The organism is Halomonas shengliensis (assembly GCF_900104135.1).
GTDB lineage: Bacteria > Pseudomonadota > Gammaproteobacteria > Pseudomonadales > Halomonadaceae > Halomonas > Halomonas shengliensis.
Genome location: NZ_FNIV01000013.1, coordinates 1 through 97,433, shown reverse-complemented (window position 1 = coordinate 97,433; position 97,433 = coordinate 1). Strand labels below are relative to the sequence as shown.

Genomic DNA, 97,433 nt, shown 5'->3' with positions numbered 1-97,433 from the left:
GCCTCGAGCCTCCTGAAGGGCCCAGCGAGACCAGCTGGTTGATAGGCCGGATGTGGAAGCGCTGCAAGGCGTTGAGCTAACCGGTACTAATGGCCCGTGAGGCTTGACCATATAACACCCAAGCGGTCTGTGATGACACACGGCCGGATACGCGAGACGATCTCGCCAGCATGATTCGCACCCTTTTCGCCTGACGACCATAGCGAGCGTGAACCACCTGATCCCATGCCGAACTCAGCAGTGAAACCGCTCAGCGCCGATGGTAGTGTGGGGTTTCCCCATGTGAGAGTAGGTCATCGTCAGGCACTTATTAAGAAACCCCGGCCACTGGTCGGGGTTTCGTCGTTCTGGGGGTCTCCCCATGGGGGGTTTCGTCGTTCTGGGGGTCTCCCCATGGAGAGTAGCGGAGCGCCGCCCGGATCATCGTCAGGCACTTATTCAGAAAAGCCCCGATCATCGTGAGATGGTCGGGGCTTTTTGCGCTCGGGGTCCGGTGGTCGGCGTTTCCGGGAGCATGCCGCTTCCGCTAGAATGGCGTTTTATCCGGTCGGGGCCCATGCATGACCATCGGTGATCTGATACGCCTGCTGAGCGATGGCGAGTTCCATTCCGGGCAGCAGCTCGGCGAGCAGCTCGGGGTGTCCCGGGCGGCGGTCTGGAAGCAGTTGCACAAGCTCGAGTCGCTGGGCATCGCCATGGAGGCGGTGAAGGGGCAGGGGTATCGCCTCGCCGAGCCGCTGGAGCTCCTCGATGGCCCGCGCATCGTCGCCGGCCTCTCGCGCCAGGCGCGTACCCACCTGACCCGGCTGTTCGTCGAGGAGACGCTGCCCTCGTCCAACGCCTTCCTGCGCGAGCGCTTCGCCCATGGGGCGGGGCACGGCGAGGTGTGCCTGGTGGAGCAGCAGAGCGCGGGGCGCGGCCGCCGCGGGCGGACCTGGAACACCCCCTGGGGGCGCAGCCTGATGCTCTCGCTGGGCTGGCGGGTGGATTCCGGCATCGCCGCCCTGGAGGGGCTCAGCCTGGCGGTGGGCGTGGCTCTGGCACAGGTGCTGGAGGCCCGCGGCGCCAGGCCGTGCCTGAAGTGGCCCAACGATGTGCTCTTCGAGACCCCCGAGGGCGGTTTCGGCAAGCTCGCCGGGATCCTGGTGGAGGTCAGCGGCGATGCCTCGGGCCCCTGCGAGGTGGTGATCGGCATGGGCATCAACGTCTCCCTGCCCGAGACCTTCCGCGGCACCATGGATCAGCCGGCCGCGGCCGTGGAGGACCAGGTCCCGGGCATCTCGCGCAACGTCCTGGCGGTGGACCTGCTGGAGGCGCTGCTGCCGCTGGTCGCCGACTTCGAGCGTGAGGGCTTCGCCCCCTGGCGTGACGCCTGGAACGCGCGCCACGCCTTCGCCGGCCGCGAGGTGGATATCCTCAACGGCCAGGGACGAGAGGTGGCGACGGCCGAGGGCGTCGATGCGTCGGGCAACCTGATGGTCAGCCGGTCGGGTCGTCGGCATGCCCTGGCGGGAGGGGAGATCAGCGTGCGCGTGCGACCATGATTCTTGACCTGGATATCGGCAATACCCTCTCGAAGTGGCGCCTGAAGGATGCCGACAGCAGCGAGATCCGTTCCCGGGGTGCGGTGTGGACCCGCGAGGAGTGGCGCCCGGGCGCGGATATCCCCGACCTCGACGTGGTGGAGGCGGTGCGCATCTCCAGCGTGGCACGCCGTGCGGTGCTGGACGAGACCGTCGCCCTGCTGCGCCAGCGGGTGGGCAGCGTGCACGTGGCGCGCTCGACCCCGGAGGCGCTGGGCGTGACCAACGGCTACGAGGAGCCCGAGCGTCTCGGCGTCGACCGCTGGCTGGGCGCCCTGGCCGGCTACCAGCTGGCCGGGGGGTGCTGCGCGGTGGACTGCGGCAGTGCCATCACCATCGATTTCGTGCTCCCCGGCGGCCGCCACCTGGGCGGCTACATCCTGCCCGGCCTGCGGCTGATGAAGGAGAGCCTCAAGCTCGGCACCCGCAACGTGGCGATCGACCCGGACAGCGAGGCGGAGGAGTTGCTGGTGCCGGGGCGGCGCACGGTGGAGGCGGTGAACCACGGCATCTACATGGCCGCGGTCAGCGCCATCAACCGGGTCTATGCGGAGGTGTGCGACAGCGAGGGGGTGGCGCTGCCGCTGCTGGTCACCGGCGGCGATGCGAGGGTCGTCTCCCGCGGGCTGCAGGTGCCCCACGCGGTGTGGCCCGACATGGTCTACGGCGGGCTCGAGGCCTGCTTCCCGCTCACCGCGGCGGAGCGGGCAGGGCGCATGGCCGGGGCGCCGTGGGTGCCGGCACCGGTGGGGCTGGAAAAGATCCGTGCGGGGCTTGCGTTTTCCATGCTGCTTTGACACAATGCGCCGCGTTCCGAGGCGAAGGGCAGCACGAAGCGTGGTGCGTCGCCGGTCGAAGAAGCTGATAAAACAGCAACTTGACATCGGGGCCTGCGGTGATAAGATATACCGCCAGTTGGAGGGGTTCCCGAGTGGCCAAAGGGAGCAGACTGTAAATCTGCCGCGAAAGCTTCGAAGGTTCGAATCCTTCCCCCTCCACCAGAATCAGATCGCGGTGACGGGTGAGTCATCGAGGTCGCAAAGAGTGGGCAGGCGGGCATAGTTCAATGGTAGAACCTCAGCCTTCCAAGCTGATGATGCGGGTTCGATCCCCGCTGCCCGCTCCAGCATCTTCGGATGCAAAGGTTGCGCTCATGTAGCTCAGGGGTAGAGCACACCCTTGGTAAGGGTGAGGTCGACGGTTCAAATCCGTCCATGAGCTCCACATCGAAAAGGCGAGCCCAGGCTCGCCTTTTCTCTTTCTTCCCGGCGGGTGTGTCGCGGAGAGAGGGGTTGCCAGGCGAAACGGCTTTCGCTATCATGGCGCCCGCTGTAGCAAGCCGCCTGCAAAGGGTGGTGTCATGCAGATACAGGCCAGTAGCTCAATTGGCAGAGCAGCGGTCTCCAAAACCGCAGGTTGGGGGTTCGATTCCCTCCTGGCCTGCCAGTCTTCCCCAGGCTGGCATGCTTCCCTGAAAGATTTCACGTTTCGATTGCCGCACCCTGAGGAGTCTCGTTGTCATGAAACAAAGCGCCGAGGTGCAAGAGTCGCGCCACGACGGACTCAAGTGGGCGGTTGTCGTCACTCTGGTGGTGCTGGCGGTGGTCGGCAACACCTATTTTGCCGACCAGGCACTGCTCTACCGCGTGCTGGGCGTGGTGGCGCTCTCGGTCGTGGCCGCCCTGGTGGCGCTGACCACCGCCAAGGGGCGCAGCCTGACCGAGCTTGCTCGCGCCGCCAAGAAAGAGATCCAGCGCGTGGTGTGGCCGACCCGCCCCGAGACCGTGCAGACCACCGCCATCGTGCTGGTCGCCGTGCTGGTGGTCGGCCTGATGCTGTGGCTGATCGACACCCTTCTTGGCTGGGCGATGTCCGGCGTTATCGGTTAGGAGCCCTCATGTCCAAGCGTTGGTACGTCGTTCACGCCTACTCCGGCTTCGAGAAGCATGTCATGCGCTCCCTCAAGGAGCGCGTGAAGATGTTCGGCATGGAGGACCGCTTCGGCGAGATCCTGGTGCCCACCGAGGAAGTCGTCGAGATGCGTGACGGCAAGCGCCGCAAGAGCGAGCGCAAGTTCTATCCCGGCTATGTGCTGGTCGAGATGGAGATGGACGACGAGACCTGGCACCTGGTCAACGAGACCCCGCGCGTCATGGGGTTCATCGGCGGTACCAAGGAGAAGCCGGCGCCCATCACCCAGAAGGAAGCCGACGCCATCCTGCGTCGGGTGCAGGACGGCACCGACAAGCCGCGTCCCAAGACGCTGTTCGAGCCGGGCCAGTCCGTGCGCGTCATCGATGGCCCCTTCGCCGACTTCAACGGCGTGGTCGAAGAGGTCAACTACGACAAGAGCCGCCTGCAGGTCAGCGTGCTGATCTTCGGGCGCTCGACCCCCGTCGAGCTGGAATTCGCGCAGGTGGAGAAGGAGTGATCCGCTCCGCCAGGCGCTGACATCGCGGCCGGGCAACGGCCGCATCACCGGGGAGCCGAAAGGCGCTATTACCCAACTGGAGTCCTATCATGGCCAAGAAAGTACAGGCTTACATCAAGCTGCAGGTGGCAGCTGGTAAGGCCAACCCGAGTCCCCCCGTGGGCCCCGCGCTGGGTCAGCACGGCGTGAACATCATGGAGTTCTGCAAGGCGTTCAACGCCGAGACTCAGGACATCGAGCCGGGTCTGCCCACTCCGGTGGTGATCACCGTCTACTCCGACCGCAGCTTCACCTTCGTCACCAAGACCCCGCCCGCCGCGGTCCTGCTGAAGAAGGCCGCTGGCATCAAGTCCGGCTCCGGTGAGCCGAACAAGAAGAAGGTCGGTACCGTGACCCGCGAGCAGCTCGAGGAGATCGCCAAGACCAAGGAGCCGGATCTGACGGCTGCCGATCTCGACGCCGCGGTGCGTACCATTGCCGGTAGTGCCCGCAGCATGGGCCTGAACGTGGAGGGTCTCTGATCATGGCCAAGCTGTCCAAGCGCGCACAGATGATTCGCGAGAAGGTCGACCCCACCAAGGCCTACTCCCTCGAGGAGGCGGTGGCCCTGCTGGCCGAGCTCTCCACCGTCAAGTTCAAGGAGTCCCTGGACGTCGCCATCAACCTCGGCGTCGACCCGCGCAAGTCCGACCAGGTGGTCCGCGGCGCGACCGTAATGCCCAACGGTACCGGCAAGGACGTCCGCGTGGCGGTCTTCACCCAGGGTGCCAACGCCGACGCGGCCAAGGACGCCGGTGCCGACATCGTCGGCATGGATGGCCTGGCCGAGCAGGTCAAGAAGGGCCAGCTCGACTTCGACGTGGTGATCGCCTCGCCGGACGCCATGCGCGTCGTCGGCCAGCTGGGTCAGATCCTCGGCCCGCGCGGCCTGATGCCGAACCCCAAGGTCGGCACCGTGACCCCGGACGTCGCCACCGCGGTGAAGAACGCAAAGGCCGGCCAGGTGCGCTTCCGTACCGACAAGAACGGCATCATCCATACCACTCTTGGCAAGGTCGACTTCGACGCGACCGCCATCCAGGGCAATCTGGAGGCGCTGGTCGCCGACCTGAAGAAGCTCAAGCCGAGCACCTCCAAGGGCATTTACTTCAAGAAGGTCACCCTGTCCACCACCATGGGCCCGGGCCTGACCATCGACCATTCCGCCCTGGTGTGATCGGGCGAACGGTCGAACATTCAGCAAGAACTTTGCGGTCCCCGTGTCGAGCAAGTCTCGCCGGCGGGGCACCGTCAAAGACCGCAGGTGCCGCCTCGCTTCGCTGAGGCGGCTTAATCACCCCGCTAGGGGTGGCCTGCGCAGATGGTGTTGCCGCCAGGCTTCTGGTGAGCACCATCACCCAGGACTCCCGCCACGCCCTCGGGCGAGCGGGAGAGATGGTAACCACCGGAACCCTCATCGCGAGGTTCCGGCACGAAGGAGTGATCACTGTGCCACTAGCACTCGAAGGCAAGAAGGCGATTGTTGCCGAGGTCAGTGAAGCGGCCAAGGATGCGCTCTCCGTCGTAGTTGCCGATTCTCGTGGCGTCTCGGTCAGCAAGATGACCGACCTGCGCAAGCAGGCCCGCGAGAATGGCGTCCAGCTGCGTGTTGTCCGCAACACCCTGGCACGCCGCGCCCTGTCCGGAACTCCCTGGGAGATCCTGGACGAGACCTTCTCGGGTCCGACCCTGCTGGCCTTCTCCTACGAGCACCCGGGCGCCGCCGCCCGCCTGTTCAAGGAGTTTGCCAAGGAGGAGAAGAACTTCGAGGTCAAGGCGCTGGCCTACGAGGGCGAGCTGATCCCGGCCGCCGACCTGGACCGCCTGGCGACCCTGCCGACCTACGACGAGGCCATCGCCAAGCTGATGTCCGTCATGAAGGAGGCATCCGCCGGCAAGCTGGTTCGTACCCTGGCCGCCCTGCGCGACCAGAAGCAGGAGGAGGCCGCCTGAACGGCGAACTCCCCGCGCTAGCTCGAATCGAATACTGAATCCCGAGTCGACGCCCGAGCGTCGCTCCCGCAAAGTTAGGAAACGTGACAATGGCACTGACCAAAGAAGACATCATCAACGCCGTCGCCGACATGTCCGTGATGGAAGTGGTCGAGCTGATCGAGGCCATGGAAGAGAAGTTCGGCGTCTCTGCCGCCGCCGCCGTCGTGGCCGGCCCGGGTGGTGGTGAAGCCGCCGCCGCCGAGGAGCAGACCGAGTTCGACCTGGTGCTGACCAGCGCCGGCGACAAGAAGGTCAACGTGATCAAGGTGGTTCGCGAGATCACCGGCCTCGGCCTGAAGGAAGCCAAGGGTGCCGTCGACGGCGCGCCGGCGACCATCAAGGAAGGCATGTCCAAGGAAGATGCAGAAGCGGCCAAGGCCAAGCTGGAAGAAGCCGGCGCGGGCGTGGAGCTCAAGTAAGTCCTTGAGCGACATGGCTTCACGCGCTGCGTAAGCTTCCACGGCTGGTGGCGGGACACCCGCTGCCGGCCTTTTTCTGTTGTCACTGGCCGCTGCCCCGGGCAGCCTGGCCAGCCGAATTCCAGAAGGCGAGCGACCCTCCGTGGCGCTTGCCTTCATCGCCTGACGGAGCCGCACCCCGTCGGGTGGCGCCGACCACGCATCGGTCACCCATGGTGAACAAGCTGGGGAATACAGATGGCTTACTCATACACTGAGAAAAAACGCATCCGCAAGGATTTCGGCAAACTGCCCCAAGTGATGGATGTGCCCTACCTGCTGGCGATCCAGCTTGATTCCTACTACGACTTCCTCCAGCAGGACCGTGCGCCCGAGGAGCGTCTCGAGGTCGGCCTCCATGCCGCCTTCCGGTCGGTATTCCCGATCGAGAGCTTCTCCGGCAATGCCGCCCTGGAGTACGTCAGCTACCGCTTCGGCACCCCGGCGTTCGACGTCAAGGAGTGCCAGCTGCGCGGCGTCACCTACTCGGCTCCCCTGCGCGTCAAGGTCCGCCTGATCATCTACGACAAGGAGTCGTCCAACAAGGCGATCAAGGACATCAAGGAGCAGGAAGTCTACATGGGGGAGATCCCCCTGATGACCGAGAACGGTACCTTCGTGGTGAACGGTACCGAGCGCGTCATCGTCTCCCAGCTGCACCGCTCCCCCGGCGTGTTCTTCGACCATGACAAGGGCAAGAGCCACTCCTCCGGCAAGCTGCTCTACTCCGCGCGGGTGATCCCCTACCGCGGCTCCTGGCTCGACTTCGAGTTCGACCCCAAGGACAACGTCTTCGTGCGTATCGACCGTCGCCGCAAGCTGCCGGCCACGGTGCTGCTGCGCGCGCTGGGCATGAGCGCCGAGGAGGTCCTCGACGAGTTCTTCGAGACCAGCAGCTTCCATATCGAGAAGAACGGCTTCTCCTGGGAGCTGGTGCCGTCGCGCCTGCGCGGCGAGACCGCCACCTTCGACATCAAGGACGCCGATGGCGGCGTGATCGTCGAGGAGGGGCGTCGCATCACCCAGAAGCATATCCGCCAGCTGGAGAAGGCCGGCCTGGAGCGTCTCGAGGTGCCGATGGAGTACCTCTTCGGCAAGACGCTGGCCAAGGACCAGGTCGACCCCAACACCGGCGAGCTGCTCTGCCCGTGCAACACCGAGATCACCCCGGAGCTGCTGGAGAAGCTGGGCCAGGCCGGTATCACCCGCCTCGAGACCCTCTACACCAACGATCTGGACTGCGGTCCCTTCGTCTCCGACACCCTCAAGCTGGACACCACCGGGTCCCAGCTCGAGGCGCTGGTCGAGATCTACCGCATGATGCGTCCCGGCGAGCCACCCACCAAGGAGGCCGCCGAGACCCTGTTCAACAACCTGTTCTTCACCGAGGACCGCTACGACCTCTCCGGCGTCGGTCGCATGAAGTTCAACCGCCGCCTGCGTCGCGACAGCGACACCGGCTCCGGCGTGCTCGACCGTCGCGACATCCTCGACGTGCTCAAGGAGCTGATCTACATCCGTAACGGCTTCGGCGAGGTGGACGACATCGACCACCTGGGCAACCGCCGCATCCGCTGCGTGGGCGAGATGGCCGAGAACCAGTTCCGCGTGGGCCTGGTGCGTGTCGAGCGCGCGGTCAAGGAACGCCTCTCCATGGCCGAGAGCGAGGGGCTGATGCCCCAGGACCTGATCAACGCCAAGCCCGTCGCCGCGGCGGTCAAGGAGTTCTTCGGGTCGAGCCAGCTCTCCCAGTTCATGGACCAGAACAACCCGCTCTCCGAGGTCACCCACAAGCGCCGCGTCTCCGCGCTCGGCCCGGGCGGCCTGACCCGCGAGCGTGCCGGCTTCGAGGTGCGTGACGTCCACGCCACCCACTACGGCCGCCTGTGCCCGATCGAGACGCCGGAAGGTCCCAACATCGGCCTGATCAACTCGCTGGCCACCTACAGCCACACCAACAGCTACGGCTTCCTCGAGACGCCGTACCGCAAGGTGGTGGACAGCCAGGTGACCGACGACGTGGTCCACCTCTCGGCGATCGAGGAGGGCGACTTCGTCATCGCCCAGGCCTCGGCCACCGTGGACGAGGGCGGCAAGCTGGTGGATGACCTGGTCCAGGTGCGCCACAAGGGCGAGACCACCTTCATGCGTCCCGAGCAGGTGACCCTGATGGACGTCTCGCCGCGCCAGGTGGTCTCCGTGGCCGCGGCGCTGATCCCGTTCCTGGAGCACGACGACGCCAACCGCGCCCTGATGGGCGCCAACATGCAGCGTCAGGCGGTGCCCACCCTGCGTGCCGACAAACCGCTGGTCGGCACCGGCATGGAGCGCTTCGTGGCCCGTGACTCCGGCGTCTGCGCCGTGGCGCGTCGCGGCGGCGTGATCGACTCGGTGGATGCCAAGCGCATCGTGGTGCGTGTCAACGAGGACGAGATCATCGGCGGCGAGGCCGGCGTCGATATCTACAACCTCACCAAGTACGTGCGCTCCAACCAGAACACCTGCCAGAACCAGCGCCCTATCGTGCGCCCGGGTGACGGCGTTGCGCGTGGCGACATCCTCGCCGACGGTCCCTCCGTGGACATGGGCGACCTGGCCCTGGGCCAGAACATGCGCATCGCCTTCATGCCCTGGAACGGCTACAACTTCGAGGACTCCATCCTGCTCTCCGAGCGGGTGGTCCAGGAGGACCGCTTCACCACCATCCACATCCAGGAGCTGACCTGCGTCTCCCGCGATACCAAGCTGGGGCCGGAGGAGATCACCTCCGACATCCCCAACGTCGGCGAGTCGGCGCTGGCCAAGCTGGACGAGGCGGGCGTGGTCTACATCGGCGCCGAGGTCGGCCCGGGCGACATCCTGGTGGGCAAGGTCACGCCCAAGGGCGAGACCCAGCTGACCCCGGAGGAGAAGCTGCTGCGCGCCATCTTCGGCGAGAAGGCGTCGGACGTGAAGGACACCTCCCTGCGTGCCCCTACCGGCATGAAGGGCACCGTCATCGACGTCCAGGTGTTCACCCGCGACGGCGTGGAGAAGGACTCCCGTGCGCTCTCCATCGAGCAGATGCAGCTCGACGAGGTGCGCAAGGACCTCCAGGAGACCTACCGCATCGCCGAGGACGCCACCTTCGAGCGCCTCAAGCGCACTCTCTCCGGCCAGGCCGTCAACGGCGGGCCGAAGCTGAAGAAGGGTGACGCCCTCACCGACAGCTACCTCGACGAGCTGCCGCGCCAGCAGTGGTTCAAGCTGCGCCTGCAGGACGAGGCGCTCAACGAGCTGCTGGCCCAGGCCGACGAGCAGCTCGAGAACCGTCGCAAGGAGATGGACGAGCGCTTCGAGGACAAGAAGCGCAAGCTCACCCAGGGCGACGACCTGGCGCCGGGCGTGCTCAAGATCGTCAAGGTCTACATGGCGGTGAAGCGTCGCCTGCAGCCAGGCGACAAGATGGCCGGCCGTCACGGTAACAAGGGTGTCATCTCGGCGATCATGCCCATCGAGGACATGCCCTTCGACGACCAGGGCGAGCCGGTGGATGTGGTCCTCAACCCGCTGGGCGTGCCATCGCGCATGAACGTGGGGCAGATCCTCGAGACCCACCTGGGCCTCGCCGCCTGGGGCCTGGGCCGCCGGATCGAGCACCTGCTGCGCGACGCCCGCGAGCAGCAGGTGGCCGAGATCCGCGACTTCCTGGGGCAGGTCTACAACACCACCCCGGGCACCAAGGTCGAGGAGCTCGAGACGCTCTCCGACGACGAGGTGATCGCCCTGGCCAAGAACCTCAAGGCGGGCGTGCCGATGTCCACCCCGGTCTTCGACGGTGCCAACGAGCACGAGATCAAGCACCTGCTGCGCCTGGCCGAGCTGCCGGATTCCGGCCAGATGACGCTCTATGACGGCCGTACCGGCGACGCCTTCGACCGTCCGGTGACCGTCGGCTACATGTACATGCTCAAGCTCAACCACCTGGTGGACGACAAGATGCACGCGCGCTCCACCGGCTCCTACTCGCTGGTCACCCAGCAGCCGCTGGGCGGCAAGGCGCAGTTCGGTGGTCAGCGCTTCGGTGAGATGGAGGTATGGGCCCTGGAGGCGTACGGCGCCGCCTACACCCTGCAGGAGATGCTCACCGTCAAGTCCGACGACGTGGAGGGCCGCACCAAGATGTACAAGAACATCGTGGATGGCGACCACACCATGCAGGCGGGCATGCCGGAGTCCTTCAACGTGCTGGTGAAGGAGATCCGCTCGCTGGGCATCGACATCGAGCTCGAGAGCTGAGGCGGCCGACGCTTCACACTATGACGGTCCGCGGGGGCGCTTGCGCCCCCGCCCATGACAACTCCGCAGCGGAGCCGACCCCATGAAAGATTTGGTGAAAGTCCTCAAATCGCAGTCTCAGTCCGACGAGTTCGACGCGATCAAGATTACCCTGGCGTCCCCGGACATGATCCGCTCCTGGTCCTACGGCGAGGTCAAGAAGCCGGAGACCATCAACTACCGGACGTTCAAGCCGGAGCGTGACGGCCTGTTCTGCGCCAAGATCTTCGGCCCGGTGAAGGACTACGAGTGCCTGTGCGGCAAGTACAAGCGCATGAAGCACCGCGGGATCATCTGCGAGAAGTGCGGCGTCGAGGTCACCAAGGCCGCCGTGCGTCGCGAGCGCATGGGCCATATCGAGCTGGCAAGCCCCGTCGCTCACATCTGGTTCCTGAAGTCGCTGCCGTCGCGCATCGGCATGTTCCTGGACATGACCCTGCGCGACATCGAGCGCGTGCTCTACTTCGAGAGCTTCGTGGTCATCGACCCGGGCATGACCACCCTGGAGCGCGGCCAGCTGCTCAACGACGAGCAGTACTTCGAGGCCCTCGAGGAGTTCGGCGACGACTTCGACGCCCGCATGGGTGCCGAGGCGGTGCAGGCGCTGCTCAAGGACATCGACATGGTCGAGGAGATCGAGCGCCTGCGCGAGGAGATCCCCCAGACCAACTCCGAGACCAAGATCAAGAAGCTCTCCAAGCGGCTCAAGCTGCTGGAGGCCTTCGCCAACTCCGGCAACGACCCGGCGTGGATGGTCATGGAGGTGCTGCCGGTGCTGCCGCCGGACCTGCGTCCGCTGGTGCCGCTGGACGGCGGCCGCTTCGCGACCTCCGACCTCAACGACCTCTACCGTCGGGTGATCAACCGCAACAACCGCCTCAAGCGGCTGCTCGACCTCAATGCGCCCGACATCATCGTGCGCAACGAGAAGCGCATGTTGCAGGAGGCGGTGGACGCCCTGCTGGACAACGGTCGTCGCGGCCGCGCCATCACCGGCTCCAACAAGCGCCCGCTGAAGTCGCTGGCCGACATGATCAAGGGCAAGCAGGGGCGCTTCCGCCAGAACCTGCTGGGCAAGCGCGTCGACTACTCCGGGCGTTCGGTGATCACCGTCGGCCCGACCCTGCGCCTGCACCAGTGCGGCCTGCCCAAGAAGATGGCGCTGGAGCTGTTCAAGCCGTTCATCTACTCCAAGCTGCAGGCCCAGGGCCAGGCGTCCACCATCAAGGCCGCCAAGAAGATGGTCGAGCGCGAGCTGCCCGAGGTGTGGGACATCCTCGCCGATGTCATCCGCGAGCACCCGGTGCTGCTCAACCGCGCCCCGACCCTGCACCGCCTCGGCATCCAGGCCTTCGAGCCGCTGCTGATCGAGGGTAAGGCGATCCAGCTGCACCCGCTGGTGTGTGCCGCCTACAACGCCGACTTCGACGGTGACCAGATGGCGGTGCACGTGCCGCTGACCCTGGAAGCCCAGCTCGAGGCGCGGGCGCTGATGATGGCCACCAACAACGTGCTGTCGCCGGCCAACGGCGAGCCGATCATCGTGCCCTCCCAGGACGTGGTGCTGGGTCTGTACTACATGACCCGCGAGAAGATCAACGCCAAGGGCGAGGGCATGGTGTTCTCCGACCTCAACGAGGTGGAGCGCGCCTTCGGCACCCAGAGCGTCTCCCTGCACGCCCGGGTCAAGGTGCGCCTCGACGAGACGCTGATCGACGAGGAGAGCGGCGAGAAGAGCCACCAGCGCGTGCTGCGCGACACCACCGTGGGGCGTGCACTGCTGTTCCGCATCCTGCCCGAGGGCGTGCCCTTCGAGCTGGTCGACCAGCCGATGAAAAAGAAGGCCATCTCCGGGCTGCTCAACGAGGTGTATCGCCGCGCCGGCCTCAAGCCGACGGTGATCTTCGCCGACCAGCTGATGTACACCGGCTTCCGCCTGGCCACCTGGTCCGGCGCCTCCATCGGCGTCAATGACTTCGTCATCCCGGACGCCAAGGCCGAGATCGTCGCGGCCGCCGAGGAGGAGGTGAAGGAGATCGAGGACCAGTTCTCCTCGGGCCTGGTCACCGCCGGCGAGAAGTACAACAAGGTGATCGACATCTGGTCCAAGGCCAACGACAAGGTGGCCAAGGCGATGATGGCGGGCATCTCCAAGGAGACCGTGGTCAACCGCGAGGGCCAGGAGGTCGAGCAGGACTCCTTCAACAGCGTGTTCATCATGGCCGACTCCGGCGCCCGGGGTAGCGCGGCCCAGATCCGCCAGCTGGCGGGCATGCGCGGCCTGATGGCCAAGCCGGATGGCTCGATCATCGAGACCCCGATCGTCGCCAACTTCCGTGAGGGCCTCAACGTCCTCCAGTACTTCATCTCCACCCACGGCGCGCGGAAGGGCCTGGCGGACACGGCACTCAAGACCGCCAACTCCGGTTACCTGACCCGCCGCCTGGTGGACGTGGCCCAGGACATGGTGATCACCGAGTCCGACTGCGGCACCGAGGAGGGGCTCACCCTGCACCCGGTGATCGAGGGTGGCGACATTATCGTCTCCCTGGCCCAGCGCGTGCTGGGCCGCGTGGTGGCCCAGGACGTGGTCGACCCGAGCACCGAGGAGGTGCTGATCCCGCGCGGCACCCTGCTCGACGAGAAGTGGTGCGCCGAGCTCGACACCATGGGCGTCGACGAGATCGTGGTGCGCAGCCCGATCAGCTGCGCCACCTCCCACGGCGTGTGCTCCGCGTGCTACGGCCGCGACCTGGCGCGTGGCCACCAGGTCAACATCGGCGAGTCGGTGGGCGTCATCGCCGCCCAGTCGATCGGCGAGCCGGGCACCCAGCTGACCATGCGTACCTTCCACATCGGCGGGGCCGCCTCGCGGGCCTCCGCGGTGGACAGCGTCCAGGTCAAGCACGGCGGCAAGGTGCGCCTGCACAACATCAAGTACGTGGAGCGTGACGACGGCAAGCTGGTGGTGGTCTCCCGCTCCAGCGCCCTGGCCGTCGCCGACGACCACGGCCGCGAGCGCGAGTACTACAAGCTGCCCTACGGCGCCGAGCTCTCCGTGCGCGACGGCGACAGCGTCGAGGCCGGCCAGGCGGTGGCCAAGTGGGATCCCCACACCCACCCCATCGTCGCCGAGGCCGAGGGTACCGTGCAGTACGCCGACATGGACGAGGGCGTCACCATCCACCGCAGCGTGGACGAGATGACCGGTCTCTCCTCCATCGAGGTGATCGAGGCGGCGGCACGTCCCATGGCCGGCCGCGACAAGCGCCCGATGATCCTGCTCGCCGACGAGGCCGGCCAGCCGGTCACCGTCAGCGGCTCCGACACCCCGGTGCAGTACCTGCTGCCCGGCAAGGCGATCGTCACCGCCGACAACGGCGCGCGGATCGGCGTCGGCGAGATCGTCGCGCGTATCCCGGTGGAGGCGTCCGGCAACAAGGACATCACCGGGGGTCTGCCCCGCGTGGCCGACCTGTTCGAGGCGCGCAAGCCGAAGGAACCGTCGATCCTCGCCGAGATCAGCGGCGTGATCAGCTTCGGCAAGGAGACCAAGGGCAAGCGTCGCCTCACCATCACCCCCGAGGGTGGCGGCGATCCCTTCGAGATGCTGATCCCCAAGTGGCGCCAGATCGCGGTGTTCGAGGGCGAGAGCGTCGAGAAGGGCGAGGTGATCTCCGATGGTCCCAGCAACCCCCACGACATCCTGCGTCTGCTGGGCGTCGCGGAGCTGGCCAAGTACATCACCGCCGAGATCCAGGAGGTCTACCGCCTCCAGGGCGTGGGCATCAACGACAAGCACATCGAGGTGATCGTGCGTCAGATGCTGCGCAAGGTGGAGATCACTGATGCCGGCGACTCCGACTTCATCCCCGGCGACCAGGTGGAGCTGGTGCGGGTGCTGGAGCAGAACGCCCGCCTCGAGAAGGAGGAGCGCTTCCCGGCCAAGTACCAGCGCGTGCTGCTGGGCATCACCAAGGCCAGCCTGGCCACCGAGTCGTTCATCTCCGCGGCCTCCTTCCAGGAGACCACCCGCGTGCTGACCGAGGCGGCGGTGACCGGCAAGCGCGACTACCTGCGCGGCCTGAAGGAGAACGTGGTGGTGGGACGCCTGATCCCGGCCGGTACCGGCCTGACCCACCATGCCGAGCGTCGCCGCAAGCGCGAGGACGCCGAGCGCCTGACCACGCCGTCGGCCTACGACGTCGAGCAGGAGCTGGGCGCCCAGCTCACCGCGCTGGATTCGGATGACGACGAGATCTGACCCGCCGACGCCCGGCGCCCCTCGCGGGGCGCCGGGCTTGACGCGGCGTGGCGTCAGCCAGTAGAATGCGCAGCCTTTAACAGTGGGGCGGGTGCGCCCGAACCCGCTGTCGAGGCAAGCGCAGTACAGAGCAAGTACAGGAAGGCGAGCGGCTACCTCGCCTCCGCAAGGCAACCCATTGGAGCAATAGATGGCAACGATCAACCAGCTGGTGCGCAAGCCCCGCAAGCGCCCCGTCAGCAAGAGCGACGTGCCGGCGCTGCAGTCTTGCCCGCAGAAGCGCGGCGTCTGCACCCGCGTCTACACCACTACCCCGAAGAAGCCGAACTCGGCCCTGCGTAAGGTGTGTCGTGTACGCCTGACCAACGGCTACGAGGTCTCCTCGTACATCGGCGGTGAGGGCCACAACCTGCAGGAGCACTCCGTGGTGCTGATCCGCGGCGGTCGTGTCAAGGACCTTCCGGGTGTGCGTTATCACACCGTGCGTGGTGCCCTGGATACCTCCGGCGTGCAGAACCGCAAGCAGGGCCGTTCCAAGTACGGCGCCAAGCGTCCCAAGGCCTGATCGGCCTCGGCATACGCATTCATCACGAATCGATTTCGGTCTGATAAGAGTAAGGTCGGGCGCCGCCGTCGGCGGGAGTCTCGGGTTTACCTGAAGGACCCTTCAACAGAGGGCTTATCATGCCTAGAAGAAGAGTTGCGGCCAAGCGCGAGATCCTGCCGGATCCCAAGTTCGGAAGCGAGCGTCTGGCGAAGTTCATGAACCACCTGATGATCAGCGGCAAGAAGTCCGTAGCTGAGCGCATCGTCTATGGTGCGCTGGACAGGGTTGCCGAGCGCAGTAATGAAGAGCCGCTGGAGATCTTCGACAAGGCGCTGGAGACCATCCAGCCCATGGTCGAGGTCAAGTCACGCCGCGTCGGCGGTGCGACCTATCAGGTGCCGGTCGAGGTGCGTCCCTCGCGCCGTCAGGCCCTGGCCATGCGCTGGCTGGTGGACGCCGCGCGTCGTCGCGGTGAGAAGACCATGGTGCAGCGCCTGGCCGGCGAGATGCTGGATGCCGCCGAGGGCAAGGGCTCCGCGGTCAAGAAGCGTGAAGACGTGCATCGCATGGCGGAAGCCAACAAGGCCTTCTCGCACTATCGCTTCTAAGTGCACCGTCGCTAAGCGCGCTTCTCAACGCATCGCCAACCAACGGGGAGTTCCACCGTGGCTCGCAAGACTCCGCTAAATCGCTACCGCAACCTGGGTATCGTCGCCCACGTCGATGCCGGCAAGACCACCACGACCGAGCGCGTGCTGTTCTACACCGGCATCAACCACAAGCTGGGCGAGACCCACGAAGGTGCCTCCACCACCGACTGGATGGAGCAGGAGCAGGAGCGTGGTATCACCATCACCTCCGCTGCCGTCACCACCTTCTGGAAGGGCATGAACCACCAGTTCGACGAGCACCGCATCAACATCATCGACACCCCCGGGCACGTCGACTTCACCATCGAGGTGGAGCGTTCCCTGCGGGTCCTCGACGGTGCCGTGGTGGTGCTGTGCGGCTCGTCCGGCGTGCAGCCGCAGACCGAGACCGTGTGGCGTCAGGCCAACAAGTACGAGGTGCCGCGCCTGGTGTTCGTCAACAAGATGGACCGCACCGGCGCCGACTACTTCATGGTCGTCGACCAGCTCAAGGAGCGTCTCGGCGCCAACGCCGTGCCGATCCAGATCAACTGGGGCACCGAGGAGGACTTCAAGGGCGTCATCGATCTCATCGAGATGAAGGCGATCCTGTGGAACGAGTCCGACTTCGGCGCCACCTATGACCTCGTCGACATCCCCGCCGAGCTCCAGGCCAAGGCCGACGAGTGCCGCGAGCAGATGGTCGAGGCCGCCGCCGAGGCGTCCGAAGAGCTCATGGACAAGTACCTCGAAGAGGGCGAGCTGACCAAGGAGGAGATCAAGGCCGGCCTGCGTCGTCGCACCCTGGACAACGAGATCGTGCTGGTCACCTGCGGCTCGGCGTTCAAGAACAAGGGCGTGCAGGCGGTGCTGGATGCCGTGGTCGACTACCTGCCGTCGCCCACCGAGGTGAAGGCCATCGAGGGCGAGCTGGACGACAAGGACGGCACCGTCGCCACCCGCGAGGCGGACGACAACGCACCGTTCGCGGCCCTGGCGTTCAAGATCGCCACCGACCCCTTCGTCGGCACCCTGACCTTCATCCGGGTCTACTCCGGCGTGCTCAACTCCGGCGACAGCGTCTACAACTCCGTCAAGCAGAAGAAGGAGCGCGTGGGTCGTATCGTCCAGATGCACGCCAACTCCCGCGAGGAGATCAAGGAAGTGCGTGCCGGCGACATCGCCGCCTGCATCGGCCTAAAGGACGTCACCACCGGTGATACCCTGTGCGACCAGAACGACAAGATCGTCCTGGAGCGCATGGAGTTCCCGGATCCGGTGATCTCCGTGGCCGTGGAGCCGAAGTCCAAGGCCGACCAGGAGAAGATGGGCGTGGCCCTGGGCAAGCTGGCTCAGGAGGACCCCTCCTTCCAGGTGCGCACCGACGAGGAGACCGGCCAGACCATCATCTCCGGCATGGGTGAGCTGCACCTCGACATCATCGTCGACCGCATGCGTCGCGAGTTCAAGGTCGAGGCCAACATCGGCAAGCCGCAGGTCGCGTACCGCGAGACCATCCGCGGCACGGTGGAGCAGGAAGGCAAGTTCGTGCGCCAGTCCGGTGGTCGCGGCCAGTACGGCCACGTCTGGCTGCGCATCGAGCCGCTCACCGCGGAAGACAAGGGCGAAGATGAAGAGATGCACTTCAAATTCGCTTCCGAGATCGTCGGCGGCGTGGTTCCCAAGGAATACGTGCCGGCCGTCGAGAAAGGGGCCTACGAGCAGCTGCAGAACGGTGTCATCGCGGGCTACCCGATGATCGACGTCAAGGTTACGCTGTACGATGGTTCCTACCACGACGTGGACTCCAACGAGACCGCGTTCAAGGTCGCTTCTTCCATGGCCGTCAAGGAAGGCGCCAAGAAGGCCAAGGCGGTGCTGCTGGAGCCGGTGATGAAGGTCGAGGTCGTGACCCCCGAGGACTTCATGGGTGACGTCATGGGCGACCTGAACCGCCGTCGCGGGCTGGTATCGGGCATGGATGATTCGCCCTCCGGCAAGGTCATCCGCGCCCGGGTTCCGTTGGCTGAGATGTTCGGTTACGCGACCGATCTGCGTTCTCAGACCCAGGGCCGCGCAAGCTACGTCATGGAGTTTGCGGATTACGAAGAGGCGCCGTCCAGCGTCGTTGAAGCCGTCATCAACCAAAACGGTTAACCGTTAGCTAACGTAAAGAGGTTATAGCAGTGGCTAAGGAAAAATTTGAGCGTTCCAAACCGCACGTCAACGTCGGCACCATCGGTCACGTCGACCACGGCAAGACCACTCTGACTGCGGCCCTGACCCGCGTCTCCGCCGAGGTCTTCGGTGGCGACTGGCGCGAGTTCGATACCATCGACAACGCTCCGGAAGAGCGTGAGCGTGGTATCACCATCGCGACCTCCCACGTGGAGTACCAGTCCGAGGAGCGTCACTACGCCCACGTCGACTGCCCGGGACACGCCGACTACGTCAAGAACATGATCACCGGTGCCGCCCAGATGGACGGCGCGATCCTGGTCGTGTCCGCCGCCGACGGCCCCATGCCGCAGACCCGCGAGCACATCCTGCTGTCTCGCCAGGTCGGCGTGCCGTACATCGTCGTGTTCCTGAACAAGGCCGACATGGTCGACGACGAGGAGCTGCTCGAGCTGGTCGAGATGGAAGTTCGCGAGCTGCTCAACGAGTACGACTTCCCGGGTGACGACACCCCGATCATCACCGGTTCCGCCCTGATGGCCCTGGAAGGCAAGGACGACAACGGCATGGGTACCACCGCCGTTGCCAACCTGATCAAGGCCCTGGACGAGTACATCCCGGAGCCGGAGCGTGCCATCGACCAGCCGTTCCTGATGCCGATCGAGGACGTCTTCTCCATCTCCGGCCGCGGCACCGTGGTGACCGGCCGCGTCGAGCGCGGCATCATCAAGGCCGGCGAGGAAGTCGAGATCGTCGGTATCAAGGACACCACCAAGACCACCGTCACCGGTGTCGAGATGTTCCGCAAGCTGCTCGACGAAGGTCGTGCCGGTGAGAACGTCGGCGCCCTGCTGCGCGGCACCAAGCGTGACGAGGTCGAGCGTGGCCAGGTCCTGGCCAAGCCGGGCACCATCACCCCGCACACCGTCTTCGAGGCCGAGGTGTACGTGCTGAGCAAGGACGAGGGTGGTCGTCACACCCCGTTCTTCAAGGGCTACCGTCCGCAGTTCTACTTCCGTACCACCGACGTGACCGGTACCTGTGAACTGCCGGAAGGCGTCGAGATGGTGATGCCGGGCGACAACGTCAAGATGGTTGTCACCCTGATCGCCCCGATCGCCATGGACGAAGGCCTGCGCTTCGCCGTCCGCGAAGGCGGCCGTACCGTCGGCGCCGGCGTCGTGGCCAAGATCGTCCAGTAAGCCCAGGCGCTGAGATGATCGAAGGGGGCTCCCATGGAGCCCCCTTTCTGCGCACCGCGGGGAGTGTTTGACACTCATCCGCGGCGCGCCTATAATGCGCATCCTTTGAATGCGTGGGTAGGCGGCACGCGCCGTCGACTTCCATTGGAGTTAGGGCTAATGCAGAACCAGAAGATTCGCATTCGGTTGAAGGCCTTCGACCATCGCCTGATCGACCAGTCCGCGGCGGAGATTGTGGAAACCGCCAAGCGTACCGGCGCCCAGGTGCGGGGTCCGATCCCTCTGCCGACCAACCGCGAGCGCTATACCGTGCTGATCTCGCCGCACGTCAACAAGGACGCGCGCGACCAGTACGAGATTCGCACGCACAAGCGCGTGCTCGACATCGTCGAGCCGACGGAGAAGACCGTCGACGCCCTGATGAAGCTCGACCTCGCCGCCGGCGTGGACGTGCAGATCAAGCTCGACTGATCATCTGACACTAGACACCGCGGCCCAGCGCTCGGCACGACGCCCGAGCAGCAGCCGCCGCGCCGTGAGGCGCCACACAACGTGCTAGTGGAATGCTCTGGAAAGGGCAGCCATAGCGGGTGATAGCCCCGTACACTATAGGAGATAGAGAATGACTATCGGTTTAGTCGGCAAGAAGGCCGGGATGACCCGTGTCTTCACCGAAGATGGCGCCTCAGTGCCCGTAACCGTGATCGAGGTTGAGCCGAACCGTGTCACCTGCGTCAAGACCGTCGAGTCCGACGGCTACGCGGCGGTTCAGGTCACAACCGGCTCCCGCAAGGCCAAGCACCTGTCGAAGTCCCAGGCGGGACAGTTCGCCAAGGCAGGTATCGAGGCCGGTCGTTCGCTGATGGAGTTCCGCCTGGCAGAAGGCGACGAAGCTCCGGAAGTGGGCGGCGAACTCACCGTATCCCTCTTCGAAGCTGGTCAGAAGATCGACGTGACCGGCAGCTCCAAGGGCAAGGGCTTCCAGGGCGCCGTCAAGCGCTGGAACTTCCGCACCCAGGACAACAGCCACGGTAACTCCCTGTCGCACCGCGCGCCGGGCTCCATCGGCATGTGCCAGACCCCGGGACGCGTGTTCAAGGGCAAGAAAATGGCCGGCCAGATGGGCAACGTGCGTTGCACCGTCCAGAGTCTCGAAGTCGTGCGTGTCGATGCCGAACGTAACCTGCTGCTGGTCAAGGGCGCCGTGCCCGGTGCTACCGGCAGTGACGTCATCGTGCGCAGCGCCGTGAAAGCTGGCTGAAGGGGAACTTACCGATGAATCTGAATCTTGCTGCCGGCGCCGGCTCCGTCGAGCTGTCCGACGCCACCTTTGGCAAAGAATTCAACGAAGCGCTCGTGCACCAGGTCGTCACCGCCTACCTGGCCGGTGGTCGCCAGGGCACCCGCGCCCAGAAGAACCGTTCCGACGTGCGAGGCGGCGGCAAGAAGCCGTGGCGCCAGAAGGGCACCGGTCGTGCCCGCGCCGGTACCATCCGCTCCCCGCTGTGGCGCAGCGGCGGCGTGACCTTCGCGGCTCGTCCCCAGGACTACACCCAGAAGGTCAACCGCAAGATGTACCGCGCGGCGATGCGCTCCATCCTCTCCGAGCTGGTCCGTCAGGAGCGCCTGGTGGCCGTCGAGGAGATCACCGTCGACGCCCCGAAGACCAAGCAGCTGGTCGCCAAGCTCAACGAGCTGGGCCTGGAGAAGGCGCTGATCGTCACCGAGGAGGTCGACGAGAAGCTCTACCTGGCCGCCCGTAACATCCCCAACGTGGATGTGGTCGACGTGGCCGCCGCCGACCCGGTGAGCCTGGTCGCCTTCGACAAGGTGCTGGTCACCGTCTCCGCCCTGCGCAAATTCGAGGAGAAGCTGGCATGAACCAGGAGCGTGTATTCAAGGTGCTGCTCGGTCCGCACGTGACCGAGAAGGCCGCCATGGCTGCCGAACGCAACCAGTACGTGTTCAAGGTGGCCGGCGACGCGACCAAGCCCGAGATCAAGAAGGCCGTCGAGGCCCTGTTCGGCAAGAAGGTCGACCGCGTTCAGACGCTGAACGTCAAGGGCAAGACCAAGCGCACCGCGCACGGTCTGGGTCACCGCAAGGGGTATCGCAAGGCCTACGTCACGCTGGCCGCCGGCGAGACCCTTGAAGACTTCTCTGGCGCCGAATAAGGGCAGGAGTACGGATAATGGCAATCGTCAAGACCAAACCCACATCCGCCGGTCGTCGCCACCTGATCAAGGTCGTGAACGACGAGCTGCACAAGGGCAAGCCCTACGCGCCCCTGCTCGAGAAGCAGTCACGCAGCGGCGGTCGTAACAACAACGGTCGCATCACCACCCGCCACGTGGGCGGTGGTCACCGTCAGCACTACCGGGTCATCGACTTCAAGCGCACCAAGGATGGCGTACCCGCCGTCGTCGAGCGCCTGGAGTACGATCCCAACCGTAGCGCCCACATCGCTCTGCTCAAGTACGTCGACGGCGAGCGTCGCTACATCATCGCCCCCAAGGGCGTGAGCGCCGGCGATCGTCTCGAGTCCGGCGTCAACGCGGCGATCAAGAAGGGCAACGCCCTGCCGCTGCGCAACATCCCGCTGGGTTCCACCGTGCACTGCATCGAGCTCAAGCCCGGCAAGGGCGCACAGATCGCTCGCAGCGCCGGCACCAGCGCCCAGCTGGTCGCCCGTGAAGGCAACTACGCCACCCTGCGTCTGCGCTCCGGCGAGATGCGCAAGGTGCTGAGCGAGTGCCGCGCGACCCTGGGGGAAGTGAGCAACTCCGAGCACAGCCTGCGTCAGCTTGGCAAGGCCGGTGCGAAGCGCTGGAAAGGTGTGCGTCCGACCGTTCGCGGCGTGGCCATGAACCCGGTGGATCACCCGCATGGTGGTGGTGAAGGCCGCACCAGCGGGGGTCGTCATCCGGTGACTCCGTGGGGCGTGCCCACCAAGGGCCACAAGACCCGCAAGAACAAGCGCACCGACAAGCTGATCGTTCGTCGCCGCAAGGCCAAGTAACACACTTTAAGAGGTAACGGCTGTGCCACGTTCACTGAAGAAAGGTCCCTTTATCGACCTTCATCTGCTGAAGAAGGTTGAGGCTGCAGTGGAGAAGAACGACCGCAAACCGATCAAGACCTGGTCGCGTCGTTCCATGATCCTGCCCAACATGGTCGGGCTCACCATTGCGGTCCATAACGGTCGCCAGCACGTCCCGGTGCATGTCTCCGAGGAAATGGTTGGCCACAAGCTGGGCGAATTCGCTGCCACCCGCACCTATCGCGGTCACGCGGCGGACAAGAAAGCCAAACGGTAAGCCGAGAGAGGATTAGAGATGGAAGTCACAGCAAAGCTGCGTGGCGCTAGCTTATCCGCCCAGAAGGCCCGTTTGGTGGCTGACCAGGTGCGCGGTAAGCCGGTCGCCGAAGCACTCGACCTGCTGACCTTCTCCCCGAAGAAGGCAGCCAAGCTGGTCAAGAAGGTGCTGCAGTCCGCCATCGCGAACGCGGAAGAAAACAACGGCATGGATATCGACGAGCTGCGTGTCTCGACCATCTGCGTCGATGAGGGCATGACGCTCAAGCGCATCCGTCCGCGCGCCAAGGGCCGTGCGGATCGCATTCTGAAGCGCACCTGCCACATCACCGTCAAGGTAGCCGAGAAGTAGGAGTCGACCAGATGGGTCAGAAAGTCAATCCAACAGGCATCCGCCTGGGTATCGTCAAGGACCATACCTCGGTCTGGTACGCCGAGCGCGGCGCCTATGCCGACAAGCTGAACAACGACCTCGAGGTGCGTCGCTTCCTGGAGGAGCGTCTGAAGAACGCCTCCGTGAGCAAGATCACCATCGAGCGTCCTGCCAACAACGCCCGCATCACCATTCACACCGCCCGTCCGGGCATCGTGATCGGCAAGAAGGGCGAGGACGTCGACCGTCTGCGTCGCGAGGTCACCGCGATGATGGGCGTGCCCGTGCACGTCAACATCGAGGAAGTGCGCAAGCCCGAGCTGGACGCTCAGCTCGTGGCCCAGAACATCGCCGGCCAGCTCGAGCGCCGCGTGATGTTCCGTCGCGCCATGAAGCGCGCCGTGCAGAACGCCATGCGCCTGGGCGCTGGCGGCATCAAGGTGCAGCTCTCCGGCCGCCTCGGCGGTGCCGAGATCGCCCGCACCGAGTGGTATCGCGAAGGTCGTGTTCCGCTGCACACCCTGCGTGCGGACATCGACTACGCCACCTACGAGGCCAAGACCACCTACGGCATCATCGGTGTCAAGGTCTGGGTCTTCAAGGGTGAGATCCTCGGGGGCATCGAAGAGGTCCGCGCCAAGGCGAAGCAGCCTCAGGCCGCGCCCTCCAAGAAGAAAGGTTCCAGGTAAGGGGAGAGCGAGTCGATGTTACAACCCAAGCGCATGAAATTCCGCAAGATGCAGAAGGGCCGCAACCGTGGCCTGGCGCATCGCGGAAGCAAGGTGAGCTTCGGCGAGTATGGCCTCAAGGCCACTGGTCGCGGTCGCATCACCGCCCGTCAGATCGAAGCCGGTCGCCGTGCGATCACCCGTCACGTCAAGCGTGGCGGCAAGATCTGGATCCGGGTCTTCCCGGACAAGCCGATCTCCAAGAAGCCCCTCGAGGTCCGTATGGGTAAGGGCAAGGGCTCCGTCGAGTACTGGGTCGCGCAGATCCAGCCCGGCCGGATCCTCTACGAGATCGAAGGCGTGTCCGAGGAGCTGGCGCGCGAGGCCTTCGGCCTGGCGGCACAGAAGTTCCCGGTCTCCACCACCTTTGTGAAACGGACGGTGATGTGATGAAAGCCCAGGAAATCCGTGAAAAGTCAGTCGACGAGCTGAACGATCAGCTCCTCGAACTCCTCCGCGAGCAGTTCAACCTGCGCATGCAGAAGGCCACCGGCCAGCTCAGCCAGACGCATCTGCTCAAGCAGGTTCGTCGGGACATCGCCCGGGTGAAGACTGTGCTCAACGAGAAGGCAGGTGACTGAGATGGCCGAAGAGAAAAAAACCCGTACGCTCACCGGCAAGGTGGTGAGCGACAAGATGGACAAGTCCATCGTCGTGATGATCGAGCGCCGCGTGCGGCACCCGATCTACGGCAAATACGTAAAGCGCTCCACCAAGCTGCACGCCCATGACGAGGCGAACCAGGCGAAGGCCGGTGATACGGTCTCCATCCAGGAGTGCCGTCCGCTGTCCAAGACCAAGTCCTGGACGCTGGTCGAGGTGGTCGAGCAGGCCAAGGGCTAAGGCTCACGCCTGCAGTCAGATTAGGTTTGGAGAAAACCGATGATTCAGACTCAGACAATGCTGGATGTCGCCGACAACAGCGGGGCGCGCCGGGTGCAGTGCATCAAGGTGCTGGGCGGTTCACACCGTCGCTACGCCCACGTTGGCGACGTCATCAAGGTCACGGTGAAGGAAGCCATTCCGCGCGGCAAGGTCAAGAAGGGCCAGGTGCTGAAGGCGGTGGTCGTCCGCACCCGCAGCGGTGTCCGTCGTCCCGACGGCTCGCTGATTCGCTTCGACGGAAATGCGGCGGTTCTGTTGAACAACACCAACGAACAGCCGATCGGCACCCGTATCTTCGGGCCGGTGACCCGTGAGCTTCGCAACGAGAAGTTCATGAAGATCATTTCCTTGGCGCCTGAAGTGCTGTAAGGAGCGAGGCGGATATGCAAAAGATCAAACGTGACGATGAAGTGATCGTCATCGCCGGCAAGGACAAGGGCAAGCGCGGCACCGTCAAGCGCGTCCTCAAGGACGACCGCTTCGTCGTGTCCGGTGTGAACATGATCAAGCGTCACACCAAGCCCAACCCCATGGCGGGTAACCAGGGCGGTATCGTCGAGCGCGAGGCTCCGATTCACGCGTCCAACGTGGCCATCTTCAACCAGGAGACCGGAAAGGCGGATCGCGTCGGCTTCCAGGTTCAGGAAGACGGTACCAAGGTACGTATCTACAAGTCGACGCAGACGCAGATCGACGCCTAACGCGAGTCGGGTAGCAAAATGGCGAACTTGAAAGAACGTTATCAGAACGAGGTGGTGGCTCAACTCAAAGAGCAGTTCAGCTACGCCAACGTGATGCAGGTGCCCCGGATCACCAAGGTGACTCTGAACATGGGCATCGGCGAGGCGACCAGCGACAAGAAGCTGATCGAGAATGCCATCGGTGACCTGGAGAAGCTCTCCGGTCAGAAGCCGATGGTGACCAAGGCACGCAAGTCCATCGCGGGCTTCAAGGTGCGTGAAGGCTGGCCGATCGGGATCAAGGTGACCCTGCGCTCCGAGCGCATGTGGGACTTCCTCGATCGCCTGGTGAATATCGCGATCCCCCGCGTTCGTGACTTCCGTGGTCTCAACCCGAAGTCCTTCGACGGTCGTGGCAACTACTCCATGGGGGTGCGTGAGCAGATCATCTTCCCGGAGATCGAGTATGATAAGATCGACCGGATTCGTGGTCTGGATGTCACCATCACCACCACCGCCAACACCGATGAAGAAGGTCGTGCGCTGCTGAGCGCGCTGAACTTCCCGTTCAAGAAATAAGGGTGGGATCATGGCAAAGAAAAGCATGGTAGAGCGCGAGCTGAAGCGCACCAAGCTGGTGGAGAAGTACGCCGCCAAGCGTGCCCAGCTCAAGGCGATCATCCAGGACGTGAACGCTTCCGACGAAGAGCGCTTCGATGCGCAGCTCAAGCTGCAGCAGCTGCCGCGTGACTCCAGCCCGGTGCGTCAGCGTAACCGCTGCCGCGTCACCGGCCGTCCGCACGGCTTCTACAACAAGTTCGGCCTCGGCCGCAACAAGCTGCGTGAAGCCGCCATGCGTGGCGACGTTCCCGGACTCAAGAAGTCCAGCTGGTAACGCCACGTAGAAACATCAGGAGCGCAACGTAAATGAGCATGCAAGACACTCTGGCGGATATGTTCACCCGTATCCGCAATGCGCAGCAGGCCACCAAGGAGACGGTCACCATGCCGTCCTCCAAGCTGAAGGTCGAGGTGGCCCGCGTGTTGAAGGAAGAGGGTTACATCAACGACTTCGCGGTGTCCGAGAGCGCCAAGCCCGAGCTGACCGTGACCCTCAAGTACTTCGAGGGCAAGCCGGTCATCGAGCACATCCAGCGAGTTTCCAAGCCGTCCCTGCGCCAGTACAAGGGCAAGGACGCGCTGCCGAAGGTCGCCGATGGCCTGGGTATCGCTATCGTCACCACCTCCAACGGGGTGATGACCGATCGCGCGGCTCGCAAGGCCGGTGTCGGTGGCGAAGTCATCTGCACCGTATTCTAGGAGTTTGGAATGTCCCGCGTAGCCAAATATCCGGTAAAAGTGCCCGCTGGCGTCGAGATCAAGCTCGACGGTGACCAGCTGACCGCCAAGGGCGGCCAGGGCACCCTGTCCCTGACCATCCATCCCGACGTGGTGGTGGCTCAGGAGGAGGGTCAGCTGACCTTCGCCCCCAGCGAGTCCGCCAAGAGCTGGGCCATGGCCGGTACCACCCGTGCCCTGGTTCAGAATGTGGTGACCGGTGTGAGCGAAGGCTTCACCAAGTCCCTCGAAATCATCGGCGTCGGTTATCGTGCCCAGGCCAAGGGCCAGACGCTCAATCTGTCACTGGGCTTCTCGCACCCGGTCGAGTACACGCTGCCTGAGGGTGTCACGGCGGAAACGCCCAAGAACACCCAGATCGTGCTGAAGAGCGCGGACAAGCAGCGCCTCGGTCAGGTCGCCGCGGAAATCCGCGCCTTCCGTCCGCCCGAGCCCTACAAGGGCAAGGGTGTCCGGTACGCCGACGAGCAGGTGCGTCGCAAAGAAGCCAAGAAGAAGTAAGGCAGGGTTATGAACGCGAAGAAAGAATCTCGTCTCCGTCGTGCCCGCCGCGCTCGCGCCAAGATCCGCGAGCTGGGCGTGTATCGCCTGTGCGTCAACCGTACCCCGCGCCACATCTACGCGCAGATCATCTCGCCGGATGGTGGCAAGGTCCTGGCCAGCGCTTCCACGCTGGACAAGGCCCTGCGCGAGGGTGCGACCGGCAATGCCGACGCCGCCGCCAAGGTGGGCGCACTGATTGCCGAGCGCGCCAAGGAAGCGGGCATCACCCAGGTAGCCTTCGATCGCGCCGGTTTCAAGTACCACGGCCGCGTCAAGGCCCTGGCCGACGCCGCTCGTGAAGGCGGCCTGGAATTCTAAAGGGTTTTACGATGGCGAAGAACGAACAGCAAAGCGGCGACCTCCAGGAGAAGCTGGTCCAGGTCAACCGTGTTGCCAAGGTGGTCAAGGGTGGCCGTATCTTCGGTTTCACCGCCCTGACCGTCGTGGGTGACGGCAAGGGTCGTGTCGGCTTCGGCCGCGGCAAGGCGCGTGAGGTGCCGGTCGCGATCCAGAAGGCGATGGACCAGGCGCGTCGCAACATGGTCAAGGTGCACCTCACCGGCGGCACCCTGCAGTACCCGGTCAAGGCCCGTCACGGCGCCTCCAAGGTGTACATGCAGCCCGCCTCCGAGGGTACCGGCATCATCGCCGGCGGCGCCATGCGCTCCGTGCTGGAGCTGGCCGGTGTCCACGACGTGCTGGCCAAGTGCTACGGCTCGACCAACCCGGTGAACGTGGTGCGGGCGACCGTCAAGGGCCTGACCGCCATGCAGTCGCCGGAAGACATCGCCGCCAAGCGCGGTCTGCCTGTCGAAGCGATTACGGGGTGAGCACCATGGCAGCAACGATCAAGGTTACCCAGACCCGCAGCACCATCGGCGTGCTGGCCAAGCACAAGGCCACCATGAAGGGCCTCGGCCTGCGCCGCATCGGTCACACGGTTGAACTGGAAGACACCCCCGCCGTGCGCGGCATGATCCACAAGGTCAACTACCTTGTGCGCGTTGAGGGAGAGTAATCCATGAAACTCAATAGCCTGAGCCCGGCACCGGGCTCCAAGCACGCCGAGAAGCGCGTCGGTCGTGGCATCGGCTCCGGTCTGGGCAAGACCGGTGGTCGCGGCCACAAGGGCCAGAAGTCGCGCAGCGGCGGCAGCGTCAAGCCCGGCTTCGAGGGCGGTCAGATGCCTCTGCAGCGGCGTCTGCCCAAGTTCGGCTTCACCTCCGCGAAGTCGCTGGTCTCCGAGGAAGTGCGCCTGGCCGAACTGGCCAAGGTCGCCGGTGACGAGGTCACCCTCGAGACCCTGAAGCAGGCCAACGTGCTGAAGGACGCCACGCAGCATGCGAAGGTGATCCTCTCCGGCGAACTGAACAAGGCGGTCACCGTCCGCGGTCTCAAGGTCACCAAGGGTGCCCGTGCCGCGATCGAGGCCGCCGGTGGCAAGGTAGAGGACTAAATGGCGAAGTCAGGAAACATGCCGGCGATGGGCAGCGGTCTGAGTGAACTGTGGGCGCGTCTGCGCTTCGTGCTCCTCGCCATCGTGGTGTACCGTATCGGTGCCCACATCCCCGTGCCCGGTATCAATCCTGACCAGCTTGCTGCCTTGTTCAGGGAGCAGCAGGGCACCATCCTGGGCATGTTCAACATGTTCTCGGGTGGCGCCCTGGAGCGCATGAGCATCATGGCGCTGGGCATCATGCCCTATATCTCGGCGTCGATCATCATGCAGCTGCTGACCGCCGTCTCGCCCCACCTCGAGCAGCTCAAGAAGGAGGGCGAGGCCGGTCGACGCAAGATCAGCCAGTACACCCGCTACGGCACCGTGGTCCTGGCGCTGGTCCAGGCCACCGGCATGTCGGTGGGCCTGGCCAGCCAGGGCATCGCCTACACCGCCGACTTCAGCTTCTACTTCACCGCCATCGTCACCTTCGTGACCGGTGCGGTGTTCCTGATGTGGCTGGGCGAGCAGATCACCGAGAAGGGGATCGGCAACGGCATCTCGCTGCTGATCTTCGCCGGTATCGTGGCGGGCCTGCCCGGCGCGGTCGGCCAGGCCTTCGAGCTGGCCCGCAACGAAGGCGCGTGGAACGTGCTGCCGCTGCTGGCCCTCTCGGTGCTGGGCGTGGCCACCGTGGCCCTGGTGGTGTTCATCGAGCGCGGCCAGCGCCGCATCACGGTGAACTACCCGCGGCGCCAGGTCGGCAACAAGATGTATGCCGGCCAGAGCAGCTACCTGCCCCTGAAGGTGAACATGGCCGGCGTCATTCCGGCCATCTTCGCCTCCAGCATCCTGCTGTTCCCGGCCTCGCTGGGGCAGTGGGTGGGTGCCGGTGACGGCCTCGAGTGGCTGCAGCGGGCGTCCCAGGCCCTGGGCCCGGGCCAGCCGCTGTACATCTTGCTTTTTGCCGCGGCGGTGGTATTCTTCTGCTTCTTTTACACAGCGCTGGTCTTCAATCCCAAGGACGTCGCCGACAACCTCAAGAAGTCGGGTGCCTTCCTGCCGGGGATTCGTCCTGGCGAGCAGACCGCTCGCTACGTCGACAAGGTCATGACCCGTCTGACCCTGTTCGGCGCCTTGTACATCACTGCGGTTTCCCTGATGCCCCAGTTCCTGATCGTGGCGTGGAACGTGCCGTTCTTCTTCGGCGGTACCTCGCTGCTGATCGTGGTGGTGGTCATCATGGACTTCATGGCCCAGGTGCAGTCGCACCTCATGTCGCACCAGTACGAGTCGGTGATGAAGAAGTCCAACCTGAAAGGCTACGGCGGTGGCGGCATCATGCGCTGAGGGCGCCGCTCGTCGAACTGGCGCGTCGCGGCCCTGTGGGCCGCTTCGCAGGCCGACTTTGGAGATGGAACGATGAAAGTTCGAGCTTCCGTGAAGAAAATGTGCCGCAACTGCAAGATCATCCGTCGCAATGGCGCCGTCCGCGTCATCTGCACGGAGCCGCGGCACAAGCAGCGCCAGGGCTGATCCCCTGACGCTGTGCTGAACCGGGTGCCGGCATGCCCCTTGCCCTTCGCAGGGTAAAGGGGTATGCTATTGCGCCTTTTGTAGTAGACCAACGAGCAAGCCGCTCACATATTCGGAGTAAGCTGATGGCCCGTATTGCAGGCGTCAATATCCCGGACAACAAGCATGCGGCGATCTCGCTGACCTATATCTTCGGGATTGGCCGCACTCGTGCACAGGATATCTGTGCCGCGTCCGGCATCGCGCCGACCACCAAGATCCAGGAACTGTCATCCGAAGAGATCGACACCCTGCGTTCCGAGGTCGGCAAGTATACCGTTGAAGGTGACCTTCGTCGTGATGTGACGCTGAACATCAAGCGTCTCATGGACCTGGGTTGCTACCGTGGTCTGCGTCATCGTCGTAGTCTTCCGCTGCGTGGTCAGCGTACGAAGACCAATGCGCGTACCCGCAAGGGCCCGCGCAAGCCGATCCGCAAATAACACGCACGCTCTGGCGTAAAGACAGGAAGAAACATCAACATGGCTAACCCGCGTAGCAATCGCAAGAAGGTTAAAAAGCAGGTAGTGGATGCCGTCGCGCATATCCACGCCTCTTTTAACAACACGATCATTACGATCACAGACCGCCAGGGCAACGCCCTTTCCTGGGCGACAGCCGGTGGTTCGGGTTTTCGTGGTTCTCGCAAGAGCACCCCGTTCGCTGCTCAAGTGGCAAGCGAGCGTGCAGCGACCGCTGCAGCCGAGTATGGTGTGAAAAACGTCGACGTGCTGGTCAAGGGCCCCGGTCCTGGCCGTGAATCCGCCGTGCGCGCGCTCAACGCCGCCGGCTTCCGCGTGCAGAGCATCACCGACGCGACGCCCATTCCCCACAATGGCTGCCGTCCGCCGAAGAAACGCCGCGTTTAAGGAGACAGATTCATGGCTCGTTACATTGGACCGAAGTGCAAACTGTCTCGTCGTGAGGGGACCGACCTCTTCCTGAAGAGCGGTGTCACTCCCTTCGAGAAGAAGTGCAAATCCGAGCAGATCCCGGGTGTGCACGGCCAGCGTCGTCAGCGTATTTCCGAATACGGCTTGCAGCTTCGCGAGAAGCAGAAAGTGCGCCGCATGTACGGCGTGCTCGAGAAGCAGTTCCGCAACTACTACAAGGAAGCGGCCCGTCTCAAGGGCGCGACCGGCGAGGTGTTGCTGCAGCTTCTCGAATCCCGACTGGACAACGTCGTCTACCGCATGGGCTTTGGCTCCACGCGCGCCGAGGCGCGTCAGCTGGTCAGCCACAAGGCCATCGCCGTGAACGGCAAGACCGTCAACGTGGCGTCCTACCAGGTCAAGCCCGGTGACGTCGTCTCCGTTCGCGAGAAGGCGAAGAATCAGGCGCGCATCCAGAACGCCCTGGCCCTGGCCGCCAACCGCGGCGACGTGGCCTGGATCGAGATCGATGCCAAGAAGATGGAAGGCACCTTCAAGGCGCTGCCCGAGCGCGGCGACCTGACTGCCGACATCAACGAGGCCCTGATCGTCGAGCTGTACTCCAAGTAAGCGCTGCTAGCGCCCGGCCCCTTCGCGGGGGCCGGCTCAGAGTACCCAGTATCCGTTTGGCAGCCTGAAAGGTGTTCATATGCAGCGTTCAGTGACAGAGTTTCTTCGCCCGCGCGACATCAAGGTCGAAGAGATCAGCGCACACCACGCGAAGATCGTGCTCGAGCCCTTCGAGCGTGGCTTCGGCCACACCCTGGGCAACGCCCTGCGCCGCATCCTGCTCTCGTCCATGCCCGGCTGCGCCGTGGTGGAGGCCGAGATCGGCGGCGTCGAGCACGAGTACAGCGCGATCGAGGGCGTTCAGGAAGATGTCATCGAGATCCTCCTGAACCTCAAGGACGTGGCGATCAAGATGCATAGCCGCGACGAGGCGGTGCTCTCGCTGAACAAGCAGGGCCCGGCCGTCGTGACCGCAGGGGATATCGCCCTCGACCACGACGTCGAGATCGTCAACCCCGACCACGTCATCGCCCACGTCAACGAGGGCGCCGAGCTGAAGATGCAGCTCAAGGTGGCGCGCGGCCGCGGCTACGAGCCGGCGGACGCCCGCGTCGGTGCCGACGACGAGTCTCGTGCCATCGGCCGCCTGCAGCTGGATGCGACCTTCAGCCCCGTGCGTCGGGTCTCCTACAGCGTCGAGGCCGCGCGTGTCGAACAGCGCACCGACCTCGACAAGCTGATCATCGACTTGGAGACCGACGGCACCCTGGATCCCGAGGAGGCGATCCGTCGCAGCGCGACCATCCTGCAGGATCAGCTGGCCGCGTTCGTCGACCTGGAAGCCGACAAGGAACAGGAAGTGGAGGAGGAAGAGGATCATATCGATCCGATCCTGCTGCGCCCCGTAGACGATCTCGAGTTGACCGTTCGCAGCGCCAACTGCCTGAAGGCCGAGAATATCTACTACATCGGCGATCTGATCCAGCGCACCGAGGTGGAGCTGCTGAAGACGCCGAACCTCGGCAAGAAGTCCCTGAACGAGATCAAGGACGTCCTGGCAGCGCGCGGTCTCTCCCTGGGCATGCGGCTGGAGAACTGGCCGCCGGCTAGCCTGAAGGACGACAAGGCCTCCGCGTGAGCGCCGACTCGAGTCCCAGTTTGGTAAGGAATCACAACCATGCGTCATCGTAAGAGTGGTCGTCACCTCAATCGTACGAGCTCGCATCGCCAGGCCATGTTCAAGAACATGAGCGTGTCGCTGATCGAGCACGAGGTCATCAAGACAACCCTGCCCAAGGCCAAGGAGCTGCGTCGCGTCATCGAGCCGCTCATCACCCTGGCCAAGCAGGACAGCGTCGCCAACCGTCGTCTGGCCTTCAGCCGCACCCGTTCCAAGGAAGCGGTCGGCAAGCTCTTCAACGAGCTGGGTCCGCGTTACGCCGAGCGTCCGGGCGGTTACGTCCGTATCCTCAAGTGCGGCTTCCGCACCGGCGACAACGCGCCCATGGCCTTCGTCGAACTCGTCGATCGCCCGATCGTCGAGGAGGCCGAGGACGCCGTCGAGGAGTGATCCTCGTCGCGCCCGGCTTCGGCAAGCGCTGTAAAGAAAAACCGGCTCCCGCAAGGGGCCGGTTTTTTTCGTTGAGCGGCAAGTGGCAAGGCTGGCCTTCGGCCAGTTTCAAGTAGCAAGGAACCCCATGGGGGTGCCGAGATGGCCGGAGCATGCTGCCTTGCTCCTTGCTCCTTGCTCCTTGCTCCTTGCTCCTTGCTCCTTGCTCCTTGCTCCTTGCGCCAGTCTCCTACGCCGTGCTCTTCGCCTTCCCAGAGTGCTCCCTGGCCCGCTCCAGCAGCGGCTTGAGGAAGCGTCCGGTGTGTGAGACCTCGTTGCCGGCCACCTGCTCCGGGGTGCCCTCGGCGATGATGCGACCGCCGCCCGCGCCGCCCTCGGGACCCAGGTCGATCAGCCAGTCGGCGGTCTTGATCACGTCCAGGTTGTGCTCGATCACCACGATGGTATTGCCGTGGTCGCGCAGCCGGTGCAGGACCGTGAGCAGCTGGCGGATATCCTCGAAGTGCAGGCCGGTGGTGGGCTCGTCGAGGATGTAGAGGGTGCGGCCGGTGTCGCGCTTGGCCAGCTCCCGGGCCAGCTTGACCCGTTGGGCCTCGCCGCCGGAGAGGGTGGTGGCGCTCTGGCCCAGGCGGATGTAGGAGAGTCCCACGTCGAGCAGGGTCTGCAGGCGGCGGGCGATGGCCGGCACCGGGCTGAAGAACTCCAGCGCCTCCTCCACGGTCATCTGCAGCACCTCGTCGATGCTCTTGCCCTTGTAGGCGATCTCCAGGGTCTCGCGGTTGTAGCGCTTGCCCTTGCAGACGTCGCAGGGCACGTAGATGTCGGGCAGGAAGTGCATCTCCACCTTGATCATGCCCTCGCCCTGGCACGCCTCGCAGCGCCCGCCCTTGACGTTGAAGGAGAAGCGCCCCGGCTTGTAGCCCCGGGAGCGCGCCTCCTGGGTGCCGGCGAAGAGCTCGCGGATGGGCGTGAAGATGCCGGTGTAGGTGGCGGGGTTGGAGCGCGGGGTACGCCCGATGGGGCTCTGGTCGATGTCGATCACCTTGTCCAGTTGCTCGAGCCCCTCGATGCCGTCATGGGCGGCGGGGGTGAGGCTGGTGGCGTGGTTGAGCTCGCGGGCGGCGATGGGCATCAGGGTAGAGTTGATCAGCGTCGACTTGCCGGAGCCGGAGACCCCGGTGACGCACACGAAGAGCCCCAGCGGCAGCTCCAGGGTGACGTCCTGCAGGTTGTTGCCGCGGGCGCCGGTGAGGCGCACCACCTTCTCCGGGTTGCCGGGGATCCGCCAGGGCGGCACCTCGATGCGCCGGGTGCCGGCCAGGTACTGCCCGGTGAGCGATTGCGTGTTGTCGGTGACCTGCTGGGGGGTGCCCTGGGCGACGATGCGACCGCCGTGGACGCCGGCCCCCGGACCGATGTCGAGCACATGGTCGGCGGCGCGGATGGCGTCCTCGTCGTGCTCCACCACGATCACGGTGTTGCCAAGGTCGCGCAGCCGCTCCAGGGTCTTGAGCAGGCGGTCGTTGTCGCGCTGGTGCAGGCCGATGGAGGGCTCGTCGAGGATGTACATGACCCCCACCAGGCCGGCGCCGATCTGGCTGGCCAGGCGGATGCGCTGCGCCTCGCCGCCGGAGAGGGTCTCGGCGCTGCGCTCCAGATTGAGGTAGTCGAGGCCGACGTTGACCAGGAACTCCAGGCGGGCATGGATCTCGTTGACGATCTTGACCGCGATCTCGCCGCGCCGGCCGGGCAGCTCGAGGCCCTGGAAGTAGCGCCAGGCGTCGCCGATGGGCAGGCGTACCATCTCCGGCAGGGTGTGCTCGTCGATGTAGACGTGGCGGGACTCCTTGCGCAGCCGGCTCCCCGCGCAGGCCGGGCAGGGCTGCACGGCGATGTAGCGGGCCAGCTCTTCGCGCACCATGCTGGATTCGGTCTCGCGGTAGCGGCGCTGGAGGTTGGGCAGCACCCCCTCGAAGGGGTGCTCGCGGGTCACCTTGCGGCCGCGGTCATTGACGTAGTCGAAGGCGATGTCGTCGTGGCCGCTGCCGTGGAGGATGACCTCGCGCTCGTGGCGGGCGAGTTCCTTCCAGGGAGTCTCCAGGGTGAAGCGGTAGTGGTCCGCCACCGCCTTGAGCTGGTTGAAGTAGAAGACGCTGCGCCGGTCCCAGCCCTTGATCACCCCCTCGGCCAGGGACAGCTCGGGGTGGCTGATCAGCTTGTCGGGGTCGAACACCTGCTGCACCCCCAGGCCGTCGCAGGTCGGGCAGGCGCCGGCGGGGTTGTTGAAGGAGAACATGCGCGGCTCGAGCTCGGCGATGGAGTAGCCGCATACCGGGCAGGCGAAGCGTGCCGAGAAGGCGATGTCCTCCTGCTCGCCGTCCATGAAGTGCACCATGGCGACGCCATCGGCAAGGCCCAGCGCGGTCTCGAAGGACTCGGCGAGGCGCTGCTGGAGCCCCTCGCGCACCTTGATGCGGTCCACCACCACGCTGATGTCGTGCTTCCTGTTCTTGTCCAGCGGGGCGATGTCGTCGAGCTCCAGCACCTGGCCGTCGACCATGGCGCGCACGAAGCCCTGGGCGCGCAGCTCGGCGAGCAGCTGCAGGTGCTCGCCCTTGCGCCCCTTGACCACCGGGGCCAGCAGCATCAGCTTGCTGCCCTCGGGCAGCGCCAGCACCTGGTCCACCATCTGGGAGACGGTCTGGGCCTCCAGATCCTCGCCGTGCTCGGGGCAGCGCGGGGTGCCGGCGCGGGCGAACAGCAGGCGCAGGTAGTCATAGATCTCGGTGATGGTGCCGACGGTGGAGCGCGGGTTGTGGGAGGTGGACTTCTGCTCGATGGAGATCGCCGGGGAGAGCCCCTCGATATGGTCGACGTCGGGCTTCTCCATCATCGACAGGAACTGCCGGGCGTAGGTGGAGAGCGACTCCACGTAGCGGCGCTGCCCCTCGGCGTAGAGGGTGTCGAAGGCCAGCGACGACTTGCCCGAGCCGGAGAGCCCGGTGACCACGATCAGCTTGTCGCGGGGCAGCTCGACGTCGATGTTCTTCAGGTTATGGGTGCGCGCACCCCTGACCAGAATCCTGTCCATTCCCACCTCGTGGCCGCGGCAAAAGCGCCATTATACGAGCCGGCGTCCGGCGCCGGCAAAGCGCGACCCGGCGCCGGCTTTCCCTGGGTGGTGGCGAGCCGCTAGAATAGGCGGTCCACTCCCGGGCGCACGACGCCCCTCCAGGGAAGAACCGCTACGTCTATGCGCAAGCTCTCCGGGCTGCTGCTCCCCGCCGAACGGCGCGCCATCACCGGCCTGGCCGGTCTCTACGCCACCCGCATGCTGGGCCTGTTCATGGTGCTGCCGGTGCTGGCGCTGTACGCCGACGACCTGGCCGGCGCCACGCCGCTGCTGGTGGGGCTGGCGCTGGGCATCTACGGCCTGACCCAGGCGGCGCTGCAGATCCCCTTCGGCCTGCTCTCCGACCGCCTGGGGCGCAAGCCGGTGATCGCCGCCGGGCTGCTGCTGTTCCTGCTCGGCAGCGTGGTGGCCGCCAGCGCCGACAGCATCGGCGGGGTGATCCTCGGCCGCTGCCTGCAGGGCAGCGGTGCGGTGGCCGCGGCGATCATGGCACTGCTCGCCGACCAGACCCGCGAGCAGGTGCGTACCGCCGCCATGGCCACCATCGGCCTCTCCATCGGCGTGGCCTTCGCCGTGGCCATGGTGCTGGGCCCGCTGGTGGCGGGGGCCTTCGGGCTTGCCGGGGTGTTCTGGTTCACCGCCGCCCTGGCCGCCCTGGGGCTGCCGGTGCTGTGGAAGCTGGTGCCTCGCGCGCCGCGCCGCCTGCGTCACCGCGACGTGGGCATCGACCGCGCCCAGCTGGGGCGCATCCTGGGGCGCCCCGAGCTGCTGCGCCTGGACCTCTCCATCTTCGCCCTCCACCTGGTGCTGATGGCGATCTTCGTCGCGGTGCCATTCCGGCTGCTCGACGCCGGCATCGCCACCGAGCGCCACGGCCTGGCCTACCTCGGGGTGATGGCGCTGGCCTTCCTGGGCATGGTGCCGCTGGTGGTGGTCGCCGAGAAGCGCCGCCGGATGAAGGCGATGGTGCTGCTGGCCATCGCCGCCATGCTGGTCAGCCTGCTGGGCCTGGCGTGGCTCGGCGCGGGGCTGTGGGCCTTGCTGGCCTGGCTGTGGCTGTTCTTCGTGGGCTTCAATCTGCTGGAGGCCACGCTGCCCTCGCTGCTCAGCAAGCTGGCCCCGGCCGGTGCCAAGGGCACCGCCATGGGGGTCTACTCCACCAGCCAGTTCCTGGGCGCCTTCCTGGGCGGCGTGCTGGGCGGGGCCCTGGCCCAGCAGTGGGGCCTCTCCGCGGTGTTCCTGGGGGCCGCCATCCTGGCGCTGGCGTGGTTCGTGGTGATGCTGGGCATGCGCCCGCCGCCGCACCTGGCCAGCGAGGTGGTGGCACTGGACGAGGATCACGGCGATGATGCCCTGGAGACCCTGATGGCGAAGTTCGCCGAGGTGGCCGGGGTGGAGGACGTGCTGGTGGTCCCCGAGGAGCGCCTGGCCTATCTCAAGGTGGACCGCCAGCGCCTCGACGAGCAGGCGCTGGCGAGACTGATCGACACGCAGCAGTCATGACAACGCGTTCATGACATCGTATTCATGACAACAAGGAGTCCCGCATGGCCCGTGGCGTCAACAAGGTCATCCTCATCGGCAACCTGGGGCAGGACCCCGAGGTTCGCTTCACGCCCTCCGGTACCGCCGTGGCCAACGTCAACCTGGCGACCACCGACACCTGGATGGACCGCCAGAGCGGCCAGCGCCAGGAGCGCACCGAATGGCATCGCCTGGTGATGTTCAACAAGACCGCCGAGATCGCCCAGCAGTACCTGAAGAAGGGCAGCAAGATCTACGTGGAGGGGCGCCTGCAGACCCGCAAGTGGCAGGGGCAGGACGGCCAGGACCGCTACACCACCGAGATCGTGGTCAACGACATGCAGATGCTCGACTCCCGTGGCGGCGGTGGCGACTTCCAGGGCGGCGGCTACGGCGGCCAGCCCCAGCAGGGCGGCTATGGGGGTCAGCCCCAGGGTGGCCCGCCGCCCCAGGGCAACTATGGCGGCCAGCCCCAGGGGGGCGGCTTCGGCGGTCAGCAGCAGGGTGGCGGCGCCCCCCAGCGTCCGCCCCAGCAGCCTCCGCAGCGCCCCGCCCAGGGCGGCGGACAGCAGCAGGGGAACCAGCAGGGCGGCAACTTCGGCGCGCCCGACCCGGGCAGCTTCGATGACTTCGACGACGAGATTCCATTCTGAGCAGGCGCTGCGCTGACGCCATGCCGAGGGAGATGCGCCCGTGAAGCTGCTGGTACTGGACGCCGGTCACTGCCTGAGCCTGGCCCTGGCCCGGGAGGCCAACCGCCGCTCGGATACCGAGCTGACCATCGAGGAGGGGCTGGCGCTGGACGCCGAGCGGCTCGCGGCGCTGGCCCCGGATGCGCTGGTGATCCCGCCGCTGTCGCGGCCGATCGTCGCCGCGCCGGCCGAGGTCACCGCCCATGCCGAGGCGGTCGAGCGCTGCATGGAGGCGTGCCGCGAGGCACGCATCCCGCTGGTGTGGTGCGTCTCGGACCAGCTCTACGAGGACGGCTTCGCCGAGCCCATCGACGAGCATGTGATCCCGCGGCCGCGGGACGAGAGCCTGCGCCGCCTGGTGGCCACCGGTGATCGCATCCGCGCCGAGCATCCGCACCACCTGATCGTGCGCCTGGGGCCGCTGTTCGCCCTGGAGGGGAGCCATGCCTGGCTCAACGAGCTGATCGATACCCTGATCACCGGCGGCGAGGTGCGCGGCGAGGCCGACGTGACCTGCTGCCCCACCTCGGCGGACGCCGTGGCCATGGCGCTGGTCGGCATGCTGCAGCAGCAGCAGTGCGGCGCCGACGCCTGGGGCAGCTACCACCTGGCCGGCACCGAGCCGGTGAGCGTCTACACCTTCGTCTCGGTGGTGCGCACCCAGCTCGCCACCCGCCTCGAAGGGCGCGGCGACCATCGCCCGCTGGGACCCATCCGCGCCCTGCACCACCACCACGACCATCCGCTGCGTCGCGTGCTCAACTGCCGGCGGGTGCTGGAGGCCTTCGGCGTGCACCAGAAGCCGTGGCGGCTGGAGCTTGGCAATATGCTCGATGCCTGGTGCCGCGCCCATGCCGAGGAGTGCACCGCGGGGGAGGAGGGGGCATGAACACCCTGCGCAGCCTGCTCTTCTACCTGGGCTACTTCCTCGCCATGGTGGTGTGCGGGGTGCTGTTCCTGCCGCCGGCGCCCTTCCTGCCGCTGCGCTCCCGCTACCGCCTGCTCAACCTCTACAACCACTTCATCATCGCCTGGTTCCGGCTGGTAGTGGGGGTGCGCTACGACATCCGCGGGCGCGAGCACCTGCCCGACGGCCCCTGCGTGATCCTGGCCAACCACCAGTGCGAGTGGGAGACCGTCTACCTGCAGCTGCTCAAGCCGCCGGTGTGCACGGTGCTCAAGAAGGAGTTGCTCAACATCCCGATTTTCGGCTGGGGGCTGCGCCTGCTGCACCCCATCGCCCTGGACCGCTCCCGGCCCGCACGAGCCATGAAGCAGGTGCTCACCCAGGGCAAGCGGCGTCTGGAGGAGGGGCTCTCGGTGCTGATCTTCCCCGAGGGGACCCGGGTCGCGCCGGGTAGCCGGCGCCGCTACAACAAGAGCGGGGCGGTGATCGCCTGCCGCGCCGGGGTGCCGGTGGTGCCGGTGGCCCACAACGCCGGCGAGCGCTGGCCGGGGCGCCACTGGGTGAAGAACCCCGGGCGGCTGTCGCTGGTGGTGGGCGAACCCATCCCCACCGAGGGGCGCAGCCCGGAGGAGGTGCTGGCCGAGACCGAGGCGTGGATCGAGGCGCGGTTGGCCGAGGTCTCCGAGGTGCCGCGGCCGGTGCGCGAGGAGGCGCGCCAGCCCGCCTGATGGGGTGCTGCCGTCATCGCCGATGAAGCCTGCGCCGATGAGGGCATGCCTTAAGAAGGGCCCGCGCGATTGACCCAAGCACCAAGGGCGCCCCATGGGGCGCCCTTGGTGTGTTACGGCGATGGAGAGGTGTGGTGGCTGGAGAGGCGCCGCGCTCAGTCGCGCAGCTTCTCCAGCACCAGGCAGGCGTTGGTGCCGCCGAAGCCGAAGCTGTTGGAGAGCACCCGCGCCACCTTCACGCCGTCGCGGCGCTGGGTGACGATATCGAAGCCGTCGGCCTGCTCGTCGAGGGTCTCGACGTTGGCCGAGGCGGCGATGAAGTCGTTCTCCATCATCAGCAGCGCGTAGATCGCCTCCTGCACGCCGGTGGCGCCCAGGGAGTGGCCGGTCAGCGACTTGGTGGAGCTCATCGCCGGGGTCGAGTCGCCGAACACCTCGCGGATCGCCTTGAGCTCGGCCACGTCGCCCACCGGCGTCGAGGTGCCGTGGGTGTTGATGTAGTCGATCGGCCCATTGACGGTGGCCATGGCCTGGCGCATGCAGCGCATCGCGCCCTCGCCGGAGGGGGCGACCATATCGTGGCCGTCGGAGGTGGCGCCGTAGCCGGTCACCTCGGCGTAGATCTTCGCGCCGCGGGCGCGCGCATGCTCGAGCTCCTCGAGCACCAGCATGCCGCCGCCGCCGGCGATGACGAAGCCGTCGCGGGCCTGGTCATAGGGGCGCGAGGCCTTCTCCGGGGTGTCGTTGTAGTGGGTCGAGAGCGCGCCCATGGCGTCGAACAGGCAGGAGAGGGTCCAGTGCTCCTCCTCGCCGCCGCCGGCGAAGACCACGTCCTGCTTGCCCATCTGGATCTGCTCCACGGCGTTGCCGATGCAGTGGGCCGAGGTGGCGCAGGCCGAGGAGATCGAGTAGTTGACCCCCTTGATCTTGAACGGCGTCGCCAGGCAGGCGGAGACGGTGCTGCCCATGGTGCGGGTGACCCGGTAGGGCCCCACGCGGCGCAGTCCCTTCTCGCGCATGACGTCGGCGGCCTCCACCTGGTTGGCGCTGGAGGCGCCGCCGGAGCCGGCGATCAGGCCGGTACGCTCGTTGGAGACCATCTCCGGGGCCAGCCCCGAGTCCTCGATGGCCTGGGCCATGCTGACATAGGCGTAGGCCGCGGCGTCGCCCATGAAGCGGCGCAGCTTGCGGTCCACCAGGGCGTCGAGGTCGATGTCGACCACCCCGGCCACCTGGCTGCGGAAGCCTCGCTCGGCGTACTCCTCCTTGAAACGAATGCCGGAGCGCCCCTCCCTGAGCGCCTCGAGAACCTGCTGTCGGTCATTGCCCAGGCAGGAGACGATGCCCAGGCCGGTGACTACCACTCGTCGCATGGAAGCCTCCTGGTCAGAAGTTCGCGGTGGAGGTGAACAGGCCCACGCGCAGGTCGTTGGCCTGGTAGATGTCGCGGCCGTCGACGGAGACGGTGCCGTCGGCCATGCCGAGGATCAGGCGCCGGGTGATGATGCGCTTGATGTTGATGCGGTAGGTGACCTTCGAGGCGTCGGGGAGGATCTGGCCGGTGAACTTCACCTCGCCGCAGCCCAGGGCGCGACCGCGACCCGGGTGGCCCAACCAGCCCAGGTAGAAGCCCACCAGCTGCCACATGGCGTCCAGGCCCAGGCAGCCGGGCATCACCGGGTCCCCGGGGAAGTGGCAGTCGAAGAACCACAGGTCGGGGGAGATATCGAGCTCGGCGAGCAGCTCGCCCTTGCCGTGCTCGCCGCCGTCCTCGGTGATCGAGGTGATGCGGTCGAGCATCAGCATGTTGGGGGCCGGCAGCTGGGCGTTGCCGGGGCCGAACAGCTCGCCCCGCGAGCAGGCCAGCAGTTCATCGCGGTCGAAGGAGTGTTGCTTGGTCACTGAGTCATTCCGAGAGTCGAATATTGTTCGCCGCCTAGTCTACTGTCCGTGCCGGGGGAATGCACGCCGGTGGCGCCGAGCCGTCGCTGGGCCGGGTTACAGTTTGTGCCGGTTCGGTCGATAACCTCGCTATCATGCGTCATCTCTTGGTGGCGCTCCACCCGAATGGTCAAAGGGAGCCTCTCCTTAATGTGGTCTGCCTTTTCCCTGAGTCGTCCGTTGCTCTGGCTGTCGCTCTCCGCCTTCTCGGCCAGCATCTGGCTCCCCGACTGGCCACTGAGGCTCGCGGCCGCGGTCCTGGTCGGCGTGGGCATCCTCGACGCCTGGCGCGTCATCCAGGCAGAGCACCGGCGACGCCAGTTGTGCGAGGGGGCGCTGAACCTCACCGAGGAAGGCGCCATCATCACCGATGCCGAGCATCGCATCCTGGCGGTCAACCCCGCCTTCACCCGCATCACCGGGTATGCCCCCGACGAGGTGCGAGGGCAGGTCATCGCCAACCTGGCGGCGCCGCGCCACGACGCGGCCTTCTTCGAGCGCTTCCGGCAGAGCCTGCAGTCGTCGGGCCGCTGGGAGGGTGAGCTGTGGAGCCGCCGCAAGCAGGGCGAGGAGTACCCGGAGTGGCTGAGGGTGCAGGCGATCCCGGATGCCACCGGGCGCGACCCGCACCATGTCTGCCTGTTCACGGACATCTCCATGCACAAGGCGCGGGAGAAGGACCTGCAGCGCATCGCCTTCGAGGATCCGCTGACTGGCCTGCCCAACCGTCGTCGCCTCCAGGACCTGCTCGCCTCGCGCCTGCGCCATCTGCGCGCCGGCGAGATGGTCGACATGGCGCTGATCGACATCGACGGGTTCAAGGAGATCAATGATGGTATCGGCGTCGACCTCGGTGACCGCCTGCTGGCCCGCTTCGCCCAGCGTCTGGCCGGCCATGTGGCGGGTGGCGTCGTGGGGCGCCTGGGGGGCGACGAGTTCCTGGTCATCCGCACCACTACCTTCAACGACCATGATCGCTGGGTGGCCAACCTGCGTGACCATCTCTGCCAGCCCTTCGAGATCGACCGCCATAGCCTGCGGCTTGGCCTGACCATCGGCAGCTGCCGTGCCCCCGAGGATGGCCAGGACGCCGGGGTGTTGTTCCAGCGCCTCGAGTCGGCCCTCTACACTGCCAAGCGCAACGGCCGCAATCATAGCCAGCGCTTCCGCCCGGCCCTGGACGTCCAGGAGGGCCCCCAGCTGCGGCTGCTCAACGACCTGCGCGATGCCCTCGCTGCCGGCGGCCAGCTGGCGCTCCACTACCAGCCGCAGTTCCGCCTGACGGATGACGGTCTGGCTGGCGCCGAGGCGCTACTTCGCTGGCATCATCCCGTCGACGGCCTGGTCTCGCCGGGCGACTTCATTCCCCTGGCCGAGCGCCATGGCCTGATGGCGGCTCTGGGCAACTGGGTGATCGACCAGGCACTGGCCCAGCTGGCCCACTGGCGGCGACGGGGCATGCCTGACATCACCGTATGGATCAACATCTCGGCGATGCAGCTCTTCCAGGGAGACCTTGAGAATACCCTGGCGGCCGGCGTGGCGCGCCACGGTGTGCCGCCTAGTGCCCTGGGGCTAGAGCTCACCGAGTCGGTGCTGCTGGACGAGCGTGCGGGGGATGTGGCGCCACGCCTCGCCAGGCTGCGCCGTAAGGGGCATCCCGTCGCCATCGATGACTTCGGCACCGGCTACTCCTCCCTCGGTTACCTGAAGGAGCTGCCGCTGGACAAGCTCAAGCTGGACCGAGCCTTCGTCCGCTCGCTGCCGGAGGATCGCGCGGATGCCGCCATCGTCACCGCGGTCATGGCCATGGCCCGGGGGCTGGGCCTGGAGGTGGTGGCAGAAGGCGTGGAGAGCGCCCCGCAACGTGACTTCCTGGCGGCGGCAGGCTGCGAGCTGGTCCAGGGGTTCTTCTATGGCCGCCCCGAGGTCGCCGAGGCGCTGGAGGCGCGCTGGCGCCGGGCCGACGAGGCCTCACCTGCGCCCTCAGGGAGCCGGGCGCTCTCCCAGGCGCCGACATAGCCACAGGCAGAGGCCGGCCCAGACGAGCGCCTGGACGGGGAGCAGCCAGGGCGCCAGGGTGACGCCGGCGAGCTCGGCGCCGGCGTAGTAGGAGAGCGGGCCGCCCACCGCGCCGCCCAGGACGGCGAGCCGCGGGCGGGTCCACAGCCAGGCCAGCGAGTGGTGGAGCAGGGTGGCGAACAGGGGCCACAGCAGCCACAGCCAGGCTGGCAGCAGGCCGAGGACGAGCGGTGTCTCGGTGAAGGTGAAGCCGCCGACCAGCGCCAGGCCGCCGTCCACCGCCAGGCCCAGCAGGGCGAAGCCGACCAGCCAGCGCCACTCCCCCGGGCGTGCCACCCAGCGCAGGTGGGCGGCGAGGAGCGCCCCGGCCACCAGCGCGCCCACCAGGCTGCCGCCCAGCACGCAGGCCGTCCAGCCCGCCTCGAAGGCGACCAGGTTGGCCACCAGGCGGAGCGTGGCGGGGCGACGCATCACGCTCTCAGCCATCGGCGGTTGCCAGGGCACCGGAGAGCGGCACGGGGCGGGCGCCGGGCTTGGCCAGCAGCAGGTGGCAGGTGCCGATGGTGCGCTCGATGAAGCCCCCCTCGCAGTAGCAGAGGTAGTAGCGCCACATGCGGATGAAGCGCTCGTCGTAGCCGAGGTTGCGCACCGTCTCCAGGTTCGCCTCGAAGCGCTGGCGCCACTCGCGCAGGGTGCGCGCGTAGTGAGGACCGATCTCGTCGAGGGCCAGCACGTTGAGCGAGGTACGCCGGGCCAGGCCGGAGAGGATGGCGTGATGGGAGGGCAGGAAGCCGCCGGGGAAGATATGCCGCTTGATGAAGTCCATCTCGCGCTTGGCGGCCTCGAAGCGCTGGTCGCGGATGGTGATCGCCTGCAGCATCGCCAGGCCGTCGTCGCTGAGCAGGCGATCCAGGGTGGCGAGGTAGGTCTCCAGGTACTGGTGGCCCACCGCCTCGATCATCTCCACCGAGATCAGCCGGTCGTAGCGGCCCTCTAGCTCGCGGTAGTCCTGCTTCAGCAGGGTGATGCGCTTGCCGAGTCCCTCCTCCTCGATGCGCCGCGCGGTGTAGGCGTACTGCTCCTCGGAGATGGTGGTGGTGGTGACCCGGCAGCCGCGGGTCTTCGCCGCGTGGATGGCGAGCCCGCCCCAGCCGGTGCCGATCTCCAGCAGGTGGTGCTCGGGGCGCACGTCGAGGCGCTCCAGCATGATGTCCAGCTTGAAGGTGGAGGCCTCCTCCAGGCTCGCTTCCGGGTAGGGGAAGACGGCGCTGGAGTACATGCGGTGGTCGCGGTCCAGGAAGGTCGCGAACAGGTCGTTGCCGATGTCGTAGTGGGCCGAGATGTTGCGCCGCGAACCGGCGAGGCTGTTGCGCTGCAGGCGATAGAGGGCGGCCAGCAGCCAGCGGCCGAGGCGGGCGCTGCCGGTCTCGATCTCGCCGTTGACCCGCTCGAGGTTGGCGGCGAACAGCCGCACCAGGGCGACCAGGTCGTCGGCGTCCCAGTCCCCCTCCATGTAGGCCTCCGCCGCGCCCACGGTGCCGCCCAGCGCCAGGCGCTTCCACACCCGGCTGTCGCGCACCACCAGGGTGACGGCGAGCGGCCCGCCCTGGCCCAGGCGGTGGCGGCGATGCCCCTCGATCAGGGTGATCTCGCCGCCCTCCAGGCGGTCGAGCTGGGCCAGCAGGCGCGGGCGCAGCCAGCGGGTCAGGCGGTCGGCGTCGTCCTCGAGGGGACGGGCGGTGGAGGCGGAGCGCAGCGTGTTCACGTCGGTCTCTCCTGCTAGCGGTCGGCGGCGTGGCCGGGGTGGTCATGGATCGGCACGCGCTTGGCCCACAGGCGCAGCGCCTCGAGATGGATGCCGGCCAGGGTCTTGGCGCTCATCCACGGCTGGCGCGCCAGGGTGCCCAGCAGCACGCGGCGGGTCGCCGGGCGTGCCGTCAGGGTCAGGGTGGCGTCGAAGTGGCACTCCCCCTCGTGCCAGGTCTCCATGTGCATCAGCAGGCGCTCGCCGGGGGTGTTGAAGCGCCAGCGATAGGTCATGTCCATGGGGTTGAAGGGCGACACATGCATCGCCTTGGCGAACTCGGCGGCGTGGGAGTGGCGGGCCGGGTCCACCGCGCAGGCGTAGCGGGTGCGCTCCCCCCAGGGGGTGTTGCTCACCTCGCCCAGCACGGCGCGCAGCGCGCCCGCGGCGTCGAAGGCGTAGTAGAGGGAGATGGGGTTGAAGCCGAGCCCCAGGGTGCGCAGCTGGGTGAGCAGGCAGATGCGCCCATCCGGCGCCCAGCCCAGCTGGCGCGTCAGCTCCTCGCGTACCGCCTCCTTGAGCGGCCGCTCGTCTGGGCCAAGATCGCCCTTGAGATGGTCCTCGCGCCGGAAGCGTGCCAGGGCGGGGCGCCGGGCACTGAAGCCGGGTACCCCGTCGAACAGCGCGGGTAGCTCGTCGAGGTCGAGCCAGGCCATCCACACCCCGTAGGTGAAGGCGTGGCCACGGGGCAGGAAGCGGCGGTGGCGCAGCTCGCCGCGGTAGATGCGCGAGCGGGGCGAGGCGATCATGCGCGCACGGCCTCCTCGACCACCGGGGCGAGCAGGGTGGCGATGCCCTCGGGCCCCGCCTCGTCGCCGCCCAGGGCGTGGGCGACCCGCAGGGCGCTCCACACCCCGTCCTCGTGGAAGCCGTTGCGCCAGTAGGCGCCGCAGTAGTGGGTGCGCCGGGCACCGCCGGAGATCTCGGCGTGGCGCGCCTTGGCCGCTTCGCCCGCCAGGGTGAACTGGGGATGGGCGTAGGTGAAGCGGCCGAGCACCTTCTCCGCCGCGATGGCGTCGCTGTCGTTGAGGGTGACGCAGAAGGTGTGGGGCGCCTCCAGGCGCTGCAGGATGTTCATGTCGTAGGTGACTGAGACCCTGGCCGCCTCGTCGCGGCCGTCGAGGCGGTAGTTCCAGCTCGCCCAGGCGCGAGGCCGACGCGGCAGCAGGCGGGTGTCGGTGTGCAGCACCACCTCGTTGTCCTGGTAGGGCAGGGCGCCAAGGATCTCGCGCTCGGCGGGGCTCGGGTCCTCCAGCAGCGCCAGCGCCTGGTCGGCGTGGCAGGCCAGCACCACCTCGTCGAAGCGCTCGACCCCCAGCGGGCTTCTCACCTCGACCCCGTCGCGCAGGCGGCGGATGCCGCGCACCGGGGTGGCCAGGCGGATGCGGCTTGCGTAGGGCGCGGTGAGCAGCGGGATGTAGCTGCGCGAGCCGCCGACCAGGGTGTACCACTGGGGGCGGTCGTTGACCGAGAGCAGGCCGTGGTGGCGGAAGAAGCGCACGAAGAACTGCAGCGGGAAGTCGCGCAGGTCGCGCAGGCTCGCCGACCAGATCGCCGCCCCCATGGGCAGCAGGTAGCGGCGCTGGAAGGCCTCGCCGAAGCCGCGGGCCGCCAGCCACTCGCCGAGGGTCAGCGCCGGGTCCAGCTGGCCCTCGTCCATGGCCCGTATCGCCTCGCGGTTGAAGCGTAGGATGTCGCGCAGCAGGGCGTGGAAGCTGGGGCGCAGCAGGTTGCGACGCTGGGCGAAGAGGGTCGCCAGGGTGTGGCCGTTGTACTCGAAGTCGCGAGCCGTCTCGTGTACCGAGAAGCTCATCTCGGTGGGCTGGGCATGCACCCCCAGGCGCTGCATCAGCCGCTGGAAGTGGGGGTAGGTCCAGTCGTTGAAGACGATGAAGCCGGTATCGATGGCGTAGTGCCGACCCTCCAGCTCGACATCCACGGTGGCGGTGTGGCCGCCCAGCCGTTCGTCGGCCTCGAACAGGGTCACCTCGTGGCGGCCCGAGAGGTACCAGCCGGCGGCCATGCCGGCGATGCCGCTGCCGATCACGGCGATGCGCCGGGGAGCCATGGAATGGGACGTCGGGGCATTCATCAACGGGCCTCCGGGGCGGCCTCGGGCCGCGTCAGGCGCCGCCCCAGCCGGTAGCGCAGGGCGGCGGGCAGGATGCCCGTCAGCTTCACCAGCAGGGTGAAGCGGCGGGGGAAGTGGATGTCCAGCCGGCGCCGGTCGAGCCCCTTGAGGATCGCCTCGGCGGCCGCGTCGACCTCCACGCGCATGGGCATCGGGAAGTCGTTGCGGTCGGTGAGCGGGGTGCGCACGAAGCCGGGGTGGATCACGCTGACGTCGATCCCCTCGCCGGCGAGGTCGAGGCGCAGCGACTCCAGGAAGTGGCTCAGCGCCGCCTTGGAGGCGCCGTAGGCCTCGGCCCGGGGCAGCGGCAGGTAGGCGGCGGCGCTGGAGGTGGCGGCGAGCAGCGGTCGGCCCCCCTCGGCCCGGGCGCGGCGCAGCAGCGGCAGGGCCGCGTCGATGCAGTAGACGGCGCCATGGAAGTTGGGGGCGAAAACCCGCTCCACCAGGTCCACGTCGAAGTCGCTCGCCGCCAGGTATTCGCAGGTGCCGGCGTTGAGGATCACCCGGTCGAGTCCGCCGAAGGCCGCCTCGAGGCGGGCGCCGGCCTCGCGCACCGCGGCACGGTCGGTGACGTCCAGGGGCAGCACCAGGGCGTTGGGGTGGCGCGCCGCCAGGGCCTCCAGCGCCTCGGCGTCGCGACCGCTGAGCGCCACGCGCTCGCCACGGGCCAGCAGTCGCTCGGCCAGGGCGCGGCCGATGCCCGAGGTGGCGCCGGTGAGCCAGGTGCGCGGGGTGTCGGACATGGGGCCTCCCGGGGTGGTGGTCGTTGCCGTGCCCGGGGCAGATGGCCTCAGGCGTCGAGCCGGCGCTTCAGCAGCCGGATGGCGCCGCCCAGCAGCGGCAGTCTTTCGTAGAGCAGGGCGCCGGCATCGAAGTAGTCGCGATGGCGGGCCACCCGGCCGCTGTCGTCGTCGGCGAAGGTCAGGCGGGAACATCCCTCGACCGTGTACTCCCTGCCGCCCGCGAGGCGCGGGTGGGCCAGGTGCAGGGTCCAGGTGGCGAAGGCCTCCCGGCCGCTGCGCTGCCGCTTGTGGAAGTCGAAGCGGCATGCTGTCACGTTGCTGTACAAGGTGGCGAAGTACCGCTCCAGCGCCTCTGCGCCCTCGATCCGGTGCAGCGGATCCTGGAAGACGACATCGGGAGTATAGAACTCGTAGAGCTTATTTGTACAGCTTTTGTCGAGCTTATTGAAGAAGGCGAAGAAGGCCTCCAGCTGGGGATCGGCGGGCATGGCGGGTCTCCGGGGCTCGGTCGCCCCTGTCAGTCGCGGTTCAGGGCCTTGAAGGCGTCCAGGGCGCGGGCGCGGGCCGCCTTGTGGTCGACGATGGGCGCCGGGTAGCCGGTGTCGCCGAGCAGGTCGCGGGGCGGGGCGTGGCGCGCCTTCGCCGGCAGCGCGGCGAGTTCCGGCAGCCACTCGGCGAGGAAGCGGCCGTCGGGGTCGAAGCGCTGCGACTGGGTGGTGGGGTTGAAGATGCGGAAGTAGGGGGCGGCGTCGGTGCCGGTGGAGGCGGCCCACTGCCAGCCGCCGTTGTTGGCGCAGAACTCGCCGTCCACCAGGTGGCGCAGGAAGAAGGCCTCGCCGCGCCGCCAGTCGATCAGCAGGTGCTTGGCGAGGAACATGGCGGTGATCATGCGCAGGCGGTTGTGCATCCAGCCTGTGGCGACCAGCTGGCGCATGGCGGCGTCGACGATGGGGTAGCCGGTGCGCCCCTCGCACCAGGCGGCGAAGCCCTCCTCGTCGTCGCGCCAGGCCAGCGCCTCGGTATGGCGCTGGAAGGCGCGGTGGCGACAGACCCGCGGGAAGCCCACCGCCACGTGGCGGTAGAACTCCCGCCACACCAGCTCGTTGACCCAGGCGACCAGGCCCTCGTCGCCCTCGGCCAGGCGGCCATCGTTCTCGGCCAGCACCGCCTGCAGGCACTGGCGGTGGGAGATCATGCCCAGCGCCAGGTAGGGGGAGAGCTCGCTGGTGCCGCGCACGGCCGGGAAGTCCCGCTGGCGGGCGTAGTGGCGGCCGCGGAAGCGCAGGAAGCGCTCCAGGCGGTCGGCGGCCGGCGCCTCGCCGGCGGGCCACTGGCGGCCGTCGATGGGGGTGTCCGAAAGCGCCGGCAGGCTCGGCAGCGGGTCGCTGTCGACCCCGGTGGGTGCCTGGGGGGAAGGGGCCTCGCTGAGCGCCAGGCGTTCGGCGTCGAGCCGGCGATGCCAGGCCCTGGCGAAGGGGGTGAAGACCCCGTAGTAGTCGCCCTTGCCGGTGAGCAGTTCCCCCGGGGCGAAGGCCACGGCGTCATGGTGCCCGGTGGCGCTGAGACCGGCCTCCTCGAAGGCCTCGACCACCGCGGCGTCCCGGGCGAGCTCATCCACCGGGTACTCGCGGTTGAAGTGCAGGGCCTCGGCGCCGGTCTCCCGGGCGATGGCCAGCAGCGCCGCGGGGGCCTCGGCGAAGTCGTCGATGTCGCGATGCAGCAGCGGGATGTTGAGGCCCTCGAGGCCCTCCTTCAGCGCCGCCACGCCGCGGGCGCGGAAGTCGAGCGGGTTGGCGCCGTGGCCGTGGCGCCGCCAGTGGGGCAGGGCGCGCAGGTATACCGCCACCACCGGGCCGCGCTGCGCCGCGGCGGCCAGGGCGCGGTTGTCGTGCAGGCGCAGGTCGCTTCTGAACCACATCAGGGTCGGGGTCATGGCCGCTCCGTCAGGCGGGGGGAAGCAGGGTCTGCAGGCGGGAGACCGCCTCGTCCAGGTCGTCGCCGAGCACCGCCACACCGCTCGCCTCGAGCTCGCCCTCGCGGATGCGCGCCACCGGGCCGCACAGCCCCAGCGGCACCTCCAGCAGCTCGGCCAGGCGCGGCAGCTGGCGGCGCATCAGGTCGGTGCGCCCGGCATGGCTGCCGGCCAGCAGCACCCCGGCGCCACCCAGGCGCTCCACCGCCAGGGGCAGCTCGCCCAGCGGCAGCGGCGCATCGAACAGCCGCACCCGCAGGCCGTGCTCGCCGGCCAGCAGGGCGGCCAGCTGCAGCCACAGCGTGCCGGGGTCCTCGGGCAGTGGCATCGCCAGCAGTACCGGGCCGCTGGCGCGTGCCTCGGCGTGGTAGAGGCGCATGCCGATGCGGGTGCGCAGGAAGGCCTCCAGGGTGTGGCGCTGCAGGGCGTTGCCCAGGCGCTCGTCGCCCCAGCGCTCCTCCAGCTCGCGCAGCGCCGGGGCCCACAGCTCGGCCACGCAGGTAGCCACCGGGTAGAGCGCCAGCGACTGGGTGTAGAGGGTCTCCAGGCGTCCCAGGTCCAGGGCCTCGACGGCGGCCACCAGCCGCTCTCGCTGGGCCGGCCAGTCGCTGGGGTCGGGGGGCGGTGCCTCGGGTTCGACGGCGGGGCGGTCGAGCAGCTCGCGCACCTGGCTCACCGGCACGCCGCGGTTGAGCCACTGCAGGATCTGCTCGACCCGCTCGATGTCCTCGCGGGCGTAGAGGCGGTGGCCCTTGGGGGTGCGGCGCGGTTGGATCAAACCGTAGCGGCGCTCCCAGGCGCGCAGGGTCACGGAGTTGACGCCGGTGAGGCGCGAGACCTCGCGGATGGGGTAGAGCGGGGTCTCGCCGCCGTGCTGGGCCGAATCATTCATGGCGCAGGATGTCCTTTGCGGCGTGATGCATCAGGGGTGGGGAAAGGGGGGCGGTTAGCCTCGGCGGCCAGGGCCTCGCCCAGGTGGTGGCCGGAGAGCCAGGCGTCCTCGATGCGCGGGCCGCGCCAGCCGTCGCCGCACAGCGCCAGGCCGCTGGCCGAGAGGCGGTAGTCGACATTGACCGCCTCGCCGGCGGCGAAGACGTCGGGCTGGGCGTAGCGCCAGCGGTGGGCGCCCATGGCCACAGGCTCGGGCAGCTCGCCGCCGGGCAGGGCGCGACGGAAGGCGTCGAGCAGCGCCTCGGCGACGGTCTCGGGGCCATCCTCAAGGCGCGCCTGGCTCCACTCCAGGTTGGCCAGCAGGGTCAGGCTCTCGGGCTGGTCGCCGCGCCCCGGCTTGAGGTGGTTGCGTACCGCGAAGCGCAGGGCCGGCGCATTCATTCGTACCGCCTGCCAGTCGTCATCGACGCCCGGGGGCGCCGCCAGGGGCTCGTCGAACACCGCCCAGGCGGCCCAGCAGGGGCGCTGGATCACCGCCGCGCAGGCCTCGGCGAGGGCGGTGTCGTGGGGCTCCACCAGTGCCTCAGCCTGGGGGCCGGGAGCGCTGACCACCACCCGGGCGAAGGGGCCGTGGCGCTGGTCCTCGGCGTCCACCAGCCACCACCCCCGGGCATCGCGCTCAAGGCCTGCGATGCGGGTCGCCAGGCGCAGGTCGAGGCCCTCCGCCAGGTGGCGGGGCAGGGCGCTCATGCGTGGCGTGCCGCACAGGCGCGTCAGGTCGTCACGATGACGCCGCCAGCCCTGCTCGTCGACGGACCACAGCGAGGTGGGCCACTCGGCCAGGCAGCCCGCCGCGCGCCACCCCTCCACGGCCGCAGCGAAGGTGGCGTCGCGCACACTCAGGAACTGGGCGCCGAGGTCGAGGGTTGCCTCGGGCAGTCGTCGGCTCGACATCCTTCCGCCCGGGCCGCGCCCCTTGTCGAACAGGGTGACCGGGAGGCCGGCGGCATCGAGGACTCGGGCGCAGGCCAGGCCGGCGATGCCGGCACCGATGATGGCGGTAGGCTGGTGGGGCTGGGTCATGGCACCCTCGCTGGATGGTTTTCCGCTAGACTAGCAGAAGTGTACAACAGCTGTATAACTCATCGCGGATACGAGGAGACCCAGATGCGCGTGCTGATCACCGGAGGGAGCGGATTCGTGGGCCAGCGGCTATGCCCGCGGCTGGCCGAGGCGGGGCACCGGGTGCAGGTGGTCTCGCGGGATCCCGAGGCCGCGCGGCGCCGGCTGCCCGAGGGCGTCGACGTGCGTCGCTCGGCGTTGGACTTCGTCGACACGCCCCCCGATGCCCTGGTCAACCTGGCCGGGGAGTCCATCGCCGCCAAGCGCTGGAGCGACAGCCAGAAGGAGAAACTGCTCGACTCGCGGCTCAATGCCACCCGTGAGCTGGTCGGCCTCTGCGAGCAGCTCCAGCAGACCGGTGCGCGGGTGCCCGGGGTGCTGGTCTCGGCCTCGGCCATGGGTTACTACGGGGACCAGGGGGACCGCGAGGTGAGCGAGGAGACGCCACCCCACGACGAGTTCGCCCACCGCCTCTGTCGGCGCTGGGAGGAGGCCGCCGGCGAGGCCGAGGCCTTCGGGGTGCGGGTCGCACGGCTGCGCATCGGCCTGGTGCTGGACCAGGGCGGCGGCAGCCTCCAGAAGATGCTGCCCCCCTTCAGGCTGGGGCTGGGCGGGCGCTTCGGCACGGGTAAGCAGTTCATGCCCTGGATCCACCGCGAGGACCTGGTGCGTGCCATCCTTTTCCTGCTCGAGCGCGACGACCTCGAGGGCGCCTTCAACGGCAGCGCGCCCCGTCCGGTCACCAATGCCGAGTTCACCCGCACCCTGGCGAAGCAGCTGGGGCGTCCGGCGCTCTTCCCGGTACCCGCCATCGTGCTGGAGACCGCCTTCGGCGAGATGGCCCGGCTGCTGCTGACCGGTGCCGACATGCGCCCGAAGCGGCTCCAGGAGGCCGGCTTCGAATTCAAGTTCGAGACGCTGGAGGCCGCCCTGGCCGATATCCTGGGCTAGCGCGTCTCGTCGCCCACCGTGACGATGACCCGTACGGCGTCCAGGCGCAGCCGTGCCCCCTCGATGGCCGCATCCAGGGCGCCGCGCTCCTCGCGCAGCGCGGTGAGCTCCGCCTCGCGCACCGCCGGGTTGCGCCGCGCCAGGGCGGTGAGGCGCGCCAGCTCGCCATCCAGCTCGTCGCGCATGCGCACCTGGGCCGCCTCGACGATGGAGGGCAGCTCGCGCTCCGCCTCGCCCTCGCCGCGGTCGAGCAGCTCGCGCAGCACCTCCAGGCGGCTGCGGATCAGGTCCCGGGCCATCGCCTTCTTGACCTTCTGCAGGTTCTTGGAGAGCCCGGTGAAGGAGATCTTGTCGGTGAGGTTGGCGCCGGACTCGTCGAGCAGCACGCGCACCGCGGTGGGCGGCAGGAAGCGGTTGAGGTGCAGCTTGCGGGGCGCCGGGCAGTGGGTGCGGTAGATCAGCTCCACCATCACCCGCCCGGCGGGCAGCGCCGGGTGCTTGAGCAGGGCGAGCGCCGTGTTGCCCATGGTGCCGTCGAGGATGCGCCCCATCATCTCGCGCACCACGGGGTGCTCCCAGGAGAGACGCTGGACGTCGTCCCGGGCCAGCGCTCGGCTGCGCGAGAAGGTGGCCGAGAAGCCCTCTTCGCCCTTGGCCAGGCCCGGCAGGCCGTCGAGCATCTGGGGGCCCGCCACCAGGTGCTGGATGCCACCGCCGAGCTCCTGGCTGTCGACGCCGAAGATGTCCAGCGCCAGGTCCAGGTAGCGGGGCAGGGCGCGGTCCTCGTCCAGCTCGCCGATCGCTGCGGCCACCGTCTCGGCCCGCTCGTGCCGGCAGGCGTTGAGCTCCAGCAGGCGGTTGCGGCCGGCATCGCGCTCGGCCAGGCGGCTCTCGAACAGCGCCCGGGTCTCCGTCACCACCTCCTCGAGGCTCTCGTCGTCGAGCAGGGCGTCGGCCAGGGCGTCGCCGAAGGCGTCATGGATCTCGCTGCCGATGCCGTGGGGGGCGCTGAAGGCGTCCATGCCGTCGCGGTACCAGCGCAGCAGCTTCTCCCCCGGGCTGCCCGCGAACACCGGCACATGGAGCTCGATGGCGTGGTGCTGGCCGATGCGGTCGAGGCGGCCGATGCGCTGCTCCAGCTGGTCAGGGTGCAGCGGCAGGTCGAACATCACCAGGTGGCGGCAGAACTGGAAGTTGCGCCCCTCGGAGCCGATCTCCGAGCACACCAGCACCTGGCAGCCCTCCTCCTCGTCGGCAAAGGCCGCGGCGGCGCGGTCGCGTTCCACCAGCGAGAGCCCCTCGTGGAACACCGGGGCGTGGTAGCCGCCCAGCACGCGCAGCGCCTCGGCCAGCCCCTGGGCGGTCTCGGCGTCGTGGGCGATCACCAGCACCTTGTCGCCGGCCAGGCCCGCCTCGCCGTCGTCGGCCAGGCGCTCCAGCAGCCAGTTGACCCTTGGGTCGATCTGCCACCAGGGCTCCCCGTTCAGCGGGTCGTCGGCCAGGGCGCGGTACATGGCGTCCAGGTAGACCAGCACCTCGGGGTGGTCGAGGCCGGTCTCGATCAACAGCTCGTCGAGGTAGTCCTCGTCCCGGGCCAGCTTGCGCAGCACCCGGCGATAGGCGGCGGGCGGCTCCAGCTCGGTGACATGCAGGCGCCGCTCCGGGAAGCCGCCCACGTGGCGGCGGCTGTTGCGGAACATCACGCGGCCGGTGCCGTGGCGGTCGAGCAGCTGGTCGCGGAGCTGGTCGCGGGCGGCTGCATGCTGATCGTCACCGCGCTCGGGGTCGGCCAGGGTATCCAGCAGCGCCAGGCTGTCGGGCTCGTCGATCACCGCGGCGACGCGCGCGCGGTCGGCATCCAGGCCGGGCAGCCGCTCCAGGGCGTCGATCGCCTCGGCCACCTCCACGTAGTGGGCCTCCTCCTCGCGGAAGGCCTCAAGGCTGTGGTAGCGGTCAGGGTCGAGCAGGCGCAGGCGGGCGAAGTGGCTCTCGAGGCCCATCTGCTCCGGGGTGGCGGTGAGCAGCAGCACCCCCTCGCTGTCGGCGGCCAGACGCTCCACGCAGGCGTAGCCGGGACCCACCTGCTCCTCGCTCCAGTCGAGGTGGTGGGCCTCGTCGACGATCAGCAGGTCCCAGTCGCAGGCCGCGGCCTGGGCCTGGCGGTGGGGGTTGGCGAACAGCCAGTCCTGGCTCGCCAGCACCAGCTGGCCGGCCTCGAAGGGGTTGCCCTCGCCGTGGGCCTGGCTCTGCTGCTCGTCGAGCAGGGTCACCTCCAGGGCGAAGCGGCGCAGCAGCTCCACCAGCCACTGGTGGGTGAGGCTCGCCGGCACCAGGATCAGCGCCCGCTCGGCGCGGCCGGTGAGCAACAGGCGGTGCAGGATCAGGCCCGCCTCGATGGTCTTGCCCAGCCCGACCTCGTCGGCCAGCAGCACCCGCGGGGCGTGGCGCCGGGCCACCTCGTCGGCGATGTAGAGCTGGTGGGGGATCAGGTCGATGCGCGGTCCGGCCAGGCCCAGCGCCGGGTTCTGCTCCACGCGGTGGTAGTGGTGCAGGGTGCGGAAGCGCAGGTCGAACCAGTCGTTGCGGTTGACCTGGCCGGTGAGCAGGCGGTCGCGGGCCTGGTCGAACTGCATGCTGTCGGCGAGGCGCGCCTCGGGCAACTCGCGCAGCTCGCCCTGGTCGTCCTCGCCGATGTAGACCACCAGGCCGTCGACCTCCTTGGTGTCGTCGACGGTCAGCGTCCAGCCCTCGGCGGCGCGGATGCGGTCGCCGCTGCCGAAGGCCACCCGGGTCAGCGGCGCCTGGCGGCTGCTGTAGGTGCGGGTTTCCTGGCTGGCGCCGAACAGGACGGTGACGCTGCGCGCATCGCAGCTGAGGATGGTGCCCAGGCCGAGTTCGGCCTCGCCATCGCTGATCCAGCGCTGGCCGGGGGAGAAGTCGCTCATGATGCCTCGAGGATGCTGTAACAGGGTGCGCTCATGGCCACCGGGACGGGGCGGCCCGACAAGGGCGCGGTATCTTACAGCAAAGCCCGGCGCGGCTTAAGCGCGGGACTGCCTCACAGGGCTATCCGCAGCTCAAGGCTTTCCCGGCGCCTTTCGCTATTGCCGCATGGCTAACCTTGATAGCCCGGCTACTACTCCCGCCCCAGCCAGCCATCCAGCTGGGCGCGGGTGAGTTCGCCCACGTGGCGCTCCACGGCGCGCCCCTCGGCATCGAACAGCACCGTGGTGGGCAGCCCCGGGGATTCGGTCAGCACCATCAGCTCCTGGTGGGGGTCGAGCAGCGGGTAGCGGAAGTCGAGTCCCTGGTCGTCCAGGTAGCGCACCACCTGCAGCAGCGACTCGCCCTGGTTGGCCACCACCACGGTGACGTCGTCGCGGGCGTCGGCCTCGGCGAGCAGTGGCATCTCGCGCAGGCAGGGCGGGCACCAGGTGGCCCACAGGTTGAGCACCACCCGCTCGCCCTCGAGCGCCTGCAGGTTGACCGTGTTGCCGTCGAGGTCCTCCAGGGCCAGGTCGGGCAGCCGCGTCAGCGCCATGCCCCCACCGAAGGGCGCCAGGGTGACGGTGGCCAGCCACAGCGCCGAGACCACCACCAGCATGGCCATGGCGCCTACCAGCCGGCCGAGGTGCTCGCGCAGCGCCCAGCCGGTCCAGATCAGCCCCGCCATCAGCCCCCACAGGCCGTGATAGCCGGGCTGCCACAGCTTGAGGGCGTCTAGCGGGGCGCTGGCGTAGGCGTCGAGGTTCAGGGCCACGTGGCCGAGGCGCGCGCCCACCAGCCAGGCCAGCAGCAGGCCGTTGAACCAGCGGGTGTGGGTGCGGCGCGGCAGGCCCAGCAGCCAGGCGCTGGCCCCCATCAGCAGCAGGGCGGCGACGAAGGTATAGAGCCGGGGCAGCGAGAGCAGGAAGGGGCCCAGGGCGATGGCATCCATGTGGGGTGACTCCTTGCGGGCAGGGTCGGCGGGGGCGTGACGAGCGGTTACACTGGGGCGCCTCCGCCGGGAACCCTGCCAAGCCTACTGCCGGCGGACGGGAGTGTCATCCGCCTCACAGCCACCCTCGCCAACGGGAGCCGCCATGGCCAACACCGCCTTCGACACCCTGCGTGCCCTGGCCATCGCCAGCCAGGCGCTGGGCTTCATCCTGATCATCACCCTGGAAACGGTGATGGGCGATGCCGCCCGTCCTTGGCAGGGCTGGACCCTGGCAGCCATGGTGGCGGCGGCGCTGTGGATCGCCCTGATGCGGCTCTACCGGCGCAACCGGGCGCGCAAGGCGGTGGCGCGGCGGCTGGCCGAGGACGGCGATGACGACTGAGACGGAGTCTCCCTCCCGGCTGGCGCGGCTCAAGGTGCCGCTGGGCCTGCTGCTGGGCCCCCTGCTGGCGGGCCTGGTGCTGGTGTCGCCGGCACCCGAGGGGCTCCCCGTGGCGGCCTGGCAGGTGGTGGCCCTCACCGCCTGGATGGCGGCCTGGTGGGTGCTGGAGCCGGTGCCCATCGCGGTCACGGCGCTGCTGCCGCTGGTGCTGCTGCCGCTGCTGGAGGTGGCGCCCATCGAGGCGGTCGCCGCGCCCTACGCCAACCCGCTGATCTTCCTGTTCCTGGGCGGCTTCCTGCTGGCCGAGGCGATCCAGCGCTGGGGGCTGCATCGACGCATCGCCATGCTGGTGTTGCGCGTGGCGGGACGCCGTCCCGACCACCTGGTGGCGGGCTTCATGGTCGCCACCGCCGGGCTCAGCATGTGGGTGAGCAACACCGCCACGGCGGCGCTGATGGTGCCCATCGGCCTCTCGGTGCTGGAGATGCTCAAGCGCCAGGGCGGCGAGGGGGCCAGCCACCATCTGGCGCTGACCCTGCTGCTGGGGATCGCCCTGGGCGCCAACATCGGCGGCATGGGCACCCTGATCGGCACCCCGCCCAACGCCCTGCTGGCCGGCTTCATGGCCGACAGCTACGGCATCGAGATCGGCTTCGCCGAGTGGATGGCGGTGGCGCTGCCGCCGGCCTTGCTGCTGCTGGCGCTGGCCTGGTGGCTGCTGACGCGCCGCATCTACCCGCTGGGCCGCAAGCCCCTGCCGGGGGTGGCCGCCATGCTGGAGGAGCAGGCCCGCGACCTGGGGCGCATGACCGACCCCGAGCGGCGGGTGGCCACCATCTTCGTGCTGGTCGCCCTGGCCTGGGTGTTCCGCCCACTGCTCGAGGCCTGGCTGGGCGTGGCGCTGAGCGACGCCGGCATCGCGGTGACCGCCGCGGTGCTGCTGTTCGTGGTGCCGGCGCGCTGGGCCCAGCGCCAGTTCCTGATGGACTGGGAGGCCGCCGCCCAGCTGCCCTGGGGCGTGCTGATCATGGTGGGCGGTGGCCTCAGCCTGGGCGCCGCCATCGAATCCAGCGGCCTGGCCGCGGCGGTCGCCGAGGGGCTCGCCGTGTTCGGCCGCTGGCCGACCTGGGGGCTGGTCGCCGCGGTGGCGCTGGTGGTGATGGCGATGAGCCATGTGACCAGCAACACCGCCACCGCCGCCGCCATCCTGCCGCTCACCGCCTCGCTGACGGTGAGCCTCGGACACAGCCCGCTGCTGCTCTCCGTGCCGGTGGCCCTGGCCGCCAGCTGCGCCTTCATGCTGCCGGTGGCGACGCCGCCCAATGCTGTGGTCTTCGCCAGCGGTCAGCTCAGCGTGGCCGAGATGGTGCGCGCCGGCGCCCTGGTCAGCCTCGCGGCGCTGGCCGTGATCGTGGCGGTGGTCTTCGCCCTGGCGATGCCGCTGCTGGGGTTCGGCTGGGCCCTGTAAGGAGGGCCCAGCGGACAGGGCTCCCTTGATGCAGGACAAGGCGAGTTCCGCGCGGCGGACTATGCTGGGAGAGACGGCGCCAGCGTGCGCCCCCTCTTCCTTCGGCAGCTGCAGGAGCGACGCCATGTACTCCAGGATCCTGGTCCCCCTCGACGGTTCCGAGCACGCCATCAAGGCGCTGCGGGTCGCCGCCTCCCTGGCGCAGGGGGGTAAGGCTACCCTGCACCTGATGACGGTGGCGGAGTTTCCGCCCGACAATATCGGCCTGTTCACCGGCGGTACCGCCGAGCCCTTCTCCGAGGCGGAGCGCGAGAAGCTTGCCGAGGGCATGAAGGAGGAGGCCCACAAGGTGATCGACCAGGCCCGCGAAGCGGTGGATCTGGGCGACCTGACGGTGGAGGAGAGCGTGCGCCAAGGGCGCCCGGCCGAGCGCATCACCGAGGAGGCGGAGCGCGTCGGTGCCGATGTCATCGTGATGGGCAGCCGCGGCCTCGGCGACGTGCGCGGCATGGTGTTCGGCAGCGTCTCCCACAAGGTCAGCCACACCGCCGGCTGCGGCGTGATCACCGTGACCTGACGGCTCTCGAACTCGCGCCCCCTGCCTTCGGGCGTCAGGGGCGTGCGGCGGCCGGCATGCCGGACAACGAAAAAGGCCTTGCGGTGATCCGCAAGGCCTTGAATTCGTTGGTCGGAGTAGCAGGATTCGAACCTACGACCTCTGCCTCCCGAAGGCAGCGCTCTACCAAGCTGAGCTATACTCCGATGTCGTTCTCGCGAGGGGTTGCCTCTTCGACGCAGCGTATTTTACGCAAGCGCGGCCGGAATGCAAGCCCGTGGGCGGGCGTTTTTACGCCTGCCGGTCCACCGCCAGGCGGGCCAGCTCGGCCATGCTGTCGCGGTAGGGGCTGGGCGGCAGCGCCTCGAGCTGGGCCAGGGCGAGGTCGGCCATCTCCTCGGCGCGGCTGCGCGTATAGGCCAGGGCGCCGGTGGCGTCGATGATCTCCAGCACCTCTTGGAGGTGGTCGAGGCCGCCCTGGCGGATCGCCCGGCGGATCAGCTTTGCCTGCTCCGGGGTGCCCTGTGCCATGGCCTGGATCAGCGGCAGGGTGGGCTTGCCCTCGGCCAGGTCGTCGCCGACGTTCTTGCCCATCGCCTCGGCGTCGCCCTGGTAGTCGAGCAGGTCATCGATCAGCTGGAAGGCCAGGCCCAGGTAGCGACCGTAGTACTGCAGCGCGGCCTCCTGCTCCGGGGTGGCCTCGGCGAGGATGGCGCCGCTGTGGCTGGCCGCCTCGAAGAGCATCGCCGTCTTGCCCTGGATGGTCTCGAAGTAGGCCGCCTCGTCGATGTCCGGGTTGCCGACGTTGGTGAGCTGCTGCACCTCGCCCTCGGCGATCACGCAGGTGGCCGAGGAGAGCACGTCCATGATCCGCATGGAGCCCACCTCCACCATCATCTGGAAGGAGCGCGAGTAGAGGAAGTCGCCCACCAGCACCGAGGGGGCGTTGCCCCAGGCATCGTTGGCGGTGGCCTTGCCGCGGCGCAGGTGCGACTCGTCCACCACGTCGTCGTGCAGCAGGGTGGAGGTGTGCATGAACTCGATCAGGGTGGCCAGGGTGACGTGCCGTTCGCCCTGGTAGCCCAGCGCCCGGGCGGCCAGCAGCACCAGCAGCGGGCGCAGCCGCTTGCCGCCGCTGGCGATGATGTACTGGCCGATGGTCTCGACCAGCGGGATGCGCGAGCCCAGCTGGGCCTTGATGGTGCGGTTGACGGCGGCGAAGTCCTCGGCCACGGCGGCGTGGATCGGCGAGGGGGCGGCGGTGTCGGAGGCGGTGGCGTGGGTGGGCATGGAGGCTACGTCGACGGTCGGTGGGGGCCGGGGCGGGGCGGCCCCCTCTGGCCTTGGATTGCCGGCCATGCTAGGGGGCCCCCTCGGGGGCGTCAAGGCGCGCCGGAGGAGGCTTTCACCGCCCGGCGGTGGAGGCCGTGGGCGATGGCACGGCAGGGGCGGGCGGATGGTTGTCCGGCCGGCGGGAGATCGCTATACTACGCGGCCCACTCATCTCGCTCCCTGTCAGATGGTTGCCGAAAGGGGCGCCACTCGAAGCAGGCCGACGAAGAGCCCAACCCGATGAGTCCTGGAGAGAGAAGCATGTACGCAGTTATCAAGAGCGGTGGCAAGCAGTACCGCGTTCAGGAAGGCCAGACCCTCAAGCTCGAGAAGATCGAGGTGCCCACCGGCGAGTCCATCGATTTCGACGAGGTGCTGCTGGTCGGCAACGAGGACGATGTCAAGGTCGGCGCGCCGCTGGTCGAGGGTGCCAAGGTCTCCGCGGAGGTCGTGTCCCACGGCCGTGGCGACAAGGTCACCATCATTAAGTTCCGTCGCCGCAAGCACCACATGAAGCGTCAGGGCCACCGTCAGTGGTTCACCGAAGTCAAGATCACCGGGATCTCCGCCTAAGCGGTCCATCCCCCTGAACGGAGGTTTATTCCATGGCACATAAGAAGGCAGCGGGCTCTACCCGTAACGGTCGCGATTCCGAATCCAAGCGCCTTGGCGTGAAGCTGTTCGGTGGCCAGGCCGTCACCGCCGGCAACATCATCGTTCGCCAGCGCGGCACCAAGTTCCACGCCGGTACCGGCGTCGGCCTCGGCCGTGACCACACCCTGTTCGCCCTGAGCGACGGCGTGGTCAAGTTCGAGACCAAGGGTCCGAAGAACCGCAAGTTCGTCAGCGTCGTCTCCGCCTGAGACGCTTGACCCTTGCCGCAAGAAGGCCCCGCCACGGCGGGGCCTTCTTGTATCATGACGGCATATGCCGTCAGGAGAGTGACAGATGCAGTTCGTCGACGAAGCCTCGATCATCGTGGAGGCCGGCAAGGGGGGCAATGGCTGCCTCAGCTTCCGCCGCGAGAAGTACGTGCCCAAGGGTGGCCCCGATGGCGGCGACGGCGGGCATGGCGGCAGCGTCTACCTGATCGGTGACGACGCCCTCAACACCCTGATCGACTTCAAGTACCAGCGCTTCTACAAGGCCCAGAACGGCCAGCCCGGCATGGGCCGCCAGATGAGCGGCAGGGCCGGCGAGGACCTCCACGTCAAGGTGCCGGTGGGCACCACGGTGATCGACGAGGACACCCTGGAGGTGATCGCCGACGTCACCGAGATCGGCCAGGTGGTGCTGGTGGCCCAGGGTGGGCGCCGCGGGCTCGGCAACATCCACTTCAAGTCCTCCACCAACCGCGCGCCGCGGCGCACCACGCCCGGTACCGAGGGCGAGCGCCGCAACCTGCGCCTGGAGATGAAGGTGATGGCCGACGTCGGCCTGCTGGGCCTGCCCAACGCCGGCAAGTCGACGCTGATCCGCGCCGTCTCCGCGGCCAAGCCCAAGGTCGCCAACTACCCCTTCACCACCCTGGTGCCCAACCTGGGGGTGGTGAAGCTGGGCATGCACGAGCACTTCGTGATGGCCGACGTGCCGGGGCTGATCGAGGGGGCCTCCGAGGGGGCCGGCCTGGGGCTGCGCTTCCTCAAGCACCTGACCCGCACCCGGCTGCTGTTCCACGTGGTGGACGTGGCGCCCTTCGACGAGTCCGACCCGGTGGCGGCCGCCGAGGCGATCGCCCACGAGCTGGGCGAGTTCTCGCCGACCCTGGCCGAGCTGCCGCGCTGGCTGGTGCTCAACAAGCTCGACCTGCTCCCGGAAGACGAGCGCCAGGCGAAGGCCGACGAGATCGTGCGCCGCCTGGGCTGGCAAGGCCCGGTGTTCCGCATCTCGGCGATCTCCGGCGACGGCACCGACGCCCTGGTGCAGGCCGCCCACCGCTGGCTGACCGAGCAGCGCCGTCTGGAGAACGAGGACGAGGAGGCCGCCGAGCGTGCCCGCGAGATGCGCGCACGCATGGAGGACGAGGCGGTGGCCCGCACCGAGGCGCGGCTTGGTCGCAAGCGCAAGCCGGCCGACGAGGATGATGACGATTTCGATGACGACGACTACGACGTCGAGGTCGAATACGCGCCCTGAGGAACGAGAGCGAATGGAACGCAACGGGCAGGTGATGAGTCGCGAGGCGCTGGTCGGCGCCCGCCGGGTGGTGGTGAAGATCGGCAGTGCGCTGCTGACCAACGACGGCCGTGGCCTCGACGAGGCGGCGATCGGCGGCTGGGTGGACCAGATCGCCGCGCTGCATCGCCGCGGCATCGAGGTGGTGCTGGTCTCCTCCGGGGCGGTGGCCGCCGGCATGGTGCGGCTCGGCTGGCAGGTGCGCCCCTCGGCGGTGCACCAGCTGCAGGCCGCCGCCGCGGTGGGCCAGAACGGCCTCACCGAGTGCTACGAGGGGCACTTCGCCCGCCACGGCCTGCTCACCGCCCAGGTGCTGCTCACCCATGACGACCTCTCCAACCGCAAGCGTTACCTCAACGCGCGCTCGGCGCTGCGCACCCTGGTGGACCTGCGGGTGGTGCCGGTGGTCAACGAGAACGACACCGTGGTCACCGACGAGATCCGCTTCGGCGACAACGACACCCTGGGCGCCCTGGTGGCCAACCTGCTGGAGGCCGACGCCCTGGTGATCCTCACCGACCAGGACGGGCTCTTCGACGCCGACCCCCGCCACCACCCCGAGGCGCGGCTTATCCGCGAGGGGCGCGCCGACGACCCGGCGCTGGCGGCGGTGGCCGGTGGTGGCGGGGCGCTGGGACGCGGCGGCATGGCCACCAAGGTGCGCGCCGCGCGCCTGGCGGCACGCTCCGGCGCGGTGACCGCCATCGCCGGCGGGCGCCAGGCCGAGGTGCTGACCCGGCTGATCGAGGGCGAGCGGCTGGGTACCCTGCTGTTCCCCGAGCGCGAACCCATGGCGGCGCGCAAGCGCTGGCTGGCCGGCCAGCTGCAGGTGCGCGGCACCCTGACCCTGGATGCCGGGGCGGTGAAGGTGCTGCGCAGCCGGGGCTCCAGCCTGCTGCCGGTGGGGGTCAAGGCCGCCGCCGGCAACTTCGTGCGCGGCGACATGGTGCTGTGCGTCGACGAGGCCGGCGAGCGGGTGGCCAAGGGGCTGGTCAACTACGGGGTGGATGACGCCCTGCGCATCCTCGGCCGACCCAGCCACCAGATCGCGGGCATCCTCGGCTTCATGGAGGCGCCGGAGCTGATCCACCGCGACAACCTGGTGGTGCTCTAGACCTGGCGCTATAGCAAGGGCGATGCGGGCTGTGGTAGGATGCGCCATCCTCTCAGACACGGCCCGTGAACGATCGCCGATTTTCGGCGGTCGGCCAGATGGCCAGGCCGGCGGAAAGGCTCCGACCTTCCTGCCGGATCAATACGTTATCCAAGCCGTCACCACACGGGCGGCGAAGAATCTCCAAGGAGACAGCAAGTGGCAAACAGCAAGCAAGCTCGCAAGCGCGCCCGTCAGGCCGAAGGTCGTCGTGTCCTGAAGGCCAGCCAGCGCAGCATGGTCCGCACCTACGTGAAGCGCGTCATCAAGGCCATCAACGGCGGCGATCACGCCACCGCCATGGCAGCCTTACAGCAGGCGCAGCCGGTCATCGACCGTATCGCCGACAAGGACGTGCTCTCCAAGAAGAAGGCCGCGCGCATGAAGAGCCGCCTGAACAAGCGCATCAAGGCCCTGGCTGCCTGAAGCCGGTCCGATGCCATCGAGGCGCCGCCCGGGTGGCGCGCCTCGTGAAGAAACCGGCTGCGGCCGGTTTTTTTGTGGCCGTTTTCCCGGCGCGTTCAGGCCCGGGGCAGGGTGAGGACAGAGACGTGACGGAACGCGAGCAGCCGCCGGTGCCGGTGGAGGAGAGCGACAAGGTGGTGGCCCCCAAGGCCGGTGGGCTGATGCGCTCGGGCCTGGTGGTCAGCGTGATGACCATGCTCTCGCGGGTGATGGGGTTGGCCCGCGACGTGGTGATCGCCGCGCTATTCGGCGCGGGGCAGGGGGCGGACGCCTTCTTCGTCGCCTTTAAGATCCCCAACTTCATGCGCCGGCTGTTCGCCGAGGGCGCCTTCAACCAGGCCTTCGTGCCGGTGCTCTCGGAGGCCGCCACCCGCGGCAGCCGGCGCGAGGTGCGCGAGCTGCTGGACGCCGTCGCCGGCAGCCTCGCCGCGGTGCTCTTCCTGCTTACGGCGCTGGCCATGTTCGCCGCCCCCTGGCTGGTGTGGGTCTTCGCCCCCGGCTTCGGCCGCGACCCGGCCAAGCTGGCGCTCACCGCCGACATGCTGCGCCTCACCTTCCCCTACCTGCTGCTGATCTCGCTGACGGCGTTCGCCGGTAGCGTGCTCAACACCTGGAACCGCTTCGCGGTGCCGGCCTTCACCCCGGTGCTGCTCAACCTCTCGCTGATCGGCGCGGCGCTGCTGCTGACACCGCTGTTCGAGCAGCCGGCCATGGCGCTGGCCTGGGGCGTGCTGATCGCCGGCATGGCCCAGCTCGCCTTCCAGGTGCCCTTCCTGGTGCGACTGGGGCTGATGCCGCGGCCCTGGCCCAGCTTCGCCCACCCCGGCGTCAGGCGGATCATGGCGCTGATGGCCCCGGCGCTGTTCGGTGTCTCTGTCTCCCAGATCAACCTGCTGCTGGACACCGTGCTCGCCTCGCTGCTTGCGGCGGGCAGCGTCTCCTGGCTCTACTACTCCGACCGCCTGGTGGAGCTGCCGCTGGGGGTGTTCGGCATCGCCATCGGCACCGTGATCCTGCCGGCGCTCTCCCGCCGCCATGCAGAGCAGTCCGGCGAGCACTTCAGCGCCATGCTCGACTGGGCGATCCGCGCCGTGCTGCTGCTGGGGCTGCCGGCGGCCCTGGCCCTGGCGCTGCTCGCCGAGCCGCTGCTGATCGCGTTGTTCCACTACGGCGCGATGACCGAGCGCGACATCGCCATGGCGGCGATGAGCCTGCGCGCCTACTCGCTGGGCCTGGTGGCCTTCATGCTGATCAAGGTGCTGGCGCCGGGCTTCTTCGCCCGCCAGGACACCAAGACACCGGTGAAGGTGGGCATCGTCGCCATGGTCGCCAACATGGTGTTCAACCTGCTGCTGATCTGGCCGCTGGCCCACGCCGGCCTAGCGCTGGCCACCGCGCTCTCGGCCTTCCTTAACGCCGGCCTGCTGGGCTGGCTGCTCAGGAAGCAGGGCGTGCTGGTGTTCCAGCCCGGCTGGGGGCGCTACGCGGTACAGCTGCTGGGCGGCTGCGCGGTGATGGGGCTGGCGCTCGCCTGGGCCGCGCCGGAGTGGCAGGCGTGGCTCGGCTGGGGGATCTGGCAGCGTGTCGCCTGGCTGGCCGCCCTGGTGGTCGGCGGTGCGGCGCTCTACTTCGCCTGGCTGGCCGCCACCGGGGTGCGCCTGCGCCACTTCCGGATGAAGAGTTAAGTACCTCCGTGGCTGCCACGTGGCGAGGGGCGCTGGGGACAGGCTGAAGAGGAGGTCCTACGCCAGGGATGGCGTCGGTAGCTTCCAGGGAGGGATTTACAGCGCCTCCTCGACGAGCAACATGGCCTTGCCGTCGCCCGGCCCGGCTGTCAAGGGGCCGGCTGTCCGGTATAATCGACGATTTGACCACCCAACCGACGCCGAGCGGGGCTCTACCACGCCATGCAAGTGATCCGAGGACTGCACAACCTGCGCGACGAGCACCGCGGCTGCGTGGCCACCATCGGCAACTTCGATGGCGTGCACCTGGGCCATCAGGCGATCCTCGAGCAGTGTCGCGAGCAGGCGGCGCGTCTCGGCCTGCCGGTGACGGTGGTGGTGTTCGAGCCCCAGCCCCGGGAGTTCTTCGCCGGCGAGCAGGCCCCGCCGCGGCTCACCCGCCTGCGCGACAAGGTGCGCTTACTGGGCGAGGCGGGGGTCGAGCGGGTGCTCTGCCTGCCCTTCAACGACGCCCTGCGCAGCCTGACCGCCGAGGCCTTCATCCGCCGCGTGCTGATCGAGGGGCTGGGCGTGCGCCACCTGGTGGTGGGCGACGACTTCCGCTTCGGCTGCGACCGGCGGGGCGACTTCCACCTGCTCACCGCGGTGGGCGAGGCCCATGGCTTCGGCGTGGAACACACCCGTACCTTTACCGTCGACGACGAGCGCGTCTCCAGCACCCGCGTCCGCACCCTGCTGGCCAGCGGCAACTTCGAGGCCGCCGCCCGGCTGATGGGTCGCCCCTATCGCCTGGGTGGCCGGGTGGTGGCGGACCAGAAGCTCGGCCGCACCATCGGCGTGCCCACCGCCAACCTGCCCCAGCCGGTGCGCTCCCTGGCCCTGCAGGGGGTCTATGCGGTGATCAGCGAGCTGCCCGACGGGCGCCGCCTGCCCGGCGTGGCCAATATCGGCTGGCGCCCCACGGTGGGCAGCACCCGGCCGGTGCTGGAGGTGCACCTGTTCGACTTCGACGGCGACCTCTACGGCGAGCGCCTGGCGGTGTTGCCCTGCGCCAAGCTGCGCGGCGAGGTGAAGTTCGACGACTTCGCGGCCCTGAAGCACCAGATCGGCCTCGACCTCGAGCGCGCCCGGAGCTACTTCTCGCAGCATCCTTTACCGCACCCCGAAGGCTTCGGTAATGACGCTTCCCTTCCTCTGGCATCGGCGCCGCTGGCGCGCGAGGCCGTGACACTCGATTCCTCGGCGGGCGCGCCCGCCGACCATGACGACGGCTGACCCCCAGGATATGAGCGACTACAAGCCCACTCTGAACCTGCCAGAAACCGACTTCCCGATGCGCGGCATGTTGCCCAAGCGCGAGCCCGAGCGGCTGGCGCAGTGGCAGCAACTGGACCTCTACCACCGCCTGCGCGAGGCGCGCCGCGGCCGGGAGCTGTTCGTGCTGCACGATGGCCCTCCCTACGCCAATGGCAGCATCCATATCGGTCACGCCGTCAACAAGATCCTCAAGGACATCATCGTCAAGTCGAAGAACCTGGCCGGCTTCGATGCCCCCTACGTGCCCGGCTGGGACTGCCACGGCCTGCCCATCGAGCACAAGGTGGAGACCACCCATGGCAAGCGACTGGCGCCCGAGCGCGCCCGCGAGCTGTGCCGCGAGTATGCCGCCGAGCAGATCCAGGGCCAGCTCAAGGACTTCGTGCGCCTGGGCGTGGTGGGCGACTGGGACAACCCCTACCGCTCCATGGACTTCGCCAACGAGGCCGGCGAGATCCGCGCCCTGGCCGAGATGGTCGAGGCGGGCTACGTCTTCAAGGGCCTGAAGCCCGTCAACTGGTGCTTCGACTGCGGCTCGGCGCTGGCCGAGGCCGAGGTGGAGTACCAGGACAAGCGCTCCGACGCCATCGACGTCGCCTTCGCGGTGGAGGATGCCGACCGCCTGGCCGGCGCCTTCAGTCTGGGCGAGCTGCCCAAGCCCGCCGCCATCGTCATCTGGACCACCACTCCCTGGACCATCCCCGCCAACCAGGCGCTCAACATGCACCCCGAGTTCACCTATGCCCTGGTGGACACCGGCAGCCGCCTGCTGGTGCTGGCCGAGGAGCTGGTGGAATCGTGCCTTGCGCGCTACGGCCTTGAGGGCGAGGTGATCGCCACCGCCCGGGGCGAGGCCTTCGACGGCATCCGCTTCCGTCACCCCTTCTATGAGCGCTTCTCGCCGGTGTATCTCGCCGACTACGTGGAGAGCGAGGTGGGCAGCACCGGCATCGTCCACTCCGCCCCCTCCTACGGCGTGGATGACTTCGTCACCTGCCGCGAGCACGGCATGAGCTTCGACGAGATGCTCAACCCGGTGCAGGGCGATGGCGTCTACGCCGACGACCTGCCGTTCTTCGGCGGCCAGATGATCTGGAAGGCCAATCCGCAGATCGTCGCCAAGCTCGACGAGGTGGGCGCGCTGATGGCCCATACCCCGATCACCCACAGCTACATGCACTGCTGGCGCCACAAGACCCCGGTGATCTATCGCGCCACCGCCCAGTGGTTCGTGGGCATGGACGTGCAAGGGAAGGACGGCAGGACCCTGCGCGAGCGGGCGCTTGAGGGCATCGAGGCCACCACCTTCACCCCGGCCTGGGGCCAGGCGCGCCTGCACAGCATGATCGCCAACCGCCCGGACTGGTGCATCTCGCGCCAGCGCAACTGGGGCGTGCCGATCCCCTTCTTCCTGCACAAGTCCACCGGCGAGCTGCACCCGCGCACCGTGGCACTGATGGAGGAGGCCGCCAAGCGCGTTGAGGCCGAGGGCATCGACGCCTGGTTCCGCCTCGACCCCGCGGAGCTGCTGGGCGAGGAGGCCGCCGACTACGAGAAGGTGACCGACACCCTGGACGTGTGGTTCGACTCCGGCACCACTCATCGTCACGTGCTGCGCGGCTCACACCCCCATGGCCACGAGAGCGGCCCGCGGGCGGATCTGTACCTGGAGGGCTCCGACCAGCACCGCGGCTGGTTCCACTCCTCGCTGCTCACCGGCTGCGCCATGGACGGCCACCCGCCGTACCGCGGCCTGCTCACCCACGGCTTCACCGTGGACGCCCAGGGCCGCAAGATGTCCAAGTCGGTGGGCAACGTGGTGGCGCCCCAGGAGGTGATGGACAAGCTCGGCGCCGACATCCTGCGCCTGTGGACCGCCTCCACCGACTACTCCGGCGAGATGGCGGTCTCCGACGAGATCCTCAAGCGCACCGCCGATGTCTACCGGCGTATCCGCAACACCGCGCGTTTCCTGCTGGCCAACCTCAACGGCTTCGACCCGGCGCGCGACGCGCTGCCCTTCGGCGAGATGCTGGCCCTGGACCAGTGGGTGGTGGACCGCGCCGCCCAGCTGCAGGCGCGCATCCAGAAGGCCTATGAGGAGTACCGCTTCCTCGACGTCTACCAGCAGGTGCACGGCTTCTGCGCCCGGGAGTTGGGCGGCTTCTACCTGGACGTGATCAAGGATCGCCAGTACACCACCCAGGCCGACTCGGTGGCGCGGCGCAGCGCCCAGACCGCCCTTTACCACGTGGTGGAGGCGCTCTCGCGCTGGGTGGCACCGATCCTCTCGTTCACCGCCGAGGAGATCTACGAGCATATCCCCGGCGCGCGCGGCGACAGCGTGCTGCTCGAGGAGTACTACACCGGCCTTGCCACGCTCGCCGACGACGCCGAGATGGGCCGCGACTTCTGGGAGCGGGTGCTCACCGTCAAGCAGGCGGTCAACAAGTGCCTGGAGGATGCCCGCAACGCCAAGGTGATCAAGGGCAGCCTGGCCGCCGAGGTCACCCTCTACGTGGACGACGCGCTGCACGCCACCCTGGCCAAGCTGGGCGAGGAGCTGCGCTTCGTGATGCTGACCAGCGAGGTGACCCTCAGGCCGCTGGCCGAGGCCGAGGGTGAAGGAGAGGGCGCCGAGGCCACCGAGCTTGATGGCCTCAAGGTGGCGGTGGTCGAGAGCCCCAACAACAAGTGCGAGCGCTGCTGGCACCACCGCGAGGAGGTGGGCACCCACCCCGAGCACCCGGACCTCTGCAACCGCTGCATCAGCAACCTGCCGGATGGTCCCGGCGAAACGCGCCGCTATGCGTAAGGGTGAGGCCATGGCCACGGGCGACACGCAAGGTGAGCAGGGCGCCCCCGAGCGGGCTCCCATGCGCCAGCCGCTGCGCTGGCTGTGGCTGGCGCTGGCGGTGATCGTGCTGGACCTCGCCACCAAGACCGCCGCCAGTGCCTGGCTCGACTACGCCCGGCCGGTGGAGGTGCTGCCCTTCTTCGACCTGACGCTGCTGCACAACACCGGCGCGGCCTTCAGCTTCCTGGCCGACCATCCCGGCTGGCAGCGCTGGTTCTTCGCCGCCATCGCGGTGGGGGCGAGCATCGGCCTGACGATCTGGATGCGCCGCCTCAGGGCGGACGAGACGCTGCTGGCGGCCTCGCTGGCGCTGATCATCGGCGGCGCCCTGGGCAACCTCTACGACCGCCTGGTGCACGGCTACGTGGTGGACTTCCTCTCCTTCCACGCGGCGGGCTGGTACTACCCGGCGTTCAACGTGGCGGACATCGGCATCACCGTCGGCGCCATCGGCCTGATCTGGGAATCCGTGGTCGGCGAGAAGCGCCGCGCGCGGAAGCGTAGCTGACCACTGATTGGTAGGAGGCCGGCTCCGCCGGCGGTGCGACGTTTCGCCGAATGGCGCCGAAGGCGCCCCGGCGGTGTTGCCCAAGCCTCGCCACGAACCTAATCCTTTTTACCGAGCCCAATACCCCATGACCGACCAGAACAGCGAGCAGTACCGCATCGACGAGGGCATGGAAGTCACCCTGCACTTCACCCTCAAGCTGGAAGACGGCACCGTGGTGGACTCCACCCGCGACAAGGCCCCGGCCACCTTCCAGGTGGGCGACGGCAACCTGCCCCCCGGCTTCGAGCACCCCATGAAGGGCATGAGCGCCGGCGAGAGCGCCACCTTCGAGATCACCCCGGAGCACGCCTTCGGCCAGCACAATCCGCAGAACATCCAGCGCCTCAAGCGCGACGACTTCGGCGAGGAGCCGCTGGAACTCGGCACCGTGATGTCCTTCGCCGACCCCGGCGGCGGCGAGCTGCCCGGCGTGATCAGCGCCATCGAGGGCGAGATGGTCGACGTGGACTTCAACCATCCGCTGGCGGGGCGTACCCTCACCTTCGAGGTGGAAGTGCTGGATGTGAAGCCCGCCACGACCCATTGAGGCGCCAATCGCAGTAGGAGGGAGGCTTCGCCTCGCGACTGGCGCCGCAGGCGCCCGGCGATGGCACCGAGGCCAACCCTCAGGCTCACACCCCGAAGGCCACCGAAACCAACAGGCAGATGCCCCCTGACGCATCAAGGCAGATACCCATGCAGATCAAACTGGCCAATCCCCGCGGCTTCTGCGCCGGCGTCGACCGCGCCATCGAGATCGTCAACGGCGCCCTGGACGTGTTCGGCCCGCCGATCTACGTGCGCCACGAGGTGGTCCATAACCGCTTCGTGGTGGACAGCCTGCGCGAGCGCGGCGCCATCTTCGTCGAGGAGCTCCAGGAGGTCCCCGACGACGTCATCGTGATCTTCTCCGCCCATGGCGTCTCCCGCGCCGTTCAGCAGGAGGCGGAGCGCCGCGGCCTCAAGGTATTCGACGCCACCTGCCCGCTGGTCACCAAGGTGCATATGGAGGTGCTGCGCTACGCCAAACGTGGCCAGGAGTGCATCCTGATCGGCCACGAGGGGCACCCCGAGGTGGAGGGCACCATGGGGCGCTACGACACCTCCCACGGCGGCGCTATCTACCTGGTGGAGGACGAGGAGGATGTCGCCAAGCTCGAGGTCAAGGACCCGAGCCGGCTGGCCTTCGTCACCCAGACCACCCTCTCCATGGACGACACCGCCCGGGTGATCGATGCCCTGCGCGCCAAGTTCCCGGAGATCCAGGGGCCGCGCAAGGACGACATCTGCTACGCCACCCAGAACCGCCAGGACGCCGTGCGCGAGCTGGCCGAAGGCGCGGACCTGGTATTGGTGGTGGGCAGCCCCAACAGCTCCAACTCCAACCGCCTGCGCGAGCTCTCCGAGCGGGTCGGCACCCCGGCCTACCTGATCGACAGCGCCGAGCAGATCGAGCCCGCCTGGCTCGAGGGCGTGAACGCCATCGGTGTCACCGCCGGTGCCAGCGCCCCCGAGGTGCTGGTGCAGGGCGTGATCGATCGGCTGAAGAGCCTCGGCGCCAGCGCCCCCGAGGAACTCGCCGGCCGCGAGGAGACCATCACCTTCTCCATGCCCCGCGAACTGCGCGAGCGGGTCATCGTCAGCGAGTAGCCAATAGCCGCAAGAGAGCCGGCAGGAAGGGCAGGAAAGCGAACGCCGCCGTCATCTGCATGACGGCGGCGTTCCTGTGTGAGAGTGAGGGCTCTAATCGCATATTCGCATCGCGACAGGAACACCCCATGTGGCAGCCCGGTTTCCCCGGGCGAAACGATTCTTGTGGGAGGCCGGCTTTGCCGGGTGAATGCCGCGTAGCGGCAAGGTGCCGTCAAGCGCCCGGGTCAAGTACCCGGTAGGAGGGATGCTCCGCATCGCGACTGGCGCCGCCAGGCGCCCCTGACCAAGCCGGCTGACTCAGAACCGCCACCCCAGGCTTACCGCCGCGCCCATCTGGCGCATGCTCAGTTCGATCTGCTGGCCATCCCCCAGTGGGTTCTCGCCGCGCACCGTCTCCTCCGGCGAGTAGAAGGCCATGCCGGAGAGCTCCAGGCCATCGCCGATCTGGCGAGTTAACCCACCGGTGACGTGCCACTGCTGCACCCCGGGGGCGAGGATGTTGAACAGCACCTCGCTGTCGGGAATCGGCTGCTCGCCATAGCTCACCCCGGCACGCCAGGTCTGGTCGGCATCCTGCTGCCACTGCCAGCCCAGCTTGACCACCGTCATGTCGTCCCAGCCGAAGCCGGCGCCGTCGTCGTCGCCCAGAAATCCGGGGGAGGCGAAGGCGTTGCCCACGCTATTGATCTCGCTGTAGCGGATATGCTGCACGTCCAGCAGCAGCCAGTGATCCTCGATGCCGGACCAGGCCAGGCCGGCGTGGAACATCTGCGGGATATCGAAGTCGCCCTGCTCGGCGAAGAGGCCGCGGTAGTCGTCGAACTCCTCCATCTTCAGCACCTTACGCCAGCTCAGGCCGCCGCGCAGGTCGTCGGTCAGCTGACCCTGCCAACCGAGCTGGAAGCCGTAGCCCCAGGCATCGTCGGTGCCGTTGTTGGAGAGCGCGCTCGGATCGGACGAGAAGCCGGCGAAGCTATCCAGGCCCGTGGCTGAGAAGCGCTGGTAGGCGATTACCGGCGAGATGCCGAAGGCATGGTCCTCGTTGAGCTTCCATGTCCAGGTGGGCGCGATAAACAGCTGCTCCAGGTTCACCCCGGCCTCGCCGGCCCCGAAGGTGCCGCCGTCGCGGCCACTATACTCGGTGTTCATGCCGCCGTTGGCGAACACCGAGACGCCCAGGGTCTGGCGCTCGGTAAGCTGGCGGTTGTAGCCGGCGCTGGGGATCACGAAGGCCTCGTTCTAGCTCTCGCGGTTGCCGGGCATCGGAAAGCCAGGACCTTCCACCGAGTACTCCCGACGGGGCGAGAACAGCTCCGCACCGATATCCGCGCGGTTACCAACGAAGGCCATGCCCGCAGGGTTGGTGGCCGCGGCGATGCTGTCCTGGGCCAGGGCGGTGCCGGCGCCCGCCATGCCTTGGTTGATGGTGCCGTAGCCGTGGGAGAAGTAGCCGTTGGTGGCCAGCGCCTGGGCGGGGGCCAGCACCGCCAGCAGCAGGAGGGTGTGCTTCCGGTTCATGGTGTGCCTGTCGGGGAGGGGGTTTTAGTGGGGCCCTTTCTACCGGAGGTTGGTTATAATGAAAAGTGATTAATAGTTATTCTTATATACTTAATGTGTAGGTGAAAGACACAACCGGCACATTTTTCAGAGCCATCCTGCCCTGTGGCTGTCCCACATGCTGTGTGTCGACGCCCATCAGCGGCTAGACTGTAGGCACTCCCCCTCGCGCGGCGGCGGCATTTTGCCTCGCCACTCTATCGGAACGGCTACCCTTGATACATACTGAAACCGAATGTAACAGAAGCAGGGAGACGCGCGGCGTGACCCCACCGAACACCCGACGCAGGCCCCAGAGCCCCACAGGCAGCACCCGGCACAGCGCCGGCTTCACCCTCATCGAACTGATGATTGCGGTAGCCATCGTCGCGATTCTGGCTTCCATCGCCTATCCCAGCTACACCCGCTACGTGCAGGAGGCTAGAAGGACCGATGCCATCTCCAGCATCATGACCACGGCTGGCCAGTTGGAGAGGTGCTACACGGTGACCAATGACTATCGAATCCGCAGCGTCGCTGCCTCTGGAGTTAGCCCAACGTACAAAACTTGTATAAAAGATGAGGGCAAGGATAGCTTATCACCCAGTATGTCTGAAGAAATCGGCTCTTCAGAGGGTTATTACAAGATTACCGTAGCGGCCTCTGCTCCGAGCTATACGATTACTGCGGCGCCAGATGGTTCACCTCAGAATAACGATTCGCCATGCCAAAGTTTTACTCTCGATCATACTGGCAAGAAGGGGCCGGATGGAACAGTCGATGAATGTTGGAAATAAAAATGCCACTGGCTTTACGCTGATCGAGCTTTTGATCACCGTTGCTGTTGCTGTGGTGCTGGCGACGATTGCTGTGCCGGGATTTCAAAACATGGTGAAAACTAACCGCTTGGTCGCTGACTACAACGAGATTCTGGCTACATTGAATTATGCTCGTAGTGAAGCAGTGAAAAGAAGAGTAGATGTTTCTGCAGTTGTAGATTCATCCGGGCCGTGGAAGATTAGTGTTGATGCCAGTGATGCTGTTGGGACGTTGAGGGTAAGTGAAGGTCGGGATGCTCGTGTTAGTATTAGCGGCCCCTCTTCTGTGGTCTTCAACTCTCTTGGAAGGCGTTCTTCTTGCGGTGGTGAGATTCCTTGCCAACTGGAGGTTGCAATCGCTGGAGAAGATTCCAAGACAATCGAGATCAGTTCCTCAGGAAGTATAAATTGATGGTTGGCCTATGATGAGAGTCAAGAGTCCAAAGTCTAAGTCTTCCCAACGCGGCTTTACGCTGCTTGAGGTGCTGATCGCCATCGTGGTTCTGGCGCTGGGGCTGTTGGGGCTTGCGGCCTTACAGATGAATGCCTTAAAGAGCGCGGATGTTTCGTATCAGCGCTCGATAGCCACGTTGGCTGCTCAGGATCTGGCTGAGCGGACTTGGGGCTTTCTTCTGGCGTCACCTGACTACTTCGGTGAAAGTGATGCCACGATCCGCAAGATCTCTTGTCCGGATGATATTGACCGCTACAGCAGCAGTGGGGTGTTGGGGGGTACAGATTTAAGCGACTTGGATGTCATCTATGGCCAATGGAAGGATGAGTGGGCGCCTGATGGAGGCCCGGCAGTCTGGAAGCTGCCTTGGAGTCTTTCGGCAACACCCATCACTCTTGAGTCAGCAAGCCAGTGCCTTTATCGCATAGAGCTTGAGTGGGTCGATGAGAGATTTGGTGGGGAAGAGGTGGCATCACTGGTATATCGGTTCGGCGTTCCTCAGCAGAAATAGATGGAAAGTTTCCATATGAAGTCGGTGATGAAATGAAATGCCAGAAGGGGTTTTCGCTCGTCGAACTGATGATTGCCTTGGTGCTGGGGCTTCTGGTCACGGCAGGGGCCATTCAGCTTTTTGTTACCACTAAGTCGACCTTTAACAGGATGGAGTCCTTGGCGGAAAGGCAGGAAGCTCTGCGTTTTGTCGCGGATACCATCTCTCGTGATGTGAGAACGTCGCCCAAGGTCTACATCGAAAGCAAGACCGATATTACTTGCGGTAATACGTTTGTCGATTTGCGATACGATCCTTCTTATGTTGACCACCCCTATTGCTCTTCGGATCCGTATTTGCAGATGGTTCGATACAGTGCCGAAGCCTCAGGGGGGAGGTGCACGTTACGATTACGTTACTGGTGCACAGCTGAGGAAAGTAGTTCATTAGGAATAGGGTTCAATTCGGATGGTAGCCGAGACCTTAGCTCGTTATTCACGGCCTCAGGGAACGAGCCCCTACAGGAGGTTGGCAAGGTTACTTTCCTTGATGGGGTGGCAGACTATAGCCACTTGGCATCAGACCCTCCTGGCACCCTCTTCCAGTTGGCGACCCAGATAACACTGGCCCAGGACGCTTGGCCGGGTGCGGATGAAGAGAGAAGGACATTTGTGTTTAATACCTTTTCTCGACGAAAGTTGATGGAGCGGCTCGAGCTGGTGCCGGCATTTGCCAGTGGCGCTTCGCCTTGAGTGAAAAGAGAAGTTTATTCTGTATCTTCGGGAGGCTTTCATGCGTCATGGCACCGTGAAGAAGCGGGAAACCGGGGCAGCGCTAATAGTGTCGCTGGTGTTGATTGTGATGGCGCTGGTGTTATCCGTATCGTCGATGCAGTCGTCTAGGCTTGAGGAAACGATGGCCGGCAACCAGCGTGCGGCAGAGCGCGCCGCGCGTGCTGCCGAGTATGGTGCCGCCAGGGTTGTCGATATTATCCAGAGTAAGACATTTGCAGACCCGAGTTCAACGACTCTGGAGGATGAGATATTTTGTGGCACTGCGGTGAGCTCACCCTGCGTCAATGCTGGGCTGAATCAGGTAGAAGAGGGTGTTTATTACAAGGTTTCGGTTAAGGGTAATCAAGTCTATTCAACTTTTCTCGAATCGGAAGGTATTGTGTTGCCTGCTGGTGAAGATATTAGCGGGTTGAATGAAGCCGAGATTGAGGCGCTTGTAGTGGCAAAGCGCTATGTGGATTTCTCCCTTAAGCTCGAAGGGTTGGGTGAACTCGCTGCTTTCAATCCAGTCTGTACCGCCTCCTACCGCGCGACTTCGCAAGCTTCAGGTATTGATGGGGAGGAGGTGATCGAGGTGGACGGTGATCATCAACAGACATACCAGCCAGCCATTTCAACAATATCACTGGAAGAAGCTAATGAAGTCGTTGAAGGGGTGTTGGTATCTGCTGGTAACGGCTCAATATCACTGGATGCTAGCGGAACTTATGTAGACCATGATGATGTAATCTTTGTCGATGATGCCCTTGGCGGAAGGTATCATGCGCGTGAGTCCGTTGTCTCCATAGAAGGTGCTGATATTTCAGATAATTTTTATGTTGATGGCGATGACGTTGAGATTGATTATGGACGCTGTTTGAAAGCTAATGGAAAGCCAATCAATAATCCCATGTGCAGTTATAGGGGCGGTGTCTCTGCCTACGCAGGTGCTAAGATTTTCGAGCGTCCTGACGCTTTCCACAAGTTTATCGCTTCCGTTATGCGAGATCCTAGTGTGAATTTCACGACCTTTGCCGATCAGAACCTAGTCTTCGATCAGGTGCATGACTTTGAGTTCGACGATGATGATGGTGTAGGTGATGTCGAAATCGGTATCAATGTGATCACCAACGACTTGCATCGCATGCTTGCTGTGGTGGCAGAGGAGGGTTCTAGTGGGAACGACGTTATCGTTCCTGCTGCCTTCGATAGCAATCCGAGTTCGCAGGTACCATACGATTATGACTCGGATGCCGATGGGGTTGATGATTCTGTAGTGAATAAGACGGTGCTGCTCGGCGGAATTTTGTTTGACGGTGGCGCTGGCGATGATGACGTAAATGAGGTAACATTTAATTCCGCAGTTGGCTTTGTTTTTGATGAGGGTGCTATTGTTGCGACTGGAAATACAGATTATGTGTTTGCCAAGTATCCTTACCCACCCTCTAGTACGGCCAGCACCTTCCTTTCCGATTTCAATGTTACTGGCGCGGCAGACACTACGCCGGTGAAGCTATATTCTGAATATTTTCCAACATCGCAGACTCTCTTTTTTGCTGATGGCAGTAGTCCTGATGGCGTCTTCATCAGCGAGTGCGCGACTGCATCGTGTCAAGCGGCGCATTTCTATCTTGACGATACGGTCACTAATATTGCCTTTCAAGACTCCGAGATTGACTTGGATGGTGATGGCAATACTGATGATAATGGCAATGGATCCTCAAGCGACATCATAGGTGTCAAAAGGAACTGCCTAGGGTGTTCTGCTTCTCTTCCCCCGCACGCCTTGACTAGCGATGGCGATGATGGGGCCTATAGTGGTAAAGGGGGGATCCTGATCGTCGATGGGCATGCAAGATTTCCTGGTAATCCTTCGTTTAAGGGAATCATAATTACTCTGGGTGACTACTCTATCGGCGGCGGGGGCGGTGATAACTTCTATGGTGCCAGCATCGCATTTCCTTATTTTTATAATCACGAGCAAGACGCTTTCCAGTGTCAGATAATTAATGCGGAAAATAATGGCTCCGGGAATCACGACACAATTCATGCTTCGGAAGCAATTAATGTGGCCTTGAGCTTGCTTTCTGAAGAGGCCATGGAGAATTGGATCGTTGGGAACAATTCAGAACTTTATTCTTATGTGCTGGATGGATGGCGTGAGCGCCTGGTGCAGTAGTTTTTCCAATTAAGTAGAAGGCGTTTTTAACAGTCTTTATGGCCTGCTGTTGCTCTGCCGGAGTTGCTGATCACCACGTTCGCTCCGGTGGCATGTGCATGGCATATAAGAAAGGTTCCATTATGCCCCCGGCTCCATCCCGTCGACTGGAACCTCACCGGGTAATCGCGATTGAAGGTCACGCTGGGGCCGCCAGTTGGCTCCAGCACCTTCAGGATCTCGACACCGGTAAGGTCTCCCGCCGTGGCGTGGCCATCGATGATGGCGATGGGCAGTGACCAGTCGTACTTCTCGCACTTGGTAGCACTCATCGAGGCGATGGGGCAGACCGCGATCACTCGGCGGCGCGTCACCGCGGTGTTCTTGGCCAGCTGCAGCGCCGTCCGGATCCGCATCACCTCCGCCGCCACCTCGTTGCGCGCACTGAACCGCTGGAAGCTGGGTATCGCCCAGGTAAAGAGGATGGCGACGACGGCGATGGCGACGATTAGCTCGATCAGCGTCAGGCCGCCATGGCGGCGGGTGCCGTGGCAGAGTGGGGGTGCGAGGCGCATGGGGCCCTCCCGGAGATGTCTCCTTGCTCGGTGGGTGATTCTTTCACCCTAGCCAAGCCATTGGGGCCAGCCGTGCGCCTTTTCATACAGCGGATGTAGGCGAAAACCACCACGCTTATGCGTGATAGGCGAACTATTCGGTGAGGTGTCGGTGCGTGTCAGTCGCGGCGGTCGTCTTCCTCGCCGTCCGCGCCGTCATTGGTCTGTTGTTGCTCCTGCAGGTAGCGGTCGCGGTGGGCGCTGGAGCAGAACCACTCGCCCTTGTCGCGCAGGGCCTCCGCCTCGGGGACATGCACCCGGCACCAGGCGCAGCGCACCATCTGCCCGCCTTCCGGCGCGTCGTGATCGAGCCGCGCGCGGTCCAGCTTCCACTCCCGGTAGATGCGGTAGAGCTTGAGGCCGGCGAAGAACAGCACGGCGAAGATGATCAGGCGAATAATCAAGAGGTTCATCCAGGCGCTCCCAGGTGGGGTGGTCAGCTTTGCCAGTCGGCCGCCCATGCGGGACAATGAGGGCATTCATCGATTCTCGAGAGATTTCCCGACCCATGCAAGACCTGACGCTGGTGATGGCACAGCTGGACCCCCTGGTGGGGGACATTCCCGGCAACACCGAACGCGCCATCGAGGCGGTGCGCGAGGCGCGCATCGAGCATGGCGCCGACATCGTGGTGCTGCCCGAGCTGTTCCTGACCGGCTACCCGCCGGAGGACCTGCTGCTGCGCCCCTCCATGGAGACCCGCCTCCGCGCGGCGCGTACCCGCATGGCCGAGAAGGTGGTGCGCGACGTGCTGGTGATCGTCGGCTACCCCGGGCGCCGCGAGGGGCGGATCTGGAACCTGGCCGGCGCCCTCTACAACGGCGAGTGGCTGGGGGAGTACGCCAAGCAGGCGCTGCCCAACTACGAGGTGTTCGACGAGCAGCGCTACTTCGCCCGCGGCGCCGAGCCGCTGGTGCTCGACCACCAGGGTGTCAAGCTGGGCCTGCTGATCTGCGAGGACCTGTGGGAGGAGGCGCCGGCGCGCCAGGCGCGCCAGGCCGGTGCCGAGATCCTGGTCAGCCTCAACGCCTCGCCCTTCCACCAGGACAAGCCCGCCGAGCGGCTGCGGCTGCTGGAGGAGCGTGCCGCCGCGGTGGAGCTGCCCATCGTCTACGTCAACCAGATCGGCGGCCAGGACGAACTGGTGTTCGATGGCGGCTCGGCCTGCGTGGATGCCGCCGGTGAGCTCCGGGTGCAGGCGCCCCACTGGGCGGTGGGCCTGATGCCGGTGCAGTTCCTCAAGCAGCAGGGCGCCTGGGTGCCCCAGCCGGGCGAGACCGAGCCCGACGTGCCGGCGGAGGAGAACCTCTATTGCGCCCTGGTCACCGGCCTTCGCGACTACGTCAACAAGAGCGGCTTCGAGGGCGTGGTGCTTGGGCTCTCCGGCGGCATCGACTCGGCGCTGTCGCTGGCCATCGCGGTGGATGCTCTGGGCCCTCAACGGGTACAGGCGGTGATGATGCCCTACCACTACACCGCGGATATCTCCAAGGAAGACGCCGCAGAGCAAGCCGAGATGCTTGGCGTGCACTATGAGGTGATGCCCATCGAGCCCATGGTGGAGGCGTTCATGGGTACGCTCGCCAAGGCCTTCGAAGGCACCGAGCGCGATACTACCGAGGAGAACCTGCAGTCGCGCTGCCGCGGCGTGCTGCTGATGGCGATCTCCAACAAGAAGGGATTGATGGTGCTGACCACCGGCAACAAGAGCGAGATGGCGGTGGGCTACGCGACGCTCTACGGCGACATGGTGGGCGGCTACAACGCCATCAAGGATGTCTACAAGACCTGGGTCTACCGCCTGGCGCGCTGGCGCAATACCCAGTCGCCGGCGATCCCCGAGCGGGTGATCGAGCGGCCGCCCTCGGCGGAGCTGGCGCCGGACCAGCAGGACAGCGACTCGCTGCCCGACTACGACACCCTGGATGCCATCCTGGTGCGCTATATCGAGGGCGACATGAGCGCCGAGGCGATCATCGAGGCGGGCTTCGACCGCGACGACGTCTACCGGGTGGTGAAGCTGGTGGACCGCTGCGAGTACAAGCGCCGCCAGGCGCCGGTGGGCGTGCGGGTGACCCGCCGCGGCTTCGGTCGTGACCGCCGCTACCCCATCGTCAACGGCTGGCAGCCGGGGGAGTAAGGCAGCCAAGCCACCAGCGGCCAAGCCGTGCGGTAGACCACGAGACACCCCATCGGGCCAGCCCTGTGGGGTGTTTCTTTTGAGCCATCGCACATTAGCTTGAAGTAGCCGGCCTCCCGCCACGATTGCCTTCCCGCCCGTGACGTGCCGGTCCCTCAGGCCGCGTGGTGGCGCCAGGTGTTGCGCCCGCCCGCCTTGGCGCGGTACATGGCGGCGTCCGCGGCCTCCACCAGCGACTCGGCGTCCTCGCCATCCTCGGGGTAGAGGGCGATGCCCACCGAGACGCCGATGGTGATCGCCTCGCCGCGCAGCGAAAAGGGGGCGGCGAGGGCGTCGATCAGGTTGGTGGCCACGGCGATGGCGCCGGCCTCGCCGTGGCGCAGCGGCGCCAGCACCGCCACGAACTCGTCGCCGCCCAGCCGGGCGAGCAGGTCGGCCTCGCGCAGCGCCCCTTGCAGGCGCTCGGTCACCGCGCGCAGCAGGTCGTCGCCGGCGGCGTGGCCGAGGCGGTCGTTGACCTCCTTGAAGTGGTCGAGGTCGAGGAACAGCACCGCCAGCCCATGCCCCTCGCGGCGCGCAAGGCGCAGCCCTTGGGCGAGGTGCTGCTCTAGGTGCAGGCGGTTGGGCAGGCCGGTCAGCTCGTCGTGCAGGGCACGGTGCTGCACCTTCGCCTCGGCGGCCTTCAGGGCGGTGATGTCGTTGAAGATATGGATGTAGCGCAGCATCTCGCCCGCCTCGCCCCGCACCACGCTGATGGTCTGCAGCGCGGTGAGGGTGCCGCCGCCGGCGCGGCGGTAGTGCACCTCGCCCTGCCAGGCATCGCGATGGGCCAGGGTATCGCTGCCCGCGGCGAGTCTCTCGGGGGTGTCGGCCTGGGGCGCGATCAGGTCGAGCAGGGGCTGCCCCTGCACCTCCTCCGGGGCATAGCCGAGCAGCCGGGAGAAGGCCGGGTTGACGTCGATCAGGCGCTGTTCGGCGTCGGTGATGGCGATCGCCTCGTGGGCGTGACGGAAGACGCTGGCCGCCTGGCGAAGCTCCTCGTCGGTCTCGGCGAGGCGTGCCGCCTGGCGGGCGACCCGGGAGAGCAGCGGCGACAGCGCACGGCTGATGATGGCGGTACCCAGCAGCACCAGCAGGCCCACCGCCACCAGCGGCCATAGCAGCTGCTCACGGACGGCGCGCAGGATGTCGGTATCGGGCATCGCCACGGCCAGCTCCCAGTCGGGCACCTCCAGCGGTATGCGGTAGACCGTCTGGCCGCCGTCATCGGTGAGTTCGCTCACCGGTACCAGGCGGCTGCCGTCCTCGCTGACCGCCAGGTAGCGGCCGCCGGCGAGATCGACCAGATGCTGACGCACGTTGGGGCCGAAGCGCCGGCCGTCGCCGATCAGGGCGGCGAGGCGCTCGCTGTCGAAGAGCAGCAGGTCGTGGCCGATCAGCCGCCTCCCGCCGCCATGGATCGGGTGGCAACGCAGGAGCCGTAGCGGTGCCTCCAGCACCCGGGTGCCGGGGCATGCTTCTCCCCCCAGCGCTTCCGGCACCTCGCCGAGGCGGGCCACCGTCTCGCCCTGCGGTCCCAGGCGCAGCAGGCCGCGCAGGTCGCGGGCCTCGTCGAGGGCGTCGGCCAGGCGGGGTTCGGTGAAGCGGCGCAGCGCCGGCAGCGACAGCTCGCCCAGGGCGTACTGCTCCAGGCGCTGGCGGATCTCGCTGCGGCTGGTGAGCTGGCGGGCGATATCGTCATAGCGCTCGAGCTGGTGGCTCAGGGCGAGGGCCTTGGTCTCGGCCCCCAGGCGATGGGTGGTCTCGATGTCGTCCCGGGCCGCCAGGTAGAAGGGCAGGGCGGTGGCGAGCCCGGCCAGCAGCCCCGTGAGCAGGATGCCCAGGGCGGTCAGCAGGCGGATATGGCGATGCATGCGGCGGATGTGCCGCGTGGCGCGGGCGGTATCGCCTGGGCTCATGGCGGGCCTTCGGTGGGCTGCGATGCGGGTGCGAATGGCCCTCAGTATACCGAAGCCTGGCGTTGGCTGGCGCCTGTCCCTTGGTCCAGATGCCAACGGGCCCGCCAGCGTGGCTGGCGGGCCCGTCGTCTCGGGCGGTGGGCGATCAGGCGGAGATCGTCTTGCCCTCGACGTATTGCGGCTCGAAGGTGCGGCCACGCAGGCGCTCGTGGTCCGGGGCGTTGTCGATCAGCACGCGCAGCACCTCACGGGCGCGGTCGTGCATCTCCAGGCCCAGGTAGCCCTCCACCATGGTCGCCAGGGCGTCGCGGGTGGCCTGGCTCTGGGGGTAGTTCTCGATCACCCAGCGGCCGCGCTCCACGGCGGCCAGGTAGGCGCCGCGGCGCAGGTAGTAGTCGGCCACTTGCAGCTCGTGCTCCGCCAGGACGTTGCGCAGATAGACGATGCGCTGGCGGGCGTCCGGGGCGTACTGGCTATTGGGGTAGAGGCGAACCAGCTCGCGGAAGTCGGTGTAGGCGTCGCGGGAGGCGCCCAGGTCACGCTTGGAGATGTCGATCAGCTTGAGCCGCTCGAGGCTGAAGCGCCCGGCCTGCCAGGCGGCCAGGCCGCGCATGTAGAGGGCGTAGTCGGCCTGGGGGTGGCTGGGGTGCAGGCGGATGAAGCGGTTGGCCGCGGCCCGGGTCGCCTCCCAGTCGTCGATCTCGTAGTAGGCGTAGATCAGCTCCAGCTGGGCCTGCTCGGCGTGGGCGCCGAAGGGATAGCGGGTATCCAGTGCCTCGAGGCGCGAGATGGCCGCGGTGAAGTTGCCGCGATCCAGGGAGTCGCGCGCCTCCTCGTAGAGCTCGCGCTCGCCCAGGTCGGCGTATTCGGTGTTCTCCTCCAGCCCCGGCCGCGGCGGGCCGCCCTCCTCGGGGAAGACGCTGGCGTCGCTGGCATCGCGGGAGTCCTCGGCGCCGCCACCGAACAGGGAGCAGCCGGACAGCAGGCCGGCGGCCAGCAGCAGGGCCGCGAGACGGGCAGGAGTATTGGAAAGGCGCATCGTGATCCTCGTGGCAAACAACGCGGACTGGCCGTGATAGAATCGACCGAAACCCGCCCACTATAAAGCACTGCACGGCAAAACGCAGTCATCGGCGGTGCCCCGTCCCCGAACCCCGCAAACGGTCACGCTCACCCCATGTCCCAGACCCTCGAAGCACAGCAGCGCGTCCCCGATGCCATGGCCGGCCAGCGCCTGGACCAGGCGGCGGCCGAGCTCTTCGCCGACTTCTCCCGCGAGCGCCTCAAGGCGTGGATCAAGGCCGGCGAGCTGACCCTGGATGGCCAGGTGGCCAAGCCCAAGGACAAGGTCTACGGCGGCGAGTGGCTGCGCCTGGCCACCGAGGTGGAGGACGACACCCGCTTCCAGCCCGAGGATATCCCCCTCGAGGTGGTGTACGAGGATGACCAGGTGCTGGTGATCGACAAGCCCCCGGGCCTGGTGGTGCACCCGGCGGCGGGCAACCCCGACGGCACCCTGCTCAACGCGCTGCTCCATCATGACCCGGCGCTGGCGGCGGTGCCCCGGGCGGGTATCGTCCACCGCCTGGACAAGGACACCAGCGGGCTGATGGTGGTGGCCAGGACCCTGGCCGCCCAGACGGCGCTGGTGGAGCAGCTCCAGGCGCGCACGGTGTCGCGGGAGTACGACGCCATCTGCGTGGGGGTGATGACCGCCGGCGGCACCGTGGACGCCCCCATCGGGCGCCACCCCAAGGATCGCAAGCGCCAGGCGGTGACCGCCTCCGGCAAGCCGGCGGTGACCCACTACCGGGTGGTGGAGCGCTTCCGCGCCCATACCCATGTGCGCTGCCGCCTGGAGACCGGGCGCACCCACCAGATCCGCGTCCACCTGGCGCACCTGCGCTACCCGCTGGTGGGAGACCCGGTCTATGGCGGCCGCCTCAAGCTGCCCGCCGGCGCCTCGTCGACCCTCAAGGAGATCCTGCGCGACTTCCCGCGCCAGGCCCTGCATGCCCGCAAGCTGGCCTTCGTGCATCCGGGCAGCGGCGAGACGGTGAGCTTCCGCGCGGCACTGCCCGACGACCTGCTGATGCTGCTGGACTACCTGCGCGACGACAGCGAGACGATGCGCTGACGAGGAGCCGACCATGAGCGATGCGCCCGACCTGCGTCCCACCCTGATCCTGCCCGACTGGCCGGCGCCGACCTCGGTGGGTGCCTTCGTCACCACCCGAGAGACGGGGCCGAGCCAGGGTGATTTCGCCTGCTTCAACCCCGCCGACCATGTCGGCGACAACCCCGACCACGTGGCGCTCTGCCGGCGGCTGCTGGAGAAGCAGGTCGACGGCGAGCGCCCGCTGCTGTGGCTCAACCAGGTGCACGGCGCCCGGGTGCAGCAGGCCCTCGCGGCCGAGCCCCCCGAGGCGGATGCCGCCGTGGCGGTGAACCGTGACTACGCCTGCGTGGTGCTCACCGCCGACTGCCTGCCGGTGTTCCTCTGCGACCGCCGTGGTGAGCGGGTGGCGGTGGCCCACGCCGGCTGGCGCGGCCTGGCCGGCGGGGTGCTGGAGGCGACGGTGGCCGCGCTGGGCGTGCCGCCGGAGGAGCAGCTCGCCTGGCTGGGCCCGGCGATCTCCAACGCCCAGTTCGAGGTGGGACCCGAGGTCTACCAGGCCTTCGTCGGCGTCCATCCCGAGGCCGTCGAGGCCTTCGACCCCAGCCCCTACCGCCTGGGCCACTACATGGCCGACCTCTACCGCCTGGCGCGCCTGCGCCTCGAGCGCTTGGGCGTCTCGCACATCAGCGGCGGCCACTTCTGCACCGCCTGCGAACCGCGCTTCTACTCCCACCGCCGCGACGACGGCCGCACCGGCCGCATGGCCAGCGTGATCTGGCTGCGCTAGCCCCTTTCTCCGTTGATCCTCGTCAACTTGCCGCGCGCTTCCTCTGGCGGCCGACTTGAAACCCGGCCAGCCTGACGCCATTGAAGGTGTCAAGACATTCACAGGGTCAAGCGGGGCGTCCGAGCGCCTCGCCATCCCGATGGAGGAAGCTTTCATGCGTTTCGACAAGTTCACCGCCAAGCTGCAGAACGCCGTGGCCGACGCCCAGTCCCTGGCCGTGGGTCGCGGGCATAACCAGCTGGAACCGGGCCACCTACTGCTGGCGCTGCTGGATGCCACCGACACCGGCGTCAAGGCGCTGGTGCAGAAGGCCGGGGGCGACGCCGCCCGCCTGCGTGATGGCCTGGTGGGGCACCTCGATGACCTGCCGACGGTCGCCCACTTCGACGGTGAGGTGCAGCCCTCCCGCGACCTGATCAAGCTCTTCAACCTCACCGACCGCGAGGCCCAGAAGCGCGGCGACCAGTACATCGCAAGCGAACTGGTGTTGCTGGCCGCGCTGGAGATGGGCCATGCGGTGAGCAAGCTGCTCAAGCAGGCCGGTGTCACCCGCCAGTCGCTGGAGGGCGCCATCGAGGGCGTGCGCGGCGGGACGAAGGTCGACGACCCCAACGCCGAGGAGCAGCGCGAGGCGCTGGAGAAGTACACCTTGGACCTCACCGAGCGCGCCGCCAGCGGCAAGCTCGACCCGGTGATCGGCCGCGACGACGAGATCCGTCGCACCATCCAGGTGCTGCAGCGGCGCACCAAGAACAACCCGGTGCTGATCGGCGAGCCCGGCGTGGGCAAGACCGCCATCGTCGAGGGGCTGGCCCAGCGCATCGTCGACGGCGAGGTGCCGGAGGGCCTCAAGGACAAGCGCGTGCTGTCGCTGGACATGGGCTCGCTGCTGGCCGGGGCCAAGTTCCGCGGCGAGTTCGAGGAGCGCCTCAAGGCGGTGCTCAAGGAGCTGGCCGAGGAGGAGGGCCGGGTGATCCTGTTCATCGACGAGCTGCACACCATGGTCGGCGCGGGCAAGGCCGAGGGTGCCATGGACGCCGGCAACATGTTGAAGCCCGCCCTGGCCCGCGGCGAGCTGCACTGCGTAGGCGCCACCACCCTCGACGAGTATCGCCAGTACATCGAGAAGGATGCCGCCCTGGAGCGCCGCTTCCAGAAGGTGCTGGTGGATGAGCCCTCCGAGGAGGACACCGTGGCGATCCTGCGTGGCCTCAAGGAGCGCTACGAGGTGCACCACAAGGTCGACATCACCGACGGCGCCATCATCGCCGCGGCCAAGCTCTCGACCCGCTACATCACCGACCGCCAGCTGCCCGACAAGGCGATCGACCTGATCGACGAGGCCTCCTCGCGCATCCGCATGGAGCTCGACTCCAAGCCCGAGGAGATGGACCGCCTCGACCGCCGGCTGATCCAGCTGAAGATGGAGCGCGAGCACCTTAAGAAGGAGACCGACGAGGCTTCGAAGAAGCGCCTGGAGAGCCTGCAGGAACAGATCGACGAGCTCGAGCGCGAGTACGCCGACCTCGAGGAGATCTGGAAGGCCGAGAAGGCCAGCATCCAGGGCGCCGGGCAGTTCAAGGAGGAGCTCGAGCGCGCCCGCATCGAACTGGAGCAGGCCAAGCGCCAGGGGGACCTGGGGCGCATGTCCGAGCTGCAGTACGGGGTGATCCCGGAGCTGGAGAAGAAGATCGCCGAGGCCAGCGAGGCAGAGGCCGATACCTCCAAGCACACCCTGCTGCGCTCCAATGTCACCGAGGAGGAGATCGCCGAGGTGGTCTCCCGCTGGACCGGCATCCCGGTGGCCAAGATGCTCGAGGGCGAGCGCGACAAGCTGTTGCGCATGGAGCAGGCGCTCCACGAGCGGGTGATCGGCCAGGAGGAGGCGGTCACCGCGGTGGCCAACGCCGTACGCCGCTCCCGCGCGGGCCTCGCCGACCCCAACCGGCCCAACGGCTCCTTCCTGTTCCTCGGCCCGACCGGGGTGGGCAAGACCGAGCTTTGCAAGGCGCTGGCCAACTTCCTCTTCGACACCGAGGAGGCGATGGTGCGCATCGACATGTCGGAGTTCATGGAGAAGCACTCCGTGGCGCGGCTGATCGGTGCCCCGCCCGGCTACGTGGGCTACGAGGAGGGCGGCTACCTGACCGAGGCGGTGCGCCGCAAGCCCTACTCGGTGCTGCTGCTCGACGAGGTGGAGAAGGCTCACCCGGATGTCTTCAACATCCTGCTGCAGGTGCTGGAGGACGGCCGCCTCACCGACGGCCAGGGACGCACCGTGGACTTCCGCAACACGGTGATCGTGATGACCTCCAACATGGGCTCCGACATCATCCAGCGCATGGGCGGCGACGACACCCATTACGAGGAGATGAAGAACGCCGTGATGGAGGTGGTCGGCAGCCACTTCCGCCCCGAGCTGATCAACCGCATCGACGAGGTGGTGGTGTTCCACGCCCTGGCCCAGGAGCAGATCCAGGCCATCGCCGGCATCCAGCTCGACCGCCTGCGGGCGCGCCTGGCCGAGCATGAGCTCTCCCTCGAGGTCAGCGATGAGGCCATGGCCCAGCTCGCCGTGGTGGGCTTCGACCCGGTGTTCGGTGCCCGGCCGCTCAAGCGGGCGATCCAGGCCCGCATCGAGAACCCCCTGGCCCAGGACCTGCTGGCCGGCAAGTTCTCACCGGGCGATGTCATCCGGGTCGAGGCCGAGGAGGGCAAGCTGGTCTTCCGCCGCGACTGAGCCCGCTTGCCAGCGTGGGGCCGTTACCATCGCGAGGCTGTGCCCACCCGGGCGTCGCGCCCGGGTGGGCCCCACGCCCCCACGCCTTCCCGTCTACACTGAATCTAGGTTGCGTCCTGTAACCCCCCTTGCCCGCCCGGCGACCCGCCCGGCGGGTTCTTTTTGGCCCCGGTTCCCGCCGCCCCGGTTGACACCCTTGCCGCGCTAATGGAATCTTCACCGGTATCCTGATTGCGGGCGCGGACCCAGCGGGCAACCCCCCATCTCCGCGTGACGGGTAGGCCGCACGGCCTCTACCCGCCGAAGGACGTCCGGCTCCGGGCCAACCGCCCGGGTCGACCAATGCCCCGACGCGGCGAACTGCCGCATGAGAGTGCAGGCCCCAACAGGGCTTCTTGCCAGGGTTTGGCATCAGGTGCCGGCAACGGCCGGCAGCGGCATACCGCCGCACTCGACGCCGCGCTCGCACGGGCGCGGATCGCACTCGAGACCTCCAGGGGAGAAAAACACGTGGAATTGCTTTCCGGCGCGGACATGATCGCCCGCTTCCTGCAGGATGAGGGCGTCGAATACATCTACGGCTATCCCGGCGGGGCGGCGCTGCACATCTACGACGCCCTCTTCCGCCAGGACAAGGTCAAGCACATCCTGGTGCGCCACGAGCAGGCCGCCACCCATGCCGCCGACGGCTATGCGCGCGCCTCGGGCAAGCCCGGCGTGGTGCTGGTGACCTCCGGCCCCGGCGCCACCAACGCCGTCACCGGCATCGCCACCGCCTACATGGACTCGATCCCGATGGTGGTGCTGTGCGGCCAGGTGATGAGCCACCTGATCGGCGACGACGCCTTCCAGGAGACCGACATCGTCGGCGTGACCCGGCCGATCGTGAAGCACAGCTTCTCGATCCGCCATCCCAGCGAGATCCCGGAGGTCCTCAAGAAGGCCTTCTATCTCGCCTCCACCGGTCGTCCCGGCCCGGTGGTGGTGGACATTCCCAAGGACATGACCGCCCCCACCGAGCGCTACGAGTACGTCTACCCGAAGAAGGTCAAGATGCGCTCGTACAACCCGGTCAGCCGCGGCCATACCGGCCAGATCAAGAAGGCCGTGGAGATGATGCTCAAGGCCAAGCGGCCGGTGTTCTACACCGGCGGCGGCGTGGTCACCGGGCGGGCCAGCGAGGGGCTGACCGACCTGGTCAAGCGCCTGGGCTACCCCATCACTACCACCCTGATGGGCATCGGGGCCTACCCGCAGAGCGACCGCCAGTGCCTGGGCTGGCTGGGCATGCACGGCTCCTATGAATCCAACATGGCCATGCACCATGCCGACCTGGTGATCGCCATCGGCGCGCGCTTCGACGACCGCGTCACCAACAACACCTCCAAGTTTTGTCCCACCGCCAAGGTGATCCACGTCGACATCGACCCGAGCTCGGTCTCCAAGACGGTGCGCGCCGACGTGCCCATCGTGGGCCCGGCGGGCAGCGTGATCAGCGAGATGATCAGCCTGGTGCAGGGCAAGGAGCCGGCCAACCCCGAAGCCCTCGCGGAGTGGTGGCAGAAGATCGACGGCTGGCGCGAGGAGCGCGTGGGCAAGCTCTACGAGCCCTCCAGGCCCGGCGAGGCGATCAAGCCGCAGGAGGTGATCGAGTCGCTGTGCCGTGCCACCCGCGGCGAGGCCTACGTCACCACCGACGTCGGCCAGCACCAGATGTTCGCGGCCCAGTACTACAAGTTCGACAAGCCCAACCGCTTCATCACCTCCGGAGGGCTCGGCACCATGGGCTTCGGCTTCCCGGCGGCCATGGGCATCAAGCAGAACTTCCCCGAGGAGCAGGTGGTCTGCGTCACCGGCGAGGGCAGCTTCCAGATGATGATGCAGGAGCTCTCCACCTGTAAGCAGTTCGGTGGCGGCGTGAAGATCATCAACCTCAACAACGCCTCGCTGGGCATGGTGCGCCAGTGGCAGGACCTCAACTACAAGTCGCGTCATGCGCACTCCTACATGGAGTCGCTGCCGGACTTCCAGAAGCTGATCGAGTCGTATGGCTTTACCGCGCTGAAGGTCGAGACCCTCGACGAGCTCGAGCCGGCCATGGAGCGTTTCCTGGCCGACAAGCACGAGCTGGTCTTCCTCGACGTGGCGGTCGACCCGCACGAGCACGTCTATCCGATGCAGGTGCCCCTGGGCTCCATGCGTGACATGCTGCTTTCCAAGACGGAGCGGACCTGATGCGCCATATCATCTCGATTCTGATGGAAAACGAACCGGGCGCCCTGTCTCGCGTGGTGGGGCTCTTCTCGCAGCGCAACTTCAACATCGAGACGCTCAACGTAGCGCCCACCGAGGATCCCACCCTGTCGCGGCTGACGGTGACCACCGTGGGTGACGACCGGGTGATCGAGCAGATCACCAAGCACCTCAACAAGCTGATCGACGTGGTCAAGCTGGTGGACCTCACCGAGGGCAACCACATCGAGCGCGAGCTGATGCTGGTAAAGGTCAAGGCGCTGGGCTCGACCCGCGACGAGGTCAAGCGCACCGCGGATATCTTCCGCGCGCAGATCGTCGACGTGACGCCGAGCCTGTTCACGGTGCAGATCACCGGCGACGCCGGCAAGCTCGACGCCTTCCTGCAGGCCATGGAGCCGGTGGGGGTGCTCGAGGTGGCCCGCACCGGGGTGTCGGGGATCGCTCGTGGCGACAAGGTGCTGTCCCTTTGATTTACTACTGCGCTCGATATCTCGGTCGCCGGCGGTGTCGAGGCGTCGAACCGTCACAATCCTCATTGAGCGGCCAGTCAACTCCGGTTGCTGCGCTCCGGCGGCGACCGACCTATCTTCGCTCGTGACGTAAATCTTTGCCCGTACTGCATGATCAATAAGGCCGCCCCTCGGGGCGGCCTTATTACGTCTGGCCTCGGCTCAGCGCTCCACCACCTCGTCCCAGAGCGCCCGGATCAGCGGGCTTCTCAGCCGCCGCTCCAGCACGCAGAGGCCGACGTCGTAGTGGGGCAGCTCCGGCTTCACCGGCAGGATGCGCACCCGCTCGCGCAGCGGGCTGTTGTCCAGCACGATCTTCGGCACCACGCCGATGCCGAAGCCCAGCCCCACCATGCTGACGATCGCCTCGTGGCCGGCCACCTGGGCGTAGATCCGCGGCGCCACCCCCAGCGCCCGGAACCAGGTGTCGGCGTAGCTGCGCGACAGCCCCGCCTCGGAGAGGATCATCGGGACCTCGCGCCACTGCTCGGCGCGGGGCGACTCCGGGGTGGGCGGGATCCAGTCCGGCGTCTCCCGCGGGGCGATGAACACCAGCGGCGCCCGGGTCAGCGACTTGAAGGCTAGCGCCTCCGGGGTCTGGCGTGGCCGCGGGGTGATCGCCATGTCCTCGTCGCCGCCCAGCACGCGATTCATCGCCTCGGCGGGGTCGCCGGTGTGCAGCTTGAGCTCGATGCCGGGGTGGCGGCTACGGAACTCGCTGAGCAGCTCGTAGAGGAAGCTGTAGCTGGCGGTGACCGAGCAGTAGACGCTGATCTCGCCGGTCAGGCGGCGTGCCTCGCTCATCAGCGACAGGCGCAGCTCCTCCCAGCGCTCCAGGGTCTCCCGGGCGAAGTGCTGGAAGGTCTCCCCCTGGCGGGTAAGGGCGACATGGCGGTTGTCGCGCTCGAACAGCGTGACCCCCAGGCTCTCCTCCAGCTGGCGGATGGTGCGCGAGAGGGTGGAGGGGCTGACGTGGCACGCCTCACTGGCGCGGCCGAAGTGCAGGGTGTCGGCCAGGGCGAGGAACTGGGTGAGGGAGCGGGTATCCATGGCGGGATTATTTCATATCGTGGCATGTGATGTTGCAAATATCGCGTTTTACGCAATGGGAGCGCCGGCGTATGGTGGAGGCCAACCACGAACCCAGCCCCGCGGCAGACGGGGCGGGTGGCCATCGACGCTGACACGACGCCTCACCCCAATGATCCAGGAGCACGACATGCGCGTTTACTACGACAAGGACTGCGACCTCTCCCTCATCCAGGGCAAGAAGGTCACCATCGTGGGCTACGGTTCCCAGGGCCACGCCCACGCCAACAACCTCAAGGAGTCCGGCGTCGACGTCACCGTCGCCCTGCGCCAGGGTTCCTCCTCCGCCGCCAAGGCGGAAGGTGCCGGCCTCAAGGTCGCGTCCGTCGAGGAGGCGTGCAAGAGCGCCGACGTGGTGATGATCCTGGCCCCCGACGAGAACCAGAAGGCGATCTACGAGAACCAGGTCGAGCCGAACCTCAAGGAGGGCGCGACCCTGGCCTTCGCCCACGGCTTCAACATCCACTACAACCAGATCGAGCCGCGCAAGGATCTGGACGTGGTGATGATCGCGCCCAAGGCCCCGGGCCACACCGTGCGCTCCGAGTTCGTTCGCGGCGGCGGCATCCCCGACCTGATCGCCATCCACCAGGACGCCACCGGCAACGCCAAGGAACTCTCCCTTTCCTACGCGGCGGCCATCGGCGGCGGTCGCAGCGGCATCATCGAGACCACCTTCAAGGACGAGACCGAGACCGACCTCTTCGGCGAGCAGGCCGTGCTGTGCGGCGGCGCCGTGGAGCTGGTCAAGGCCGGCTTCGAGACCCTCACCGAGGCGGGTTACGCCCCGGAGATGGCCTACTTCGAGTGCCTGCACGAGCTCAAGCTGATCGTCGACCTGATGTACGAGGGCGGCATCGCCAACATGAACTACTCCATCTCCAATAACGCGGAGTATGGCGAGTACGTGACCGGCACCGAGGTGATCAACGAGCAGTCCCGCGAGGCCATGCGCAACGCCCTGAAGCGCATCCAGACCGGTGAGTACGCCAAGATGTTCATCAACGAGGGCAACAGCAACTACCCCTCCATGACCGCACGTCGCCGCCTCAACGCCGAGCACGAGATCGAGCAGGTGGGTGCCAAGCTGCGCGGCATGATGCCGTGGATCGCCGCCAACCAGCTGGTGGACAAGAGCAAGAACTGATCGGGTCGATGACTCGAGAAGAGGACCAGGGGCGCGGACAACCGCGCCCCTGGTCGTTTCCGGGGTGTGGCGCGTGGCGTGGCCGGCTTTGCGCCCATGGGGGACCGTGCAAGAATGGCCCCATGATTTCCAGGCAACGGATGAGACGATGAGTCAGGATCCCCGCAACAACGAGCACGCTGCGTCGCCCCAGGGCGAGGGCCCGTCACCGGCGGAGGCGCCGCCGGAGGAGGACCTGGCGGCGGCCTTCCTGCGCGAGACCGAGGTGATCGAGGAGGCGGAGGAGGATGGCCGCACCGTCAGGCGCAAGGGCATCTACCTGCTGCCCAACCTCTTCACCACCTCGGCGCTGTTCGCCGGCTTCTTCGCGGTGGTGGCCGGCATCAATGGCGACTTCACCGCCGCCTCGGTGGCGATCTTCATCGCCATGGTGCTCGACGGCCTCGACGGTCGCGTGGCGCGGCTGACCAATACCCAGAGCGCCTTCGGCGCCGAGTACGACAGCCTCTCCGACATGCTCTCCTTCGGCGTGGCCCCGGCGCTGGTGGCCTTCACCTGGATCCTCCAGGACATCGGCAAGACCGGCTGGGTGGTGGCCTTCCTCTACGTGGCCTGCGCCGCCCTGCGCCTGGCGCGCTTCAATGTGCAGATCGGCAGCGTCGACAAGAAGTGGTTCATCGGCCTGCCGAGCCCCTCGGCGGCGGCGCTGGTGGCGGCCAGTGTCTGGACCTTCCACAGCTTCGATGCCGAGGCCTTCGGCTTCAAGCTGCTGATGCTGGTGATCGTGGGCGCCGCCGGGGTGCTGATGGTCAGCAATATCCGCTACTACAGCTTCAAGGATATCGACCTCAAGGGGCCCGTGCCCTTCGTGGTGCTGCTGGCCATCGTGCTGGGCTTCGTGGTGATCAGCCTGGAGCCCTCGGTGATGCTGCTGCTGCTGTTCGGTACCTATGTAGCCTCCGGGCCGGTGCTGGCGACGATGCGCAAGCTCAGGCACCGGTCCGAGCCCTGAACCTGCCCTCTACTGTTCCACGACGCCCGCCCCGCGCGGGCGTCGTCGTCTCTGCGCGGCGTGTCAGCGGGGCAGGCTCGGACACGCCATCTTCACCCTTCGGCCAGGGTCCTGAAACTTTTTTACCGACGGGGCTTGCGCCGGCGGCTCCGGGCCCGTAAAGTACGCATCCGCTGCCGGCGACGGGCCAACGTTGCTAGCGGTGGAAGTGGCAGAAGTGACTGTTCTGCTTGGGGTTTTTCGAAACGCTTCGGAATATCTCGCTTGACAGTCGCCGCGGATTCGGTAGAATGCGCGCCACGCCTTACGGAGTTCCTCGGGAGTTTCGGTCGCCCGCCTCTCAAAGGCGAGGCGGTCAGCAGGATCGGCAAGCACGCTTCGCCGCTCACTGCTTGACACGCCGCGGCGACACGGTAGAATACGCCTTCCTCGCAGGGCGCCGACGACGCGACAGGGTTGTGACGACGGCAAGCGAGATGCTCCGCTCCTTAGAGATTGGAGCCGCTCTTTAACAATCGATCAGGTAATTCATGTGGGCGCTTGTCGATGGTGCGGTGATCATGTCACGTATCATCAAGGCAAGCGACTCGTCAAACGAGACGTTTGAACCTTGAGCCAAGTTTGGTCCGCTTAACGGACTTATGATCTTAAACTGAAGAGTTTGATCATGGCTCAGATTGAACGCTGGCGGCAGGCCTAACACATGCAAGTCGAGCGGAAACGATCCTAGCTTGCTAGGAGGCGTCGAGCGGCGGACGGGTGAGTAACGCATAGGAATCTGCCCGGTAGTGGGGGATAACCTGGGGAAACCCAGGCTAATACCGCATACGTCCTACGGGGGAAAGCAGGGGCTCTTCGGACCTTGCGCTATCGGATGAGCCTATGTCGGATTAGCTGGTTGGTGAGGTAATGGCTCACCAAGGCGACGATCCGTAGCTGGTCTGAGAGGATGATCAGCCACATCGGGACTGAGACACGGCCCGAACTCCTACGGGAGGCAGCAGTGGGGAATATTGGACAATGGGCGCAAGCCTGATCCAGCCATGCCGCGTGTGTGAAGAAGGCCTTCGGGTTGTAAAGCACTTTCAGTGGGGAAGAAATCCTCGGGGCTAATACCCTCGAGGGAGGACATCACCCACAGAAGAAGCACCGGCTAACTCCGTGCCAGCAGCCGCGGTAATACGGAG

The 97,433-nt window shown here is 67.0% G+C and carries 97 protein-coding genes, 5 tRNA genes and 3 rRNA genes; 82 read left to right on the top strand and 23 right to left on the bottom strand.

The genetic code is table 11. The features are described 5' to 3' along the window. From BLP95_RS15425 to rplQ, 48 genes are all read left to right on the top strand, one after another. Positions 1-111 (top strand): 23S ribosomal RNA (locus BLP95_RS15425); the annotation flags it as partial. Positions 112-189: 78 nt separating this feature from the next. Beyond that, a 5S ribosomal RNA gene (gene rrf, locus BLP95_RS15420) occupies positions 190-305 on the top strand. 255 nt (positions 306-560) lie between these two features. Further along, positions 561-1,544 (top strand): biotin--[acetyl-CoA-carboxylase] ligase, encoded by a 984-nt coding sequence (locus BLP95_RS15415; RefSeq protein WP_089680877.1) that lies wholly within the window; start codon positions 561-563, stop codon positions 1,542-1,544. Then, positions 1,541-2,380 carry a type III pantothenate kinase gene (locus BLP95_RS15410; RefSeq protein WP_089680875.1) on the top strand — a complete coding sequence of 280 codons (840 nt, stop codon included), beginning with the start codon at positions 1,541-1,543 and terminating at the stop codon, positions 2,378-2,380. Before BLP95_RS15415 ends, BLP95_RS15410 begins: the two co-directional genes overlap by 4 nt. Before the next feature lie 120 nt (positions 2,381-2,500). Beyond that, positions 2,501-2,584: transfer RNA gene (locus tag BLP95_RS15405), tRNA-Tyr, on the top strand. Positions 2,585-2,635: 51 nt separating this feature from the next. Further along, a tRNA-Gly gene (locus BLP95_RS15400) sits at positions 2,636-2,709 on the top strand. Between the two features lie 23 nt (positions 2,710-2,732). Then, positions 2,733-2,807: transfer RNA gene (locus tag BLP95_RS15395), tRNA-Thr, on the top strand. 146 nt (positions 2,808-2,953) lie between these two features. Continuing rightward, a tRNA-Trp gene (locus BLP95_RS15390) sits at positions 2,954-3,029 on the top strand. A 74-nt stretch (positions 3,030-3,103) separates the two neighbouring features. Further along, the gene (gene secE, locus BLP95_RS15385; RefSeq protein WP_023007563.1) at positions 3,104-3,472 is read left to right on the top strand and encodes a preprotein translocase subunit SecE; all 369 of its coding nucleotides are present in this window, start codon (positions 3,104-3,106) and stop codon (positions 3,470-3,472) included. A gap of 8 nt (positions 3,473-3,480) precedes the next feature. After that, positions 3,481-4,014 (top strand): transcription termination/antitermination protein NusG, encoded by a 534-nt coding sequence (gene nusG, locus BLP95_RS15380; RefSeq protein WP_023007562.1) that lies wholly within the window; start codon positions 3,481-3,483, stop codon positions 4,012-4,014. 89 nt (positions 4,015-4,103) lie between these two features. Further along, positions 4,104-4,535: a 50S ribosomal protein L11 gene (gene rplK, locus BLP95_RS15375; RefSeq protein ID WP_023007561.1), complete on the top strand. Its 432-nt coding sequence runs from the start codon at positions 4,104-4,106 to the stop codon at positions 4,533-4,535. Between the two features lie 2 nt (positions 4,536-4,537). Further along, entirely contained in the window at positions 4,538-5,230 is a 693-nt protein-coding gene (gene rplA, locus BLP95_RS15370) for a 50S ribosomal protein L1 (protein ID WP_089680873.1), read from the top strand. Positions 5,231-5,502: 272 nt separating this feature from the next. Then, positions 5,503-6,006, top strand: coding sequence for a 50S ribosomal protein L10 (gene rplJ, locus BLP95_RS15365; RefSeq protein WP_089680871.1), 504 nt, complete (start codon positions 5,503-5,505; stop codon positions 6,004-6,006). An 89-nt stretch (positions 6,007-6,095) separates the two neighbouring features. Further along, positions 6,096-6,467: a 50S ribosomal protein L7/L12 gene (rplL, locus tag BLP95_RS15360; RefSeq protein ID WP_023007558.1), complete on the top strand. Its 372-nt coding sequence runs from the start codon at positions 6,096-6,098 to the stop codon at positions 6,465-6,467. A gap of 237 nt (positions 6,468-6,704) precedes the next feature. After that, a complete protein-coding gene (rpoB, locus tag BLP95_RS15355) occupies positions 6,705-10,784 on the top strand; it encodes a DNA-directed RNA polymerase subunit beta (protein ID WP_089680869.1) in 4,080 nt (1,359 codons plus the stop codon). A gap of 82 nt (positions 10,785-10,866) precedes the next feature. Further along, complete coding sequence (rpoC, locus tag BLP95_RS15350) at positions 10,867-15,087, top strand: DNA-directed RNA polymerase subunit beta' (protein WP_089680867.1); 4,221 nt, start codon at positions 10,867-10,869, stop codon at positions 15,085-15,087. Positions 15,088-15,277: 190 nt separating this feature from the next. After that, positions 15,278-15,652 carry a 30S ribosomal protein S12 gene (gene rpsL, locus BLP95_RS15345; protein ID WP_023007555.1) on the top strand — a complete coding sequence of 125 codons (375 nt, stop codon included), beginning with the start codon at positions 15,278-15,280 and terminating at the stop codon, positions 15,650-15,652. A 119-nt stretch (positions 15,653-15,771) separates the two neighbouring features. Continuing rightward, positions 15,772-16,242, top strand: coding sequence for a 30S ribosomal protein S7 (gene rpsG, locus BLP95_RS15340; RefSeq protein WP_023007554.1), 471 nt, complete (start codon positions 15,772-15,774; stop codon positions 16,240-16,242). A gap of 57 nt (positions 16,243-16,299) precedes the next feature. Beyond that, on the top strand, positions 16,300-18,420 hold the full coding sequence (gene fusA, locus BLP95_RS15335) for an elongation factor G (RefSeq protein WP_089680865.1): 2,121 nt from the start codon (positions 16,300-16,302) through the stop codon (positions 18,418-18,420). A 29-nt stretch (positions 18,421-18,449) separates the two neighbouring features. After that, positions 18,450-19,643 carry an elongation factor Tu gene (tuf, locus tag BLP95_RS15330; RefSeq protein ID WP_089680863.1) on the top strand — a complete coding sequence of 398 codons (1,194 nt, stop codon included), beginning with the start codon at positions 18,450-18,452 and terminating at the stop codon, positions 19,641-19,643. A 159-nt stretch (positions 19,644-19,802) separates the two neighbouring features. Further along, the gene (gene rpsJ / locus BLP95_RS15325) at positions 19,803-20,114 is read left to right on the top strand and encodes a 30S ribosomal protein S10 (RefSeq protein ID WP_021819602.1); all 312 of its coding nucleotides are present in this window, start codon (positions 19,803-19,805) and stop codon (positions 20,112-20,114) included. A gap of 151 nt (positions 20,115-20,265) precedes the next feature. Next, on the top strand, positions 20,266-20,904 hold the full coding sequence (gene rplC / locus BLP95_RS15320; protein ID WP_023007551.1) for a 50S ribosomal protein L3: 639 nt from the start codon (positions 20,266-20,268) through the stop codon (positions 20,902-20,904). Between the two features lie 14 nt (positions 20,905-20,918). Next, positions 20,919-21,524: a 50S ribosomal protein L4 gene (rplD, locus tag BLP95_RS15315; RefSeq protein WP_023007550.1), complete on the top strand. Its 606-nt coding sequence runs from the start codon at positions 20,919-20,921 to the stop codon at positions 21,522-21,524. Continuing rightward, positions 21,521-21,817 carry a 50S ribosomal protein L23 gene (rplW, locus tag BLP95_RS15310; RefSeq protein ID WP_023007549.1) on the top strand — a complete coding sequence of 99 codons (297 nt, stop codon included), beginning with the start codon at positions 21,521-21,523 and terminating at the stop codon, positions 21,815-21,817. The genes rplD and rplW overlap by 4 nt, the downstream gene beginning before the upstream one ends. A gap of 17 nt (positions 21,818-21,834) precedes the next feature. Next, positions 21,835-22,662, top strand: coding sequence for a 50S ribosomal protein L2 (gene rplB, locus BLP95_RS15305; protein ID WP_089680861.1), 828 nt, complete (start codon positions 21,835-21,837; stop codon positions 22,660-22,662). A 22-nt stretch (positions 22,663-22,684) separates the two neighbouring features. Further along, complete coding sequence (rpsS, locus tag BLP95_RS15300; protein WP_009098993.1) at positions 22,685-22,960, top strand: 30S ribosomal protein S19; 276 nt, start codon at positions 22,685-22,687, stop codon at positions 22,958-22,960. Positions 22,961-22,978: 18 nt separating this feature from the next. Then, on the top strand, positions 22,979-23,311 hold the full coding sequence (rplV, locus tag BLP95_RS15295; RefSeq protein ID WP_016856415.1) for a 50S ribosomal protein L22: 333 nt from the start codon (positions 22,979-22,981) through the stop codon (positions 23,309-23,311). A gap of 11 nt (positions 23,312-23,322) precedes the next feature. Further along, on the top strand, positions 23,323-24,021 hold the full coding sequence (gene rpsC / locus BLP95_RS15290) for a 30S ribosomal protein S3 (protein WP_023007546.1): 699 nt from the start codon (positions 23,323-23,325) through the stop codon (positions 24,019-24,021). 15 nt (positions 24,022-24,036) lie between these two features. Continuing rightward, on the top strand, positions 24,037-24,450 hold the full coding sequence (gene rplP / locus BLP95_RS15285) for a 50S ribosomal protein L16 (RefSeq protein ID WP_023007545.1): 414 nt from the start codon (positions 24,037-24,039) through the stop codon (positions 24,448-24,450). After that, positions 24,450-24,641, top strand: coding sequence for a 50S ribosomal protein L29 (gene rpmC, locus BLP95_RS15280; protein ID WP_023007544.1), 192 nt, complete (start codon positions 24,450-24,452; stop codon positions 24,639-24,641). The genes rplP and rpmC overlap by 1 nt, the downstream gene beginning before the upstream one ends. A 1-nt stretch (position 24,642) precedes the next feature. After that, complete coding sequence (rpsQ, locus tag BLP95_RS15275; RefSeq protein WP_023007543.1) at positions 24,643-24,903, top strand: 30S ribosomal protein S17; 261 nt, start codon at positions 24,643-24,645, stop codon at positions 24,901-24,903. Positions 24,904-24,942: 39 nt separating this feature from the next. Continuing rightward, positions 24,943-25,314: a 50S ribosomal protein L14 gene (rplN, locus tag BLP95_RS15270; RefSeq protein ID WP_023007542.1), complete on the top strand. Its 372-nt coding sequence runs from the start codon at positions 24,943-24,945 to the stop codon at positions 25,312-25,314. Positions 25,315-25,328: 14 nt separating this feature from the next. Then, positions 25,329-25,646, top strand: coding sequence for a 50S ribosomal protein L24 (gene rplX / locus BLP95_RS15265; protein WP_023007541.1), 318 nt, complete (start codon positions 25,329-25,331; stop codon positions 25,644-25,646). An 18-nt stretch (positions 25,647-25,664) separates the two neighbouring features. Next, positions 25,665-26,204, top strand: a complete 540-nt coding sequence (gene rplE, locus BLP95_RS15260) for a 50S ribosomal protein L5 (protein ID WP_023007540.1) — start codon at positions 25,665-25,667, stop codon at positions 26,202-26,204. Between the two features lie 10 nt (positions 26,205-26,214). Continuing rightward, positions 26,215-26,520 carry a 30S ribosomal protein S14 gene (gene rpsN / locus BLP95_RS15255; RefSeq protein WP_031218882.1) on the top strand — a complete coding sequence of 102 codons (306 nt, stop codon included), beginning with the start codon at positions 26,215-26,217 and terminating at the stop codon, positions 26,518-26,520. A gap of 32 nt (positions 26,521-26,552) precedes the next feature. Then, entirely contained in the window at positions 26,553-26,945 is a 393-nt protein-coding gene (gene rpsH, locus BLP95_RS15250; protein ID WP_023007538.1) for a 30S ribosomal protein S8, read from the top strand. A gap of 9 nt (positions 26,946-26,954) precedes the next feature. Then, a complete protein-coding gene (gene rplF / locus BLP95_RS15245) occupies positions 26,955-27,485 on the top strand; it encodes a 50S ribosomal protein L6 (RefSeq protein ID WP_089680859.1) in 531 nt (176 codons plus the stop codon). 9 nt (positions 27,486-27,494) lie between these two features. Further along, positions 27,495-27,845, top strand: coding sequence for a 50S ribosomal protein L18 (rplR, locus tag BLP95_RS15240; protein ID WP_023007536.1), 351 nt, complete (start codon positions 27,495-27,497; stop codon positions 27,843-27,845). A gap of 11 nt (positions 27,846-27,856) precedes the next feature. Beyond that, complete coding sequence (rpsE, locus tag BLP95_RS15235; protein WP_023007535.1) at positions 27,857-28,357, top strand: 30S ribosomal protein S5; 501 nt, start codon at positions 27,857-27,859, stop codon at positions 28,355-28,357. A gap of 5 nt (positions 28,358-28,362) precedes the next feature. Beyond that, positions 28,363-28,545 (top strand): 50S ribosomal protein L30, encoded by a 183-nt coding sequence (gene rpmD / locus BLP95_RS15230; protein WP_016419098.1) that lies wholly within the window; start codon positions 28,363-28,365, stop codon positions 28,543-28,545. Positions 28,546-28,548: 3 nt separating this feature from the next. Beyond that, positions 28,549-28,983, top strand: a complete 435-nt coding sequence (rplO, locus tag BLP95_RS15225; protein ID WP_023007533.1) for a 50S ribosomal protein L15 — start codon at positions 28,549-28,551, stop codon at positions 28,981-28,983. After that, a complete protein-coding gene (gene secY, locus BLP95_RS15220; protein ID WP_089680857.1) occupies positions 28,984-30,315 on the top strand; it encodes a preprotein translocase subunit SecY in 1,332 nt (443 codons plus the stop codon). 72 nt (positions 30,316-30,387) lie between these two features. Further along, entirely contained in the window at positions 30,388-30,501 is a 114-nt protein-coding gene (rpmJ, locus tag BLP95_RS15215) for a 50S ribosomal protein L36 (protein WP_031384759.1), read from the top strand. A 125-nt stretch (positions 30,502-30,626) separates the two neighbouring features. Then, complete coding sequence (gene rpsM, locus BLP95_RS15210) at positions 30,627-30,983, top strand: 30S ribosomal protein S13 (RefSeq protein ID WP_023007531.1); 357 nt, start codon at positions 30,627-30,629, stop codon at positions 30,981-30,983. A gap of 39 nt (positions 30,984-31,022) precedes the next feature. After that, positions 31,023-31,409, top strand: coding sequence for a 30S ribosomal protein S11 (gene rpsK / locus BLP95_RS15205; protein WP_013331014.1), 387 nt, complete (start codon positions 31,023-31,025; stop codon positions 31,407-31,409). Positions 31,410-31,421: 12 nt separating this feature from the next. Beyond that, positions 31,422-32,042 (top strand): 30S ribosomal protein S4, encoded by a 621-nt coding sequence (gene rpsD / locus BLP95_RS15200; protein WP_023007530.1) that lies wholly within the window; start codon positions 31,422-31,424, stop codon positions 32,040-32,042. A 79-nt stretch (positions 32,043-32,121) separates the two neighbouring features. Continuing rightward, on the top strand, positions 32,122-33,120 hold the full coding sequence (locus BLP95_RS15195) for a DNA-directed RNA polymerase subunit alpha (RefSeq protein WP_023007529.1): 999 nt from the start codon (positions 32,122-32,124) through the stop codon (positions 33,118-33,120). Between the two features lie 39 nt (positions 33,121-33,159). Continuing rightward, the gene (rplQ, locus tag BLP95_RS15190) at positions 33,160-33,552 is read left to right on the top strand and encodes a 50S ribosomal protein L17 (protein WP_089680855.1); all 393 of its coding nucleotides are present in this window, start codon (positions 33,160-33,162) and stop codon (positions 33,550-33,552) included. Positions 33,553-33,781: 229 nt separating this feature from the next. Here the strand turns inward: rplQ and uvrA are convergent, their stop codons facing one another. Then, the gene (gene uvrA / locus BLP95_RS15185; RefSeq protein ID WP_089680853.1) at positions 33,782-36,643 is read right to left on the bottom strand and encodes an excinuclease ABC subunit UvrA; all 2,862 of its coding nucleotides are present in this window, start codon (positions 36,641-36,643) and stop codon (positions 33,782-33,784) included. A gap of 162 nt (positions 36,644-36,805) precedes the next feature. On the opposite strand from uvrA, the gene BLP95_RS15180 reads away from it, so the two are divergent. From BLP95_RS15180 to BLP95_RS15165, 4 genes are read left to right on the top strand one after another with little or no spacing between them, the layout of a single operon-like run. After that, complete coding sequence (locus BLP95_RS15180; protein WP_089680851.1) at positions 36,806-38,188, top strand: MFS transporter; 1,383 nt, start codon at positions 36,806-36,808, stop codon at positions 38,186-38,188. Positions 38,189-38,232: 44 nt separating this feature from the next. Next, complete coding sequence (ssb, locus tag BLP95_RS15175; RefSeq protein WP_089680850.1) at positions 38,233-38,862, top strand: single-stranded DNA-binding protein; 630 nt, start codon at positions 38,233-38,235, stop codon at positions 38,860-38,862. Positions 38,863-38,902: 40 nt separating this feature from the next. Then, entirely contained in the window at positions 38,903-39,790 is an 888-nt protein-coding gene (locus BLP95_RS15170; RefSeq protein ID WP_089680848.1) for a sugar nucleotide-binding protein, read from the top strand. Continuing rightward, the gene (locus tag BLP95_RS15165) at positions 39,787-40,536 is read left to right on the top strand and encodes a lysophospholipid acyltransferase family protein (RefSeq protein ID WP_089680846.1); all 750 of its coding nucleotides are present in this window, start codon (positions 39,787-39,789) and stop codon (positions 40,534-40,536) included. Before BLP95_RS15170 ends, BLP95_RS15165 begins: the two co-directional genes overlap by 4 nt. 155 nt (positions 40,537-40,691) lie before the next feature. Here the strand turns inward: BLP95_RS15165 and fabB are convergent, their stop codons facing one another. Both fabB and fabA read right to left on the bottom strand, forming a co-directional pair. Beyond that, a complete protein-coding gene (gene fabB / locus BLP95_RS15160) occupies positions 40,692-41,909 on the bottom strand; it encodes a beta-ketoacyl-ACP synthase I (RefSeq protein WP_089680844.1) in 1,218 nt (405 codons plus the stop codon). Between the two features lie 13 nt (positions 41,910-41,922). Next, entirely contained in the window at positions 41,923-42,438 is a 516-nt protein-coding gene (fabA, locus tag BLP95_RS15155) for a 3-hydroxyacyl-[acyl-carrier-protein] dehydratase FabA (protein WP_089680842.1), read from the bottom strand. Between the two features lie 189 nt (positions 42,439-42,627). On the opposite strand from fabA, the gene BLP95_RS15150 reads away from it, so the two are divergent. Beyond that, the gene (locus tag BLP95_RS15150) at positions 42,628-44,499 is read left to right on the top strand and encodes a putative bifunctional diguanylate cyclase/phosphodiesterase (RefSeq protein ID WP_089680840.1); all 1,872 of its coding nucleotides are present in this window, start codon (positions 42,628-42,630) and stop codon (positions 44,497-44,499) included. On the opposite strand, the gene BLP95_RS15145 is transcribed toward BLP95_RS15150, so the two are convergent. Genes BLP95_RS15145 through BLP95_RS15105 form a run of 9 tightly spaced genes read right to left on the bottom strand, consistent with a single transcriptional unit; the run spans position 44,464 to position 53,123 of the window. After that, positions 44,464-44,970, bottom strand: coding sequence for a DUF2878 domain-containing protein (locus tag BLP95_RS15145; protein WP_089680838.1), 507 nt, complete (start codon positions 44,968-44,970; stop codon positions 44,464-44,466). The two genes, BLP95_RS15150 and BLP95_RS15145, sit on opposite strands and share 36 nt — an antisense overlap. Before the next feature lie 7 nt (positions 44,971-44,977). Next, complete coding sequence (locus BLP95_RS15140; protein WP_176760313.1) at positions 44,978-46,264, bottom strand: SAM-dependent methyltransferase; 1,287 nt, start codon at positions 46,262-46,264, stop codon at positions 44,978-44,980. Between the two features lie 14 nt (positions 46,265-46,278). Then, complete coding sequence (locus tag BLP95_RS15135; RefSeq protein WP_089680836.1) at positions 46,279-47,052, bottom strand: DUF1365 domain-containing protein; 774 nt, start codon at positions 47,050-47,052, stop codon at positions 46,279-46,281. Further along, complete coding sequence (locus BLP95_RS15130; RefSeq protein ID WP_089680834.1) at positions 47,049-48,395, bottom strand: NAD(P)/FAD-dependent oxidoreductase; 1,347 nt, start codon at positions 48,393-48,395, stop codon at positions 47,049-47,051. The genes BLP95_RS15135 and BLP95_RS15130 overlap by 4 nt, the downstream gene beginning before the upstream one ends. Beyond that, positions 48,395-49,177, bottom strand: a complete 783-nt coding sequence (locus tag BLP95_RS15125) for an SDR family NAD(P)-dependent oxidoreductase (protein WP_089680832.1) — start codon at positions 49,175-49,177, stop codon at positions 48,395-48,397. The genes BLP95_RS15130 and BLP95_RS15125 overlap by 1 nt, the downstream gene beginning before the upstream one ends. Positions 49,178-49,224: 47 nt before the next feature. Continuing rightward, complete coding sequence (locus tag BLP95_RS15120) at positions 49,225-49,665, bottom strand: nuclear transport factor 2 family protein (RefSeq protein WP_089680830.1); 441 nt, start codon at positions 49,663-49,665, stop codon at positions 49,225-49,227. 29 nt (positions 49,666-49,694) lie between these two features. After that, positions 49,695-51,110, bottom strand: coding sequence for a deoxyribodipyrimidine photo-lyase (gene phrB / locus BLP95_RS15115; protein ID WP_089680828.1), 1,416 nt, complete (start codon positions 51,108-51,110; stop codon positions 49,695-49,697). A gap of 10 nt (positions 51,111-51,120) precedes the next feature. Next, positions 51,121-52,041, bottom strand: coding sequence for a MerR family transcriptional regulator (locus BLP95_RS15110; protein WP_089680826.1), 921 nt, complete (start codon positions 52,039-52,041; stop codon positions 51,121-51,123). Continuing rightward, positions 52,038-53,123, bottom strand: a complete 1,086-nt coding sequence (locus BLP95_RS15105; RefSeq protein ID WP_089680824.1) for an NAD(P)/FAD-dependent oxidoreductase — start codon at positions 53,121-53,123, stop codon at positions 52,038-52,040. The genes BLP95_RS15110 and BLP95_RS15105 overlap by 4 nt, the downstream gene beginning before the upstream one ends. An 84-nt stretch (positions 53,124-53,207) precedes the next feature. On the opposite strand from BLP95_RS15105, the gene BLP95_RS15100 reads away from it, so the two are divergent. Continuing rightward, on the top strand, positions 53,208-54,113 hold the full coding sequence (locus tag BLP95_RS15100; RefSeq protein ID WP_089680821.1) for a TIGR01777 family oxidoreductase: 906 nt from the start codon (positions 53,208-53,210) through the stop codon (positions 54,111-54,113). Here the strand turns inward: BLP95_RS15100 and rapA are convergent. Then, on the bottom strand, positions 54,110-57,058 hold the full coding sequence (rapA, locus tag BLP95_RS15095) for an RNA polymerase-associated protein RapA (protein WP_089680819.1): 2,949 nt from the start codon (positions 57,056-57,058) through the stop codon (positions 54,110-54,112). The two genes, BLP95_RS15100 and rapA, sit on opposite strands and share 4 nt — an antisense overlap. Positions 57,059-57,249: 191 nt before the next feature. Further along, entirely contained in the window at positions 57,250-58,050 is an 801-nt protein-coding gene (locus tag BLP95_RS15090; RefSeq protein ID WP_089680817.1) for a TlpA disulfide reductase family protein, read from the bottom strand. Between the two features lie 145 nt (positions 58,051-58,195). Here BLP95_RS15090 and BLP95_RS15085 point away from each other — a divergent pair, with 145 nt between their 5' ends. The 3 genes from BLP95_RS15085 to BLP95_RS15075 all read left to right on the top strand — a co-directional run bounded on the left by BLP95_RS15085 (position 58,196) and on the right by BLP95_RS15075 (position 60,480). Then, complete coding sequence (locus BLP95_RS15085) at positions 58,196-58,435, top strand: hypothetical protein (protein WP_089680815.1); 240 nt, start codon at positions 58,196-58,198, stop codon at positions 58,433-58,435. Next, on the top strand, positions 58,425-59,903 hold the full coding sequence (locus BLP95_RS15080; protein ID WP_089680813.1) for an SLC13 family permease: 1,479 nt from the start codon (positions 58,425-58,427) through the stop codon (positions 59,901-59,903). Before BLP95_RS15085 ends, BLP95_RS15080 begins: the two co-directional genes overlap by 11 nt. A gap of 124 nt (positions 59,904-60,027) precedes the next feature. After that, positions 60,028-60,480 (top strand): universal stress protein, encoded by a 453-nt coding sequence (locus tag BLP95_RS15075; RefSeq protein WP_023006959.1) that lies wholly within the window; start codon positions 60,028-60,030, stop codon positions 60,478-60,480. Between the two features lie 108 nt (positions 60,481-60,588). Here BLP95_RS15075 and BLP95_RS15070 read toward each other — a convergent pair. Together BLP95_RS15070 and ispB are read right to left on the bottom strand one after the other, a co-directional pair. Further along, positions 60,589-60,665, bottom strand: a tRNA-Pro gene (locus tag BLP95_RS15070). An 85-nt stretch (positions 60,666-60,750) separates the two neighbouring features. After that, positions 60,751-61,749, bottom strand: a complete 999-nt coding sequence (gene ispB / locus BLP95_RS15065) for an octaprenyl diphosphate synthase (protein WP_089680811.1) — start codon at positions 61,747-61,749, stop codon at positions 60,751-60,753. Positions 61,750-62,052: 303 nt separating this feature from the next. On the opposite strand from ispB, the gene rplU reads away from it, so the two are divergent. The 11 genes from rplU to ispH all read left to right on the top strand — a co-directional run bounded on the left by rplU (position 62,053) and on the right by ispH (position 73,643). After that, positions 62,053-62,364 (top strand): 50S ribosomal protein L21, encoded by a 312-nt coding sequence (gene rplU, locus BLP95_RS15060; protein ID WP_089680809.1) that lies wholly within the window; start codon positions 62,053-62,055, stop codon positions 62,362-62,364. 32 nt (positions 62,365-62,396) lie between these two features. Beyond that, positions 62,397-62,654 (top strand): 50S ribosomal protein L27, encoded by a 258-nt coding sequence (gene rpmA / locus BLP95_RS15055; protein ID WP_023006956.1) that lies wholly within the window; start codon positions 62,397-62,399, stop codon positions 62,652-62,654. Positions 62,655-62,739: 85 nt separating this feature from the next. After that, positions 62,740-63,927, top strand: coding sequence for an Obg family GTPase CgtA (gene cgtA, locus BLP95_RS15050; RefSeq protein ID WP_089680807.1), 1,188 nt, complete (start codon positions 62,740-62,742; stop codon positions 63,925-63,927). A 13-nt stretch (positions 63,928-63,940) separates the two neighbouring features. After that, positions 63,941-65,080, top strand: coding sequence for a glutamate 5-kinase (gene proB, locus BLP95_RS15045; protein ID WP_089680806.1), 1,140 nt, complete (start codon positions 63,941-63,943; stop codon positions 65,078-65,080). Positions 65,081-65,278: 198 nt separating this feature from the next. Continuing rightward, a complete protein-coding gene (gene rpsT / locus BLP95_RS15040; protein ID WP_089680804.1) occupies positions 65,279-65,545 on the top strand; it encodes a 30S ribosomal protein S20 in 267 nt (88 codons plus the stop codon). Positions 65,546-65,745: 200 nt separating this feature from the next. Next, entirely contained in the window at positions 65,746-67,269 is a 1,524-nt protein-coding gene (gene murJ / locus BLP95_RS15035) for a murein biosynthesis integral membrane protein MurJ (protein ID WP_089680886.1), read from the top strand. A 222-nt stretch (positions 67,270-67,491) separates the two neighbouring features. Further along, positions 67,492-68,544, top strand: coding sequence for a bifunctional riboflavin kinase/FAD synthetase (gene ribF, locus BLP95_RS15030; protein ID WP_089680802.1), 1,053 nt, complete (start codon positions 67,492-67,494; stop codon positions 68,542-68,544). 10 nt (positions 68,545-68,554) lie between these two features. Then, complete coding sequence (gene ileS, locus BLP95_RS15025) at positions 68,555-71,401, top strand: isoleucine--tRNA ligase (protein ID WP_176760312.1); 2,847 nt, start codon at positions 68,555-68,557, stop codon at positions 71,399-71,401. Positions 71,402-71,411: 10 nt separating this feature from the next. Continuing rightward, complete coding sequence (gene lspA, locus BLP95_RS15020; RefSeq protein ID WP_245678776.1) at positions 71,412-71,951, top strand: signal peptidase II; 540 nt, start codon at positions 71,412-71,414, stop codon at positions 71,949-71,951. A 127-nt stretch (positions 71,952-72,078) separates the two neighbouring features. Further along, entirely contained in the window at positions 72,079-72,540 is a 462-nt protein-coding gene (gene fkpB, locus BLP95_RS15015) for an FKBP-type peptidyl-prolyl cis-trans isomerase (protein WP_089680797.1), read from the top strand. 149 nt (positions 72,541-72,689) lie between these two features. Further along, positions 72,690-73,643 carry a 4-hydroxy-3-methylbut-2-enyl diphosphate reductase gene (ispH, locus tag BLP95_RS15010; protein ID WP_176760311.1) on the top strand — a complete coding sequence of 318 codons (954 nt, stop codon included), beginning with the start codon at positions 72,690-72,692 and terminating at the stop codon, positions 73,641-73,643. Between the two features lie 300 nt (positions 73,644-73,943). Here the strand turns inward: ispH and BLP95_RS15005 are convergent, their stop codons facing one another. Beyond that, positions 73,944-74,873: an OmpP1/FadL family transporter gene (locus tag BLP95_RS15005; RefSeq protein ID WP_218118554.1), complete on the bottom strand. Its 930-nt coding sequence runs from the start codon at positions 74,871-74,873 to the stop codon at positions 73,944-73,946. Positions 74,874-74,885: 12 nt separating this feature from the next. Then, positions 74,886-75,164 (bottom strand): hypothetical protein, encoded by a 279-nt coding sequence (locus BLP95_RS16990; protein ID WP_218118553.1) that lies wholly within the window; start codon positions 75,162-75,164, stop codon positions 74,886-74,888. Positions 75,165-75,466: 302 nt separating this feature from the next. Between BLP95_RS16990 and BLP95_RS15000 the strand changes: the two genes are divergently transcribed. Genes BLP95_RS15000 through BLP95_RS16765 form a run of 5 tightly spaced genes read left to right on the top strand, consistent with a single transcriptional unit; the run spans position 75,467 to position 79,896 of the window. Beyond that, positions 75,467-75,979, top strand: a complete 513-nt coding sequence (locus BLP95_RS15000; protein WP_281187389.1) for a type IV pilin protein — start codon at positions 75,467-75,469, stop codon at positions 75,977-75,979. Then, positions 75,951-76,412, top strand: a complete 462-nt coding sequence (locus BLP95_RS14995) for a GspH/FimT family pseudopilin (RefSeq protein WP_176760310.1) — start codon at positions 75,951-75,953, stop codon at positions 76,410-76,412. Before BLP95_RS15000 ends, BLP95_RS14995 begins: the two co-directional genes overlap by 29 nt. Before the next feature lie 10 nt (positions 76,413-76,422). Continuing rightward, the gene (pilV, locus tag BLP95_RS14990; RefSeq protein ID WP_245678775.1) at positions 76,423-76,965 is read left to right on the top strand and encodes a type IV pilus modification protein PilV; all 543 of its coding nucleotides are present in this window, start codon (positions 76,423-76,425) and stop codon (positions 76,963-76,965) included. Between the two features lie 32 nt (positions 76,966-76,997). After that, positions 76,998-77,696, top strand: coding sequence for a PilW family protein (locus BLP95_RS14985; protein WP_089680789.1), 699 nt, complete (start codon positions 76,998-77,000; stop codon positions 77,694-77,696). A 40-nt stretch (positions 77,697-77,736) separates the two neighbouring features. Next, entirely contained in the window at positions 77,737-79,896 is a 2,160-nt protein-coding gene (locus BLP95_RS16765) for a pilus assembly PilX family protein (RefSeq protein WP_143004436.1), read from the top strand. A gap of 26 nt (positions 79,897-79,922) precedes the next feature. Here the strand turns inward: BLP95_RS16765 and BLP95_RS14980 are convergent, their stop codons facing one another. Continuing rightward, a complete protein-coding gene (locus tag BLP95_RS14980; protein ID WP_089680879.1) occupies positions 79,923-80,450 on the bottom strand; it encodes a GspH/FimT family pseudopilin in 528 nt (175 codons plus the stop codon). 158 nt (positions 80,451-80,608) lie between these two features. Further along, positions 80,609-80,902: a PP0621 family protein gene (locus tag BLP95_RS14975; protein WP_089680787.1), complete on the bottom strand. Its 294-nt coding sequence runs from the start codon at positions 80,900-80,902 to the stop codon at positions 80,609-80,611. A 95-nt stretch (positions 80,903-80,997) separates the two neighbouring features. Between BLP95_RS14975 and BLP95_RS14970 the strand changes: the two genes are divergently transcribed. Beyond that, the gene (locus tag BLP95_RS14970) at positions 80,998-82,629 is read left to right on the top strand and encodes an NAD+ synthase (RefSeq protein WP_089680785.1); all 1,632 of its coding nucleotides are present in this window, start codon (positions 80,998-81,000) and stop codon (positions 82,627-82,629) included. Between the two features lie 155 nt (positions 82,630-82,784). On the opposite strand, the gene BLP95_RS14965 is transcribed toward BLP95_RS14970, so the two are convergent. Then, positions 82,785-84,587, bottom strand: coding sequence for a sensor domain-containing diguanylate cyclase (locus tag BLP95_RS14965; RefSeq protein ID WP_089680784.1), 1,803 nt, complete (start codon positions 84,585-84,587; stop codon positions 82,785-82,787). Positions 84,588-84,732: 145 nt separating this feature from the next. Continuing rightward, on the bottom strand, positions 84,733-85,626 hold the full coding sequence (locus tag BLP95_RS14960) for an outer membrane protein assembly factor BamD (protein WP_089680781.1): 894 nt from the start codon (positions 85,624-85,626) through the stop codon (positions 84,733-84,735). Positions 85,627-85,764: 138 nt separating this feature from the next. Between BLP95_RS14960 and rluD the strand changes: the two genes are divergently transcribed. The 5 genes from rluD to ilvN all read left to right on the top strand — a co-directional run bounded on the left by rluD (position 85,765) and on the right by ilvN (position 92,959). Beyond that, positions 85,765-86,724, top strand: a complete 960-nt coding sequence (gene rluD / locus BLP95_RS14955) for a 23S rRNA pseudouridine(1911/1915/1917) synthase RluD (RefSeq protein WP_089680780.1) — start codon at positions 85,765-85,767, stop codon at positions 86,722-86,724. 13 nt (positions 86,725-86,737) lie between these two features. After that, a complete protein-coding gene (pgeF, locus tag BLP95_RS14950) occupies positions 86,738-87,493 on the top strand; it encodes a peptidoglycan editing factor PgeF (RefSeq protein WP_089680777.1) in 756 nt (251 codons plus the stop codon). A 154-nt stretch (positions 87,494-87,647) separates the two neighbouring features. Further along, positions 87,648-90,233 (top strand): ATP-dependent chaperone ClpB, encoded by a 2,586-nt coding sequence (gene clpB / locus BLP95_RS14945; protein WP_089680776.1) that lies wholly within the window; start codon positions 87,648-87,650, stop codon positions 90,231-90,233. A gap of 510 nt (positions 90,234-90,743) precedes the next feature. Next, entirely contained in the window at positions 90,744-92,468 is a 1,725-nt protein-coding gene (locus BLP95_RS14940) for an acetolactate synthase 3 large subunit (protein WP_089680774.1), read from the top strand. Further along, positions 92,468-92,959: an acetolactate synthase small subunit gene (gene ilvN, locus BLP95_RS14935; protein ID WP_089680772.1), complete on the top strand. Its 492-nt coding sequence runs from the start codon at positions 92,468-92,470 to the stop codon at positions 92,957-92,959. Before BLP95_RS14940 ends, ilvN begins: the two co-directional genes overlap by 1 nt. Before the next feature lie 201 nt (positions 92,960-93,160). Here the strand turns inward: ilvN and ilvY are convergent, their stop codons facing one another. Continuing rightward, a complete protein-coding gene (gene ilvY, locus BLP95_RS14930; protein ID WP_089680770.1) occupies positions 93,161-94,048 on the bottom strand; it encodes an HTH-type transcriptional activator IlvY in 888 nt (295 codons plus the stop codon). On the opposite strand from ilvY, the gene ilvC reads away from it, so the two are divergent. From ilvC to BLP95_RS14915, 3 genes are all read left to right on the top strand, one after another. Further along, the gene (ilvC, locus tag BLP95_RS14925) at positions 93,942-95,234 is read left to right on the top strand and encodes a ketol-acid reductoisomerase (protein WP_342670391.1); all 1,293 of its coding nucleotides are present in this window, start codon (positions 93,942-93,944) and stop codon (positions 95,232-95,234) included. The two genes, ilvY and ilvC, sit on opposite strands and share 107 nt — an antisense overlap. A gap of 148 nt (positions 95,235-95,382) precedes the next feature. After that, complete coding sequence (gene pssA, locus BLP95_RS14920) at positions 95,383-96,246, top strand: CDP-diacylglycerol--serine O-phosphatidyltransferase (RefSeq protein WP_089680766.1); 864 nt, start codon at positions 95,383-95,385, stop codon at positions 96,244-96,246. A gap of 649 nt (positions 96,247-96,895) precedes the next feature. After that, positions 96,896-97,433 (top strand): 16S ribosomal RNA (locus BLP95_RS14915); the annotation flags it as partial.

Bases quoted from the DNA above. Each gene is read 5' to 3' on its own strand.
- BLP95_RS15415 (WP_089680877.1), top strand. From the start codon at position 561: ATGACCATCGGTGATCTGATACGCCTGCTGAGCGATGGCGAGTTCCAT.
- BLP95_RS15410 (WP_089680875.1), top strand. From the start codon at position 1,541: ATGATTCTTGACCTGGATATCGGCAATACCCTCTCGAAGTGGCGCCTG.
- secE (WP_023007563.1), top strand. From the start codon at position 3,104: ATGAAACAAAGCGCCGAGGTGCAAGAGTCGCGCCACGACGGACTCAAG.
- nusG (WP_023007562.1), top strand. From the start codon at position 3,481: ATGTCCAAGCGTTGGTACGTCGTTCACGCCTACTCCGGCTTCGAGAAG.
- rplK (WP_023007561.1), top strand. From the start codon at position 4,104: ATGGCCAAGAAAGTACAGGCTTACATCAAGCTGCAGGTGGCAGCTGGT.
- rplA (WP_089680873.1), top strand. From the start codon at position 4,538: ATGGCCAAGCTGTCCAAGCGCGCACAGATGATTCGCGAGAAGGTCGAC.
- rplL (WP_023007558.1), top strand. From the start codon at position 6,096: ATGGCACTGACCAAAGAAGACATCATCAACGCCGTCGCCGACATGTCC.
- rpoB (WP_089680869.1), top strand. From the start codon at position 6,705: ATGGCTTACTCATACACTGAGAAAAAACGCATCCGCAAGGATTTCGGC.
- rpoC (WP_089680867.1), top strand. From the start codon at position 10,867: ATGAAAGATTTGGTGAAAGTCCTCAAATCGCAGTCTCAGTCCGACGAG.
- rpsL (WP_023007555.1), top strand. From the start codon at position 15,278: ATGGCAACGATCAACCAGCTGGTGCGCAAGCCCCGCAAGCGCCCCGTC.
- rpsG (WP_023007554.1), top strand. From the start codon at position 15,772: ATGCCTAGAAGAAGAGTTGCGGCCAAGCGCGAGATCCTGCCGGATCCC.
- rpsJ (WP_021819602.1), top strand. From the start codon at position 19,803: ATGCAGAACCAGAAGATTCGCATTCGGTTGAAGGCCTTCGACCATCGC.
- rplC (WP_023007551.1), top strand. From the start codon at position 20,266: ATGACTATCGGTTTAGTCGGCAAGAAGGCCGGGATGACCCGTGTCTTC.
- rplD (WP_023007550.1), top strand. From the start codon at position 20,919: ATGAATCTGAATCTTGCTGCCGGCGCCGGCTCCGTCGAGCTGTCCGAC.
- rplW (WP_023007549.1), top strand. From the start codon at position 21,521: ATGAACCAGGAGCGTGTATTCAAGGTGCTGCTCGGTCCGCACGTGACC.
- rplB (WP_089680861.1), top strand. From the start codon at position 21,835: ATGGCAATCGTCAAGACCAAACCCACATCCGCCGGTCGTCGCCACCTG.
- rplV (WP_016856415.1), top strand. From the start codon at position 22,979: ATGGAAGTCACAGCAAAGCTGCGTGGCGCTAGCTTATCCGCCCAGAAG.
- rpsC (WP_023007546.1), top strand. From the start codon at position 23,323: ATGGGTCAGAAAGTCAATCCAACAGGCATCCGCCTGGGTATCGTCAAG.
- rplP (WP_023007545.1), top strand. From the start codon at position 24,037: ATGTTACAACCCAAGCGCATGAAATTCCGCAAGATGCAGAAGGGCCGC.
- rpmC (WP_023007544.1), top strand. From the start codon at position 24,450: ATGAAAGCCCAGGAAATCCGTGAAAAGTCAGTCGACGAGCTGAACGAT.
- rpsQ (WP_023007543.1), top strand. From the start codon at position 24,643: ATGGCCGAAGAGAAAAAAACCCGTACGCTCACCGGCAAGGTGGTGAGC.
- rplN (WP_023007542.1), top strand. From the start codon at position 24,943: ATGATTCAGACTCAGACAATGCTGGATGTCGCCGACAACAGCGGGGCG.
- rplX (WP_023007541.1), top strand. From the start codon at position 25,329: ATGCAAAAGATCAAACGTGACGATGAAGTGATCGTCATCGCCGGCAAG.
- rplE (WP_023007540.1), top strand. From the start codon at position 25,665: ATGGCGAACTTGAAAGAACGTTATCAGAACGAGGTGGTGGCTCAACTC.
- rpsN (WP_031218882.1), top strand. From the start codon at position 26,215: ATGGCAAAGAAAAGCATGGTAGAGCGCGAGCTGAAGCGCACCAAGCTG.
- rpsH (WP_023007538.1), top strand. From the start codon at position 26,553: ATGAGCATGCAAGACACTCTGGCGGATATGTTCACCCGTATCCGCAAT.
- rplF (WP_089680859.1), top strand. From the start codon at position 26,955: ATGTCCCGCGTAGCCAAATATCCGGTAAAAGTGCCCGCTGGCGTCGAG.
- rplR (WP_023007536.1), top strand. From the start codon at position 27,495: ATGAACGCGAAGAAAGAATCTCGTCTCCGTCGTGCCCGCCGCGCTCGC.
- rpsE (WP_023007535.1), top strand. From the start codon at position 27,857: ATGGCGAAGAACGAACAGCAAAGCGGCGACCTCCAGGAGAAGCTGGTC.
- rpmD (WP_016419098.1), top strand. From the start codon at position 28,363: ATGGCAGCAACGATCAAGGTTACCCAGACCCGCAGCACCATCGGCGTG.
- rplO (WP_023007533.1), top strand. From the start codon at position 28,549: ATGAAACTCAATAGCCTGAGCCCGGCACCGGGCTCCAAGCACGCCGAG.
- secY (WP_089680857.1), top strand. From the start codon at position 28,984: ATGGCGAAGTCAGGAAACATGCCGGCGATGGGCAGCGGTCTGAGTGAA.
- rpmJ (WP_031384759.1), top strand. From the start codon at position 30,388: ATGAAAGTTCGAGCTTCCGTGAAGAAAATGTGCCGCAACTGCAAGATC.
- rpsM (WP_023007531.1), top strand. From the start codon at position 30,627: ATGGCCCGTATTGCAGGCGTCAATATCCCGGACAACAAGCATGCGGCG.
- rpsK (WP_013331014.1), top strand. From the start codon at position 31,023: ATGGCTAACCCGCGTAGCAATCGCAAGAAGGTTAAAAAGCAGGTAGTG.
- rpsD (WP_023007530.1), top strand. From the start codon at position 31,422: ATGGCTCGTTACATTGGACCGAAGTGCAAACTGTCTCGTCGTGAGGGG.
- BLP95_RS15195 (WP_023007529.1), top strand. From the start codon at position 32,122: ATGCAGCGTTCAGTGACAGAGTTTCTTCGCCCGCGCGACATCAAGGTC.
- rplQ (WP_089680855.1), top strand. From the start codon at position 33,160: ATGCGTCATCGTAAGAGTGGTCGTCACCTCAATCGTACGAGCTCGCAT.
- uvrA (WP_089680853.1), bottom strand. From the start codon at position 36,643: ATGGACAGGATTCTGGTCAGGGGTGCGCGCACCCATAACCTGAAGAAC.
- BLP95_RS15180 (WP_089680851.1), top strand. From the start codon at position 36,806: ATGCGCAAGCTCTCCGGGCTGCTGCTCCCCGCCGAACGGCGCGCCATC.
- ssb (WP_089680850.1), top strand. From the start codon at position 38,233: ATGGCCCGTGGCGTCAACAAGGTCATCCTCATCGGCAACCTGGGGCAG.
- BLP95_RS15165 (WP_089680846.1), top strand. From the start codon at position 39,787: ATGAACACCCTGCGCAGCCTGCTCTTCTACCTGGGCTACTTCCTCGCC.
- fabB (WP_089680844.1), bottom strand. From the start codon at position 41,909: ATGCGACGAGTGGTAGTCACCGGCCTGGGCATCGTCTCCTGCCTGGGC.
- BLP95_RS15150 (WP_089680840.1), top strand. From the start codon at position 42,628: ATGTGGTCTGCCTTTTCCCTGAGTCGTCCGTTGCTCTGGCTGTCGCTC.
- BLP95_RS15145 (WP_089680838.1), bottom strand. From the start codon at position 44,970: ATGCGTCGCCCCGCCACGCTCCGCCTGGTGGCCAACCTGGTCGCCTTC.
- BLP95_RS15135 (WP_089680836.1), bottom strand. From the start codon at position 47,052: ATGATCGCCTCGCCCCGCTCGCGCATCTACCGCGGCGAGCTGCGCCAC.
- BLP95_RS15130 (WP_089680834.1), bottom strand. From the start codon at position 48,395: ATGAATGCCCCGACGTCCCATTCCATGGCTCCCCGGCGCATCGCCGTG.
- BLP95_RS15125 (WP_089680832.1), bottom strand. From the start codon at position 49,177: ATGTCCGACACCCCGCGCACCTGGCTCACCGGCGCCACCTCGGGCATC.
- BLP95_RS15120 (WP_089680830.1), bottom strand. From the start codon at position 49,665: ATGCCCGCCGATCCCCAGCTGGAGGCCTTCTTCGCCTTCTTCAATAAG.
- phrB (WP_089680828.1), bottom strand. From the start codon at position 51,110: ATGACCCCGACCCTGATGTGGTTCAGAAGCGACCTGCGCCTGCACGAC.
- BLP95_RS15110 (WP_089680826.1), bottom strand. From the start codon at position 52,041: ATGAATGATTCGGCCCAGCACGGCGGCGAGACCCCGCTCTACCCCATC.
- BLP95_RS15105 (WP_089680824.1), bottom strand. From the start codon at position 53,123: ATGACCCAGCCCCACCAGCCTACCGCCATCATCGGTGCCGGCATCGCC.
- BLP95_RS15100 (WP_089680821.1), top strand. From the start codon at position 53,208: ATGCGCGTGCTGATCACCGGAGGGAGCGGATTCGTGGGCCAGCGGCTA.
- rapA (WP_089680819.1), bottom strand. From the start codon at position 57,058: ATGAGCGACTTCTCCCCCGGCCAGCGCTGGATCAGCGATGGCGAGGCC.
- BLP95_RS15090 (WP_089680817.1), bottom strand. From the start codon at position 58,050: ATGGATGCCATCGCCCTGGGCCCCTTCCTGCTCTCGCTGCCCCGGCTC.
- BLP95_RS15085 (WP_089680815.1), top strand. From the start codon at position 58,196: ATGGCCAACACCGCCTTCGACACCCTGCGTGCCCTGGCCATCGCCAGC.
- BLP95_RS15080 (WP_089680813.1), top strand. From the start codon at position 58,425: ATGACGACTGAGACGGAGTCTCCCTCCCGGCTGGCGCGGCTCAAGGTG.
- BLP95_RS15075 (WP_023006959.1), top strand. From the start codon at position 60,028: ATGTACTCCAGGATCCTGGTCCCCCTCGACGGTTCCGAGCACGCCATC.
- ispB (WP_089680811.1), bottom strand. From the start codon at position 61,749: ATGCCCACCCACGCCACCGCCTCCGACACCGCCGCCCCCTCGCCGATC.
- rplU (WP_089680809.1), top strand. From the start codon at position 62,053: ATGTACGCAGTTATCAAGAGCGGTGGCAAGCAGTACCGCGTTCAGGAA.
- rpmA (WP_023006956.1), top strand. From the start codon at position 62,397: ATGGCACATAAGAAGGCAGCGGGCTCTACCCGTAACGGTCGCGATTCC.
- cgtA (WP_089680807.1), top strand. From the start codon at position 62,740: ATGCAGTTCGTCGACGAAGCCTCGATCATCGTGGAGGCCGGCAAGGGG.
- proB (WP_089680806.1), top strand. From the start codon at position 63,941: ATGGAACGCAACGGGCAGGTGATGAGTCGCGAGGCGCTGGTCGGCGCC.
- murJ (WP_089680886.1), top strand. From the start codon at position 65,746: ATGCGCTCGGGCCTGGTGGTCAGCGTGATGACCATGCTCTCGCGGGTG.
- ribF (WP_089680802.1), top strand. From the start codon at position 67,492: ATGCAAGTGATCCGAGGACTGCACAACCTGCGCGACGAGCACCGCGGC.
- ileS (WP_176760312.1), top strand. From the start codon at position 68,555: ATGAGCGACTACAAGCCCACTCTGAACCTGCCAGAAACCGACTTCCCG.
- lspA (WP_245678776.1), top strand. From the start codon at position 71,412: ATGGCCACGGGCGACACGCAAGGTGAGCAGGGCGCCCCCGAGCGGGCT.
- fkpB (WP_089680797.1), top strand. From the start codon at position 72,079: ATGACCGACCAGAACAGCGAGCAGTACCGCATCGACGAGGGCATGGAA.
- ispH (WP_176760311.1), top strand. From the start codon at position 72,690: ATGCAGATCAAACTGGCCAATCCCCGCGGCTTCTGCGCCGGCGTCGAC.
- BLP95_RS16990 (WP_218118553.1), bottom strand. From the start codon at position 75,164: ATGAACCGGAAGCACACCCTCCTGCTGCTGGCGGTGCTGGCCCCCGCC.
- BLP95_RS14995 (WP_176760310.1), top strand. From the start codon at position 75,951: ATGGAACAGTCGATGAATGTTGGAAATAAAAATGCCACTGGCTTTACG.
- pilV (WP_245678775.1), top strand. From the start codon at position 76,423: ATGATGAGAGTCAAGAGTCCAAAGTCTAAGTCTTCCCAACGCGGCTTT.
- BLP95_RS14985 (WP_089680789.1), top strand. From the start codon at position 76,998: ATGAAATGCCAGAAGGGGTTTTCGCTCGTCGAACTGATGATTGCCTTG.
- BLP95_RS16765 (WP_143004436.1), top strand. From the start codon at position 77,737: ATGCGTCATGGCACCGTGAAGAAGCGGGAAACCGGGGCAGCGCTAATA.
- BLP95_RS14980 (WP_089680879.1), bottom strand. From the start codon at position 80,450: ATGCGCCTCGCACCCCCACTCTGCCACGGCACCCGCCGCCATGGCGGC.
- BLP95_RS14975 (WP_089680787.1), bottom strand. From the start codon at position 80,902: ATGAACCTCTTGATTATTCGCCTGATCATCTTCGCCGTGCTGTTCTTC.
- BLP95_RS14970 (WP_089680785.1), top strand. From the start codon at position 80,998: ATGCAAGACCTGACGCTGGTGATGGCACAGCTGGACCCCCTGGTGGGG.
- BLP95_RS14965 (WP_089680784.1), bottom strand. From the start codon at position 84,587: ATGAGCCCAGGCGATACCGCCCGCGCCACGCGGCACATCCGCCGCATG.
- BLP95_RS14960 (WP_089680781.1), bottom strand. From the start codon at position 85,626: ATGCGCCTTTCCAATACTCCTGCCCGTCTCGCGGCCCTGCTGCTGGCC.
- rluD (WP_089680780.1), top strand. From the start codon at position 85,765: ATGTCCCAGACCCTCGAAGCACAGCAGCGCGTCCCCGATGCCATGGCC.
- pgeF (WP_089680777.1), top strand. From the start codon at position 86,738: ATGAGCGATGCGCCCGACCTGCGTCCCACCCTGATCCTGCCCGACTGG.
- clpB (WP_089680776.1), top strand. From the start codon at position 87,648: ATGCGTTTCGACAAGTTCACCGCCAAGCTGCAGAACGCCGTGGCCGAC.
- ilvN (WP_089680772.1), top strand. From the start codon at position 92,468: ATGCGCCATATCATCTCGATTCTGATGGAAAACGAACCGGGCGCCCTG.
- ilvC (WP_342670391.1), top strand. From the start codon at position 93,942: ATGGTGCGCGAGAGGGTGGAGGGGCTGACGTGGCACGCCTCACTGGCG.
- ilvY (WP_089680770.1), bottom strand. From the start codon at position 94,048: ATGGATACCCGCTCCCTCACCCAGTTCCTCGCCCTGGCCGACACCCTG.
- pssA (WP_089680766.1), top strand. From the start codon at position 95,383: ATGAGTCAGGATCCCCGCAACAACGAGCACGCTGCGTCGCCCCAGGGC.